Raw genomic sequence first — 115,343 nt, 5'->3', positions numbered from 1 at the left:
TCCACGGCCTTAGTGCTGATCAATACGATACTAGCCAACACTATGGCAAACACTAGCCCAGCAACACTTTGCGGTAACTCAACTCCCATGCCCTGCAAGCTGTGATTCACAATCGAACCACCGCCGCTGATATAGGCATAGGTCAAAATATACAGCACGAACGCGATAGAAACGCCGTTCACTATCCGCCAAAACTGCCCTAAGGTTTGCTTGCTTAAAGTATCGAAGCTGGCACCGGGTTCGAAATGCAAATTGGTTTCGAGCAACAATAAGCCCGACATCAACATACAAAACCAAATGCCTAATAACATTAAAATCGAATAACCAAACCACATACCTGCACCGACCACGGGCAGAGAAAACATCCCAGCACCTACGGTCGTGCCAGCAATAATCATGGCGCCGCCGAGCAAGGACTTACCTGCGGGCTTATGCTTAGCCGCATTCATATGATTTGCCATTAAACTGTATGCTCCGCGGTGACACTCGCCACTATCGTTTGTTTCACTGACGGACGTAATAAGCTATTGGCTTGATCTCGTATGCGATTGATATTGGACTTATCTTGGTTATCCGCTAGATATCCCAATTCTTTGAGCTTAACGCTCAAGGTGCCGTAAAGTTTCTTATCGTAGAACTCAGGCGCGGTAATGCCATGCAAAGCGCCTAAACGCTGGGCGAGTAGATGACTCTCAGACTCAAGTTCTGAGCGCTCCATCTTAGGTCTGTTTGCTAACAGATTGAAAATAATGGCATAGCGTTGCAGAGTTTCGCTCACTGAACTGGCTAACAATAATAGTTGGCTAGTGTGTTCAGGCACGACAGTTAAGGTATCAGTTTCGACTACTAACCCTTGTTCAATGAAGAAATCCAGCACTTGATTGACATAGGCAGGTACATCCTTAATGCCCATGAAGAGTTCGGCTTTCAGCAGTGGATAAAAATCGGCAACGATTGACACCACTTGCTGACGCGGGATCTGCTCATTATGCGTTAAACAACTCGCAATTAATGACGGTACAATAAATAAGTGGATGATATTGTTACGATAGTAAGTCATGGACACAGCCTGACTCGCCTCGATAGACACGATTTCACCTAAAGGATCGGCACAAACAACAAACTTATTCAGCTCTAAACCTTGCTGCACTAAATGCTTACCATCACCTTCGGCAACCGAAGTATAAGTAGTGTAAGGCACTTTTTTGAGTAGGGTCAGATACAGATCAAGCTGACGTTCCAGCAGACTGCGCTCTAAGGCATTTTGATCTGTCGCCAGCAACACTAAGCTCGTCAAGGTCACTGAACTCGCTGCCGCCGCATCGTTGATATTTGTCATCACTCGATTCGCTAGCACGTTTACCGCTGGCGTTAACCAACTCGGTTTTTGCTCAGGATCATCGGCTACCTCATTACGCCAGTTTGGCGCACGCTCATTTAAGAAGTTTTGCAGGGTAATGGGCTCGCCAAAGTTCACATAACCTTGGCCGAAATTACCCAGTTTGCGGATCGCGCCAAACACTTGCCACACAGATTCTTTTTTCTTTTTCTTACCGCTTAATTCTTTATGGTAAGTCGCTACCTCCATCACATGGTCGTAGCCTAAATATACAGGCACTAGCGTGACTGGACGCTCGATACCGCGCAGCACGCTGTTCATCGTCATAGCGATCATGCCAGTTTTGGGCGCCAATAGACGCCCCGTACGTGAGCGGCCGCCTTCGGAGAAATATTCCACCGAATAACCTTTAGCAAACAGTTGATCTAAATACTCACGGAATACTGCGGTATACAGCTTGTTGCCATTAAAACTACGGCGGATAAAGAAGGCACCACCGCGACGGAACATAGGTCCAGCGGGCCAGAAGTTGAGGTTAATACCTGCGGCAATGTGCGGCGGAACCATACCTTGATAGTACAAAATATACGATAACAGCAGGTAATCCATGTGGCTGCGATGGCAAGGCACATAAACAATCTCGTGGCCATCGTGGTGCAGCTGGCGAACTTGCTCGGCGCCTTTAATGTTGATCCCGCTGTAAAGCTTGTTCCACAGCCAAGTTAAGAAACGCTCGGCAATACGCACTAAACTATCTGAGTAATCGGCAGCGATTTCATCGAGATACTCAATGGCTGTCTCGCGCGCTTGGGTCTCTGAAATCTTCTTACTGACTGCTTCTTCTTGAATCGCTTTACGCAACGATTCAGATTTGAGCAACGAATGAAACAGTGCTTGGCGATTTGGCAGCACAGGCCCTGTCATCACCTTGCGTTGACGGCGGAAATGCACCCGCGCGACCCGCGCTAATTTATGGGCAATCCCCATGTCAGTGCCGTGTTCGTCGGCCATGTATCGCAGGGATACAGCATTTGAAAACTGTACGAAGTTATGTCGACCTAAGAATAGAATCATCAAGCATTTGCGCAGCCAAGTCGGGTTTTCCCGCTCAAACACAGCCGCCTTCATAGTGTCGTCTTCTTTCCCTGGCGTGCGGCCCCAATATAGGCTTACGGGCACCAGTTGAATGTCTAATTCAGGGCGTTCCTTATGCACGGCCAATAAACGCATAAAGCATTCGAGGAAAGGCTCGTTACCCGCACGCTCACCAAACAGCGGCTTACGCCCTTGAAGGCAGACAACCCGAGGCGCAATTACACCATTTGCCACTAAAGGCTCATAGGGGCTCGGCAGTCCTAACTTAGCCGTAATTTCGCTCAGGGCAGCGATGTCACTCAGCGATTCCGTTTTCATCACATAAGCAAGGGGTCTGGAGGCATCCAGATTCAGATCGGCAAAGGGATCCTGAGGCACAACAATAGTGTGCACTAAGTGTTTTTGGATCCAGCGTAATGATTTCAACCAAAGAGAGTCGTGTTTAGGCATTATTCTTATGCAATTAAGTACGTTTACTAGCCCGGTAGAATACCAGACTATGGGTAATATTCGCTAATTCTCTCCAACATAGCTAAAAAGTGGTTAATACTTGCGCTGCAAATAATACTGTATATACTAACAGTAACTGTATAGAAAAACAGGAAACACCATGAGACCTTTGACGCCACGCCAAGCTGAAATTTTAGAGCTAATTAAACGAAATATTGCCGATACTGGCATGCCACCCACACGGGCAGAAATCGCGACCCGTTTAGGTTTTAAGAGCGCCAATGCGGCTGAAGAGCATCTTAAAGCGTTGGCGAAAAAGGGCTGCATTGAGATCATGCCAGGCACATCTCGGGGCATTCGTCTGACTGCGGAAGTCGAAGAAGTAACTGAAACAGGTTTACCGCTTATCGGTCAAGTAGCCGCTGGCGAACCTATTCTCGCCCAAGAACATGTTGAACAGTACTACCAAGTCGACCCAAGCATGTTCCATCCCGCCGCCGATTTTTTACTGCGGGTTAAAGGCGACAGCATGAAGAATATCGGCATTCTCGAAGGAGATTTGCTGGCAGTTCATAAAGTACAACAAGCCAGAAATGGTCAAGTGGTTGTCGCTAGAGTCGACGACGATGTCACTGTTAAACGTTTCGAAAAAAAAGGTAATGTGGTCTATCTACACGCCGAAAATGAAGACTATTCCCCGATTAAAGTGGATTTAGGCTATCAAAGTTTAACAATTGAAGGACTCGCCGTCGGTGTGATCCGTAATGGAGATTGGCTATGAACAAACTACTTGGCAATGCACCCCGCCACCCTGGCTTGTGGCTCGATGAAGTACGTGATGCCGACTATGACTGGCACCATGCACCTATCGCCTGCATGCCAACTAAGACTCAAGGTCGCCAAGAATTAATCCATCTGAGCGCGCAACTCGCCCAGTTAAGCCAACAGGGCCGTTGGTTAGTGCTCATCAACCCACCGAGTATTGGCTACAAACAAATGCTCGCCAACGCTGGCGTGCGTATGGATAGAGTCTTGCTGGTGCACGCGAAAGATGAAGTCGAAACCCTGTGGGCGATGGAAAAAGCCTTAACAAGTGGTACGTCCAGTGCAGTTATTACTTGGACCAAATCACTGGATGCACGCGATAATCGTCGCCTGCAAATCGTGGCTAAAAGTGCCCGCGCCATGGGCATAGTGCTTGAATACGTAAACAGTCACTTACATGGCGACGTACGCATTGAGCAAGGCAATCTCTTCGGCCAACAATCTTTTTTTAGCGCTGTACATTAAATATTCATTTATTTTTTTACCTTGAAAGCCGCCTCGCCTATGAATGTGAGGCTTTTTTTTGGCAATTTTTCAGACAATTAGATAAATAAGTGATCTTGATCAATATTTAAACAGCAAGTATGGTTGATTTAGTCGGCGATGATATATCGCCGCCCGTGGCAAATAAATCGAGCCGTAATCGAGTTCAAAATGCCACTAAAAATAGAGAACAGATTTATTTCAGTCGTATGTGCCAGCGTGGCTAATACCAGCAGTAACAATACTTAATTAAAAGTAACAGCCGCCAACGCACGTTGAAGTCAAAAACGCTTTTTTGGGAACTGAAGAGTTTGCATAGAGTTGAGACTTACTGTGTTGCTCTTCTTTGTAGTTGCTATTCGCAATTGGCAGAGGAGAAGTCTTGTGAAGCAATTGTTGTATTGTTTACTCGTGGTGTTATTCGCACCACCGTTGGCCGCCGCGGACATGCGGTTCAACATGACCCCTGGCGTAACCGAGATCAGTGGCAAGGTTTATCACTTGCACATGACCATCTTGTATATCTGCTGCGCCATTGGCCTTGTGGTCTTTGGCGTGATGATTTACGCCATGATCAACCACAGAAAATCCAAAGGCGCTGTCGCGTCCCACTTTCACGAAAGCACTAAAGTTGAAATCGCTTGGACGATTCTGCCATTTATCATTTTGATCTTAATGGCGATACCAGCGACAAAAACCTTAATTGCGATGGAAGATCCCAGCGACGCCGATCTGACCGTTAAAGTCACGGGTTCCCAATGGAAATGGCATTACAGCTATTTCGATCAAGACATTGATTTTTACAGCATACTCGCAACCCCTAGAGCACAAATCGACGGTACCGAAACCAAGGGTGAACACTACCTATTGGAGGTCGATAAGCCGCTCGTTCTGCCGATAAATCGCAAAATCCGCTTTTTGATGACCTCTGAAGATGTCATCCATTCATGGTGGGTACCTGCTTTTGCCGTGAAGAAAGATGCCAACCCAGGATTTATCAATGAGGCTTGGACTCGCATCGACAAACCCGGTATTTACCGTGGTCAATGCGCCGAACTTTGCGGTAAAGACCATGGTTTTATGCCGATCGTAGTGCAAGCCTTACCCGAAGCCGAGTTTGAAGCTTGGGTGACGGAGCAGAAACAAGCCGCAGGCGCGGCGGCAGAAGCCGCTCAAGCCGCTTTATCACAGACCCTTAGCAAAGAGGATCTGATGACCCAAGGTGAGCAAGTTTACCTCGGGCACTGCGCAGCCTGCCACCAGCCCAATGGCGAGGGGTTACAAGGCGTATTCCCACACCTCAAAGGCAGTCCGATAGCAACGGGACCACTCAGCGGCCACCTTGAAATTGTGCTCAACGGTAAAACAGGTACGGCTATGCAAGCCTTTAGTAAGCAATTGACTGCACAAGAAATTGCCGCTGTGATTACCTATGAGCGTAATGCTTGGGGCAACAATACTGGCGATGCTGTGCAGGCTAAAGATGTCAATGAGCACATGAACGGCAGTGCAGGCACACAAGCACCTGCTACCGCACCAGCCAATACGACCCCAACTCCCGCACCTACAACTGAGCCCGCAGCAGTTGTCGACTCCGCAACCATAGTCGATCCGGCGAGTCTCCCCACTCTCACCCATGAGGCACTGATGGCCGAAGGTGAAACTGTCTACACCACCACTTGTGCGGCCTGCCATCAGTTAACGGGAGCTGGCATACCACCTGCCTTCCCCGCCCTCGCTGGCAGTGCTATCGCCACTGGGCCCGTCGCCAATCATCTCGATATTGTGATGCACGGCAAAACAGGCACGGCTATGCAAGCATTTGGCAAACAACTCAGCCCACAGCAACTCGCAGCAGTCATTACCTATGAGCGCAATGCTTGGGGCAACAATACCGGCGATACAGTGCAACCTGCTGATATCGCAAGCCATGGACAGTAGGGGATTATGATGAGCACAACGACTCAAGATCAAACCGCAGCCCATGATGACCATCATCATGGTGCGCCAAAGGGCATCATGCGCTGGGTGCTAACCACCAACCATAAAGACATTGGTACTTTGTATTTATGGTTCAGCTTCATTATGTTTTTAACCGGTGGCGCTATGGCCATGGTGATCCGCGCTGAACTCTTTCAGCCCGGATTACAATTGGTCGAGCCCAACTTCTTTAACCAAATGACCACAGTCCATGGGCTGATCATGGTATTCGGCGCGGTAATGCCCGCCTTTACTGGGCTAGCAAACTGGCTGATCCCTATGATGATTGGTGCGCCCGATATGGCGCTGCCACGGATGAATAATTGGAGTTTTTGGATCTTACCCTTCGCCTTTACCATCCTACTCAGCTCGCTGTTTATGGAAGGCGGCGGACCTAACTTTGGTTGGACCTTCTACGCGCCACTGTCTACCACTTATAGTCCTGACAGCACGGCACTCTTCGTGTTCTCTATTCATATCATGGGGATAAGTTCGATCATGGGCGCAATCAACGTGATTGTAACCATAGTGAATCTACGTGCGCCCGGCATGACATGGATGAAGTTGCCGCTGTTTGTGTGGACTTGGCTTATCACAGCATTCCTGCTGATCGCTGTGATGCCCGTGCTTGCGGGCGCTGTGACTATGGTACTGACCGATAAGTTTTTCGGCACTAGCTTCTTCGAAGCGGCAGGCGGCGGCGATCCTGTGATGTTCCAGCATATTTTCTGGTTCTTCGGCCACCCTGAAGTCTACATCATGATTTTGCCGTCCTTTGGCATCATCTCCGCCATAGTACCCGCTTTCAGCCGTAAACCATTATTCGGCTATGCATCAATGGTTTATGCCACTGCCAGTATTGCAATTCTGTCGTTCCTCGTATGGGCGCACCATATGTTCACTACAGGCATGCCAGTGTTTGCCGAGCTGTTCTTCATGTATTGCACTATGTTGATTGCGGTGCCAACGGGGGTGAAAGTGTTTAACTGGGTCGCGACTATGTGGCGCGGTTCACTCAGCTTCGAAACCCCTATGTTGTTCGCCGTGGCCTTTATCATACTCTTCACCATTGGCGGGTTTTCGGGGTTAATGCTTGCCATTACGCCAGCCGACTTCCAATACCACGACACCTATTTTGTGGTGGCGCATTTCCATTATGTGCTCGTGACTGGGGCGATTTTCTCCATCATGGCGGCGGCCTATTACTGGCTACCTAAGTGGACGGGGCACATGTACAACGAGCGACTGGGACAATGGCATTTCTGGTGTTCGGTGATTTCGGTCAACGTACTGTTTTTCCCGATGCATTTCCTTGGGCTCGCAGGTATGCCAAGGCGTATCCCCGATTACTCGATTCAATTTGCCGATGTTAATCAAATCGTTTCGATTGGTGGCTTCGCCTTCGGCTTATCGCAATTGATTTTCTTAGTGTTAGTGATCAAGTGCATCCGTGGCGGCGAAAAAGCCCCCGCTAAACCTTGGGAAGGTTCCGAGGGTTTAGAGTGGACATTGCCAAGCCCAGCGCCTTATCACTCCTTCACGACACCACCTGAGGTGAAATGAAATGACGAACCATCACCAGCCAGAAAAACCTAAGTCAAATCGAAAGCTTATCAGCATGCTCGTCATGGGCTGTATTGGTATGTTTGGTTTTGGGTTCGCGCTGGTGCCGCTATACGATGTGCTGTGTGAGAAGCTGGGGATTAACGGTAAAACCTCCAATACTGCCAGTAGTTATCAAGCGATAACCATAGATACTAGTCGTGTTGTCACAGTGGAATTTATCTCCCAAGTGCAAACGGGTATGCCGTGGAAATTTGAGCCGCAAACCAAGCGGCTCGAAGTTCACCCCGGCGAACTGACACACACAGCATTTTTAGCACGCAATGTGTCAGACAGAGCCACAGTTGGTCAGGCGATACCTTCAATATCACCCGGCCAAGGTGCGGCATATTTTAATAAAACAGAATGTTTTTGCTTTAATCAACAGCACTTAGCGGCTTCGACCAGCGCTGAGTTGCCGCTCATTTTCTTTGTGGATCCTCAGTTACCTGAATCCATCCACACTCTGACCCTCTCTTACACCCTCTACGACATTACCGACAAGCAGTTAGCGTCTGCCATAGAGCAAGGAGCTGCAAAATGACCACAAAACATGAAAATTACTATGTTCCCGCCCAAAGTGCTTGGCCCATCATTGGCGCTATAGGATTGTTTCTAATCGCCTTGGGTGCAGGGCACTTTGTCCATCAACTAAAATCTGGCGCATCGGGTGGCGGTTATATCCTGCTAGCGGGTATCGCCGTGATCCTCTTTATGCTGGTTGGCTGGTTTAGAACCGTGATCAACGAATCTATGACTGGGCTTTATTCGCACCAAATGGATAGATCCTTTCGCCAAGGCATGAGCTGGTTTATTTTTTCGGAAGTGATGTTCTTCGGCGCATTTTTTGGTGCGTTATTTTATGCCCGTATGGTCGCAGTGCCTTGGCTCGGTGGCGCCTCCAATAATGCCATGACCCACGAAGTACTCTGGCCACAATTCGAAGCCGTTTGGCCGTTGCTCACTACGCCAGATGGCACCAAAACCGAAGCGATGCCGTGGAATGGCCTGCCGTTAATCAACACTATCGTGCTGCTGACCTCCTCAGTCACCTTACATTTTGCCCATGTCAGCCTAGAGAAAGGCAAGCGCTCGGCCATCACACTGTGGCTCGGGATCACCATACTTTTAGGTATGGGTTTCCTTGCCTTGCAGGCCGAAGAATATATGCATGCCTACCATGAAATGGGGCTCACCCTGACCTCAGGGGTTTATGGCAACACCTTCTTCCTCCTAACTGGCTTTCACGGCATGCATGTCTCGCTCGGCACTCTGTTTTTATTAGTGTTGTTTTTCAGAGTGTTGAAGGGTCACTTTAGCGCAGATAAGCATTTTGCTTTCCAAGCGGGGAGTTGGTATTGGCACTTTGTCGATGTGGTCTGGCTGTGTTTGTTTATTTTCGTCTACGTACTTTAAGGCTTTAGTAAGGCGTGGGATTGGGGCTGATTAACCCAGTCCCTAAGGCCACCAGCAGCAACAGAATAACGAGTACCGAGAAAATCACGCGGCGACCAAGATAACGGCTCATAGGCACTTTTTCGTCACCTTTAACCATAATAAACAAGGCCCTACCTAGATTAAAAATGATGAACAGCAACAGCAGAACTAAGACCAATTTAAAAATGAATAGGGTATTCATGCAATATCCTTATGTTCTGCTGAATAAATTAACGGTTTTTTTACTGATCTTGACTGTGGCTGTATTCGTGATGTTGGTCAAGTTGGGTCTATGGCAATTAGCCCGCGGCGAAGAAAAAACCATGCTGTTAGCCCAAATGGAGGCAAGACAATCCTTGCTGCCATTAAGTTTTGAGCAGCTCCAACTCAAAATCGATAAGGAAGGCGTGACAGGTTATCGACTGCAAGTGCACGCCATACCCGCGAGCTCGCAAATATGGCTGCTGGATAATCAAATCTATCAGGGCCAAGTGGGCTATTTAGCCTTTCAGCCCCTGCAAGTGACTGCGGGTCAACCTTGGTTACTGGTCGAATTAGGTTTTGTCGCGGCCAGTTCCCACCGTGATGAGTTGCCCCACATCAGCCCACTTAGCGGTGAATTGAATATCGAAGGTCGGCTTTACCAAAAGCAAATCAATCCTTTGAGCCAGGCTTTAATGGCAGAAACGGGGACAAGTGTTCGCTTTCAGAATTTGAATATACCGGAAATGGCGCAGCTGTTAGGCCACCCTTTACTAGATGCAGTGCTGCAACCGGATGAGCTACCCGCCCTCGCCTTGCCGCATCCTTGGCAACCCTTCCCACTGTCGGCGCAAAAACATTGGGGTTATGCGCTGCAGTGGTTTTCGATGGCAGCCGTGTTTGCTGGGCTCATGCTGTGGCAAGGGATTAAGTATGTAAAACGCCATAGTGCCGAAACAATCGCACACTCAAGGAGCGAATAGGGAAATTCGTACCATACTTAGCAAGACACAAATAAAAACTAAATAAATATAAAACAATAAATTAGGGATAATTTGAATGAGAGGAGCAAGCATGAACTCCCAGAATAAATCGAAACACAAAGCATTGGGCTTGTTGTTGCTGGCGTTTATCGCGCCCGTGGTGATAGCCAAGCTAGTGCTGAGCCTGAATTTATACCACGGCGGCGCCACTAATCATGGCGAGCTGATCAATCCTGAGACCAGTTATGCCAGCCTTGGGGTTGAAAATCCCAATCCTAAAGAATGGCAACTGCTATATTTACTGCCCGCCCAATGCGACGATGCTTGCCGCGAACGCCTGTATATTTTACGCCAAAGCCACACTGCTTTAGGGCCAGATCAGGCACGAGTCGAACCGCTGATCCTCACCCATCCCGACAGCGATCTTAATGCTTTAAGCGCCTTTAACTTTAACACACGTCCCGCCAATGCTGGCTTAAGCCACTGGCTAGATGAACAGCAGTTGATCATAGTCGATCCCTTAGGCAGCTTAGTGCTGCGCTATCCCCAAGTGCAAGGTAGAGAAGCGCATTTAGCTCAAGGCAAAGCCTTGGTAGCGGATCTGCGTAAGTTGTTAAAACTGTCGAGGGTAGATTGATGCAGCTAACTTGGGTCCTACGCTTAACCTTAGTCTTTACCTTGTTGGTGATCTTAATGGGCGCTTACACTCGCCTATCGGACGCGGGGCTAGGCTGCCCAGATTGGCCAGGTTGCTACGGCCATATCAAGGTGCCCATCCAAGACCATGAAATCGCCCATGCACAAACCATCTTCCCCGATCATGATATCCACCCAGAAAAAGCTTGGCTGGAGATGATCCACAGATATATCGCCGGCGGACTTGGCTTACTGGTGTTATTCATCTTAGTGCTGTGTTTGAAAACGCCGGAAGCGCCGAAAAAATTGCCGCTCATCATAATGCTATTGATCCTCTTTCAAGCGGCACTCGGCATGTGGACAGTGACGATGAAACTCATGCCCATAGTGGTGATGTCGCATCTTATTGGTGGCTTCAGCCTGATTTCACTGCTGTTACTCCTCTATCTGCGAACCCGACCACGGCGGATCTTTAATAGCGAAACCCATGCCCGCAATCTGGCACCGCTGGCACTGGTGAGCCTATTCGTTCTTGTAGGACAGATTATGTTGGGCGCTTGGACATCATCTAATTATGCGGCGCTCGCCTGCACCGCTTTACCCATTTGCGAAGGCAACTGGGTGGATAATTTGGCAATAGCGGAAGCTTTTTCGCCGTTTCAAGGCCAACACCACAGTTTCGAATTTGGAGTGCTCGATTACCCAGCCCGTATGACTATCCATATCGCCCACCGAATTGGCGCTATCGTTACCGCGAGTTTATTACTCGTGCTCGCCTATCGATTATTTGTTGGCGCTGCTGGGATGAGGGCCTTAAGCCTCTTATTGGTAGGGTTAGTGATCCTGCAAGTGAGCTTAGGTATTTCTAACGTAGTGATGCATTTACCACTCGGCATTGCCGTGTCCCACAACGGCGGGGCGGCATTACTGCTGCTGACCTTAGTCGCAATCAACTATTTTTTATGGCGCAAAGCATAAGCGAGGGATCCAAGATGGCAAAACCACTCTCAATCACCAGTAGCCTACCCACTATCAGCGTGACATGGCGCGCCTATTTTGAAATGACTAAACCTAAAGTGGTCGCACTGATGCTGCTCACTGTCTTAGTCGGCATGTGTTTGGCCGTGCCCCATGCGGTGCCCGTTCAACCTTTACTCGCTGGTATGCTTGGCATTGCCATGATGGCAGGCTCGGCGGCGGCGTTAAATCATCTGATCGATCGCCGTATCGATGGCTTAATGGCGCGCACCTACAATCGCCCGTTGCCTAAGGGACGTATTTCGGCAACCCGCGCGTTAATTTTCGCCGCTAGCTTAGGTAGCCTTGGCTTTATCGTCTTATATTCCTTAGTGAATCCACTCACGGCTTGGCTGACCTTTGCCAGCTTGATTGGTTATGCCTTGGTTTATACGGCCTATTTGAAACGCGCGACATCACAAAATATTGTGATCGGCGGCCTTGCGGGAGCCATGCCACCCTTGCTGGGATGGACAGCAGTGACGAACGAATTTCATGGTCATGCGCTGCTGTTAGTGATCATCATTTTTACGTGGACGCCGCCACATTTTTGGGCCCTGGCCATTCACAGACGCGCCGAATATGCCAAAGTGGATATTCCCATGCTGCCCGTTACCCACGGTGTCGAGTTTACTAAAACCTGTATTTTGCTTTACACAGTATTGCTGGCGATTGCTTGCCTATTACCTGTGCTGGTTGGCATGTGTGGGCCTGTATATTTCGTCTGCTCGAGTTTGCTCAGCACCGGATTTATCTATAAAGCATGGCAACTTAAATATCGGGATCATGATGGCTTAGCGATGCAAGTGTTCCGCTTCTCTATCTATCATTTGATGTTGTTATTCATGGCATTACTGCTCGACCACTATTTGTGGAACTAGTGTATGCAACTCGTTTGTCGCGCTAACCTGTCGTTATGGAGCCAATAATGCAGAAAAGAATTTTAGTCATCGCCATATTATTGATCGGCCTTGGCGGCCTATTTGCGGTGAAATTTAATCCCCCGAAACCTATCGAGCTAGAGAGCGGCTTTCTATTTCCGCAGGCCTATGAATTAGCGCCCTTTGAATTGGTTGATCAACATCAGCAGGCTTTTACCAACGCCAGTTTGCAGGGAAAATGGAGCTTATTCTTTATCGGTTTTACCTTTTGCCCCGATGTTTGCCCGACGACCTTAAATAAACTCGCGGCGGCTTATCCCGATCTAAACAAAATTGCGCCATTGCAGGTGGTGTTTTTATCCGTCGACCCCAAACGGGACACACCGGATAAACTCCTGACCTATGTGAATTTTTTCAATCCAGAATTTAAAGCGGTCACGGGCGAGCAGACACAAATCTTCCCGCTCACCCGCAGCTTAGGACTGACCTATGCCATGGTCGGTGAAGGGGAAAACTACCAAGTCGACCATAGTGCGGGTTATGTGTTGGTGTCGCCGCAGGGAACGCGAGTCGCAGTGTTTAAACCTACGGCAGCGTTAGGCAAACCGCCGCAAGTGTTAAATGATGAAATGATTAGCGATTTTAGAAAAATAGTGGCGCAATACAAACCTAGTCGTTGATCACTCTTTGACCCAAGAGCCATCGTCCTTTGGCCTCACCCAAGGCTGAGAAAACCAATAGTAGCCATTGCGCGCCTTACTCGGCGCAGTGCAGTTGTAACGCGAACGACCCGCAGGTAAGGCTAAATCCGCTTGAACACTAAACTCGTTCTCACTCAACCAAGTCGGCTGTTTTGAACCTTGGCCTTGGATATAACACATCACTTGCTTAGCCGAGATATCGCTCATATCTAGGGTGACTTTAAGCTCTGGGCGCCAATAGCCACCCTTTAACTCAGGATCGCTAGGACTCTGCGCAATCACAGGCATATTTAGACTGTATAGCTTGGCCTTAAGGCTTTTTAAATCAGCATATTGTCCTGCAACAGGGAAACGCGGCAGCGCCGTTAATGGCGAATAGGGCCCAGCGGCACCCGATTGTTGCCCCAAGGCGACAAAGCCGTTCTCGGTTAACATATCCTGCAAGGCTTGATTGTACTCACCGTAGGGATAAGCCAGCATTTTGAAATTGTGCCCTGTGGCATCCAAAATGGCTTTTTCTGTGTTTAAAATATTGGCCTTTACTCGCGCTAGCCACTGCGCCTGTGATTCATTTTCTAAGGCGCGGATCAAATGTTCGTGCGCCCAACTGTGGTTAGCAATATCGGCGCCTTCCTTGGATAGCGTTATCAGCTCATCCCAAGTCATCATCTCGGTAAACTTTTGTTTAATCGGCTCAATTGCCACAAACAAGGTGTAGGGAAATCCAAATTCCTTTAGGATAGGATGCGCCGTAGTGGCTATGCTGCGATAACCATCGTCGAAGGTAATCGCGACTGTTTTCGCCGGTAAATCTTGTTTTTGCTTTATCGCTTCAACTACCTGAGAAAGCGGGATCACCTTAAAGCCATCATCGGCTAGAAACTGCATTTGCTCACGAAATTGTGCGGGCGTTACGCTTGTGGCCGCCGGAGTGGTTTCTGACACATGGTGATATTGCAGAATGACCACGGCATGGGCAGAAAACGTCATTAGCCCTATGAGTGCCAACAGCACACGTTTAACCATAATGTGAACACCTCTGAAATTAATGAATACTGCTAAATCAACTTGGCTCGACCTAATGCTTAACGGCGCGAAAAATCGTCAATTACTGGCGCTTGCCCTGCCGATGATACTCTCCAATATCACTATCCCACTTTTGGGCTTAGTCGATACGGCTGTCATAGGTCATCTGAGTGAAGCCTATTATTTAGGGGGAGTCGCTGTCGGGTCAACGATTATCACATTAATCATTTGGTTATTGGGATTTTTGCGTATGGCGACCACAGGTTTAGTCGCGCAGGCCTATGGTGCAAATGATCTTCACGCCCAGCATAAACTCTTAGTCCAAGGCGCTATGCTAGCCGTGTTATTGGGCGCTGGCGTTATCGCGCTGCAAGTCCCGATATTAAATTTAGCGCTAGGATTATCCGAAGCGAGTAGCGAAGTCGAGCGCTATTGCCGCGAGTATTTTCAGGTACGAATTTGGTCAACGCCCTTCGCCCTACTCAACCTCGTAATGCTTGGCTGGCTATTGGGACGTCAGCAACCTAAAGCCGCCATGTGGCAGCTGATATTAGCCAACCTTGCCAATATTATTCTCGATGTGGTGTTTGTCCTCGGCTTAGGCTGGGGCGTTAAAGGCGCCGCCCTCGCCTCAGTCTTTGCCGATATCACCGCTTTCTCAGTCGCACTCACTATGGTGTTACAGCAACTCAAGCGCGAAGCCGATTTTCACTTATCCCAGCTATTACCCCATGTCACCCTGACGGGGTACGGCAAATTACTGAGGCTCAACACAGATATTTTTATCCGTAGCCTCTGCCTGCAAGCGGCCTTTGCCTTTATGACTTTTCATGGTGCTGGTCTGGGTGATAATACCGTTGCCGCCAATGCCGTGTTACTGAATTTACTGCTGTTAATCTCCTATGCACTCGATGGCATTGCCTATTATGCCGAGGCAGAAGTCGGCCGAGCCTATGGCCAAAAACAGGCGGAGCAATTACGGGAAGCAGTGATCTTAGCCTGGAGCTGGTCGGCCATTACTGCGTTAGGGTTCTGCGCTGTATTCAGTCTTTTTGGCAGTAATATTATCGCGTTACTGACCAGCATTAATGAGGTCAGAGCCACAGCACAGACCTATCTTATCTGGCTGATATTTTTGCCTTTATGGTCTTTTAGCTCGTATTTATTCGACGGGGTTTATATAGGTGCCGCTAAAGGCAAAGTGATGCGCAATAGCATGATACTCGCCACCTTCGGTGCATTTTTCCCAACATGGTATTTACTGCAGCAGCTATTACTACCAGAGCAAGGCAACCATGCCCTTTGGGCCGCCATGAGTGTCTTTATGATCGCCAGAAGCCTGACGCTTGCGGGGCACTATTATCTCAGCAAAAGCTTTTTTGAATAAATAAATCTGTAAAGACAGTAGCTTACAAATCGCAGAATCACTATGATGTTGATTTTACAATTGTAACAATGATGTGATTCTATAATGAAAAGGATTTTACCGCTGCTTTTTATGTGGCTATGCAACCATGCCGTCGCCGACACAGCGCCACAATTACCCGTTGAAGCCTTTGCCAGCATCCCAGATGTGAGCTCTGTACAGCTCTCGCCTAACGGCAAAAAACTCGCATCGGTTGTACGGGTCGACCAAGCCAAACTCAAAGGTACTGTCGTTAGTATCCAAGATATAGAAACAGGCGAAAAAAGCATTCCTCTACACACAGATAATCAAAAATTTGTCATCCTGTCTCTGCAGTGGGCAAACGATAATATCTTACTGATCAGTGCTAAGTTTCCGGCTAACCGTTACGGTACACCGACAACCGAAACCCGCCTTGTTAAGTATGATTTGACCACAAAAAAGACCTCAAGTGTCATTCCGCGCAGTGTCTTAGATCGTCTCAATTGGATCCCGCAACATCAGGGGCAAATTATCGATCTTATGGCAGATGACCCCGACAATATTTTACTGTCATTAGACGGAATGGGCGAAAACGTAGGCGAAGATAGTGTACTGAAAGTCAATTTAGCGCAGGGTAAATCCAGTTACACCCAAAATGCTAAAAAGAAGATCATCAGTTGGATTACTGACAGGCAACACAAGGTCCGTATTTCTATCTATAACGATGATACTGAGTACCGCATTTATGAACAGGCCGAGCAAAAGAGAGATTCACGTTTACTTTGGACCTTTAAAGCCTTTTCAGAAGACAGTGTTTGGCCATTAGGTTTTGATGCTGACCCCAATATTCTTTACGTTCGCGCCTATCACCAAGGTTTCGAAGCCATATTTAAAGTCAATCTGACCGATCCTAAGCTCACAAAAGAGTTGGTCTACGCCAATGAAGATACTGACGTTGAAGGTAATTTACTCTATTCGAAACTGAAGAAAAAAGTGATTGGTATCAGTGAAGGTGACGGCGAAGAATACACCTTTTGGGAAAAAGAATATGTGGGCCTACAAAATGGCCTAAAAGCCGTGTTACCCAACGCACACAACTATATTACTCAGTTCAGTGCCGATGAACGCCGCTACATAGTGTATTCCACTAGCTCGACCGAGCCCGGCACTTACTATTTTGGTGATAGGGACGAAAAAACGCTTTATCCAATCGCTAACCGATACGGCAGACTTAAGAGTGAACTCCTCGCCGATACCCAATATTTAACTTATGAGGCAAGGGATAAGCTCAAAATCGATGCTTACCTAACCGTGCCAAAAGGTCTTGAAGCTAAGCAACTGCCGACGATTATTTTCCCCCATGGCGGCCCCATCAGTTACGACAGCAACGACTTCGACTACTGGGCACAGTTCTTCGCTAATCGTGGTTATGCGGTATTTCGGATGAACTTCAGGGGCTCGGCAGGTTACGGCTATGAGTTTATGAAAGCTGGCCTGAAAAGCTGGGGACTCGAAATGCAAAACGACGTCGAAGATGGAACTCGCTACTTAATAGATCAAGGGATTAGCGATCCTAAACGTATTTGTATTGTCGGGGCTAGCTATGGTGGTTACGCGGCCTTAATGGGGGCAGCCATGACTCCCGATCTCTACCGCTGCGCCGTGAGTGTAGCGGGTGTCACCGATGTGGCCTATCTAGTGAAATCGAGCCGAAGATTTACTAACTACAAAGTGGTTAAAGAGCAAATAGGGGATGACTTTGATGCGCTCTATGACCGTTCGCCGATCAGTAAAGCCGATAAAATTAACATCCCAGTATTGCTGCTACATGGCGATAAGGACAGAGTGGTGAAGGTTCAACATAGCCGAGAAATGTATGACGAACTCAAATCACTGAAAAAACCAGTGGAGTATATTGAGCTGGAAAATGGCGATCATTACTTGAGCAATAACGACAACAGACTCGCGACATTTAAAGCCTTAGATAAATTCTTAGCTGATAACCTCAACCCTAAGTTATAACTGAACAGCAGCACTTTAAGCGAATGCAAAATATAAAAAACGCGACTCAGAGGTCGCGTTTTTTATTCAGCTCAACAAACAAGATTAAGCGTAAGAATGCTCACCGTGTTGGTGATCTGTCACGTCACGTACGCCAGTCAACTCACCTGGGAACATGTCTAACAATTGTTTTTCGATACCATCCTTCAGGGTGATATCAACTTGAGAACAACCATTACACCCACCGCCGAACTGCAGTACAGCTACGCCTTCTTTGGTAATTTCAACCAGCATGATATTACCACCATGGCCAGCTAACTGAGGGTTGATTTCAGATTGGATCACGTATTCGATACGCTCGACTAAAGGTGCATCACCAGACACTTTACGCATTTTTGCGTTAGGTGCTTTGAGCGTGAGTTGTGAACCTAATTGGTCAGTCACAAAATCGATAGTGGCATCTTCAAGGAAAGGTGCACTCTTCTCATCGACCATAGCATTGAAGCCAGTGAACTCGATTTCAATATCATCACTTTCTACTGCATCCGGTGGACAATAAGACACACCACACTCGGCTTGCGAGGTTCCTGGACTGATCACAAATACGCGAATATGAGTGCCTTCAGGTTGATCTGCTAACAACTTAACAAAATGGGCTTGAGCCGCATCGGAAATGGTAATCATGAAAACCTGCTCCGTCAGGGGATACCTGAGTGTTTTAGTAAGAATTAGCCGTATGATACTCCGACTCACCTTTGCTTTGTAGTCCCTTGGGCAGCAAGTTTGTGGATTTTTGCCATAGCGATCACGATTCGACTGGGTAATTTGGGCTGTTTAAACGATATGATCTTAACGTATTAAAATCGAATAATGCCACTAAGACAGTCACTTAAGCGGACATTCCAAGGCGCTATATACATGCTTCTCATTCATTATCGAGATCATCCAACAAGCCTGGCGCCTCTGCCCTTGCCAAACACCATACCTGCACATGTACGTATCGCGCTTCGAATAAGCGGGCAATTTCAGAGACTGTGGTGCCTGTCGTGACCACATCATCCACCAGTGCAATCCGCTGGAACGCAAAATCATCCGCTAACATAAAGGCCTCGTGTAAGTTGCGTCGTCGCTGTGCACCCGAAAGTCCCGCCTGCGATCGAGTGTCTTGCTGACGCGTTAATCCCTCGCTCACTAATGGCAGTTGTAAGAGCTGTGAAAGCTCATGAGCAATTAACCACGCCTGATTAAATCCCCGTTGTTGTAAGCGTTTTGGATGCAATGGGACTGGCACTATCGCTTGCGGCAAGGTGATTAATCCTTGCTGTTCTAATAGCTTAATTCGCGCCACTAAGGCGCGGCATAGCACAGGTAAAGCGGCAAGTTGCCCCTGATATTTAATCGCGCCAATCCAAGCACCTAAACCTTGATGGTAACTGCAGGGGGCAACGACTTTACGCGGCTGACGCTTTTGGCATTCCCCGCAATAATCGACTTCTATTTGCATCGACTTACCGCAACCTAAGCAAATAGGTCCATGGTATAAGCCAGATTGAAGACAAACGGCGCAAATACCCGTCTCGGGGATAGGTATGGATTGGTGGCACAGCAGGCAACGGTTAGGTAAACTGCTCGCCAACCAGCTTGTGCCGAGTTGATAGCCTAAACGCATTATCCACCAAGCGGATGGCGGCAAAATCCTTTTGACAAAGCGCGACATACCTTCACCTAATCCATTTTTGAGGCACTCAAGTGAGCCAAGTGACATCCACAAACCAAGCAAATTTGCATATTGAAATCAGCGGCCAAGGGCCAGATCTGGTGATGCTTCACGGTTGGGGAGTCAATAGCGCTGTGTTTACGCCATTACATGAGTCACTGTCTCAGTATAGGGTGCACTATGTCGACTTGCCGGGCTTTGGCCATAGCCAAATGGTGGAGGGTGGCCTATCAACTTGGGTCGATGCCTTAGTCACCGCATTACCAGAACACGCTATTTGGGCCGGCTGGTCACTTGGTGGGCTAGTTGCGACTCAGGCAGCACTGAGTTATCCAAAAAAAATCAAAGGCTTGATCACTATCGCCTCATCCCCCTGCTTTATGGCAAGGGAAGACGAAGCATGGCCGGGTATTCCACCACAAGTTCTTAATCAATTTAGAGAACAACTCGGGCAAAATTTACCTAAAACTATAGAGAGATTTCTAGCGATTCAGGCCATGGGCAGCGAAACCGCCAAAGAAGATATCAAACGACTGCGCGATCTTGTTCTTGCGCGCCCATTACCCGATGCCAGAGCCTTAAATCAAGGTTTAAGCATGCTGACTGACATCGACCTAAGGCCGCAACTGACAGAATTGCAGCAACCTTGGCTTAGAATTTGGGGCCGACTCGATGGACTCGTCCCCAAACGCGTACAACCTAAGATGCCGATCACGCCGCAAATTGAAGATGTGATGCTAGCTAAAGCCTCCCATGCGCCGTTTATTTCCCATCAGCAGGAGTTTTTGCAGGTATTTATGCCTTGGTTAGCGTTACAGACACGCTAACGCTTTATCTTTGAGCGATTAATGGCTAGTATTTAACCATTAGTGCACCAAGGAATTTTCCATGTTAGTTGTCAGTAACTACCCCCAAGTCCCACTAGCGACCAGTAATGTCGCGACGGACTCGGCTCGGGTCGACAACCAACTAAAACCTGTGGTTATTCCCCCACAAGCTGCCACTAAAGGTCATGAAGAACGTGCCTTTAATCCGCAGAATGAACGCACAGCAGATCAAACTCAACAACAAACCAAAACGCTCGAGAATAATCAGCAACAAGTTCAAGAAAAACAGCAGCAACAGCAATCCTCGCAGCAACAAAGCCAACAACAGCAAGAGAAAAAAGCCCCCCTTGTGGTGGCCGAGCGGGCGTTACCTAAGACGCTTAAAGTTGCTGCACGCGGTCAAGCGGCGCTGCAACGTAAGGATATCCGCTTAAAGGTCAGTCAGGGTGCGGCAAATTATGCCAGCAGTAACGCCAAAGCGAATACCAGCAGTGCGGCAAGGCAATCACTCCAAGGTGAATCAACTCAATTTTATCAACAGCTTGGGCAACGCATTGGTCAGTTCTATCAACAACAGACTCAGCCAGAGCAAGAATCTATTATGTCGACGTGGATTTAACCTATTCCAATCGTATGAATCCGTTTGCGCACAAAATTAACCTGAATGATAAACAAAAATGCCGCTAAAAATAGCGGCATTTTTTATGCTGTTTAACGCTTATTTAGGCAAACGATACAGCTCTTGCTGGTAGGCCAAACTGCCCCATAATGCCCAACTTAAGGCTTTCTTCTCTAACGCTGCAGCAGCTGGCGCATAAGGCGTTAACTGCTCAGTTTTTTCGTTATATTCGAAACCTTGAGCCGCTTTTTCTGGCTGCAGGATCACTACATCTTTACCTTCCATCAGGGCAAAGTTTTTATCGTATTGCATTAACGCGCGTCCAGGCCAATCATCACTGACCTGAGTCAAATCTCGGCCCAGCATAGGATAAGAGTCTGAAATACCAATCAATGATAGAAGTGTTGGCGGTAAATCAATTTGGCTCACAATACGATGATCGCGTTTTGGCGCTAAATTATCCCCAAGGATTAAACCCGGAATACGAAAACGTGACACTGGCACCAGATCCGCGCCACCCACTCGGCTGTCATGGTCGGCAACCACGATAAAAATCGTATCTTTCCAGTAGTCCGCATTTTTCGCCAGTTTGAAAAACTCACCAATCGCATAGTCGGCATATTTCGCCGCATTATTACGGGTTTGCTTAGGTTGTTCGTACAGCTCGATACGATCATCAGGGAATTCGAATGGATCGTGGTTACTCGAGCTAAACACTAAACTAAAGAAAGGCTTACCTTCACTGTGTAGACGCTCAAACTCACTATTCGCCTTACGCATTAAGTCTTCGTCTGACGCGCCCCACGAACCCACGAAGGCCGGAGATTTATAATCTTTCTGATCTATGATGTCACTAAAGCCGTTGCCCAAAAAAAAGCTACGCATATTGTCGAAATGGCTCTCACCACCATAGATAAACTGCGTGGTATAACCATGATTTTTAAGTAATTCAGCTATGCTGAAGAAGCCAACTTGGCTCTTACCCAGTTTCACCACAGCACGGGCTGGAGTCGGGGTAAAGCCTGTTGTCACGGCTTCGATTCCGCGCACTGAACGAGTACCAGTAGCGTACAAGTTATCGAAATACCAACCTTCTTTGGATAAAGCATCGATATTCGGAGTCAGGGGTAAACCGCCTAAACTGCCCACAAAACGTGCGCCTAAACTCTCTTGCAGTAGGATCACTAAGTTCTTTGGCTTACCAGTATAACTGGCTTGGTTAAAGCTTAGCGATGGGATATCCGTAGAGGTAAATGCACTGTCAGGACGACCACTTTCCTGTCTTATGGTCGCAATAATCTCAGCATTATCTAACTTACCATACACTTTAGAAGCATCTTCTTCACTGCCCATTTGCTTGATGGCAAACACTAATGAATAGGCTGAATTGATAACTAACGAGTTAACTAATGGATCATCGGCAAAGGCCACTAGAGCAGGGTTAAGTGGCCTATGACCTAAGGTTGAACGAGCACCTAATATCGTGATAGCGATAACAATTAATGCTAATACTGGACGCCAATACCAGCGTGGAAAGCGTAAATTTTTAGTGAGCTTACCGCTTAACACCCAGCCACCCCAAAGCGTACCGATAGTTAATAGTACGGAGAAGATCAGCTCAAGTTTGCGACCCGCCCACAGCATAGAAAGCACTTCTTTCGGGTAGATCAGATATTCCACATACAAACGATTCGGGCGAATACCGTATTCTTCAATAAACGCAGGGGTCGATGCTTCTAAAAAGAGGATGATCCACAGACCGACAGTTAACCACACCCGCAAAATCGGCTGCCACAGACGGCCAATAAAATGATCACCCGAAAACAATGCGGTTCCTAAGGCAGCAATACCCCATAACCAGCACAGGGTAGCGATATCGACGCGTAAACCTTGGATTAAGAGATGCGACCAACCATCAACAGCGGCCACGCGATCGGCTTGCCACAGCCCTAAAGCGATACGGCTCGCGGTGGCAATAAAAAGCACTAATAGCGAGAAAATAAAGATGGCGCGGAAAGGCCCATGGGCATTGTTGTGCCCGCGAGGTGATAAACCAGATTGCATGTGTTACCCCAAAACGTATAAAGAGCCACTCAGCGTTGGAGTGTCAATTTGAAAAAAATCGGTGAATAAGCTGTGCTATGACAACCGATTTTGCTTAACGTTGCATTAAATGCCGACTTTATATTCCCTAAGACGATATTGATGCAACAATTTTGTGAGTAACATGTAAAAAAGTCGACTCGGACATGGCTTAAGTCCGAGTCTTAACGGTTCACGCTTACTTTTTCAGCTTAGCGAAGGCATCAGCAAAGGCATTGCCCATGGCCGCGTTCGCAGGTGCTTTAGGTGCTTGCTTTTGCGCAGGACGTGCAGCAGGTTTCGTCGACTGTGGTGCCTTACCATTATGAGCTCTGGCAGGATTATGTGGTCTTTGCTGCGATTTACTTTGATCGATAGCTTCATCCAAACGCATGCTCAAACCGATACGGCGACGCTCAACGTCCACTTCCATCACTTTGACTTTAACCACATCACCCGCCTTCACGATTGTGTGGGGATCGCTGATAAACTTGTCGGTCAGTGAAGAGATATGCACCAGTCCATCTTGATGCACGCCAATATCGACGAAGGCACCAAAGTTAGTCACGTTGGTCACTACGCCTTCGAGCACCATTTCAGGTTTTAAGTGCTTAAGTTCTTCCACACCATCTTTAAACTTGGCGGTTTTGAACTCACCACGGGGATCGCGTCCCGGCTTATCCAGCTCGGCTAAAATATCCGTCACAGTTGGTAAACCAAACTCCGTCGTAATGAACTCTTCAGGTTTGATGCTGCGCAGTAGATCTGAGTTACCCATCAGGCTCGCCAGTTCCACTTGCTTAGTCTTAGCGATAGTTTCCACTAACGAATAAGCCTCTGGATGCACAGAAGATGCATCAAGTGGATTATCACCTTCACGAATACGTAAAAAGCCCGCCGCTTGCTCATAGGCTTTAGGCCCTAAACGTGGCACTTTCAGCAGCTCTTTACGATTCTTAAACTGACCATTAGCATCGCGATAATCGACCACGTTTTTCGCTAACGTCTTGTTTAAACCCGCTACTTGCGACAACAAAGGTGCTGAGGCCATGTTGAGATCCACACCCACGCCGTTTACACAGTCTTCCACCACGGCTTCCAGCGAACCCGATAATTGGCTTTGGCTCACGTCGTGTTGGTATTGCCCCACACCGATAGACTTAGGCTCAATCTTCACCAGTTCGGCTAACGGATCTTGCAAACGACGCGCGATAGACACAGCACCACGAATCGAGACATCGAGATCAGGAAACTCCAGCGCCGCCAATTCCGATGCCGAATACACAGACGCGCCCGCTTCGCTGACCATCACTTTAGTCAACTGTGGATGGGTATCTTTCACGGCGGCAATCAGCTCAGCGGCTAGCTTGTCGGTTTCCCGTGATGCCGTACCATTACCAATCGCAATCAATTCAACCTTATGCATTTTGACTAAGTTAGCCAAAGTACGAATCGACTTTTCCCACAGATTTTGCGGTGCGTGCGGAAAAATCGTCGCATGGCACAACATCTTACCGGTGTTATCGACCACAGCCACTTTCACGCCGGTACGTAAACCTGGATCGAGTCCCATGGTGGCTTTCGCGCCCGCAGGAGCGGCCATCAATAAATCACCTAAGTTACGGGCAAAAACTTTAATGGCTTCGGCTTCGGCGCGTTCGCGCATTTGCGAAATAAACTCGGTTTCCATCTGTAGCGCAATCTTAATGCGCCATGTCGCCGTCACCACGGTTTTTAACCATTGATCAACGCTGCTATCGCCTAATTTCAGCCCTAAGTGATCACAGATAATCACTTCGCAGTAACTACCTTGGCCCGCTTCGGCGGCGGGGTCTGCATTCATAGATAAGGTTAAGAAACCTTCGTTACGGCCACGCAGCATAGCCAGCGCACGGTGTGATGGGATCTTAGCTAACTGTTCGGTATGCTCGAAATAATCACGGAATTTCGCGCCTTCTTTCTCTTTACCTGCAATTAAGCGGCTTTCTAACACACTGTTTTGGCTTAAATGCTCACGCACTTTACGCAGTAATTCAGCGTCTTCGGCGTAGCGTTCCATCAGGATATAACGCGCGCCTTCGAGCACAGCTTTAACATCGGCAAAACCCGCTTCGCTATTGATATAACCCGCCGCTGTAGTCTCGACATCTACGCTACGATCAACCAGTAAGGCATCGGCTAATGGCTCAAGCCCAGCTTCGATAGCGATTTGGCCCTTAGTGCGGCGCTTAGGTTTGAAGGGCAGGTATAAATCTTCGAGACGTGTCTTGCTGTCTGCGTCATCAATAGCCCTTTGTAATTCTGGCGTTAACTTACCCTGAGCTTGGATGCTAGACAGAATCACTTGGCGTCTGTCGTTCAGCTCACGCAGGTAACCTAAACGTGTGTACAAGGTACGCAGTTGCGTATCGTCTAATCCGCCCGTGGCTTCTTTACGATAACGGGCAACGAAGGGAACTGTCGCACCATCGTCAAGCAGAGTGATGGTTGCGGCAACTTGTTGCTCACGAACATTCAGTTCTTGAGCGATAATCTGAGCGATGTTATGTGCATTAGTTTGCATAAATAAAATGTCGTGCCTAACTGTAAAGTAAGTCGTTATTGCGCCAAAGATACCACAGGCGCCCCGTATGTTTCATGCTAAAGCCTAGGTCAAAGCAGAGTCTTTGATCTTTCCCCGTCATGCCATGGTGACCGCAGCGGTTGTCACGGCGGCAACCCTGTCGCTAATCAGCCTCGCTGGCGAGAGTGGTTTCAAAAGGAGTGTAACGGATCTGATTGATATACCACTCTTTTGGACCCGATGGCGTTTGCACTACCACCTCATCGTCCACTTGCTTGCCGATTAAGGCACGCGCCATGGGCGAGTCTATGGTGATGTAGCCCAATTTGGTATCGAGTTCATCTTTACCGACGATCCGATAACGCACGCGATCACCGGCTTCATTTTCAAGCTCAAACCAAGCACCGAAGAATATTTTACCTTCCTGCTGCGGTGAGTAATCGACGATTTTTAACTCTTCCAGCCGCTTAACTAAGTACCTGACTCGGCCGTCAATTTGTCTTAACAAACGCTTGTTGTAAGTGTAATCAGCGTTCTCACTACGGTCGCCCTGCGCCGCCGCCTCTTGGACTTTAAGGGTGATTTGCGGCCGATATTCTTTCCACAAATACTTCAATTCTTTATCTAAAGTTTGCCAACCCTGTCGGGTGATCAAATGCGCTTTCATAACTCTTTATTATCCACATGCTGAGCAAAAAACAGCGGCAATTTCACAAAATGCACGCTAAAAATCACATACAAACTCACAGGCTAAAGCCCTAGGCCTACTACTTGGTTACGTCCACTCTCTTTCGCCAAGTACAATTGCTGGTCCGCTGTTTCGATCAGTGTTTGCCAAGTCAAATCACTTTTGGGCAGCACGCTCGCAACACCCGCACTAATCGTCACTTCTTGGAAGCTCGACTCGAGATGTTCAAGATGCAAAGCTTGTACTGCATTCACTATTTTCTGTGCAGTATGAATGGCACCGGCAAGCTTGGTTTCTGGCAGAATACAAATAAACTCCTCCCCGCCATAACGTGCAACAAAGTCAGTCGCGCGCTGCAGAGCATCACTAATGGCTTTTGCAACTTGTCGCAAACATTGGTCGCCTTCCTGATGACCATAACGATCATTAAAACGTTTAAAAAAATCCACATCTAGCATCACCACAGATAAGGCTAACTCGTTGCGGCAGCAATGTTTCCATATTTCAGGAAGTCGCTGCTCAAACTGACGTCGATTGGCGACGCCCGTTAAACTGTCAAGCAGCGCGATAGAGTGCAACAGATCGGATTGTCGCTTGAGGGTAAACTGATTCTTTACCCGCGCAGTGGTGATAATTGGATTGATAGGTTTATGGATAAAATCGACTGCACCCAGCTGAAAACCTTTAACCTCTTGCACCTCATCAAAATGAGCCGTGACAAAAATAACTCCAATAGTCGCGGTTTCAGGATCGGCTTTAAGATGTTGGCAAACGTCAAAACCCGACATACCAGGCATTTCAATGTCTAACAGCACTAAATCTGGCTGTACCTTCTGGCATATGGCTATCGCCTGCTCACCATTGGTCGCCATAAACAACTCATACTCTTCATTGAAGAGTTGATGCAGTATTTTGATATTGAGCGGCTGATCATCAACGATGAGGATCTTACCTTTCTCACTTTGGGGCCGAGCAATTAATTCTGCAAGATGCATTACGCCTCCTCCAACATGATAATCCGTAGCGTATCTAATGCCTGATTAAAATCGAGCGCTTGCACTTGCCCATGCAATATGGACCATTGTGGATGGCCTGACAGCAATTCAGCTAACTGGTCAGTTAAGGCCATAGCTTCTAAATTGTTCTCTTTTAATAGGTTCATTAGGGTATTAAGGTCCGTCTTAACACTTTGCACCGATACCGAAGAATACACGGCTTTTTCTACATTATCGCTAATAACTGCATTAAATTCTTCCACCTCAAAGTAGGTTGAAAGCTGCTGACTACTCTGATTAATGAGTTCCTCTAACATATCCGTCCAGCGCTTAATATCAATCAGTTCAGGACATTCTTGCTTAAACTGTTTCTCTAAGTAAGCCGCATGCGCAGCTAAACGCCGAGCACCAAAATTACTGGCAATGCCTTTAATACCATGGCTAATCGCCGCCGCCGTTGAGTGATCAAATATCTTAGTCGACTGCTTAAAGAGCGCGAGTTGCTTCATCATTTCAGGCGCAAAACTTTTGGCCATTTTTTGGAAGAAAGACTGATTACCCCCAAAACGACGCAGGATCAGGCGAATATCATCGAGTAATTGCTCATCACTCTGCTCCTGCGTCGCTTCAGGCCAGTGCCCTTCAAATTCAGCAGAGGTCATATCCTCACGGCCAACTAAGCGCAAAATACTCGGTAGTAATAATGGCATATCGATGGGTTTGCCAACATGGTCATTCATACCCGCATTGAGACACTCTTGCCTATCGGACTGTGAAGCATTAGCTGTCATCGCAAGTATCGGTAATGCTGCAAAACGTCCATCAGCGCGGATACGTCGAGTCGCCTCCAATCCATCCATATCGGGCATTTGCATGTCCATGATGACAATATCGAATAAGTCACCACTCTCGAGCACCAAGGAAACACCTTCCATGCCGCCATCTGCCAATACGACATTCGCGCCCTCATAACTCAATAGCTCATCGATAACTTGTCGATTGAGTTGATTATCTTCCACCACTAATATGGTTAGCCCTGCTAAAAATCGCTGTGAACGCGGCTGAGGGTGCGCCTCCATTGTCTTACCTTCGATGGCATTCAACACAGCTTCTGCCAAGATCTGCGATGTCACAGGTTTAGTGAGGAAATTAACGAAAGGGACATGTCTAATCTGCTGACTCTCGGCAATCACTTCATGACCGTAAGCCGTTAACATCACTACCAGCGGAGTCCGGTTATTCGCGTCTGAGTTACGCAGCATTTCGGCGGTTTGTAACCCATCAAGGTCTGGCATACGCCAATCCATCAACACCACATCAAACGGTGTCGATTTTTCATGGGATTGTTTAACCTTCGCGAGAGCCGCATATCCACCTAAGGCAGTTTCAACCTCACACCCAAATCCGGTCAAAATTTTCTCTAAAATCTCCGTCGTCAATTCATTATCATCAACCACTAACACACGGTATCCGCTAAGGTCTGTATGCCGAGTTTCTTCGACTTGTATGATAGGAAACGTCATATCAAACCAGAAACGGCTTCCAACACCCACCTTGCTGGTCACCTGTAACTCACTGCCCATAAGGCCGATCAGCCTTTTGCTTATTGCTAGCCCGAGCCCTGTGCCCCCAAAACGGCGTGATGTTGAGGATTCTGCCTGTTCAAATCCGGTAAAAATCCGCTCAATCTGCTCGTCACTGATACCAATACCCGTATCGGTAATTGAAATTTGTACTGTGACTGTATCAGCCTCATGTCGTAAACATTCAATGCCGACAATCACTTGACCGTGGTGAGTGAATTTAAGGGCATTACCTGCGAGGTTAACGAGGATCTGTTGCAATCTAAGTTGATCTGCTAATAACCAAGGAGGTAAAGCCGTGTCGAGATCAAACATCACCTCGACATCTTTATCACCATGGTTACCCGACAGTACAACGGCAAGGTCCCGCATCAGCAATTCAATCGAACAAGGATGAAGATCGAGTACTAACTTGCCTGCATCAATTTTAGAAAAGTCGAGAATGTCGTTCAGTAGTCCTAATAAGGACTTAGCAGCCGTTTGAGTTTTATTAACATAATCTTGCTGCTGCCTAGACAAAGAGGTGTATTGAATTAATTGCAGCATGCCTAATACAGCATTCATTGGAGTGCGAATTTCATGGCTCATATTGGCTAAAAATGCAGACTTAGCCGCACTCGCCGTATCGGCCTCCTGCTTAGCCTCGCGCAAGCTTTCTTCCAATTGTTGCTGTTCAGTGATATCTAAATTAATCCCAATCACTCTAATAGCATGACCCTGTTTATCGCGCTCTACTTGGGCGGCTGCCTGAACGTAGCGAATCGAGCCATCTGTCCTTACCACCCTAAAAATAGGGTCATATTGCGCCGTTCCTTCCACAGCGCCTTTCAATTTAGCATCAGCAAAAGCAATATCGTCAGGATGGACCCGCATCGACCAGTGCTCATAGGTTAATCCTTGTTCCCGAAGACTTTCAGGCTGATCGTAAATCGCAAACATACGTTCATTCCATTCAAGCGAATTACCGAGCAGATTCCAAGTCCAGATACCTAATTGAGCCACTTCGGCTGCCTTACTTAAATGGTTACTGGCCGTCATCAGTGCTTGTTGCTGCAGTAACATCAGTGAAATATCGACGCCAATGCCTAAATAACCAATAATCTCGCCAACACTGTCACGCATAGCAGTGACAGAAAGTGACACTTGGAACTGACTGCCGTCTTTACGCACATAGGTCCAATTGCGGGTTTCCGAACCTTCGGCTCTTGCCTTATAGATGAAAACATCAAAGCCTTGAATGTCTTTACCATATTCAGCGGATAACTCTGCAGATCTTATCATCGCCTCCTCGAGCAAATGCAGAGGCGCAGGGGTAGATTGGCCTATCATTTCCTCGGCTGAATAACCAAGTAAGCGCTCTGCTCCACGGTTAAAAATGGTGATATTCCCTTGCACATCAGTGGCTATAATGGACATTTCAGAGGCGGCATCGAGCACGTTAGTCAGTAATGACCCTAAGTTATTTTTCTCAATCTGTGTCAACTTACGGTCGGTAATATCAATCCTTAATGCCACAAAACGTTCAATTTTACCGTATTCATCAAATACTGGACCAATCACAGTATCGAACCATTTCAACGTTTGATGCTTATCAAGGTTGCAGATTTCACCGTGCCAAGACTGTCCCGAGTTTATCTGTTGCCACATAGATCGCCAGAAAGACACATCATGTTCACCCGACTTGAGTATTGCATGGGTTTTCCCCACAAGTTGCTCACGCGAATAGCCACTAATGCGGCAAAAGTTATCATTCACCTCTAAGATGACGCCATTGGGGTCAGTAACGGAATAGAGTAGCTGTTGATTAATAGTGTCGAGCAAGGTTTGGTTTTCGAGTAACGCCTGCTGCAACGCATGGGTACGCTTGGTGACTTGCCGTTCGAGACTTGCATTCAAGCTTAAAATATGTCGTTCAGCTTCAAGCTGCGCTGTAATATCGCGGATCGTTTGGCTCATGCCAGCTATCTTGCCGTGCTCGTCGTAAATAGGTACGGCTGTAGTCGAGGTTGATAAATGGCTACCATCCTGCCGTTGGTGGCTAGTTATCCGATTTAAAGAGGTTTTCCCCGCTAACACTTCGGCGAATAATGCTCTTTCTTCCTGCACTATGCTGGCAGGAACAATCAATTTACAACACGACTGGCCAAGAGCGTGCGCTTCGGTATAGCCAAATAACTGCTCGGCACCTTGGTTCCAACTGGTAATTTGGCCCCTAGTGTCATAACTGATAATGCCATCGAGAGAATGCTCCAGCATGCTGGCGCGCCTAGCCTGTTCAAGCAGCACCTGCTGCTTACGCTGCAAACTGATGGACCACATGGCAATTAACGCAGCTAAAAGCAGGCTAAACAAACTGCCACTCAACAGCACTAAACTGGGTTGATTAAGATGCAATGACTTAATAAAGGATGGATAAGCGATAACTTCTATCTGCCATTTACGACCAAAAATGTCTTTCGTCATTTTATGGCGATATGCAGATAGTGGAGACGCCTCATCAGGGTGTGTTTCAAAAAAACTGATGGGACGCTCAGCTTGGGTGATATCGCTAAGCAACAGCTTAGTCATCTTCTGATTCAACGCTAACCCCATTAGAACTTCGTTCGTCACTAAGGGGGCATAACTCCAACCATACCCGGCTGACAGTCTATCCTGTTGTGTTTTAGGTACTAAACCCGTGCGATAAATAGGCTGCAGAATTAAGAATGATTGTAGCGGCCTACCCGTAGCCTGCACTAATGTGATGGGTGCAGATAAGCGCACTTCACCGGATAACATAGCCGCATCGGCAGCGGCTTTACGATGTGCCTCTGAGGCAATATCTAAGCCAACGGCAGCTTTATTGCGGTCTACTGGCTCAATATATTCAATAACGTATCTTTCGCCATCATGAGCGTTAAGTTGGCGAATATTAAAATCAGGCCAATCATCTTGACGAGCTCTTGCTATAAATGCCGCTTCATCGGCACTGGGTACTCGACGAATAAAGCCAAATCCACGGGCGCCGGGAAACTCATGGTCCACATCCCGCGTTAAACTATAACGATGGAAGCTAGCACGACTAATATCATGCTCACCCGCAGTGACTATCGTGCCGCGTGCACCGCGTAAACCATATTGATATAAGGTGATACGGTTAATCACGTTCTCACTGATTTGCTCCGCGTCCTCGCGCAAGGCTTGCTCAATCTTTTGGGCGTTCATGCGCCCCGTCAACCCTGTTAATAACGCGCTTAGCACCAATCCAATCAACAGGACTAATAAGCCCCATTTCGAAGCATTTTTATAACTCATGGACAAGTGCATAAACGCCTAATAATTTTTAATCAGAGAGTTATGATTTTGGACTAATAAAAATTCTTTTGCCACTCAGCGAGTGGCAACAAACGATAAATGCGCCAAAAGTTGCTGATGCCCATTTAGTTACAATTTCAGCTATAGCGTGAATAAACGCGAGTATTCCCATGCAATTTCATTTGCTTAGTATTAACATTGGGCAATCAATATCAGCATTTATCGCATTCAAGTTACTAAGGTGAGCTAGTCGCCTTGGTTGAATGCGGCTATATTAGGCAGATTCGTTTTCAATTTCAGCCAGTTGGTTAATCTTAACTGTTTCTCGTCAGTAGAATAAGCACCAATCTGAGCAATTAAAGGACATCCCATGGGACAAGAAACCTCGAAAATCCTCGTCGTCGATGATGATATGCGCCTGCGAGCGTTACTCGAGCGTTACCTGATGGAGCAAGGTTATCAGGTGCGCAGCGCGGCCAATGCCGAGCAGATGGACCGCCTATTAGAACGCGAAAACTTCCATTTACTCGTGCTCGACTTGATGTTACCCGGTGAAGATGGCCTATCTATCTGCCGCCGTTTGCGCCAGCAAGGTAATCCTATTCCGATCGTGATGCTGACGGCCAAGGGCGATGAAGTCGACCGTATTATTGGCCTAGAGTTAGGCGCCGACGATTATCTGCCAAAACCTTTCAATCCACGGGAATTACTCGCACGGATCAAAGCCGTGATGCGTCGCCAAACCCAAGATGTGCCCGGTGCGCCAGCCCAGCAGGAAGCGCAGATCAGCTTCGGTGAGTTTTCGCTGGATTTAGCCACCCGTGAGATGTACCACGGCGACGAATCGATTGCGCTCACCAGCGGTGAGTTTGCCGTGCTTAAAGTGCTAGTTACCCATCCACGCGAGCCCTTGTCTCGGGATAAATTGATGAACCTCGCCCGTGGCCGCGATTATTCGGCGCTAGAACGCTCCATCGACGTGCAAGTGTCACGTCTGCGGCGTTTAATCGAAAAAGACCCTGCGAATCCGCGCTACATTCAAACTGTGTGGGGATTAGGTTATGTGTTTGTGCCCGATGGCGCAGCGCGTCGATGAGCCGCGTTGCCATCTTAATCTGCTGCGGTTATTGAGCCCCCGATGAAAGCTAAGTTTTGGTGGCGGTTTGTCCCTCGCAGCGCGTTTAGTCAAACCGTGATGCTGATTGGTTGTCTATTACTGATCAATCAGCTGGTGTCTTACGTCACGGTTGCCGTCTATGTGCTTAAGCCAAGCTACCAACAAATCAATCAGTTAATCGCTCGCCAAGTCAAATTACTGTTTGTCGATGGCATAGATATTGGCCGCGAACACTTAACCATAGTCGATGCCCTCAATGCCAAAGTCCACGACGATGGCATGAAAATCTACAATCAACAACAAGCGCGTGAAGCTGGTATTGAGCAAGCGACCTACTATGGTTTCTGGTCGGCGCAGATGTCGGAATATCTCGGCGGCGACGCCGAAGTGCGCGTCACCCACGGCAGCGTATTGCAGATTTGGATCCGCCCACCACAGGCGCCCTCGATTTGGATAAAAGTGCCGCTTATTGGCCAAAATGTTTCAGATCTTTCGCCGCTCACGCTCTATTTAATGGTCATAGGCGCCCTCAGCGTCGCCGGGGGGTGGTGGTTTGCCCGCCAACAAAACCGCCCACTTAGACGACTACAAAAAGCCGCGATTGCCGTTTCCCGCGGTGAATTCCCCGACCCCTTGCCGCTTAATGGTTCGAGTGAAATTGTCGAAGTGACCAATGCCTTCAACCAGATGGCGCACAGCATGAAACAACTGGAGCAGGACAGAGCGCTATTGATGGCGGGGATTTCCCACGACTTGCGCACGCCGCTCACCCGTATTCGTCTCGCTTCTGAGATGATGGTTGAGGAAGATCAATATCTTAAAGATGGCATAGTCAACGATATCGAAGATATGGACGCCATCATCAGCCAGTTTATTGCGTATATTCGCCAAGATCAGGAAACCAGCCGTGAGCTAGGGCAAATCAATAAACTCATTCACGATGTCGCTCAAGCAGAAGCCAATCGCGCCGGTGAAATAGAAGTGGTGTTAACTGACTGCCCCGAAGCTCAATTCCAAGCGATTGCCATTAAGCGGGTACTGAGCAACTTAGTCGAAAATGCCTTTCGCTATGGTTCTGGCTGGATCCGCATTAGCTCGCAGTTCGATGGCAAACGTATCGGTTTTAGTGTTGAAGATAATGGTCCAGGAATCGACGAGTCACAAATCACCAAACTATTTCAACCCTTTACCCAAGGTGATATCGCCCGAGGCAGTGTCGGCTCAGGCCTAGGTCTCGCCATCATCAAACGGATTATCGATAGACACCAAGGGCAAGTCACCCTCTCCAACCGCGCCGAAGGCGGTTTAAGAGCCCAAGTGTGGCTGCCGCTGGAATAGCGCGAGATCACATATCGGCAAATCAAATGACAACGCTGACATTCATGTGGGCGCTTGTCATATTAATGTCACGCTAAATTCATAAACTCAGAACAGTTAACTGGCTCTGACAATTATGAAGATTGCAAAATGAAAATTTCAACGCTGTCGCTCTCTGCTTCTGCCCTGTTGTTATTGCTCGCGGGATTATTAGCGGCCGTAGTGCTGTGGAGTAGTGATCAGCGACAAAATATAGAACAACAAACACTCACACTGCAAAGCATACAAGAAGACTTCCTCGTCGGCGTACGCCGCGATCTCGACGGCTATCTCGCCAGCGGCAACTCTAGCCAACTTGAACAAGCTAAAACTAAAATCAGCGCCATTAAGAACCAACTTACAGAGCTTAATCTCGCCACCATGGGCGCTACCGATAATGACTTGCAAGCAAGTCTCAGCAGCTTCATTCAAGATTTAGATACCAAGTACCGCGCCGCGGGTAAACTCGCTGGCAACCCCAGACAACTGCTGGCCCACGCCGAATCTGAAATGCTCGACTACAACCGTCGTCTGGGCAGTTATGCCGATAAAGGCTTAGCCACAAATGCAGAGATCGCCGAACGATATCTGCAATTGAGCCGCGATTTACCTTCCATCGTCTATCAACTTTCCCAGCTGACCGATGGCTACCTCATCGGCAAAAATCAGCAACTCAAGGGCATTTTAGACAGCACCAGCAAAGAGCTCAATACGTGGCACGACGCACTCAGCGCACTGCCGTTAATCGGTGTATATGAGCAGCAAGAAGCCGATGAATTTGCCCTCGGTGCCAGCGAACCGGAACAGGTTGAAGTCGGCGAAAGTGACCGTAGTGAACTGCTGAGTCTCGCCAATCGATACAATAAAGAAGTTGCTAATACCCACCAATTGCTGCAAGCCAACCAAGAGATGCAAGACCAACTCATTCAAGCGATTAGCAATGTGGAACAACAGCTTATTGGCTTAGGTGAGGCTCAAGCAGCAAAGAATCAACAGCTGAAATATGAGCTACAACTGATCCTCTACACTATGGTTTCGATCATGGCCTTGTTTGCTATAGGTTATTTAATCCTGCAGCAAAACCGCGTCGTCAAACCGTTAAAACGTCTCAACCAAGCCTTTATGAAATTAAGCGAATCGAACAGCCGCGAGCGTTTAGACATTAATCGTCGCTGCGAGACTGGCCAAATCGCAGGTCATTTCAACCAGTTGCTGCAAAGGTTTGAACAGGAAGATGAGGCACAACGCCAGCAAATCACTAAGGTTTCTCAATCATTAAGCCAACTGGTTGCGCGAATTACTCAGCTGTCGCAGCACACAGAGCACACCCAAACGATTGTGGCCGATACGCAAACACAGACCGAACATATCCGTAGCCTCGCCAATGAGGTGAGCCACACTTCGGCACTCGTGGAAGACAGCGCCGCCGAAACAATGCGCCAAATGCAGTCGAGCCAAACCGAAGCAGAAGCAGTGCTGAGCGCAACTGAGCAGACACAAACCGCCGTTGGTCTTTGCCATGCTTCCCTCGAAAGTCTGAATAACTCAGTGACGGACGTATCGAAAATCATTGATGTGATTGGCAATATCGCCGAACAAACTAACTTACTTGCCCTCAATGCCGCCATTGAAGCTGCGCGGGCGGGTGAGCAAGGTCGCGGCTTTGCCGTGGTCGCCGATGAAGTGCGAAATTTAAGTCAGCGCACCCAAGTGTCCTTAAACGAAATCGTGAAGATTCTGCAGCAACTGACCCAATCGAATCATGCCCTCAGTGAGAGTGTCGATGGCATAGCACAGGCCACCAGCAGTCAAAAACTGCGCGCTCAAAGCCTATGGCAAGTGGCACAAACGGTGCAAAATCAAGCGAGCGACATGGCCAATACCGCTAAACAAGGTTCGCTCAATGCCAAGGAGCAAGTCGATTATCTCGATCAATTTGTGCGCACTATGGATAGCTTAAAAGAACAGGCACAAACCAGTTCACAACAGAGTGAAGTCATCGCCCAAGAAGTGCAGCAGAGCGTCGAGGATATTGAGACCAGTTTAGGCATTGCCGATGCTGGTAACTTACCGCCACAGTCGCGGGCCGCTTAACCCGCTAAAATACCAATAAAAATGGGAGCCTAAGCTCCCATTTATTTTGATGTCCGATTACGTTCGGACCTTAATCATTACAGTGCAGCTAAAACCACTTCGGCTTTACTGGCTTCAAAAGCCTTTGGCTCTTCAACATTCAGCAGAGTCACTACGCCGTTATCTATGATCATGGCGTAACGTTGTGAACGCACGCCACCAAAACCAGCAGTGTCCATTTCTAAGCCTAACGCTTTAGTAAAACTGGCATCGCCATCGGCTAGCATCATCAATTCAGAGGCATTTTGCGCTTCGCCCCACGCTTTCATCACGAAGGCATCGTTCACAGCAACACAGGCAATCAAATCCACGCCTTTCGCTTTAAATTGATCGGCTAATACCACATAGCCAGGTAAATGCGCTTCAGAACAGGTCGGAGTAAAAGCACCGGGTACAGCAAACAATACCACTTTTTTACCAGCGAACAGTTCAGTAACTTGGTGATTCACCATGCCATCTTTCGTTAGTTGGCCTAATGTAGCTGCTGGTAATGTTTGACCTTGAGCAATCATATTTATCTCCATTTAGTTAAATTAACCTGACCATACTAGCCCTATTTACCTGAGATAAACACAGAGAGAAAAAAGGGTGATTAGCCGCGAGTACGATTCATCCGCAGCCCAGCACACAAACTGAGGAACAACAGACCCAATACCGATAAGCTACCGCCACTTTCTTCGACGACTATGACATCAGGTTCTCTGTCTCGATCGCTACTTTCCAGTGGCAGTGCATACAAACCATCGGTTTCATCGGCACTAATGGTCGCGACAATATCGCTGTAACCCACTTCATACACATCAATCAACACATCGTAGTGGTCCGTCGCATAACCCGTGTAGAGCGTGGTCAGCACTTCATAGTCGTCCTGTGTTGAATCGCCATAAATAGTAAACACGTCCGTGGTGTAGTAATGCACCCAAGGGCCGCCATCACGACTGAGATACAGCTCGGCAAATAAGTCGGCTCTTTCATTAAGATACGCGCCGTTAACATCGACGTCGAAGGTCACGCTAAAGGTTTGATAGAACCCATCGTAGTCAAAGTCTTCGAACAAACGACTGCTGGCATCAAAAATCGAAAAGCTGTGATACACAGGGGCGCGGTAGGGATCTTCACTAGTCGCGCTCGAACTCGGCATGCCTTGGCTCGCATGTTTCGCAGTCACTTGCTCACGCGTCATCGGCGATGCGCCCATTAGTTGCACGCGGTTTGCCGTCGGCGCTTTAGAGGATAACGCGGGCGCCAAGGATTTAACGGCTGCAGCAGCGGCTTCAGTGACATTTTTTGCGGGCGCTGCTTGTTGTAACAGGGCTAAAGCTTGCTGTTCCTGCTCGGCTGCTTGCTCGCTATTTTCGGCTTTTTTGGCAATGCCGACACTGGCCGCAGTAAATGGCGTTAAGCTTTGCGATGATTCCAGTTCGCGGGGCTGAGCGCTGACGGCAGCGGACGCTAAAAACAGCGCGGCAATGGCCGTCGCTTTAACGAAATGGGTGTTAACCTGACTGTTAACTGTGGCTGCCATACCTTGTTTATTGAGTGTGTTCATCTTGAATACCCCATGGATAACCCGTTCAAATTAGAGCCATTAAAGTGCAATGAAGGTGAACATAAGCTGAACATCAACATTTAGTGTTCTTAGCGCGACAATACGTTCAGCCTTAGTTCATCTGGATTAGCCGACACTAGGGCATATTGAATGCGAGCATAGGAATAGACTCGCTGACAGAGCTTCAGTTCTGTCACGAATAACAAAATGACTACCAAAGTTAATTTTGATGGAATTGTGCCAACCAATTGGCTGATCTCTATGTGTTTGTTAAGGTGATGAGGTATTCTTAGTCGACTCGATAAGTTATCCATCTCACCCATTAGCTTAAGATCGCCGAACATTGCGGGTACCAGATATGAAACTTGGTTTGACATTGGCCCTAATCGCTTGCTTGTTTGCCTCCTTTGGCAGCATGGCAGGCAATGATAGACAGAATGATCGCAACCAAGGTGCGAAGAATGAGCAGCGCCGTCTGGCGGTCAATAGCCCAGATCAAGCTGTGGCTATGGTGCAGCGCCAATACCAAGGCAAGGTTCTGAGCGTGCAATCCAGCGGCTCAGGGTATCGGGTTAAGCTCCTCAATAATGATGGCCAAGTGTTTTCAGTCTCAGTAGATGCCGCAACTGGCCGAGTGTCGAGGAATTAACTATGCGATTGTTATTGGTTGAAGATGATTTAGAACTGCAGGCGAACTTAAAACAACATCTGCTCGATGCCCATTACAGTATCGATGTGGCGAGCGATGGCGAAGAAGGCTTATTTCAAGCACTCGAATACAACTATGATGCGGCGATAATCGATGTCGGTTTGCCTAAACTCGATGGTATCGCGCTTATCCGCAGCGTACGCGAACAGGAACGCGACTTCCCAATCCTGATTTTAACCGCGAGGGACAGTTGGCAAGATAAAGTAGAAGGACTCGACGCCGGTGCCGACGACTACCTGACGAAACCTTTTCATCCCCAAGAACTGGTCGCGCGGCTAAAAGCCTTGATCCGTCGCTCTGCCGGCAAGGCCAGCCCTTTGATTTATAACGGTCCCTTTAGCCTAAATACCAGCAGCTTAGAAGTGCGTAAAGGCGAAGAACTGGTTAACCTCAGCGGCTCTGAATACAAGTTATTCGAATTTTTTATGCTGCATCAAGGCGAAGTGAAATCCAAAACCGTACTCACAGAGCACATCTACGATCAAGATTTTGATTTAGATTCAAACGTCATCGAAGTCTTTATCCGCCGGTTACGTAAAAAACTCGATCCTGATAATCAATACAACCTGATTGAAACCCTGCGCGGCCAAGGTTATCGCCTAAAAGCGTTAACGCCCGAGCCAACTGCCGATGAGTAAACGTGCCATTGTGTGGCAAGTATTGAACTCCCTTAAAGCGCGCTTAGTGATTAGCGCGCTATTGTTTATCTTAGTGTTATTGCCTTTGATCGGCGTCGCCTTAAACGATGCCTTTACCGAGCAAGTTAAAAGCGCGACCAAAAATGAACTCAGCGCCTATGTCTATTCGATACTCGCGGTGACTGAAGTCGAGAATAAACAAATCTCTATCCCAGAATTAGTACTCGAAAATCGTTTTAACCTCATTCAATCTGGGCTGTATGCCATTGCGACCACTGAAGATGCCAGCGGCAAACAAACGATCGTGTGGCACTCGCAATCTTTTATGGGCATGATGCCACCGCCACATTTTACTATCCCAGCAACGGGTCAGAGTGCCTTTGAGCAAATCGAGCTCGCCGAACAACCCCATTTGATTTATAGCTTTAGCGTCAGTTTTGCCAGCCAAAATCAAAACGTGCCAGTGACGATTCACATCATTAAGGACGAGCGCGAATTTCAGCAGCAAATCGATCAATTTAACCAGCAGCTTTGGACTTGGCTGCTGATCCTCATGTTCGTCATGCTCGTGTTCCAACTGAGCTGGCTAGTGTGGACGCTGCAACCATTGGCGCGCTTTACCCAAGAATTACATTCCGTCGAGCAAGGTAAGTCTATGCAGCTAAGTAGTCAGTACCCCACTGAACTACAAGCGGTTGCGCGGCAGCTCAATATTTTGCTCAATACCGAACAAACCCAGCGCAAACGCTATCGTAATGCCTTGGCCGATCTTGCCCACAGCCTCAAAACACCGCTGGCGGTGATCAAGAGTCAGGCCGACTTAAGCGAAGCCTCCAGCGAGCAAGTGTCGGTGATCAGCCGCATTATTGGCCACCAGTTGAAACGCGCACAAACGGCAGCGGCAGCCTCGTGGCATTTAGGCATTCGCGTCGATGACGTCGCCGCTAAGTTATTACGCACCTTAGCTAAAATTTATCGCGAACCGCAAATCAATCTCAGCGGCGAGATGGCTGACGAAGCAGTATTCAAAGGTGATGAAGCGGATCTCACGGAAATTCTCGGTAACGTGCTCGACAACGCCTGCAAAGCGGCAAAGTCCACAGTTAAATTAACCGTGACCGGCGATGCCTATCAATTGCTGATCTGCATCGAAGATGATGGGCCAGGGATCAGTGAAGCGCTGCAAAATCAAATCTTTGAACGCGGTATTCGTGCCGATTCCTATCATCAAGGTAATGGTATTGGGCTTGCGATCGTGCGCGATTTAGTCGACAGCTATAACGGCAGAATTTCAGTCTCACGTTCAGAAACCTTGGGCGGCGCCAAGTTCAGCATCAGCTTTGTGCACTCAATTTAATGATTGAGTTTCAATACCATAGATTTAAATTCCCACCTAAATTGCGGTTAAAAATAACTTTTTAACCGTAAAATGCTTTCAGCTTATGTTCATATTCAAACGCCTATGATGCCCATAACATCCTCGAACAGGATTATTGGAGCAAACCATGAACAGACTACATCGATGGAATTGGCTAGTGTTAACGGCGGCATTAGTGGCCTTGCCTTTCACTACCACAGCACAAGCTGCGGGCGTATCTGTGAGCCAAGGCTCGAGCGCTGCGGCAAGCCAAGCCGAACTCGAACAAATGCTGGCGCCTATTGCCCTGTATCCCGATAGCTTATTGACCCACATACTTATTGCCTCAACTTATCCACTCGAAATCGTGCAGGCACAACGTTGGTTAACCCAGCGCCCCAAATCATCGGTCGATCAACTGATGTCGCAGGCCGAAGATCAAGATTGGGACCCGAGCGTCAAAGCTTTGCTGGCCTTTCCGACGCTGCTGCAAAAAATGAGTGAAGATCTCGACTGGACTCAAAGACTCGGTGAAGCCTTCTTAGAAGATGAAGGCCAAGTGATGAACAGTATTCAGTCCCTAAGACAGCAGGCTGATAAAGCCAATAGCTTAGCAGACATGGATAACATGGCGATCACCCGCGCCAACAATCAGATCATCATAGAACCCGTTAAGCGAGAAATCGTCTACGTGCCCTATTACGATCCGCGTGTGGTTTATGGCACATGGCGCTGGGGTGTGGCTTATCCACCCGTGTATTGGGAATTTGGCGGCTATGCTGGCTATCCCTATCGTCCAAGCCATAATCATTTCTACTGGTCACCGGGCATCCATATTTCCTTTAACTACTTCTTCAGTTCATTCCACTGGCACAACCATAAAGTGGTGGTGATCGACTATCGCCATTCACACCGCTATCGCCCACGTGAAAGATACACTGTCAGCTATGGTGCCCAGCCTTGGAAACATAAACCCGAACATAGACGCGGCGTGAGTTACCACAACCCCGTCGTGAAGCAACGCTATTACAACGAAAATAAGTATCGCGGTAGAGATTCATACTCTAGCGGCAGCAAGCAACACTTCAATAGCCAATATTCGAAGTCAAAAGAACGCCAAGATACCCATAGCAATCAGGGTAATATGAGTAATCAGGGTCATAAGAGTCGTGACAATAAGGACTATCACAACGCCAGCCGTGAACGTGATAACCGCGCACCGAGTTATCAAAAAACGCAGGCCGAGTTAAAGGAACGTCGCACCGCGGCTATGGTACAAACGCCGACTCACAAGGATCGTAATGACGCGCAATCGAGACCCGTGCAGTCAAAGCCAATGCCATCGAAGGAGTCTCAGCAAAGGCAATATCAAACTCGGGAGTCACAGCCGCGTAATGTCGATCAACAAAGGACGCCGCCACAAAGACAAGAAAATCCAAGGACTGCGACCCCAAGAGTTGAAACGCCACGACCAGAGACAAGACGCGCAGAACCGCAACGTATTGAACAACCAAGACAACGCGAAGACGTGAGAGTGAGACAAAGTGAGCCACGCCAAAATGCGCAAACCGCTCGCTCGGTAGAACATAACCAAGGCCGCTCAACTCAAAGCCAAGAACGTCGTCATAGGGAATGATCCCGCTATGGCCGCAGTAACACAAAGAGCGCAGTTAGCTGCGCTCTTTTTTTAAATCATTTGTTGTTAAATCTCTTATTTTTAAACCGCTTAAAACTTCAAGGTCAGGGACTGACCTTCGCCCATTCCTTGCCACTCAATACTCAACTCCATAATCTCATTAAGAATATGTTCAAAGTCCGATTGGCTAACGGTTGGAACGGCTAGGTCACGGCTGTTGCAGGCTTGCTCTAACAGATAAATAAAGCCGTCATAGGTTGGCGTTTCGCCCGACCAGAGTAACGACTGCAATGTCTCGACTATGGATTCGGTTTGCCACACTTCCGTTTTATCTGCGATGGCGCGGGAGGTTTCATTATGTTCCAAGGCGAAGCTGATATCGGCGCCAGCTCTGACCTGCGAGAAGAAAGCCCCTTGAATATGCAGACGTTTTTCAACCACATAATGGATCATATCGTGGGGATCAATGCCCTGTTCCGGCATTTGGGTTTGAGTCGCACTACCGTCCATGCGCACGCAGCGCAACTGACCATAACGCTGGGTTCCTTTGGTGAAGATGACTTGCATAAAACCATCCTTAGTATTTCGATTAACGCATACATAACGCGAACTCAAGTATAGTCCAACTCAGCGCCAGTATTAGGAAACCAACAATACTCTGCCGTTATAAATTACGCTGAATAAAGCGGAAACACTCTTCTGCCGCCAAAGGTTTACTAAAGTAAAACCCTTGCACTAAGTCGCACCCCATGCTCGACAATAATACCAATTGTGCTTCGTTTTCAACGCCTTCTGCCACCACAGTTAGCCCCAACTCATGGGACATAGAAATGGTCGCAGCACTGATAGCAGCATCGTTCGGGTCGCTCTCAATATCCTTCACAAAGGAGCGGTCGAGCTTCAATCTGTCTAAGGGCAAGAGTTTCAAATAGGATAAGGAGGAATAACCTGTGCCGAAATCATCAATCGCAAGCTCGATACCATGCTGGCGCAATTCCGCTAACAGGCGCGCATTCTGCTCCGGATATTGCATTGCCACACTCTCGGTGATTTCGAGCTCCAATGCCCCTTTGCCCAACTTATGCTTTAAAAGCACATTGGTGATATCGGCGACAATGCTATCTTTGCGGAGTTGATGCGCTGACAAGTTCACTGCCATTCGCAGCTCAGTCGCGCCCGCAGCGCGCCAAACGGCAAGCTGCGCCATGGCAGTTTCTAACACCCATTGGCCGATAGGAATGATCATGTCAATCTCTTCGGCGATGGGAATAAAGCGGTCTGGCGCTACCATGCCAAACTCAGGATGTTGCCAGCGAACTAAGGCTTCGACACTGACCACTTGCCCAGTGCGGATATCAATTTGTGGCTGATAATGCAGTCGTAATTCATCGTTAGCGAGCACTTGCCTCAGGCCCGTTTCAATTTGCTGGCGCTCGGTGATCAAGGTATTCATCGCCGCAGTAAAGAATTGATAGTTGTTGCGCCCCGCAGCCTTGGCGCGGTACATGGCCATATCGGCGTTTTTCATCAAGGCTTCAACACTGTCGCCGTCGGTCGGGAATAAACTGATGCCTATACTCGGTGATGAATGTAATGCTTGATTGTTAATAACATAGGTTTGACTCAAACCACTGCGTAGCGCTTCGGCTAAACTGGCCACCTCATCATGGTTCGTATCAGATAAGGCAACCACAAACTCATCGCCACCTAGACGTGCCACAGTGTCAGTATCACCAACGATGTTTTTCAAACGTCGGGCAACCTCTAGCAGCAGTTGATCGCCCACATGATGGCCCAAGGTATCGTTGATATTTTTAAAGTGGTCCATGTCGATAAACATTACCGCTATTTGGCTGTGGGATACCAGAGCATCCTTAAACACCACTTCGAGGCGCGACTGCAAGCTGAGTCGATTAGGCAATAAGGTCAAAGAGTCATGATGGGCAAGGAAATGAATCCGTTCCTCACTGACTTTACGCTCGCTGATATCGGTAAAGCTGCCGATGTAATGGCTCACCGCACCTGCATCATCGCGCACCACAGACATCATCAACCATTTGGGGAAATCGTAACCATGCTTATGCCTGTCCCAAACTTCACCTTGCCAGAAACCTGTTTGTTCTAGGGCTGCACGCACTTGAGGATCGATACCTTTGTCGGTACGCTCGGCCTCTAAAAAGCGACAGTTTTTACCAATGATTTCTTCTCGGGAATAACCGGTTATCTGAGAAAACGCACTATTCACATCCACAATAATATCGTTGGCATCCATGATAGTGATGCCTTCACCACTCTGCTGGAACACCTGCGCCAATAGATTTACCCGCGCAACGGTGCGCTCCTGCTCGGTAATATCTTCAACGATAAAGAGAATAAGCTGCTCACCATCGGCGCCTGTGACTAACGCACCATTAAGGCGCACTGCCACTAACTGGCCATTCTTATGCACATAATGCTTCTGATAGGGGCCATAACGACGGGTTTGCTTTAGGCGTTCTAATTGCTCAGTTTCACTTAATTGATAACGCTTTGGCGTGAGATCCCAAGGGTCAAGCTGATTTAACTCATCGAGTGAGTAACCCGTCATGGCTTCGAATGCGGGATTAATCGCCACAAACTGACCATCATCTAAACGTTTAAGCACATGCCCTACAGGCGCCTTATCAAACAAATTACGATATCTTTGCTCGCTTTGTACCAAGGTAGCCTGAAAAGCCTGACGACGGGCAATTTCCTTCGACAAGGCCATGGTTTTTTCAGTCACTTTCTCGGCAATACGTTGGCGCTCGCCGGAGGAAACCAGCGTCATACCGCCCACAACGGCACAAGTGATAAAGGCGAGGAGCAGCATAAGTAGCGATAAGCTAAAAGTATCGCCCATCAGCACAGCATAGGATTGATAAATCACTATGTGCCAATGCCGATCTGCTAGCATCATGTTTGCTTGAAAATACTGGCCGGTTTTATCGCTAAATAGCTTGCTGCTAAACGCGGGAAACGACTTCTGGGTATTGCTATAAAGTAATGCACCGCCCGCACTCATGTCGGAGAGTTTCCACTGCAATCCCTTTACGCTCTCAACATCATTAATAATGCTTTGCAAATCAATCACAGCTGAACAAAATCCTGAGATTCTGCCTAGTCGGTCGAACGCGGGCGCTATGAGTAAAGTACCACCCGGGCCATTGGGATCTTGAGCTAATTGAATCTTAGCCGTCATCACAGGCGCTAAGGTCGCGCGCACTTTGGCAATGGCAGCGGCTCGTGTCGGCTCGCTATTGAGATCTAATCCCAGCGCTGCCTCATTGCCTATGATTGGCTGAATGTACATCACAGGCACTAACCAGCCATCGGTATTAGTTTGCCAGCCTTGAGGCCGCGTGACTTTGTAAGGGCCGCCAATGGCTGAGCGGGTCGATGCCTCAAAACTGGGTAGATCGGCGGCCGCCACTAACGGCGACCAAGACCAAGCTCTAAAGCCATCTTGCTGCAGCATGTTACGTTTGCCAAACTGCACAAACTCATCCTCAGAAACCTGCTCGCTATTATCGAACAAGCTCGCTAGGGCGACGATTTGCTGCAGATTAGCCTCTTGAAAACTTTCAATATTACTAATCACGGCATTAGATTGGATCTGAAACTTATCCTGCAACTGTTGGCGCTGATTCATATTTGAGTAGTAATAAATCCCCACACAAAATAAAAAGCCCACCAGCAAAGGAATGCCCGTCTGAATGCGGCGAGCACGCCAGATAGTCCGCTTATCAAATAGCAACATAGTCAAAGGGATAAAGATCACGGCGCCGAGCAAATCCCCCGTCCACCAATTCACTAAACTTCCCAGTAAATCAGATGGTGGAATCGTACCGTTGATCACTAAGGCACTGTTGCCAAAAACGGTCGCCACAATACAAGTTAAGGCTAAGCTCAAGCAGGATTTAATAACGGTATTAGGATTATCTAAGGTGAATAAATGATCGACTCGGCCAAGAACATGGGCTGAAAGCACAGCCTGTATACAAGACCCAATCGAGATAGCAAAGGGTAACCAACCAAAATGGATATGCCCGCCAATATTGATGTTAATCAGCAGCGAACCAATTAACACGCCAACCCAAGGGACATATTCTTTCCACAGGATACATGCGGCAATAGCAATCCCTGCAGCAGGCCAAATCGCCGCAGAATATCCAGGCGGCAAAGCAATCATCAAGCCTAATTTACCTACAACAATGTAAGCTAAGGCGATGAAAATATTTACCTTAAGGTATGGGGTAATTGACTTTATGTGTAATCCTTTAAACTGCCATAGTTACAATATTCAGAATCATAATGCCCTACTCGTTAACTCAATCTCAAGTAGATATCTGGGCAGTGATAAAATCACAGTCTAATAATCGTTTTACCTAATGTAAATAGCGTAAATGACTGACACAACCATTGTTTTAACTTGATGTTTTTATTTGAGATGCCCATCTCAAATCCGCTTAACCAAACTTAACTCGCATCAAAAATCAGCATGCAAAAATGTGCGGCGAGCAAGGGTAAACAGCAGTGTCATTCGTATGCGATAAAAGCGACTGTTGGCTAAAACCCACATGCTTATGATGGCATTAATCCACGCCATACCGTCGCTATTGCATCAACTTTAGCCAAAACGAATAAATGAAGCGCCTCACACATTTTTATTTTATGAGAACCAAATCAGTTGAATTTAGGTTAATTTTGTAAATTTATTGATTTAATTTAGTTTTAATTAAGGTTTTTTTAACGCTTAGGCCCTTTTACCGCGGGGATCCGCTTTCATTCAATAGCCGCTTCTTGGTATCCTCCAGCCGCATAAAAAAGTTGCATGCTGAATATTTTTTGTTCTGCCAACTGACTCCCTTTCCCGTTCAACCGGACCCGTTAATTGAAATTAGCTCTTAGCCAATTCATTGCTGAAAGATTGAACCTGATTATTCGGTTTTCAACCTTTAGCATGACAAACCTAACCCTGTTTTTCGGGTTATTGTTTGTGCTGCCTGTAGCTGACGTTTTGTACGTATTGATCGGCGGTTGTGTCGATATTAGTGAACTCATCAGCCTCAGCAATGGCTTTTTAGTCGAGTTTATCGGCGCCAGTCTGCTCAGCCTGTTATTGCTCAACCCCCTCGTTATTCTGCAGTTATGGCATTTAATCGACTGCTGCTTCAAATTTTTCAATAATCTCGATTTAACTAACGCTTCACTTTTTTTAGCACCCCCAAGGCTAAAATCCCTCGAACATACCGCCCACGGTTGTCGCGCCCCACCATTTTAACCCTCTGTTTTTAAATTCAAATTAAGCATTAAGCGCTGAAAGCTGATCTTCGATTTCGTCGGGATGGCGGCACATTTTTGTGTCATTCCTCTTGGGTCTCAGGATTTGCGCTCAGATAACGCCGCTTAGTGCGACTGCCGGTTCACGCTTGGCAGAGTTGTAAACCTTAGGGTTAGAGGAATCTTCCTTTGTTAATTCGAAAATTAAGTAAAGCGGCAATCGCGGCAGTAGCATTCATGCTCGCGGGTTGTGATGGCGGTGTGTTGGACCCTAAGGGCCAAATCGGTATCGATGAAAAACACCTGATTATCGTCGCCACCCTACTCATGCTCATTGTTGTTATCCCTGTGATTGCCATGACATTGTACTTCGCGTGGAAATATCGCGATGGCCGTGATCAAGAAATCTATGCGCCTAAATGGGCACACTCAACGGCGATTGAAACCGTCGTGTGGATAGTGCCGATTGTGATCGTAATAGTGCTAGGTGTGATCACTTGGGGTTCGACCCATGATCTTGATCCATATAAGCCTTTAGTGCACGAAGCTAAACCCGTCACGGTTGAAGTGGTGTCGCTGGACTGGAAATGGTTATTCATTTACCCAGAACAAGGCGTGGCATCGGTCAATGAGTTGGCGTTTCCAGCCAATGTGCCGGTGAACTTTAAGATCACCTCTGACACTGCGATGAACTCCTTCTTCATCCCTCAGTTAGGCAGCCAGATTTACTCTATGGCGGGCATGACCACTAAATTGCATTTGATCGCTAACGAGCCAGGCACCTTCGACGGTATCTCGGCTAACTACAGCGGCGCCGGATTTGCGGGCATGAAATTTAAAGCGATTGCTACTCAAACACCTGCCGACTTCGATGCATGGGTTGCCAAGTTAAAGCAACAGGGCAAAACATTGGACTCAGCGGCCTACGCCACACTGGCTAAACCGAGTGAATACAATCCGGTTGAATACTTTGGTTCAGTGAGCAAAGGGATGTTTGACCAAATCGTGATGCAGTACATGCACATGGACTCACATGACGGCATGAAAGGTATGCACGACATGGCACATATGGCAGGCGAGCACGCGATGGAAAATAAACAGAACATGGCCGACATGGATAGCTCAACACCTTCTGTACCGTCATCAACACAGGACTCATCCACAGAACCTTTATCCTTAGAGCACTCATCCACTCAAAAAGTGGAGGCGGAGTAATCATGTCATTTCTCGGTAAATTAAGCTTAGATGCGATTCCGTATCACGAGCCTATCATCATGGTGACCTTAGCGGTCGTCGCAGTGGTAGGTTTGTATATCGCAGCCTTGATCACTAAACACAAAAAATGGAGCGTACTTTGGAACGACTGGTTAACCTCAGTTGACCATAAACGCCTCGGTATCATGTACATAGTGTTAGCTTTGGTGATGCTCATTCGTGGCTTCTCCGATGCCATTATGATGCGTACCCAGCAAGCACTCGCCACCAACGGCGCCGCAGGTTATCTGCCGCCTGAACATTACGACCAAATCTTCACCGCCCACGGCGTGATCATGATTATCTTTATGGCGATGCCATTTATGATAGGCCTGATGAACTTAGTGTTGCCGCTGCAAATTGGTGCCCGCGACGTTGCCTTCCCATTCTTGAACAACCTCAGCTTCTGGCTTACCGCCTCGGGCGCTGTGTTGATCAATATTTCATTGGGTTTAGGTGAATTTGCTAAGACAGGTTGGGTGGCGTATCCACCACTCTCAGAGCTGGCTTACAGTCCGGGGGTTGGGGTCGATTACTATATCTGGGCACTGCAGATTTCGGGCATAGGGACGACCTTAACCGGGGTGAACTTTATCGCCACCGTACTGAAGATGCGTGCCCCAGGCATGAAGCTGATGCAAATGCCAATCTTCACTTGGACTTGTACGTGGGCGAACATATTGATCGTCGCGTCATTCCCAATCTTAACCGCTGTGTTAGCCCTGCTGACACTCGACCGTTACATGGATTTCCACTTCTTCACCAATGACGGTGGCGGTAACGCCATGATGTATATCAACCTGTTTTGGGCGTGGGGACATCCTGAAGTTTACATCCTGATTTTGCCTGCTTTTGGTATTTTCTCCGATGTGATCTCAACCTTTACCTCTAAGCGTCTGTTCGGTTACACCTCTATGGTGTGGGCGAGTGGTGCGATTTCAATTTTAGGTTTCATCGTTTGGTTACACCACTTCTTCACCATGGGCTCAAGTGCCAACGTCAACGCCTTCTTCGGGGTGATGACTATGGTGATTGCGGTTCCAACTGGGGTGAAACTGTTTAACTGGTTGTTCACTATCTACCGTGGCCGCCTACGTTTAACGGTACCTGTGTTGTGGACGCTGGGCTTTATGGTGACTTTCACCATAGGCGGCATGACAGGGGTGTTATTAGCCTTACCGGGTGCCGACTACGTCTTACATAACAGTTTGTTTTTAATCGCGCATTTCCATAACACTATTATTGGTGGTGCGGTATTTGGTTATTTAGCAGGCTTTGCTTATTGGTTCCCTAAAGCGACAGGTTTCCACTTAAATGAGCGTTTAGGTAAAGCGTCATTCTGGTGCTGGCAAATCGGTTTCTATGTGGCCTTTATGCCGCTGTACGTACTGGGCTTTATGGGTATGACACGCCGTATCAACCACATTGATAACCCAGCGTGGAACGTGTGGATTTACTTAGCCGCCGTGGGTGCTTGCATCATCATGGTCGGTATCATTCTGCAGTTTATCCAACTGTACGTGAGTATCCGTGACCGCGACCAAAACCGCGACACCACGGGCGATCCATGGAATGGCCATACTTTAGAGTGGTCAACCGCTTCTCCACCGCAGTTCTATAACTTCGCTAAGCTGCCACAGGTTGCTGATATCGATGCCTTTACCGATGCGAAAGAAAAAGGCGTGGCTTATCAACGTCAAAAACACTACCAAGCTATCCATATGCCGAAAAATACCCCAAGCGGTATCTTAATGGCGCTAGGGATCACTGCCGCGGGTTTTGCCGCTATTTGGCACATCCTGTGGTTAGCCATTGTGGGCTTAGTGGGCGCTTTCGTGGTGTTCCTGTTCCGTGCTTATAACAATGACGTCGACTATTACGTGCAACCCGATGAAGTGGCTCGCATTGAAAATGCCCACTTAAACAATGTAGTAAGGGGCTGATATGAGTATTGCAATCCCAGCAGATTTAGAAGTAGCTCACGCAGAAGATCACCACGAGCACCATGATACGAGTGGCAACACTCTGTTTGGCTTTTGGATTTACCTGATGACCGACTGCATTTTGTTTGCCTCGGTTTTCGCAACCTATGCTGTGCTCTACATGAACACGGACGGTGGCGTTTCGGGTAAAGACATTTTCGAATTGGACTTTGTGCTGATTGAAACTGCCGCCCTGCTCGTTAGTAGTATTACCTACGGTATGACGCTGATTTTTGCTAAGCGCCACAACAAAGCCGCGACCTTGGCTTGGTTACTCGTCACCTTCGCCCTCGGTTGTGTGTTTATCGGGATGGAAGTCTATGAATTCCATCACCTGATTGAACACGGTAATGGCCCACAACGCAGCGCTTTCCTGTCGTCCTTCTTCACCCTTGTCGGTATGCACGGCTTGCACGTGACCGCAGGTCTGATTTGGATGGCGATCATGATGATTGAAGTGACGAAAACTGGTTTAGGTAATCGCAGCATCACCCGCCTGAGCTGCTTAAGCTTGTTCTGGCATTTCCTCGACATAGTGTGGATTTGTGTATTCACGGTCGTGTATTTATTGGGAGCACTTTAATGAGCGCACATAGTCATACTCATAAGCCTAGCCATGGCACTGACGATCTGGCAGCGAGCATTAAGTCATATCTAATGGGCTTTGTGCTGTCAGTGGTATTAACCGCCATTCCGTTTTGGGCGGTAATGACCCATCACTTCGAGAAAGCGACTAACCTTAGCTTAGTGCTAGTAATGGCGATAGTGCAGATAGTGGTACATCTTAAGTACTTCTTGCACTTAGATTTCTCGAAAGAAGGCAAAGTAAATACCTTCTCCTTCCTGTTTACCGCCCTGATTATTGTCATGGTAGTCGGCCTGTCGGTGTGGATCATACTCGAAGCCAACGCTTTGATGATGTAACGAGAAACAGTCTATGCAAATACAAGACAGATTTATGTCACCGCAATGGAAAGCACGCTTCAAAGGGTATGTGCAGGTTACTAAGCCTGGCATCATTTTCGGGAATCTGATTTCCGTTGCTGGCGGTTTTTTATTAGCCGCCAAAGGCGACGTAAATCTGGTCTTGATGCTAGCGAGCTTAGTAGGATTGTCCTTGGTCGTTGCCTCGGGTTGCGCAATCAATAACTGTATTGACCGTGATATCGACGCCAAGATGCAGCGAACCTGCAAACGCGTGACCGTCACGGGCGAAATTGCCGTGGGTAACGTACTCGCGTTTGGACTCGCCTTAGGCGTATTGGGCTTTAGCATCTTAGCCTTGTTTACCAATGCATTAGCCCTGCTATTTGCCGTTATTGGTTACATTGTTTATGTGGGGGTTTATAGCCTCTACATGAAACGTAACTCAGTGTATGGCACTTTGGTTGGCAGCTTCTCGGGCGCAGTACCGCCCGTGGTTGGCTATTGCAGTGTGACAGGGCAAATGGACATGGGCGCGGCTATTTTGCTGTTGATGTTCAGTCTATGGCAGATGCCACATTCTTACGCCATCGCGATTTTCCGTTTTAATGACTATGCGGCAGCCAATATTCCTGTTCTACCGGTTGCAGAAGGCATGACCAAAGCAAAACTGCATATCGTGCTTTATATTGCCGTGTTCGCCTTAGTCAGTGCACTGTTGCCACTCGCGGGTTACACAGGTATCGCCTTTATGGCGGTCACCTGCGCCACCAGCCTGTGGTGGCTTGCCATGGCATTAAAAGGTTATCGCCACGGCGTCGACATGCAACGCTGGGCTCGCCAAGTGTTTGGTTTTTCAATCATCACTATTACGGCGCTCAGTGTGACTATGGCGCTCGACTTCCAAGTCGTGAGTCAGGCGCCACTGCTCACCTTAGTGAAGTAAATCCTAAGCTTTCAGCTAATGGTCTAGTCCTGAAATAAGTTGATAATACAAAAGCGCTAACCTAGATTAGCGCTTTTTTTCTCCCTTAAAACAGCCCCCTGATGTATCACTTCTAAGTGAACATCATTCGCCACCACATACCAGGCAGACTAGTAAAGCCAGTGGTGTAGTGTTTTAACTCGCCATCTTTAAAGATCATAATGGTTGGCGTCGCCTGCAATGACCAATCACGGGCAATCTTGCTGTCACTATCGTTAATAGTGTCAAAGCCATAATCCTGATGCTGAAGATATTTTCTCAGTTTCTCATCCTCCCCCGAATTCATGGCAACCGTCACCACGGGGTAATAGGCAGACATTTGATTGACCGCCGGACTGACAAAATTACACACAGGGCACCAAGTACCCCAAAAGTACACCAATACCGCCTGATCTTGGCTGAGCGTGGTAATATCAAGCATCTCCCCAGCCAAGGTCGTCCCTTGTAGCTGCGGCAAATTATCCCGTGGGATATCTTTGCCACGCCAGATGTCCATCACGCTGGTCACGATAATGACAATGAGCAGCAAAAGTGTCAGCTGTTTAATCCAGCCCAATATGCGTTTAGGTAAAGATATCGAAACTTGTTCGGCGCTCATATTTTCAGTTTCCTTTGGCTGCATCTTAACTGCTCTTCTGCGTCTTATCTTTAGCGGCAATCGCGGCTTCAAGCTGCTCTTTTAACACTTCGTAAGGCACTAATCCGGGAATAAGCGTATCGGCCACTATCATACTTGGCGTGCCACCTATGCCTAACTCATTCATTAATTTCACATTATCATCGACCATTTTAGCGACGCGCTCATCTGTGTTGCCGACCCAGCGCTCGGTTGCCGTCAGTTTAGCGACCTTAGCGATGGCGGCGGCATCGAGTCCACGCGGGCTCGACATCAACATATCCTTCACCTTGAGATACTTTTCAGGCTCGTTTAACCAAACCGTTTGGGCGAAATCGACCGCCATTTTGGAGCCTTCGCCCTGCAGCGGCACCATTTTGACTATGATTTTTAACTGCGGAAATTCTTCAATCAGCTGGTTCAGCGAAGGCTCGATTTTCTTGCAGTATGGGCAGTTAAAATCGGTGAAGTACACCATCTCAATCTCAGGTGCCGCAGCGCCCTTCCACGGATCGCTTTTGGTCTCATACATAGCTTTATGATGAGTCACAAGACTGGTTTGCATGGCTGTATTTGCCCCCTCTTGCTCCCTTGCTTGCCACGCAATAATCGCCTCTCTCATTAGGTCAGGATCATTGATCAAGGCATCTTTAAGAATCGCTCGCACCTCTTGTTGCTGCGCCGCCGATAAACTGCTGTCCTTGGCATAGGCCATGGTGCTCACCGAAGGCAAGGAAACCACCAGCATTGCCATGGCGACACCCGAGACAGCAAACATCTGCAACTTGCGATGTTTGAATAAAGAGCTAAATTTCGACATCTTAGTGCCTCCGATGACTTGAGTATTCTGCATTGATTCAGTGATGTTTTGTGCTTCAATTGTCTGTTTCATAATCGATTTCCATTGTTTCAGGTCAGGGGCTTCCTGACCTGAGTATTTGTTGAGTGTCACTCGACTCGCTATTGAATGAGACTCGCCAGTGATATTGCCGAGTGACATGTCCGAGTGAACGGCTGGTCGTTAGCGTTATTTCCCTGCCGCTACGGATGACTTTTCAGGGGACGCAGAGGCCTGTTCAATCGCAGCAAGCACAAGGTCAGTCGATAGAATTTCCGGTAACTCAATCCCTTGCGGTGCACCCGGGCCGTAAACCACGTTGAATGGCACCCCGAAACGATTATGGCTTTGCAGGTAGTGAGTTATGGGCTCAGAAGGCGTGGTCCAATCGCCCTTCATCGGCAAAATATGCGGCTGTTGCAACAGGCTATAGACTGGATCTTGCAAGATCACGCCAACTTTATTGGCCTTACAGGTAATGCACCAATCGGCAGTGACATCGACAAACACAGTTTTGCCTTGGGCAACCTGCTGATTAATCAATGCTTGATCCAATGGCGTCCAAGCAAGGTCCGCAGGTAAAGGTTTAGCCCACTGGTTCGCCGTCATAAATGCGATAATCGCCGACAGTAAAATGCCGATACCTAAGCAGCTCACGATGGCAATCGCGCCATACTTTTTAGCCATAAACACCATAAATATCAGTGTAATGACACCCGCTAACGGCCACAGGTAGAGCACATCAATAAAGCTGGCCAACAGGCTAATGAGCCACAAACTGGTGATGAGCAACATGCCGGAGAAAAACACTTTAACTGTATTCATCCAACGGCCAGGTTTAGGGAAATAATCCGCCACTTGCGGGAATGCCGCCACGATTAACCAAGGGAACGCCATACCCACGGCCAACGCGGTAAAGATGGCAAACAGGCTCAGTACATCGGCGCCCAAGGCGAAAGCGACCGCAGTCCCCAAAAATGGTGCACTGCACGGTGTCGCCAGTAGCGTCGCAAACATGCCCTGTAAAAAATGGCCGCTGTTATTATTGCCGCCCGTTGTCGCCAACTTGGTTTGCACGTTAGAGGGTAAGTTGATCTCAAACACACCTAACATATTGAAGGCAAACACTGTGGTCACCAGCGCCATAAAGCCGATAAACCAAGGGTTTTGGAACTGCACACCCCAACCAATCGCTTGACCCGTGAGCTTAAGCATTAAGATAAAGCCAGCCAGTAACCAGAATGAGGCCAATATCCCCAGCGCTGATGCGATGAACTGTTGGCGGATTTGATTACGCTCAAGATCAGGCGCAGCAACCACTGAACTGAGCTTCATGCCAAGCACTGGTAACACGCAGGGCATGACGTTTAAGATCAAACCACCAATAAGCGCCAGCAGTATCATGCCAAATATCGAGGTACTTGCTTGAGTAATCACCACAGGCTTAACCTCGGCGCTGTATTCCAACGCCCGCTCGCTATCGGCGACAGTCATGTTAAGCGATTTACCCAAAACTTCAGGCTCGCCCAGCCAACTTTTACCACTGAAAATACCGACCAATTGCTTGCCGTTAGCATCACTTTCGCTTGGCTTTAAGCTCACTAGCTTGAATGTGGTATCTGGCTCGCCATCAATAATCACTGTGGGTTGCTGCCAGTTGGCATTATTGAGCCTGACTTCAAGTTGGCCTTTGGCGGCATCCCAACCCATTGTCATGGCAGGATTTTGGCCCTCTTGGGTCAACACTTTTTGTGGCACAAGCGACACGGCCTTGTTGTAGGCCAACATGGCATCGGTATCCGCTTGCAGCGCATTGGGTGTGAAGTCGAGACTAATCTGATAATCCGTTAGTACACAGATAGTGGTACAGGTCGACAAGGTCACTTTGCCACGCAGCTGAGTTGGAGCAGCGATATCATCGACTTTTAGGGTTAAGGGAAAGGTGGTATTACCTTTGTAACCAAAGGTTTGCAATCCCAATAATGAGAATTCCTCTGGCGTAGGCCATCTCCAATCCACTTGCTGTAGATTGCCAGAGCCATCCCACTTGATGGTAGGCGCAATACCGCCTTCTCCAGGGCTGCGCCAATAGGTTTTCCAATCGCCCTCAAGTTGTACTTCAAGCACAGCGGGCAAAGTATTCGTTGCGGAATCAACTTCGCCCGTCAGCATAAAACGTACTTTGGCTGGCGGGTGATTATCGTTAACTAACCACCCCGTCGATGCGGCCAATAGCGACGGACTCGTCACTATCAAGGCGAGTATCCAGAATCTGGTTAACATGGATTTTAATGTACTCATTTTGTCCCCATTGGCATGAACTGTTCGTTATGCCCTGTAAATGCTTGCTTTACTGCTTAACTCTGCCCCCATTACAAAGGGCGTGATGGCTTAAGAAAAATCAGTGTGATAGCAGGCTTAATTCAAGAAATTTGATCGGAGATAGGATGTGTAAAAGCGGACGTTCTGCAGCTGGGTAATGGTCCTTTCAACCGGTAAACGGGTAAGAAAAGCCAACTATCGAGCTAGAGAATGGGCGCCAGAATAAACTCACCTATCAGTTTGATAAGTAAATTATTTCTATTCTTGAAAGCGACAGAGAGTGAGATGTATTCGCCTAGGTTTAGCTTGATAACCTTGTATGGGTAACAGTGTTATCACGCGGGAGGCGCGGGGAAGTAACGGAAGTAGGAACAACAGGATAAGAAATGGAATGGAACTCGGAGCATCGATACAGGTTCGGATCGATTTCTCAGACAATTCACATTTTTTAGGCTCGCTTTTGACCAGCTCAGTACCCGCCGCTTGGGCATCGACGTGACTAGCCATATTGCTTGAAGCTGAGCTGCTGTTTAAAGCTGAACTTGAGTTTAAAACTGAGTTGGCGTTAAAACCAGCTCCAGAAAAAGACGTAGCCGACATCGCTTGCGCGCTCGGCTCTTTGAGCAACAAGTTAAGTATTCCACTGTTTTGAGTCAAACAGAACAAGGTCAGAATGGTAAACACCATCACGCCCCATAAGTTGCCTGTTTTCTTAGTCAATAACGTAAAAATTTGGATTTCTCGTCGTCTTATTCTTTGATAATAAAGATAAAAAATGAGTGTCTTTCAACAGATAGCTGCAGATAAGACCGGCGGATTGTAACAATAGTTCATCAACAAGCAAATTAATTTGCCTTGCCTGAAAAATAGATACAGACAAAGCTTATGCCGAAAACCCGCCATCAATCATCAAACTCGCACCTGTAATGTAGCCAGCTTCAGGACCCGCGATAAAAGCGACAAAACTGGCAATCTCTTCGGCTTTACCAAAGCGACCCAGAGCACCCATCGCCTTGATTGGCTCAGATGAATCACCGTTATCAGGGTTCATATCGGTATCCACAGGGCCTGGCTGAATGTTGTTCACCGTAATGGCTCTTGGACCTAAATCCCGTGCTAACCCTTTGGCCAAACCGACTAATGCCGATTTACTCATGCCGTAAATCGCACCACCTACAAACGGAATACGCTCAGCGTTGGTGCTACCGATATTGATGATGCGGCCGCCGTCATTCATGTGTAGCGCCGCTTCTTGGCTCGCCACAAACACACTGCGCACGTTAGTGTTAATTGTTCGTTCCCAGTCTTCTAACGTCAGATTTTCGATGCTATCCCAAATCAGCGTGCCCGCATTATTAACCACTATATCTAAGCGACCGAAATGCGCTTTTGTCTCGCGAATCGCACGACGGATTGCCTCTGGCTCTGTGCTATCAGCCTTAATGGCAATGGCTTGACCACCCTGCGATATAACTTCATCCACCAGCAATTGTGACTGCGCCTCAGAAGACACATAGGTAAAGGCAACCGCTGCGCCGTCACTCGCTAAACGCTTAACAATGGCGGCACCGATACCACGACTACCACCTTGTACAAAAGCCACTTTACCTTGCAGATTATTTGACGATTTCATAGTTAGCTCACTCAATAGGGATAAAAAATTTATGGTATAGAAAACGTTACTTATCAATCATAAATTAACCATTGACCAGTTATTAACGCTCATTTTCATACTGTGGTAGTAGCTTACGCGATTCACTTTCCATGATTAAGTCACCAAAATGACCATCACTAAGTCCTTCAAGGAATTAATTGCCGTGATAAATAATCAATTTGTTGAGATACGCCATTTCGTCACAGTTGCACAACTCGGCAGTTTTACCTTAGCGGCGCAGGCGTTAGGCATGACTGGTTCGGCACTCAGTAAAAGCATAGTGCGATTAGAAACCCGCTTAGGTACTAAGCTGCTGCACCGCACCACAAGGCGGGTGAGCTTAACCAATGATGGCGATTCATACCTCACAGATTGCCAAAATGCTATGGCAATCCTAGACAATGCACAGAGCCGACTCGGCAGCGAACAGCAAATTCCCTCAGGTCGAGTGCGAGTGGATTTACCCGTCACATTTGGGCGGCGATATATACTGCCAACCCTATTATCACTATCGCAAAAATATCCCAAGCTCGAGTTATCTATCACCTTCAACGATAGAATGACCGACTTATTCAGTGACGGCATTGATTTGGCGGTGCGTGTCGGACAACTCGGCGACACTGTGGATTTAGTCGCCCGTAGATTAGGAGAACAACGCCGAGTAATCTGCGCATCTCCCGCCTATTTCGCTCGACTTGGTACGCCACAAGACAAAGCAGATCTCAGCCAGCACCAATGCATTGTCGGCTGGCCGCTTGGGCAGCAACATCGCTGGTTACTTAAAAATGAGGATGGGATTATCGAGGCTTATGACATTCCAGTACGCCACGAAATCGCTGATTGCGAAGCCATTTTAGCGGCCACACTGGCGGGAGTGGGTTTAGCGCAAGTGCCTATATGGTTGGTTGAGGACTATCTTAAAACTGGTGAACTTATCTCGGTACTGGACGAACTCGCCAGTGACGACACACCCATCCACTTGATTTGGCTTAAAACCCCTTACCTCCAACCCAAGCTACGGGTGATCATCGAAGAACTGGTCGACTTAGCGAAAGCGCCCAAAAGCAGATTTAAGGCAGGATAAGTAAAAGGCCTCGACTAAGCGCGACCTTTCACTTTGGGACTAACGGCTATTTATTTTGATGTACAGATTGGTCATAGAGAGTGATCGCTTTGCTGAGCGCGTCAAAATCCGCCGAACACAAATACCGCTTTAAGCTTTCAAACTTTTCGGCAGGCCAATCGTAGATTTTTAACGCCAGTAACTCAGTAATGACGTCTTTATCAAACCGATACTTGATTAATTTCGCAGGTGATCCCGCCACAATACTGTAGGGTTCGATATTTTGAGTGACTACACTATTTGCGGCAACAACCGCACCTTCACCTATCGTCACCCCAGGCATCAGCATACATCTCATACCTAACCAAGCCCCATCACCAATATGAGTATCGCCTTTGCCTACATAGGCCTCCTCGATGAAATCCATAAAGGGATATAAACAAAACCAATCCGCTCTATGCGTATGATTTCCGCCCATTAAGATCACAACATCGGCGGCGATACACACATAGTTCCCGATATAAAGTTTATCGATAGGCCACTTAGGCTCCCACTCACGGCTCACTTCATCACCATGAAGATATCTCACTGCGGATCCCTCAAAGCCAGCATCCCAGCAATCACTGTAATAGCTATGTAGGCCTTTGACTATTATATTGGGATTGGTGACCACCTCATGCAATAACTGAACTTTTGACCAATGCTTGTTCTGCATTGTAAATCCTCTTTATAAACAAAATAATAAATATAAGACATCATGTTATGAGAAGTTTCACATTAGAATAGTCAGTGAATATGCGGTTGTTTTAGCAGAGGAATGAGTTTCATATAAAAGTCATAAGTGGGTATCAAAAAGAAAATAGCCCATAACGCTGAAATATCGACATGAGCTATGCCGGCCGACATGTTAACCACCATAGCCCGCCGCTGCAAAGCTATGATGGTTAGTTAAGTCACACGCTTAGACAATGACTTGAGGGTGAAAAACATTTTAATCGTAAAAATATCCCACTTTTTTGCCGCGCAATAAAATCTAATCAATCATATTTACCTTTATATAAATCTTGAACCATTGTTTGATATAGCCCTGATTTCTGTATTTTTTCAAAGCCAGAATCATACTTTTCTACAAAAGCTTCGACATTAGGGTAATTTTTAGAAAACATGAGGAAGGAGAAATTTTCATCATACGCTAAAGGGTGTATTTGAATTTTAGCTTGTTCTTCAGCAGATAAATCGCGTATCAGTTTCCGCCCCACGGCTTCATTTACAAGGAACGCGTCAAAACGTTTAGCAAGTAGCATCTTGATTCCCTGTGGGTATTCGTTTAACTCTTGAACTTTAACTCCTATCTCAGTCAGTGCTTTAACATAGTAATCGGCTCGGTTGCACCCGATAGTAAATTGTTTAAGATCACTCATGATCTTCCAATCAAACTGACTATCAATTCGTTCAATAAATACGCTGCGAGAAACGATTATCGGTTTCTTACTGAACAGATATTGGGCTTTACGATCTTCTTGAATGGACCAACCGGGTGACGCGAGAAAATACCCATTACCGGTTTCGACTTCAATACGAGCCCAAGGTTTGAACTCGAATTTTGCGGTAATTCCTTCCTGCTCAAAAGCGATTGTGACCACATCGTTTAAAAAACCCAATCCTTTCAATTTAGCGCCAGCATACGGAGACCATTCTCCGCTACCGATAAGAACATCTTGGTTTGCAGCCGAAACAAAGGCACTCATAGTTAAAATCAGGAACAGCAGAAACTTACTCATCAATTTCTCCTAAAATATTCCAACTTTCTTTTTATTCACTTAGAAACTAAGTCAAACCACCAGCGAGCTAACCCTAACAAGATGTTTTTATATCATTAATGAATCACCATATTTTTCAAAAAGATAATCGGTAGTCCTATAGAGATAAGGCTCAAGTTTAGTTGAGCCAGTCAAAAACACAAAAAGATAGGCGAATCCTTTTGCTCGAAAGTCGCATAAAACAGGATTACAGCTTATTTTCCGCCATGATTCTCGCTATGCATAAGCAGGTAATCTCATGGGCGTAATGACACAAAACTTGACCTATCAAATGATAATCAATATCATTACAGCATTATTAATATTCTTGCCTATACCGTATGACGTCGGTCAATATTTCTTCTCCTATCAATAACCTATATAGAGATAACCAGTTTTGGCTACGCGGCTGGCTATACTCACGCGTGGGTTGTTCAGAAACAGCGGCCGACCTAGCCCAAGATACATTTCTACGTTTGTTAAAAACCGGAAATTTACCGCCTTCAGGCGAATCTCGGCGTTTTTTAACCCGCATTGCCAAAGGATTGATGATTGACGCTTATCGTCGGCAGAAGATTGAAGAAGCCTACCTAGAAAGTTTGAGCTTGATGCCAGAAACATTCATACCTGGGCCAGAGATCCATCATGTCATCATTGAAACACTCGCTGAAATTGCCGTTATGCTCGATAACTTGCCGGATAATGTGCGCTTGACGCTGTTACTGCGCCAGATAGAGGGTTTAAGCTATGCCGACATTGCTAAGCAGCTATCAGTCTCTGTTTCATCGGTAGAAAAGTACGTTGCGCGAGGCTTAGCGGCCTGCTGCCTCGCGCTGGAATCCTATTAGTCATGCCTGCCAATCAATCTGGGGCCGAGAATATCGGGCAGGAAAACAACTGCGATGCCATTGAAGCGGCGGCTGGCTGGATGGCACGTCTGTTGGCGGATGACGCTACCGAGCAGGATAGTATTAACTGCCAACAATGGCGTGACCAAAGTTCACTTCACGAACAAGCATGGCAACGCATGTGCCAGATCACTGGCAAGTTCGCCTCCTTACCTAAGGGTACAGGCATCCAAGTACTTGAAAAAGTTAGCCAGTCCGTCGTATCACGTCGGCGTTTCCTCAATGTTTTAGCGCTGGCAGGGATTGGCGTCACCGCGACTTGGCTTGGCGCGTCACAGACTCGACTTGGCCGGAGTCTGCAGGCTCAATACCGCACCGGCGCAGACGAAACTCGCACCTTTACTCTTGAAGATGGCACCCGCTTAACACTAAACATAGATACTGCGGTGGATGTGGATTTCTCCGCCGAGAAGCGGCAAATACAACTCCATCAAGGAGAGATTTTGATCAAAACGGGTCATGAATCTCCCCGTCGCCAATTCTTAGTCACCACTCACTTTGGCCAACTAATCGCGTTAGGTACTGAGTTCTGCATCCGCCAATACGAACACTATGCCCGTGTAGCCGTAATCGAGGGCGCAGTAGAAGCTTATGCTGCCAGTGGTGTTAAGCCACAACGAGTAGATGCAGGCCAACAAACTCGGTTTGATAAGACAATGATTGCGCCTCCTGAACCGCTACAAAACGCAGCGATAAGTTGGCGCCATGGCAAGCTAGTGGCAGAAGGGATGCGGGTAGCAGATTTTATCGAGGAGATCGGCCGCTATCGACCCGGCTTCACGCTATACGATAGTGCTGTGGCCAATTTGACCATCAGCGGCGTATTTTCTCTGCAAGATACCGACCTTGCCCTACAAAGCCTTGCAAGCAGCCTGTCAGTAGAACTGCAATATCGCACCGCTTACTGGGTCAAAGTGATCCCAGCCCGCTAAAACCTTAACGCTGAAAATTATTTTCAAAAATTTTTACGGGTTTTGCGATCTCGTTCGGAATAGTAGATAGAACCTATTAACTTTCCCCCTTGGGACTCTCTATGCATTCCGTTGAATTTGGCCGTTCGCGACCAAAAAAATACCGCGCTAACTACTTGTCCCTTATGGGCCTGAGTTTCACCGTCATCTTAAGCATTACAGCACCACAGCCATCACTGGCTCAAACTGTCGATGTTGATGCTAGACAAATCAACAAGCTACAACATTATCAGATTAAGGCGGGCACGCTCGATGCTGTACTCAACAGCTTTGCTCTGGCCGCGAATATTGATCTGTCGATATCTTCAGCACTCACTCGGGGTAAAACCAGCTTAGGGCTAGAGGGACAATACTCGATTGAAGCAGGCTTGCAAAAGATACTGGCGGGGACGGGTTTACAGGTCACATCGCGCCTTGAAGGGCAATATATTCTCGGCAAGGCGACCGCGGCAATAGTGTTGGCACCCATAACTGTTATCAGCGCTGCGGGTTATGAACAGGATATCAAAAATGCGCCAGCGAGCATTAGTGTGCTTTCAGGCAAGGATCTAGAGCAACGCAAATTTAATTCACTACAAGATATCGCGCGGGAAATTCCCGGAGTCAATGTTATTGGCTCTGGCGCACAGAGCGGAATATCCATACGCGGTATGGAGAAGGGTTATACGTTAGTGCTCGTTGACGGCAAGCGGGTACGCTCGGACACGGGAAATCCGCGAGGATTGAACAACGAAGATCTCGATAGCAATTTTATCCCTCCCGTTGCGTCGATTGAGCGCGTCGAAGTGGTTCGTGGACCTATGAGTTCTCTCTACGGTAGCGATGCAATGGGCGGCATCATCAATATCATTACCAAAAAAACACCCGAACATTGGAGTGCTAGCGCGGGCTATAGTTTGCGCGTGCCAGACAGCAGCGCTATGGGGAATCAAAACCAACAGGATATCTATATTTCGGGGCCGCTGGTTAAAGATCTACTTGGTGCTTCCATTTGGGGAAATCAAGCCGTACAGGACGAAGACAAATATTACGGTGGATATCAGGAGTCGACTAAGAAAACGCTTGGCAGTAAGTTACGGATCACGCCTCATCGTGACCACGAAGTCATCCTTGACTACTCAAAGGCGAGTCAGCGCTACATTGGCAATCCTGGCGGCGTGCTACTGCCTAATGCCAGAGGTAGCATTGACCGCGAATGGACCCGAGATGCATGGAGCATTGCCTACAATGCCTTGTTCGATCTTGGCGAACTAGAACTGAAATACTATGAAGAAGATTATGAAAGACTGACTTATCCTGCTGCAGCTGATTTCACTACAGGATCAACAAACAAAGTCAGCGATGCACGCTTCATTACAGGTGTGGATAGCCATACTCTGACTTTCGGTGGTCAATGGACTAACGACAAACTAACTAACGGTGATTTAGGCAATGGCTCTCCCCGAAGCTTTGGCACCCGCTCTGTCAGCGATTTCAGTATTTTTGCAGAAGACGAATGGGAGCTGCTCGCAGATAAACTTTATCTCACCCTTGGTGCGCGACTAACGGACAACGAATTTTTTGGTCATCATGTCTCACCTAGAGCATATCTTGTTTTCAATCATAACGATCACTGGACTTTCAAAGGGGGCATCGCCACTGGCTACAAGAGCCCGAAGATTGACCAGATTGATAACACCACAGGCTCTCAACGCGGCGGCGGTACGAGTCAGTTTGTCATTGTTGGTAATCCGGACTTAGAGCCAGAACAAAGCACGAATTATGAAATCGGCGCGCTTTACACTAAAGATGACACGCTAAATATCGGCGCAACGCTATTTTTCAATGACTTTTCCAACAAAATCCTCAACACCAACACCTTCTATTTCGACGATGGTAACGGTGGATATATTCCAGCCTATTGCATTTCAGGTGACGTTGGCACCAAAGACTGCCCAGCTTGGGCCACTTGGCTAAATGCCAAGGGAGCACAGATCCGCGGTGTCGAACTTGAAGGTCACTGGGACATGACTGATACCTTGGCGCTCAAAACGAGTTACACCTATACCGATTCACGAATTGACGCAGACAACGTGATCATCAATACCCCCGCGGGTCCACGCCCTTTCGGTGACACCTTGGCATTGCTGGACGGAAATTCACTCGTCGGTATCCCAAATCATAACGGCTCAATTACGCTCGACTACCAACCTACAGAGGCGCTCTCGGCATTCCTGAGAGGTAATTATGAGGGCGAAATTACCCGAGTCAGCTTCGAACGCAACACGGTCGATAAGAGTGACAAGGATTTGATCACGCTGGACGCAGGTCTGAACTATTCGCTGAACCGCTTTATTAGCTTCAACGTCGGGATAGACAACATCACCGACGCTACACGATTTAAAGTGAATAACGATACTGGGGCCTACCGCTATTCAGAGCGCGGACGTAGCTATTTCGTTAGCGTTAAGACGCAATTCTGAATATGGGCCTACATATCATGCTCGAAAAAGACTCAAGATTATCCCATCAATCGAAGCGCAGCAATCAAAGCGCCGTTAGCAAATGGCTATTCACCACTGGGATGGTGACACACTCAATCGCCATCTGTTTATTGTGCTATTTATCCAGTGCCCAACTTGTTAATACAACAGGAGCTCTGCTTTACCACATGGGCATGCCATGGACGGATGCCGTGGTCGTCACTAGTATGCTGGGGTTTATCTACTTAGTGCTCATTCTATTGTGGGCATTTTCCCGTAACGGCGTCCTGCGAACTTGGCTGAATGTAAGCAGCCTGACGAGTTTTAGTATCTTCATGGCTTGGATAATTGGAGCATTAGCATGAAAGATGGATTCCGTACTCAGATGAGTCTCCTGCACACTTGGGCAGGATTGATATTAAGCGGCTTGCTGTTCGCCATTTTCTGGACCGGCACGCTGTCAGTATTCGATAAAGAAATCGATCGCTGGATGATGCCACACACTCGAATCCACATGGATACAGCAAGGCCATTATCGGTAGACCGCGAGATCATACCTTTACTGGCAGAGCGAGCTGAGGGGGCAAAAGCTTGGACTATAGTGTTACCCGCTGAGCGCAGACCTTTTTTGACATTGGCTTATGATTCTGCAAAGTCACACATAGCACAGCGAAATAGTTTCCACCCGATCACGCTCGAACCGCTTCCGGCTCCAAACACCCGAGGAGCGAGTAACTTTATTTACCCCTTCCATCATAATTTAACCTTACGCCAAAACAACATTGGCGCCCTAATGGTTGGTATTGCGAGCATCGGTATGCTTTGCCTGTTAATTTCCGGCATAGTCATACACCGTAGAATATTTGCCGATTTCTTTACCCTTAGGCTGCTTCGTGGCTTTGGCAGAGCCAATCTCGATATTCATAACCTCACAGGCGTTGTGCTGCTGCCTTTCACTATCGTCATCACCTTGTCTGGGCTAATGATTGCGCACTTGATCTATTTCCCCAAGGCGCCCGATGCCGTTTTCGCACAGCTCAACCCACCATCCGTGACGCAGGAACGACCCAAATCCAAAGTAAGAGAAGCTTCACGCAAACGTGAGCAAGATGTTAGCAGTGAAAATGAAGACGAAATTACCGATGCCAGAGAAGGTTCACGCAATAGTCCTGCACGGAGCCGTTTTATCGCCGAATCACAGGGGCGTGTTAGACCACAAGCAATAGGCCAACCCGCCAATGTTGCCGCAATTGATCCTATGATTGCGGTGACCGAAAGCGAGCTAGGTCAAGGGGCTGTCTATATGATTCGGGTTAGCAATCCTGGAGATGCAGGTGGTGTCGTCGCACTCAGGCTAAATGGCGATAACAGCGTATCTCAGAATATTGATAATAGGAGATTTTCTACCGCCACTGGAGAGGAACTAGCACATTTCAACTCATCCTCGACGACCAATGTATTTAACTTTATTGCTGGTATGCATTACATCAAATTTAAACACTGGCCACTGCGCTGGCTTTATTTTATCGCAGGGCTGGGTGCTTGCGCGTTAATCGCCACTGGCCTACTGCATTGGACTCAGGCACGTAACCAAAAGCAAGGCAGCACTGGCTTCAATGTGTCTTTTATGAATGCACATAACATCGCTGCGATCACTGGCATTATTTCTGCGACCGGGGCTTTTTTAGTGGTCAATCGCTTGCTCAATAATAGAGAACAATTTGCAGGTATCTCCAGCCGCGATTTAGAGGTATATGCCTTCTTTGGTGTATGGCTAGCTTGCTTACTTCATGCGTTGATCAGAGTGTTTTTGAACAAACAGCATGGTTACCGAAAGGCTTGGGCAGAACAATGCAGGGCGATTGCTCTGATTGCTATCTCAGCTGTGGGACTGAACTGGATAACCACAGGCGACCATCTGCTTAAGACCCTATTCACCCATACCTATTGGCCCGTTGCGACCCTAGATTTAGTGCTTGTTACTAGTGCAGTGATGGCCATTTACGCAGCGCGGAAACTATCAGTCATCCGTGAGAGTTAGATGTTAAAAGGAGAGGATTAATGCCTAAAGACCTGCTGTTAGTCGCCATATTTAGCACGGCCTACCTCAGCTTTGCTTTGTTCGCCCTGAGCCAAGTACGGCATTGGCGCGTTGTTTTCGATAAGGCGCTACCCACTCAAAGGGAGGTGTTGCTCCTACGCAGCCTAGGCATCTTGATGCTAAGCATATCTTTAGCACTGTCGCTGGTGCGCGACGGTGTCAGCTTTGGCAGCCTGCTCTGGATAACAATGATTGGCATGGCTGCACTTGCCATCGCTTTAACCTTAGCTTGGCGACCTCGCTGGTTACGGCCTGCAGGTAAATTATTCTCCTTCACTTACCCAGATACAGGGCGAGTTAACCATAAAATGAATCAAGTTAAAGGTTGATAAAATTGATGATATTGAAAGCCGTTTTACTCTCATTGGCACTACTTACTTTACCACTCACCGGTTGGGCGCAGGAAAATGCCAGTGCCGATAACAGCCAAGCCACGTTACCGCTCAACACTGAGACTCATGCCATTGAGCAATTGTCTTCAGTACCTGAAACGGTAGTTTCGGGTGTGCAACAGCCAACGGAGGAAGCTTCCGCTACAGATGTGTTAGCAACATCGACTTGGTGGAACGATGCCCTCGCGCTGCTGGAGACGGGCGGCACAGTAGTGGTGATATTGCTGCTGATGTCATTGGTTGCGATGACGATTGTGCTGATGAAACTTATCCAGTTTCAACGAGCCGGACTGTGGCAACGTAAACCCGCAAGGCAGGCATTAGCGCTATGGCAACAAGGCAAGCAGGAAGAAGCATTACAGCTTGCTGCAGTAAGCCGCAATCCCACAGCACAGGCAATGGCACAAGCAATTCGTGGCATCACACGCCAACTGCCTGAATCTTTAGTCCGCGAAGAAGTACTGCGTTATGGCTGTAATGCGCTATTTCAGTTAAGACGCGGATTGCGCCCGCTAGAGGTCATAGGTTCATTATCACCACTACTGGGATTACTGGGCACGGTAATGGGTATGATCGCAGCCTTCCAACAACTCCAAGCGGCGGGTAATAAAGTGAATCCGGCGATTCTATCGGGCGGGATCTGGGAAGCCTTGCTCACCACAGCGGTCGGTTTGTGTGTCGCTATCCCAGTGGTGGCATTGCTGAACTATCTGGAGCGGCGCGTCGATCACCTCGCACATGAAATGGATAACTTAGTGACGCAACTGTTTACCCCAGAGTTATCAGCGACCAGCACTTATCAAGCGCCAAGCACTGTGGTTACACCACTCACAGCCAGTAACAAACAGGCACGCCATGCAAGCGCCATTTAGTCAACGACCAAGACTCACGGCTCATCCTTCAAAACGTAAAGCGGTGATTAGCTTAACGCCACTCATTGATGTGGTGTTTATCCTATTGGTGTTTTTTATGCTGTCTTCCAGTTTTCTAGACTGGCGTACTGTGGCGCTCGATACCAGCACGGCAGGTAGCCCCGCTCCCGCTGAGCAAGCGCCATTTTTAGTACAAATTAGCGCAGACCAACTACAACTAAACGGCGAAACGATCACACTGGAAGCATTACAGCAAAAAGCACAAGGGCGCCAGCCTGCAAGCCAAATGGTGAGCCTACAGCCGCAGGCGGATACTCCAGTACAAAGGTTAGTGCAGGTATTAGATGCACTTAATGCCGCAGGGATTGCGCCGCTAACACTGGTAGAAGACTCCAATTGGCAACCCGCTACTGCGACGAAAGCGGACGGCAATAATATGGAGAACAGCCACTAATGCATTTTCCTGAACGTCGGCCAGACCAAACCGAAGAACGTATTTTGCCGCTGATTAATGTGGTGTTCTTGCTGTTAATCTTTTTTATGATCGCAGGTAGCCTTTCAGTGACAGCGCCGTTTGATGTCACTCTACCGGTCTCGCAAAGTGATGGCGTAGATGAACCGGATGCCGTGCTCATCCTAATAAGCCATGAAAACAAGCTCGCACTCGATAATGAACCGATTACGGAAGCAGAACTGTTAGCACGCATCAATATGCTGCTGTCCGCCGAGCCAGAAACCCAAGTCACGCTGAAAGTTGATGGTGAGTTATCGGGAAACCAGCTCGTACATTTTACCCAAGCCTTGTATGGCGTAGGCGTTAAAAAGCTGCGTTTATTAACTGAGCTGGGGGCCAAATGACAGACCAAGAGTTCGCGCCGAACATAGCGCAATGCGGCATAGCTTTGCTGTTAGCGGCTTTTTTGCACATAGCCTTAACGGCTGCAGTGTTTTGGTCACCAGCAGTAATAACGCCAACGGGTCAGGCTAAAGCGGTTGGCAACGGAGGGATTGAAATTTCCTTAGGGCCTGCAGGTAGCGCAGTGAGTGCTATGCCACAAACGACGGCGCCAGTAGCTGAGCAAAAATCTGAGCCCATTAAAGAGCAACTCGATAAACCAGCACGACTGCCACCCATAACAAAGAAAGCAACTCCCACACTAAGTACCAAACCTAAACCCATAGCGCCAACGCCTCAACATAAGCTAACAACTCAGTCCGAGGTGAATGAGCAGCATAGCAGTCCAACCGAAACCCCATCGCCGACAGCGTTAGCAGCGTCTGCCAACGAAGTAGGTCAAAACGGTGAAGGTCATTCTGCAGAACAGAATAAGGCGGCTAGCGGCGATAACATGACTGGCGGAGGTTTGCTTGGCGATACCCAGGACTACACTGCGACTTTATTAGCTTGGTTAGAGCAACATAAGGAATATCCGCGTACGGCACGTAATCGACGACAGCAAGGCACAGTAATGCTGTATTTTGTGTTAGATCGTCAAGGCAGAGTCAGCGCGAGTCGAATTGAGCAAAGTTCGGGCTATCAAACATTAGATGCAGAAGCACTAAAAATGTTGGAGCGAGCCCAGCCCTTACCTGCCATACCCGATACAATGCCAAACGAGACGTTAGAACTTGTTGTGCCAGTGCAGTTTTTCTTACGTTAAGCTGCGCCGTGAAATGGGACATCCAGCGGACAAACTTATCGATATGGTCATCATATTTAATGAGTGCCTTGCTTGTTTGTCTGAGCAATCATGTAAATAGGTATAAACCCTATTTCATCGCGGCTTTTACGTAGACATCGAAACGGTTTTTCTTAGTTTCGATAACAGTATTTGGCTTAACCCCATCCAAATCTTCGGCATAATCTGGGCGCTTAACGACGACACGTTTAGTTGCTAAGGCTAAAGCGGGAGCTAGTAGACCATCGGCGTCTAAATCGGCACCAACTAAGGATTGGAATACACGCATTTCTTTTTTAACGAGGGCCGATTTATCGCGGTGGGGATACATAGGGTCGAGGTACACCACATCCACCTCTAGTGCCAATTTCGATAGGGCTTCGAGGCTCGAACCATGGAACAGGCGCATCCGCTCACGCATCCAATCGCCGATTTCAGCATCTTGATAGGCGCGGCGCAGGCCGTCTTCAAGCAATGCCGCAACCACAGGATGACGTTCAACCATAGTTACAGTGCAACCAAGGCTTGCGAGCACAAACGCATCGCGTCCTAAACCCGCAGTGCCATCAACCACACTTGGCATTACCCCTTGCTTTAATCCCACGGCTTTAGCGATGGATTGGCCGCGACCACCACCGAACTTACGTCTATGGGCGACGGCACCAGTCACAAAGTCCACCACTATGCCATCGAGCTTAGGCTCATCGCGTTTATGCAGTGATAAAGTATCTGATTCAAAACGCAATTCAAAGGTCGCATTCGCATCGTAGACGAGTTGCCAACGTGCACAAATATCCACAAGTGTTGGGTATTGCTGATTGAAAAAAATCGGGGTCACAGGCTGTCTTCTAACCAACGAAAATGATGGCCATTATGCCTAAAAATCTGGTTTATGAATATGCCAGTCAGCAAATCACATCACCAAACTCATCACTATCTTAGTCAACTTGTCGCAGTGCACCCTTAAAGATTCAAACAGGCATCACACTGTAATACACTGATTTATAAAGACAGTAATCTATTTGTATAACAATTAAGTGATTTATGTTATATGTTATATCCCCAGTCAACCTGCGTGACTTCCGTATGGGATAAGGACTCTTTTTGCTTCAATGGCTGAAAGGTTTTTTGTTTATTAGAGATCGAGACTTTTTAAATCCTGATAGAACAATATTAAAAACCAGCTTATTGCGGATCATTCTGCTCAGTGGCGCGATGTTGACCGCTAGCATAGTGCTGCATAGCTCTTTAATTGCGTATCAGTTAAACCTCGCTTTCATTATCTGCATTACGGTCAGTTTTTTAACCGTACTCTTCTTAACTTTATGGTTTACCCGCAAATATTTACTCGCCAGCTCAATTAGCCTGCTGGCCATGGTGATTGCCGCCTGTATTTCTATACTCTTGTTTATCCCAGACTTTAACTTATCCCAGGCAGGGATTACCTTCTTATATACTCTTCCCTTAATGGCGCTTTTTCTATTTGGCAGAAAAGTAGCCGTTATCATGATGTTTTTTAATGTATTGCCTTTTTTACTGCTGCTGCGCAACCAAAATATTCCCCCGATTATTGATATTGATATCAGTCTGCCTGCAACCCACGCTTATCTGAATGGCTTGCTGTTTGTCTTTTTTAATATCTGTATTCCTTTGTCGGCGATGCGCCTGCTAAAAACCCAGAAAGTCCATGCGCAGCAAATGATCCAGCATCAAAATGATCTGCAACGTACCTTAGATCAATATGCTGAAATCTTTGAAAATAATGGTACCGCGTCCTTCTTCTGTAATGAGGACGGCGTGATCCTCAACCTGAATAATGCGGCCAAAGAAATCGCCGGAGAGGTCACACTAAACCGCACTCGCCTATGTGACATTTTTGAACTTACCGAAGATACCAGCACAAATTTACTGGCGGCCGCGTTTCCGACCCATTTAAAGAACAATAACAGTATTAAATATCTGCTGCAGAAAGCCTCATTAGAGCACCATGACACTTTGTTGTTTCACTGCCACGATGTCACAGAACAGGCAAACCATGCGATTGAACTAAGCCGACTTAAAAAGCACCATATCAGCACACATTTCTATGATTTAGTGACCGGATTACCCAACGAGAATCACTGGTATAACCCAGCCCCAAGTACGATCCATTTGGATATGACAGTCGCCTTAGTCAAAATTGATAATCTGAGTCAAATCAATGCGGCATTCGGTATCAGCGTCGGGGATGCCATCCTAAAAGCCTTTGCGACCGAACTCAAAAATCGCTTTGGGCATCACGCAAAAATATACCGGTTTAGGGGAGCCTCGTTTGCGCTTGAGTTTACCAGTCTGCCGCTGATCTCCCCCGAAAACCTCGCGCTACAATTACGCGAGCGTATTCCAACAAACCTGCAGCTCAAACAAGAACAACAGATTGAATATCATCTCGAGTGCCGAGTCGGTTGCAGTTCGGGCAATAAGGCCTCACCGCAGCAAGCCGCAGAGCAATGTTTAATTGCCATAAAACAAACCACCCAAGCTAGCCCAGTAATGGTGTATTACATTGGTTTAATTAATAATCTTCTCGAAGCCTCATCACAGAAAGCCAGAATTCGTGACGCATTAAAACATAATCGCCTTGAAATGTGGCTCCAGCCTAAAGTGATGGCCGATGGCCACATTATTAGCTTTGAAGCGCTAGCCAGAATGTTTGACGAAGACGGCACTATGATCATGCCGAACACGTTTATCCCCATCATAGAGTCATCTCAATTGCAGGCGATTTTTGCGATAAAAGTCTTCAGGCAATTACTACAACTGATCCGTTCTTGGCCTAAAAATGTGCCTCTGGTTAGGATTGCCTTTAATTTATCTGGGCAAGATATTCTGTCGGATCGCTTCTTTAAAGTGTTGATCCAAACCTATATGAATCATCCTCAACTCATCCCATTGTTGGAAATTGAAATTACTGAAACCTCTGTATTTTCAACCCATAAAGAAACGGGCCGACGCCTAAACACCTTAGCTCGCATGGGGGTTTCTATCGCCATTGACGATTTTGGCACTGGCCATGCGTCATTAAGCCAGCTCATTGATATCAGTGCCGACACAATTAAAATCGACCGTTACTTTGTCAGTCAAATGGGCATTAGTGAACGCCATACCCAAATTGTTAACGCCGCCATCCTGTTAGCCAATAGCTTAAAACTCAACGTCATTGCCGAAGGTATCGAAACCGAAGCCCAGTTATTGCAACTCACAGCGTTAGGATGTGAACAATTTCAAGGCTATCTATTTGGCAAACCCGCACCTGCGAATCTATGGCTGAAAACCTTTCAAATGCAAACCCCCACACACTGGTTTGCTAATAAACAGAGCGCCAACTGAGGCATTAAATTTACGCCTACAAGCATCGCAGGTATAATTAGCGACTGGCATTTGCCTCTCTTTGCTTTGTTTGCAAATTACTAGGATCCCCCATGTTAAGTTACCGCCATGGTTATCACGCTGGCAATTATGCCGATGTGTTGAAACACGCCATCTTGCTTCAAACCTTGCAGCTGATGCACAAGAAAGACAAACCACTCGTGTATATCGATACCCATGCGGGTGCGGGTGGTTATGCTTTAAGCGATGAATTTGCACAAAAAACCGGTGAATACCTCGAAGGTGTAGCTAAGCTTTGGGATAAAACTGATCTGCCGCAATCGCTGCAGGACTATGTCGCCGCTGTACGTCATTTTAATGAAGAAAATCCTGACGAACTCAACTTCTACCCAGGTTCGCCCGCCATTATAGATATGGAATTAGGGCCTAAAGATCGCATGGTACTGCACGAGCTGCACAGCACTGATTATGTGTTGCTGGACGATTATTTTTGCGAAGACAGACAAGTTAAAGTAATCAAAGGTGATGGTTTAAAAGGCCTTATCGCCGCAGTGCCACCCTTAGAGCGCCGCGCTCTGGTGCTTGTCGATCCTAGCTACGAGATGAAAACCGATTACCAAGATGTAGCCGAAACCCTGATCAAAGCGCATAAACGTTTTGCTACGGGCGTGTTTATGCTCTGGTATCCCGTGGTAAATCGCGCTCAGACCGAAGGCATGTTATCGCGTCTCGCCAGCAGTGGCATTAAACGTCAGCTGAGAATTGAGCAGGCGATTAAACCCGATTCGGATGAGTTTGGCATGACAGCGGCAGGGTTATGGATCATTAATCCGCCTTGGCAGTTAGATGAAATCGCAACCGAATTAATGGATTACTTAGGTAAGACGCTCGGACAAGCGGACGGTAATATCACAGTAAAATGGGAAGTCGGCGAATAACCTTCTACTCAAATGGCGGCGATGATCTCAGGTTTTCGCCGCTTGATTTAAGTTCACAAAGTCTACAGCTAAACGCCCTTCTGCTCGCGATAACGCTTCAATAGAATTTTAACACGCTCAACATAAGCTTGGGTTTCAGGATAGGGCGGAATGCCATTGTACTGCACCACAGTTGTCGGCCCCGCATTGTAGGCCGCGCAAGCCAAGGCCACATCCCCGTTAAACTGTTTTAGCATTTGCGCCAGATACTTACTGCCACCTAAGATATTTTCTTCGGGTAAAAACGCATTTGCTACACCCATTTCTTTGGCCGTTTCAGGCATTAATTGCATTAATCCCATCGCGCCAGTACGCGACAATGCACGCGCATTGAAGGCTGATTCTGCGTGGATCACGGCGCGGATCAAGGCGGGGTCGAGTTGATGTTTATGGGCAGCACGGGTGATCAGGGCATCGTAATTGGCGGTAAATAAACGGATACCATTCCAATCTATAGTCGAGTCGGGGCGACAGGCGAAACAGTCATACAACAGAATTTGATATGGGTTATTGGCAGGGGCTTTGTCGGTAAATACAGTGACACCATTGGCTTGTTGGTATTGATAAATCTTGAGTTTTTCTAAGCCTTCACGGCTGACTATGCCGCTCTCTGAATATCTGGCAACGATACGCGGCTTAGCTTTAACGCTCGCCTCCTCCGCTTTTATACTCGTCATCAGACTCGATATCAGCCATAAACACAGACCCAACACGGCAAGGCGGCGAGGCGATAAAAAGGCCGCTGCCATTTGTGTACGAGTCGGTGCTGAGCGAGTGAGCAACATCAAAGTCCCGTGTGCTGATTAAGTTTAAGTACTTCAATAATAGCAAAGAGTTGCTTCATCTCTCGGTTTATCTGACTAAATTCTGCTGAAAAGGTCGCGCCATTAAAAATGGACTGCATTTGAAAACGCGTTCTGCGATTTGGTAGGAACATAATCAACTTATTGCGAAAGAAAGCGCATTGAATATTTCCGCCAAAATGCTTAGCAAGTTCCTGTAAGCGCTCCATAAATGCCGTATTGAGCAAATAGCGAGACTCCACTTGATCCGTTGAAAACACGTCGAACTCTTTTTCAAATTGCGGATCTTCAAGTTTGACTCGCACTAGTCCAGCATGGCTGTCGGACAGGAAATTCGCTAAACCACCGCGATCCCTCAGCACCACAGTGTGGCCGATAAACGCTTTATGGCTACTCAGCTCAACCACTAAGCCACTAAACTGGGTTTCGGTGCGGGTAACGGTTCTGCGCCTATTGGTGCTGGCATCCAGTTCTTCGACTTGCACATTCTTGGTCAAGGTGAGCTCATTAATCGTCAACTCAACGCCTTTATAGCGGCCTTGAATATAGTCGCCGAAATTGACTTTATCGTATTGCGGCAACACTTTAGCCGCAACAAGTCGATTCATATCGAGGCGCATTTCACGGCTATAAACAAAATCATCACCGAAATATTTAAACATCAGTGGATAAATATCCCGCTGAACCAAATGTTTAAAATCTCGAGTCGGCGCAAAGCTCCACCAGCTCAACCCAACTAAGGCAAGCAAGGGTAAAGGCGGGAAATACGCGCGACCACTGTAGTAGCCAATAACGGTGAGCAAGCTCAGCCCAAGCACTATCATTAAACTCAAATATAAACGTTTACGCGCCGCCTTAAGACAGGCCACACGCTTATTTTCATATTTACGACTAATGGGGGCGAGGTGTTCTTCGTAATACGCTTCGAGTTGAGGAAGTTCATCCAAATCCGCAGACAAACCAACATGACCCCGATAAGTTTGAATCGGGCTACCTAAAATGAAGGTTAAAATATTCATATTGATATCATAGTATTGCAGGGTGATAGCTCACCCTGCACAGCTAGGCTTACAAGTATTCGGCCGCATCTATGGGCGCTTTTGCCGCTTCGCTCCCTTCATAAAAAGGCATAACTTTAATACTCGCCATTGAAGCGATAATCGAGCCAGGGAAGATTTCAACAGCAGTATTCAGCTCTGACACTGCCGAATTATAGAAACGTCTCGCAGCGGAGATATGCGCTTCGACTTCGTTATAGGTCTGCATCGCCTGCAGCATAGTGTTGTCGGACTTGAGCTCAGGATAGTTCTCCACATTCACCATCAAGGCGCCCATTTTGTCGTTCAACTGCTCAGCCTGAACTAAATGCTCTTTAACGGCACTCGGATCAGCCTTGTTATAATTACGGCTAAGCTGAGTACGTAATTCGGTGATTTCAGTGAGCAACGACTTTTCATGATCCATAAATCGTTTAGCGATTTTTAGAATATTAGGCACAAGATCGGCACGCTTAGTAAGTTGTACATCAATACCCGACAGGGCCTCGAGTGCGGTATTGCGCTTTTTGACTAAGCTGACGTACCAAAGATAGGTCACGATAAAAATCAGCGTTAATCCCAATAACAATTTTTCCATCTTCCATCCTTAGGTTTCTTATTCTTGTTAACAGGATACAGCTAATCATAAATGAGTGGAAATTTCACCTATGGCACAGATTAAGTCGATGAAATTATTCGCTGGTCAGAGCTGGCGACAGTAGAAGCAGTTATCTAGAGCTTCGACCACCAGCAAAATCCCACTTTAGGCCATAATCTTTGTTCATGTGAATTAAAAAGCACTATAAAAATAGAAATTTAACAATATTCAGCTCCGATACAGCAAACAAGGTCTATAGTGTTATGGCACAACATTAGAGCATCCAATTTTGCTCGTGAATACTGGACTCCTCGAGAGTCCATTTTTTTATCCTATTTTTTCCTAACCGCTTCAACATCGCCCATCGCAACATTTAAGTTTCAATTAAAACTTAACAATCATACTTTCCGGCTAATTTTTTAACTTTTACCTTAGCTTTCACCCAGAGTATTTGCAGCCAGAGTAATCTCCCTCAGCCACGTCATCGGCCGTCGGCAACGCCTCGCGCCAGTTCTAGGGTAAAAGATAGTGCGCTGCGCAAAGGTCGACATAAAGGAAGTACGATGAGTTTTAATTCCGGTGATATCCCCCCAAAAAAGGCTCCTGAGCCAAATCCACAACATGGCGATATCAGCACCAGTGGTTGGTTTGTGCGTTTTCTCAATATTGTTGAACGCTTAGGTAATCTTCTTCCCCACCCAATCACCCTTTTCGCACTGTTCTGTGTTGCTGTGGTCATTATTTCAGGCATCGCGGGTTACTTTGGTTTAACCGTTGTCGACCCAAGGCCCGTTGGCTCCCATGGCCGCAGTGCAGACGGGTTAATTCATGTGGTTAGCCTAATGAACGCCGAAGGCTTGCGGATGATAGTGTCGCATTTGGTGACTAACTTTACCGGATTTACACCGCTTGGCACTGTGCTCGTCGCACTTCTTGGCGTCGGGATTGCTGAGCGTTCTGGCTTATTATCCGCCGCCATGCGCGCCCTAGTCATGGGCGCCTCAAAGCGATTGGTTACTGTGACCATAGTCTTTGCCGGCATTATGTCCAACACGGCCGCCGAGCTTGGCTATGTAGTATTGATCCCTATGGCAGCGATGATTTTCCATTCCCTAGGTCGCCATCCTCTGGCGGGTTTGGCTGCAGCTTTTGCAGGGGTTTCAGGAGGCTATAGTGCTAACTTGTTACTGGGTACTGTCGATCCCTTATTATCTGGCATAACCGAAGCAGCTGCGCGCATGATAGATCCTGAGTACAACGTCGGCCCAGAAGTGAACTGGTACTTCATGTTTGTTTCCACCTTTGTGATCACTTTCCTCGGCGCCTTTGTTACCGAGAAAATCGTCGAGCCTAAGTTAGGCAAATACCAAGGTGAAGATGCGGATGAAACCGTACTGCAATCAATGGAGAGCGTTAGTGCGATTGAAAAGCGTGGCTTAAAATGGGCAGGGTTATCTATGTTAGTGCTCGCCGTTATCCTAGCGCTTTCAGTCGTCCCCGAAGGTGCACCGCTGCGTCATCCAGAAACTGGCCTTATCTCAGGTTCGCCCTTCCTCAAGGGTATAGTCGCCTTCATCTTTATTTGTTTTGCCATACCGGGCTTTATTTACGGCAAAGTCGTGGGCAGCATCAAAAATGATAAAGATGTCATCAATGCCATGTCCCACAGCATGAGCACTATGGGCATGTATATCGTCCTCGTCTTCTTCGCCGCGCAGTTTGTCGCCTTCTTCAACTGGAGTAATTTAGGTGCGGTACTCGCAGTGTTAGGGGCCGATGGACTGCAATCCATAGGCTTGACTGGCCCTATTGTGTTCCTGTTCTTTATTATGCTTTGCGGCTTTATCAACTTGATGCTCGGCAGCGCCTCGGCGCAATGGGCCATTACCGCTCCTATTTTTGTGCCTATGCTGATGCTGGTCGGTTATGCGCCCGAAACGATTCAAGCGGCATACCGTATTGGGGACTCAGTGACTAACTTAGTCACGCCTATGATGAGCTACTTCGGTTTGATATTAGCGGTCGCCTGTCGTTACCAGAAAAACCTCGGTATAGGCACGCTGATCGCCACTATGCTGCCGTACACTCTGGTGTTTTTCGTGGGTTGGACAGCGTTCTTCTTCCTGTGGGTATTTGGTTTTGGTCTGCCCGTCGGGCCGGGCGCTGCAACTTACTACACGCCTTAATCGCAATAAAAAGGGCGTCGATGATCAAGTCGACGCCCTTGCTTTATCGGGTTGATCTACTAAAACCCGTAGATTTAGTCGTATAGCCATTCCATTAACAGACTGCAGATCATCAAAAAAAGACCGAGATTAAACACATAGGTTTGCAGTGTGGATTTTTCTGGCGTGTCTTTGGCTTGCGACACGATTTGGCTTACTGGCATAAAAAAGAATTGCGGTGCTAATCCCATTCCCACAAATAACACGCCAGCGCCAACACAACGGGTTAACTCGGGCACTGCAAGCGACTCTAAATAAAACGCATAAACGCCATAGGCCAAAAACGCCAGCGCGATACTATGGCATATCATCCCAACGATAAGTTGCTTAGCGGCAAGATTACCCCACGAAAACACCATGTCACCCCTATACTCAGCTTAACCAGAACTATTGATGCTATTGAGCGCGCAGTTTATCTCGCTTACGATGAATCTGCACCCACGCAAACCAACCAAATAAAATGCCGCTAATGGGATAAATATAGAGTGCCCTTTGCAGTTCCGCCCAGAATGGATCGCCCAAGATAAAATAATGGATTAAGGCGACCACGAGGGACGTCAGCATACCCCAGTAAAGTACGCCAAAGACCAAAATAAAGTACCACTTACCCTTAGCAAGTAGCGCATCTAGTTTTTGCAATTCCAATGCTGCATCATCCATGTTTCGTCCCCTTAACGGCCTAAGCACAATATGCCAGAACTCGCGCACAGTGCCTATCCATCTTTATAACTAACAGCATTAAATCGCAAAATTAAATAACAAAAAGCCCCGCAATTGCAGGGCTTTAGTTTAGAAACGACTGAGCTTATTCAGCTGAGCTTGGCTTCTCTTCCTTACCTTTCTTCTCACGCTTACTGAAGATACGCTCCACTATCACGAAGAATAATGGTACGAAGAAGATACCTAGGAAAGTCGAGCTCATCATACCGCCAAGTACCGCAGTACCGATGGCGTTTTGGCTACCAGAACCCACACCCGAGCTAATGGCTAACGGCACTACACCTAAACCAAAGGCAAGGGACGTCATCAGAATAGGACGCAAACGCACACGTACCGCATGCAAGGTCGCCTCAACTAAGCCTGAGCCTTTCTCGTAGAACTCTTTCGCGAATTCTACAATCAAGATGGCATTCTTGGTTGCCAAGCCCACTGTGGTTAACAGCCCCACTTGGAAGAACACGTCGTTTGGCAAGCCGCGACCGTTCATTGCAACTAAGGCACCGATGATCCCGAGTGGCACCACAAGCACAACAGCAAACGGCACAGACCAGCTCTCATAGAGTGCCGCCAGTACGAGGAACACCACTAAGATCGACAGGGCATACAGCGCAGGCGCTTGGTTACCCGATAGACGCTCTTCGTACGATAAGCCGTTCCACTCAACACCAAAGCCAGGAGGAAGCTGCTTAGCAAGGTCTTCCATAATTTCCATCGCCGCACCGGTACTGAACCCAGGAGCCGTAGCACCCTGAATGTTCATCGACGGTAAGCCGTTAAAGCGCTCTAGACGTGGTGAACCGAATTCCCATGTACCCGTCGCAAAGGCAGAGAATGGCACCATGTCACCCTTGTTGTTACGCACGTACCAAGAGTCTAAGTCTCCTGGCTGCATACGATACTGGGCATCACCTTGCACATACACTTTTTTCACGCGGCCGCGGTCAATAAAGTCATTCACATAAGAACCACCCCAAGCAGTGGCAAGCACACTGTTCACATTAGTGATTTCAATGCCTAACGCGCTTAACTTAGCGTGATCTACATGTAATTGATAAATCGGCGCATCTTCTTGACCGTTAGGACGCACGCCCACCAGATTTGGATTCTGTGCCGCCATGCCCAGCAGTTGGTTACGTGCCGCCACTAACTTCTCGTGACCTTGGCCGTTCTTATCCTGCAAGTACATGTCGAAACCGTTCGCCGTACCCAACTCTATCACCGCAGGCGGTACGAAGGCGAAGACTAAGGCATCTTTCATCTGGCCGAACACACCCATGGCACGACCCGCAATAGACTTAACGTCCATGCCAGGCGCTTCACGCTCAGACCAATCCTTCAAGCCAACGAAAGCGATACCCATGTTTTGCCCTTGACCAGCAAAACTGAAGCCCGCCACGCTAAATACCGATCTCACGCCTTCTTCAGCCATAAAGTGATCAGAAACTTTCTCCAATACTTTTAGGGTGCTTTCTTGGGTTGAGTTAGTCGGCAAAATAGCTTGGGTAAACAAAATACCTTGGTCTTCGTCTGGCAAGAAGGCGGTAGGCATACGGATGAAGATCCAACCCACTGCAATGACCAGCACAACGTAAATCGTCATGACTCTGAAGCTGCGCTTGATGATACCAGCCACGCTCGACTCATAACGATTAGTCAGCTTGTCGAAAGTACGGTTAAACCAACCGAAGAAGCCTGTTTCTATGTGACCATGGCCCTTCTTGACTGGCTTGAGCATAGTCGCACACAGTGCTGGCGTTAAAATCAACGCCACCAGTACAGACAGCGCCATCGCAGAGACGATAGTGATCGAGAACTGACGGTAGATCACACCCGTTGAACCTGACATAAATGCCATAGGTACAAACACAGCAGATAGGGTCAGACCAATACCGACTAAGGCACCGGTAATTTGGTCCATCGACTTACGCGTCGCTTCGAGTGGACTTAAGCCCTCTTCGGACATCACCCGCTCGACGTTTTCCACCACCACAATCGCATCGTCCACCAGCAAACCGATGGCGAGCACCATAGCGAACATGGTTAGGGTGTTAATCGAGAAACCCGCCATTGATAGAATCGCAAAGGTACCCAGCAATACCACAGGTACCGCAATGGTCGGGATCAAGGTTGCACGGAAGTTTTGCAGGAAGAGGTACATGATGACGAACACAAGTACGATCGCTTCAAGCAAGGTATGCACCACACCTTCGATAGATTGCTCAACGAAAGGTGTTGTATCGTATGGATAAACCACTTCTAACCCCTGCGGGAAGAAAGGCTTCATCTCAGCAATTTTTTCACGAACCGCTGATGCGGTATCCAGCGCGTTAGCACCCGTTGCCAGCTTGATCGCTAACCCTGTTGCAGGTTGACCATTATACAGTGACACCACGGCATAACTTTCAGAACCTAACTCAACTCGCGCCACATCACCGAGGAAGACATTTGCACCTGAAATATCCGATTTAAGGATAATCTTGCGAAACTCTTCCGCCGTTTGTAAGCGGCTTTGCGCCGATACAGTCGCGTTCAGCTCTTGGCCAGCCACAGATGGCGCGCCACCTAACTGTCCAGCAGAGACTTGAGCGTTTTGAGAACGAATAGCCGCAATAACATCTAAGCTAGTTAAGTTATATTGAGTCAACTTCAACGGATCTAGCCATATACGCATCGCATATTGGGCACCGAACAGCTGAATTTCACCTACACCAGGAACACGGCTCATAGGATCTTGGATGTTCGCACCAACATAGTCGGCGATATCGCCTTTATCTAACGAACCGTCGGTCGATACGAAGCCTAATACCATTAAGAAGCCTGAACTCGACTTGTTAACGTTAACCCCTTGCGACTGCACTTCTTGCGGTAACAGGGTCATAGCGCCCTGTAACTTGTTCTGAACTTGAACCTGTGCAATATCCGGATCGGCTTCGGCGTTGAAGGTTAAGGTAATAGACGCATTACCAAAACTGTCACTGGTTGAGGAGATATAACGGAGGTTATCAATACCCGTCATACGTTGCTCAATCACCTGAGTCACAGAATCTTCAACAATCTTAGCGGAAGCGCCAGGATAGTTAGCACTGATCACCACGGTCGGTGGTGCAATGTTAGGATATTGAGACACTGGCAGCGAGCGGATCGAGAGGATCCCCGCCAGCATAATAATCAAGGCGATCACCCACGCAAAGATGGGGCGATCAATAAAAAAACGTGCCATAGCTATGCCCTATTGTGCTTGCGTTTCAGAAATAACTTTGGTGGTTACTGGAGCGCCTGGACGAATTTTCTGTAATCCTTCCACAATTAATTTATCGCCCACAGCTAAACCAGAAGTGACTCGCCATTGGTTGTCAATCACTTCAGCGGTCGTCACAATTTTCAATTCGACTAAACCTTGGTCATTTACAACCATAGCCACTGCTTGACCCTTAGAGTTACGCGTGATGGCTTTTTGTGGAACCAAGATAGCCTGTGGATCGGTGCCCGCATTCAACATAGCGCGAACATACATACCAGGTAACAAGATACCTTCAGGGTTCGGGAACTCGGCGCGCAGAATCACAGATCCAGTGTTTTCATCCACACTCACTTCGGCGAACTGCAACTTACCTAGATGGCTGTATTGAGTGCCATCTTCGAGCAACAACTGCACATCAGCATTTTCTGAAGCTTGTAGCTTACCTTGCTGCAACTTAGCCTTAAGACGTAACAACTGCGCACTCGATTGCGCGATATCCACATTGATAGGATCAAGTTGTTGAATCGTCGCCAGCGTTTGGCCTTGGTTCGCTGTCACTAACGCACCTGCAGTCACACTCGATTTACCGATACGACCAGAGATAGGTGCTAATACTTCAGTGTATTGCAGGTTGATTTTAGCTGTGTTAATCGCAGCTTCTGCCACGGTGACATTCGCTAATGCTTCTTTATATGCCGCTTCAGCTTCATCAAATTCTTGCTTACTGATGGCATTGGTTTTCACCAGTTGCTGATAACGTGCAGCCTTAGCTTTTGCTGAGGCTAAACCAGCATTGGCTCTGGCTAAATCGGCATTGGCACTCACTAACGCGGCTTTATAAGTTGCAGAGTCAATTTGATACAAGGATTCACCCTGTTTCACATTGCCACCTTCAACAAAACTACGCTTAGTGATAATACCGCTCACCTGTGGACGAACTTCGGCCTCGAGGAAAGCTTTACTGCGTCCGGGTAATTCCACCTGAATCACTTGTGGCTGGGCAACAACATTAAGGATTCCCACTTCCATACTACGTGGGCCAGCGCCCGCCTGAGCTTTCTCTTCTTGAGGGCTGCAAGCTGCCATCCATAACGCCACGCTTATAACTGAGGCAAGTTTAATTGTCTGCCGCATGAGAACTCCTTCAAATATTAACTGCCCACATACCAGTACACTTATTGCGCTGACACGAGCCGTAATTGTAACTAAAATCAAATCCGTTATTTATCTCATAGCCTATATGAATCAACAAGGAAGATAACGAAACTAAATTGTAAACTAATGAAAATTTTCACTCATTCGGCATTACTATATTCATCGAATTGTTATTCGATTTAAGAATCCCGTTAACTTTGGGCAACATTGTTAGAGGGATATGCCGTAAAACACCCAATAAGCCTACTCCATATTGAATATGTTGCAAATCTGTTCATATTCTAAACTTGCCGTGGGTCAAGGCCCACAGCTCAATGGCGTTAGCTTAACCGCCACTTGTTGCAATAATTTGTACATAGAGACGAAAACGCAGCGCTGTTGTTTTTACTCAGGCCACTCTCAGCATCAAGTCGCTAAAAACGACCTATCAAGACTGACAATACCGAAAGAGAGTAAACAAGGAATTGGCTTCAGACTGCCTACGCGTAAAAACATCATTTAGCGGATTAATGTGCAGTTTGTTACCTCAAACATATGGCCGAAATACGGCGCCAATGGCTTGAGTCAAACCCACAACAATAAAAGTAACCGTCTCAAATCATACTGAGCGGGTTATTTTAGTGGTTAGCCATAGGCGGAGCAAACCCGAAATCCAGTTTAATACCCCATTAAATGAAACTCAGACTCCCACAATTAACACTTCTTTAATGACGAATATTGCTTACAAAGCTAAAAATTCCTCGCTTAAAAACGCATTTGTTCATATTCATTCACATATTTTCGTGATTGGTTCATTCCAAGCATCACGGCTATTCACAAGTTATTTTTACGATAATGGTGCGCTAACAACTCCCAATAATTTGAAATAATTTTGAGATGATGATTATGAAGACTCGCACTAAATTTCTGCTCAGTGGGGCGTTACTTTCCCTTGCTATGACTGCTCAAGCGGCCGATAACAACCAGCTCTTTGGCGGTACGATTAATGCCAATGTTAACTTTGCCTCCGATTATGTGTTCCGCGGTGAATCTGAAACCTTAGACGGCGATATCCCCGTAGTGCAAGGCACCTTAAGCTGGAATCACAATGAAGGTTGGTATGCCGGGGTATTTAGCTCCAACATTAAGTTTGCCGATCCTAATTTAGAGATCGTTACCGCGCCTTTTATCGGCAAAGCCGGTGAATTTGGCGACTCAGGATTTACCTATGATGTGATGCTGTTTTCATACCTCTACCCAGGTGCATCCTATTCAAACTACACAGAACTCTGGCTCAAAGTGGGCAAACAGTTTGGCCGCGCCAATTTGCAATTAGAAGTCACACCCACAGTCGATGACTGGTTTGGTGTCGATGGCTGGCACGGCGTGAACTACGCCTTGCACCCAAGCTACAACTTCGATAATGGCGTAAAAATCTCAGGCTCAGTCGGTTATCAAGACTTGAGCGGTGAAGGTGCCGAAGGTTGGGGACACTGGAACTTAGGTCTAAGCAAAGTATTCTACGGGTTGAATTTTGATGTCCGTTACCACGGCAGTACAGTCGATACCGACCACAAGGTCTATGGCACTCAGACTGAAATTTTCGATGACAGATTTGTCGTGGGCATCAGCAAAAGTTTTTAAGTGTAGTTCGTCGCGTTACCCGCTCATCCGCTGCTTCCCTGCGGCACTCCAGTGGCTTGATAAATAGAGCCTTGACCAGCCCCGCGGCTGGTCTTTTTTATGTTGCACTTACATATGCTAAATCTAAATATCCTAAATTCGATTATCCCCCACGCTACAAGCCAAAATACGGCTGATGTCGGCCAAACAACGCCCTGATTCCTGTTGCCACTGATTAAAAACAGCTTGTACTTGTTTAAGCGCCGTCTGCGACGTAAAACCCGCATCGACTAACTTGTGTGCTTTAAAATAACCTTGCACATCATCGGTTAACAAAAAGGTATCTTTGCCAATGCCGCGCAGAAAATAAGGACCTGTGTTGCCGCCCAGTCGGGTACCGCGTTTCTTTAACAGTGCCCACAAACCGATAATATCCTGCGTCGGCCAAGCCGCGATCAGCTGTGCCAAGCTGCCATGTTCGCGAGCAACATCGTGGATCATTAAGGCGTTGTCATAAATAGCTTGGGTCTTTTTTAGATGGCGGATCAGCGTCGCATCACTCGCCCGCGCTTGAATTTGTTCAGGGGATAACATCAACACTTTATGCGGTTCAAATCCGAAGAATGACTTCTCATATTCAGGCCATTTATTAACAACCACCCGCCATACAAAACCACTTTGAAACACCTGACGGCTCATCGCTGACAATAATTCAGCATCACGATACTGGCGAATTTCATCATCGGACAGGCAACCAGACAACAAGGCTTCGAGTCCCGTAGCCCCACCTTTGCGCTCACTGGCTCTGGCATAAATAGATGAAAAACGCTCTAACTGGCTCATATTATTACCTTTAAAATGATTAAATCCCGACACTTTTGATATGTCGTTAATAATACCGATTTTTATCCTTGATGGATCATTTGGCTTTGCAGCTAAAAATTGTGTTTATCCCTGCATTTTTTAGAAAAACTCTTACAGCAAGCACCTTAATTACGACTAAAGTTAAGGCGTAAAGTCAGTAAAATTCAGGGTTTGGAGTTAGTGCCTATGGAGCTTTTTTATCACCCCTTATCTCGCTATTCACAAAAGGTGCTAATCGCACTTTATGAAAAGCAGGCCAATTTCTACCCCAGAATCATAGATCTGCGCGACCCTTTTTCACGCAAGGAATTTCACCAAACCTATCCGCAGGCGAGAGTTCCCCTGCTCAAAACCCACGATGAGCTGCTTGTTCCCGAATCCAGCATTATTATTGAATACTTAGATAGGCATTTTAATAACAGTACCCAGCTGCTGCCCCAAGAACCGCAACGCAACTTACAGGTGCGTTTGTTCGATCGCATCATAGACAATGATATTAATAACCCATTATTTCAATTAGAAAAGTTGAAGCATACCGAGGACAGTAACGAGTTCGAAATCAAACAATTAGAGAAACAACTACTGGTACAATTTCAACGCTTAGACACGCAACTCACGCAACACCATTGGGTTTGCGGCGACAGTTTTACCTTAGCCGACTGCGCCCTAATCCCTTGTTTAAGTTATAGCTTTCAACACTTAAATCTATTGGATTTGGATGAAATCGTGCGCTATTGGCAACAGGCACAATTGCGCGGCGCTTGGATGTTAGTACAAGAAGAGGTGTTGCTGGCTGAAATGGAGGAAACGGCGGGAATAAGAGGCATACCTTAGCGGGTAAGTCATGCCTCAACAAGATCACATATTGCGTTCTTTCTTCAACTGCAAAAACGCTTTCCACTTCACGACTTCGGGCGGCAACTCGGGTGCAGCATCGGTATAACCCGCCTCTTTCACTAACACATCGAGCGGCACTTGCTTACCTTTACACACGAACACACCGCGCACATGCACGATACAATGCAGGCCACGTTCGCTCACAAAGCGTTGTTCAATATAGAAATATTTCTCATCCCAACCGACGACTTTGGTTTCAATTTCAAAGGTTTTTAGCGGCTTGATATCGCGAATATAGGTAAATTCGGCGGCGTTAACTATCGGCATCCACTTCAACTTTAAGAAACGTTTCAGCAGACCCATCTCGGCCAACATATAAGTCCGCGCTAGATCCATAAACGCGGGATAGCGGGAGTTAGTCAGATGGAAATTGATATCGCAATCGCTCGGTAAAGCACGATACGTGATACGGCTTGTCCCTAGAAAATCGATCTTACGGCAGTGACGCGTGCGCCAAAATAACAACCAAAACAAACGAAAATACAGATTCATAACGAGTCGCCCTTGGAATAAGAGCCACAGGCTAACAGAGGTCATACCACAGGGCAAGCGAGATATAGCTCACAAAAAAGACGCCATAAGGCGTCTTTTTATCGTTTAGCAAAACTAAATGCTCAGAGAAAATCAGCCCGTTATAATGGGCTGATTTATCAAGGCGAACAATTGCTTATCTAGCTTATGCAGCAATGCCTGAATGTCTTAACAGGGCATCGATATTCGGCTCACGTCCCATAAACTGTTTGAACAAGTCCATAGGTTCGGCTGAGCCACCCATTTCGAGGATATTGTGCAGGAAGCGACGACCCGTTTCAGGGTTGAAAATCCCTTCCTCTTCGAAGCGGGAAAACGCATCCGCCGACAGCACTTCTGCCCATTTATAGCTGTAATAACCCGCAGCATAACCGCCCGCAAAAATGTGGGCAAAACCATGTTGGAAACGATTAAAGTCTGGCGGCGTTAATACGGCGACCTGACGACGCACTTCGTCTAAGGTTTCTTGAATGCGCGCGCCTTTAGCGGGGTCGTATTCGTGGTGCATTCTAAAATCGAATAGCGAGAACTCAAGTTGGCGCAGCATCATCATGCCAGATTGGAAGTTTTTCGCCGCCAGCATCTTATCTAACAAGGCTTTAGGTAATGGTTCACCCGTTTCGAAGTGGCCAGATATTTCGGCCAAGGCTTCTTCCTGCCAGCACCAGTTTTCCATAAATTGGCTCGGTAACTCGACCGCATCCCAAGGCACACCATTGATACCTGACACGCCTGCAACATCGATTTTGGTCAGCATGTGGTGGATACCATGGCCAAATTCGTGGAACAGGGTCGTCACTTCATCGTGGGTGAATAGCGCAGGTTTGCCATCGACCGGACCATTAAAGTTACAGGTCAAATAGGCCACTGGCTTTTGCAATCCATCGGCGGTTTGACGGCGCACGCGGCAGTCATCCATCCAAGCACCGCCACGTTTACCTGTGCGGGCATATAAGTCGAGGTAAAAACTGCCTCTGTGTTCGTCAGTTTCGTCGAAAATATCGAAGAAACGCACGTCTTTATGCCAACGATCAAGGTCTTTTTGCTCAACGATTTTAAGGCCGAACAAACGCGATACTGTGTAGAACAAACCCGAGAGCACTTTATCTTCAGGGAAGTAAGGACGCAGGATTTCCTGTGAAATCTCATACTTATGCTGCTGCAACTTCTCGGCATAGAAACTTAAGTCCCAAGAGGCCATTTCGCTCACGCCGTATTCCGTCTCGGCAAAAGCTCTCAGCTCGGCCACTTCTGCCTTAGCTTGATCCTTTGAGCGCAGCGCTAACTCGTTTAAAAATGCCATCACCTGCGCCGGCGTTTCAGCCATTTTCGTCGCTAGGGATTTGTCGGCAAAACTGTCAAAACCGAGTAACAATGCGAGTTCGTGGCGCAAAGCAAGGATTTCGTCCATCAGCGGGCTGTTATCAAACTCGCCAGCATTAGGACCTTGATCCGAGGCGCGAGTAACGAAGGCGCGGTAACACTCTTCGCGAAGACTGCGGTTTTCGCTGTAAGTCATAACAGGTAAATAAGAAGGGAAATCTAAGGTAAATAACCAACCGTCTAACTCACGCGCATCGGCCATCGCCTTAGCGGCGGCTTTGGCAGACTCAGGCAAGCCAGCAAGCTCAGCCTCATCTGTGATCAACTTAGTCCAAGCTTGAGTCGCATCCAGTAATTGATTCGAAAAGCCACTGGTGAGTTCAGAAAGACGTTTGACCATTTCGCCATAACGCACTTTTTGCGCGTCATCTAAGCCAATACCCGATAGTTCAAAATCGCGCAGGCTGTGTTCAATCACCTTCTGCTGGGCTTGGCTTAACTGTGTAAATTCATTCGATGTACGCAGGGCTTTATAGGCTTGATACAAACCTTGGTGTTGACCAACATAGGTGCCGTATTCCGACAATAGCGGCAAACAAGCATCATGAGCAGCGCGCCATTCATCGGTGCTGGTCACTGAATTCATGTGAGAAACGGGCGACCAAATTTGGCTTAGCTCATCGTCAACCTGTTCTAGTGGCGCGACCAAGTTGTCCCAAGTGTAAGGACCTTGATTCTGCAGCACTTCATCAATCTTAGTGCGGCACTGAGCAATGGCATGCTCAACGGCGACTTGAATATGTTCCGGTTTAATCTGTGAAAAAAGCGGTAATTTTGCGCCGCTAAGCAAAGGGTTGCTCATATTGACTCCTCAACAATCTGTATCACTTATAGATAAGGGCTAACGGGCTATTTATCAAGGCGAGAAAACCGATTGCCCCCTTCGAACGCCTTGCTAACGCTATTTCTGCTTAAAAAAAGTGAACTCGTTCGCATTTAGCATTTACGCTTAATGTACCTAAGCATTATTGTCGGCTTGATCGCAAATCGAATCAATTCGCATTAACACTTATCTATGGGAAAGGTATTCTCGCCCTAACAAACGCATTTCTACCTAAATCAGCAAAAATATGGCAACACACTCAGTAAAACTGATGGCGAGCATCCTCTGCACTTTAGGCATCAACGGCCTTAGCTACAACGCATTCGCCAATGAGAGCCTAGAAAGCATAGAGAGCATTTCAAGCGCCGGATTGCCCAGCCAGAATAGCCAAGCCTTAGCTGTAACACTGGATTTAGGTTGGGACAGTCAATACGTCTCACAGGGTCGCAATAATCTGCAAGATGGCGGCATCTATTGGCTGAATACCGCAGTCCAGCAAGACAATATCACCGCCTACGCTTTAGTTGGCCGCGGCGATAGCCAAGCCTACACTGAGTGGAATATCGGCCTCGAATATGGGTTCAATATCGCCGAGAACCTAGAAGCAAATCTGGGATATCAGCGCATTGAAGGCTACAGCAATAGCCGTTGCCAAGATAACGAGCTATTTGCCGAACTCGCCTACAGCGCCACAGCTTGGTTGGTACCATCGGTGAGTTATGTCTATTCCACAGAGGCGACAGGCTACTTTATTGAAGTGAGTTTGCACAGTTATTGGAATATCACAGACCAGTTCAGCCTCACGCCCTATATCACTCAAGGGTTTGATTTTAAATATCGCACAGAAGAACATGATGGTCGCAATAACCTACAGTTTGGCCTAGAAGCCAATTATCAGTTGTCATCCTACATGAGTGTTAGCGGCCACATTAGCCACAGCATTGCCCAAGGTGATATTGAGCAAGAAGCGACGGCGAATGGCGATATGAGTTCGCAAGATGAGACCTATGCCGGCATCCACTTTGCGATAACGTTTTAACTCCATTCTTAGCGCCGTGGTTTTTAGCTCAGTGTTTTGTAGCGCCGTATTACAACCTTCCTCTGTCAATTTATCCCGCTCCATTTGGCAAAATAACGCTCACTAACTACACTCAAAACGTCGACGGAACGACTCACCATTCATATCGATTTTACCGAGGAACAGGGAATGTTAGCCCAGCACTTTTATCTCATCCGCACCGCCGTTATTGCCTTACTTCTGCTTTTTCTCCCAGTCATATACTCGGCTGAAGCACGGCAATTACTTGAACTTGAGCCTGAATCTGAACCGAGTCTAGAGTCCTTATCACAATCGACACAAACCGCGCCTTTGCCCCTAGGCACCTTGCTCGACAGTGAGGGCAAACCGATTAATCTGCCTAACCAAGAGCAAAGCAGCCTCGAGTATTCGGCTCCCACTCTCACGCCGACTGAGTCATCCAAAACCACTAAATCAACTAAAGCCACGCAATCGACCAAAGCCGCTAAGAGTAAAAAACTCAGCCGCAAGCAACAACTTGCCAGCCGTGAACACGTAGCCAATGATCCCAACTGCCGCTGGCTCGATAAACGTATGGATCAGTTAGAAGCGCAACTCGGCGGCAAACAAGATAATGCCGCTACGCATCAAGCCGACGAACTCAGCGCCCGCCAAAAGGAATGGCAATGTTTGAAATGTGGCGCAGAAGGTCCCGCTCAAAACGATCACTCTAATTGCCAATATCGCCGCTAGACGGCGACCCGATGAACAGCTGATGCCCAGTTCGGGTAAGTGTAAAGTTCAGGATCTTTTTCAGTCAAAGTACGGTCTTATGCGTTAGTCATGCAATGGGCTGGTCTGTTATCGCAAACACCCCTACAATGACCTTCTGCTGTAAAGCATCTCATCCTTGAAGTAAGACGGAGAAACTCATGGCTCAACATTTTGACTATATCTGCCTAGGCGCAGGCAGCGGCGGTATCGCCTCAGCAAACCGAGCAGCAATGCGTGGCGCTAAGGTTCTACTCATCGAAGCCAAACACGTAGGTGGCACCTGTGTAAACGTAGGCTGTGTGCCGAAAAAAGTCATGTGGTATGGCGCCCATGTTGCCGAAGCGATGAACCTTTACGCCAAAGATTATGGTTTCGACGTCACTGTTAATAAATTCGATTGGAATACCTTGGTCGAGAACCGCGAAGCCTACATTGGCCGCATTCATGATGCCTACGGCCGTGGTTTTGCCAACAACAAAGTGACGCTATTAAATGGCTACGGCCGTTTTGTCGATGGCAACACTATTGAAGTGGACGGCGAACATTACACTGCCGATAACATCCTTATCGCCACTGGCGGCGCGCCGACTATTCCGGACATTCCTGGTGCCGAGCATGGTATCGACTCCGATGGTTTCTTCGCCCTGCGTGAGCAACCAAAACGCGTTGCCGTTGTGGGCGCGGGCTATATCGCCGTTGAAGTCGCTGGCGTGTTACACGCTCTGGGCAGTGAAACTCACTTATTAGTGCGTAAACATGCGCCGCTGCGTAACTTTGACCCCATCTTAGTCGACGCCCTCGTTGAGGCCATGGCGACCGAAGGCCCTACATTGCACACCCATAGCGTACCAAAAGCTGTGGTTAAAAATTCCGATGACAGCCTAACACTGAGCTTAGAAAACGGTGAAAGCATCACTGTTGATTGCCTAATTTGGGCAATTGGCCGTTCACCTGCGACGGGCAATATCGGCTTAGAAAACACCGAAGTGCAATTAGATAGCAAAGGCTATGTCATCACTGACGAGCAGCAAAATACGACTCACAAAGGAATTTACTGTGTCGGCGACATTATGGCGGGCGGCGTAGAGCTCACCCCTGTTGCGGTTAAAGCGGGCCGTTTGTTATCCGAGCGTTTATTTAACGGCATGACAGATGCCAAAATGGATTACAAGCTGATCCCAACCGTCGTGTTCAGCCATCCACCAATCGGTACTATGGGCTTGACCGAACCAGAAGCCCGTACCCAATACGGCGATGATAACGTTAAAGTGTATACCTCGACGTTTACCTCAATGTACACCGCCGTAACTGCCCATCGCCAAGCCTGTAAGATGAAGTTAGTTTGCGCTGGCAAGGACGAAAAAGTCGTCGGTATTCATGGTATTGGTTTTGGTATGGACGAAATCCTCCAAGGTTTCGGCGTCGCTATGAAAATGGGCGCAACTAAGGCTGATTTCGATGCGGTTGTTGCTATCCACCCAACGGGCGCCGAAGAATTCGTTACCATGAGGTAAAAGCGATTTTCGCTTTGATTTCATCATATTTAGGGCCAGCTAATGCTGGCCCTAATTGATCATAGATAGCATAAAATCATTAACTCTCACGCGACTTTCCTATAATCTCGACTGAGTACTTTGCATTTTAAACACACAGCGCGGTTATCGCTGCGCCACTGTAATCGGGATGAATAGCGTAATGCTTAAAGAACTCGCGTTCGATGGTTTGTTATTTAGTCCATTAATTATCTTTATCCCCTTAGCTTTTCTGCTTTCCTGCATCACTCGCTTGGTACTCTATCAAACTGGGCTCTATCACAAGCTGTGGCGCGAAGCTTGGTTCGAAGTTGGGCTGTTTATCTGCTATCTGGCGTTGGTCATTTACTTGCTTGGGAGTTGATTGTTCATGGGAAAAATCTTTCGTATCAGCCTCACCCTCATTGTGGTCGCGGTTGCAGGTATAGCCGGACATTGGATATGGTCACACTACCTTTATTCTCCTTGGACTCGCGACGGCCGAGTTCGCGCCGAAATCATTACCATAGCGCCAGATGTGTCCGGTTGGGTGAACCAACTGAATGTAAAAGACAATCAAATCGTCAATAAGGGTGATGTGTTGTTCACTGTGGACGATACCCGCTACAAGGCCACGATTGCCGAATTGAATGCCAAAGCGGAAAGCCAAAAATTGGCATGGGAACTGGCAAAGCATAAGTACAAACGCCGTATCGGTTTGACCAATGACAACTTAGTTAGCAAAGAAACCTTCGACGAAGCCTTTATCAATACCGAACTGGCACGAACCAGTTATGAGCTCGCACAGGCGCAATTAAATACCGCCAAAATTGACTTAGCGCGAACGCAAATTCACGCTCCCGAAAACGGCACTCTGATCAATTTAAGTCTGCGTAATGGCAACTATGTCAGCAAAGGCAACTCGGTATTTTCGCTGGTCAAACAAGACTCTCTCTATATCACAGGCTATTTTGAAGAAACCAAAATCCCCTTGGTTCACATAGGTCAAAACGCCGATGTCAGCCTGATGAGTGGCGGCCATGTCTTGCATGGCAAAGTGACCAGCATAGGTAAAGCAATCGCCAATACCAATGTCACTACTAATGGACAGTTATTGCCGCAAATCGGCCAAACCTTTAATTGGGTGAGGTTGTCGCAGCGCATTCCAGTCGATATTCAGCTAGATAGCATTCCTAAGGACATAGAGCTGAGCGTCGGCATGACAGTTTCCATCCAGCTACAGACTGACAAATAGTCATTATGACGCTGTTACTGAAGAGTTTATTCTTTCCAGACCGACGAACCCTTATCTTCGCGATTAAGGGCGTGATCTCGATGGCGCTCGCCTTATATGTGGCCATGTTCTTAAATCTAGAACGGCCATATTGGGCGCTGGTGTCGGCGGTATTTCTGCAAATCCGCCCCGAAAGTGGACTCGTGATCGAAAAGGGTTTATGCCAAATCGGCGGCACCTTAGTCGGTGCGCTCGCAGGGATTGCCATACTCAACTGGTTTACGCCCTATCCCGAACTCGCCTTAGGATTACTCGCCTGCTGGATAGGGCTAAATTCTGGGTTGTCCGCCATGGTGCGCCAGCAAAACTTTGTCTATGCCTTTGCTATGGCGGGCATGACCGCCTGCTTGATAGTGCTCATTGTGATGGCGAGCCCAAGCACGGCCGATAGTGCAAAAATATTCGATGTGGCACAGTCGAGGATCAGCGAGATTGTCGTCGGGGCGATTTGCGCCGTCTTGGTCAGCTCGCTACTTTGGCCGACCAAGGTAAAACATAGTCTACAATTGCATGCTAAAAACACCATTAATCATACGCTTAACTATCTTGCATTAGAACTCGATTTACAGGGGGAACATGCGAGTCGCCATGAACATATCGACACGATTATGGAGTCAGTATCGGCGCTGAGTGACGATTCCAGTGCGGTGATTTATGAAGGCCCCGAAGGACGCGGGCAGAGCCATGCGGCGAACTTTCTCTGCAATAAAACCCTTTCGCTATTGGCGGCAATCCAAATATTTGGCCGGCTGCAACGTAATCATTCCCATCTTGTTAGCGAACCACTCGCGAAATCCTTAGCTAATATGCGCAGCAGTTTTACCTTGATGGCGCAATCGAGTGATTACCAAGAATGCTACAAAATGGCGCGCACCTTGAGGTATCAACTCCAGCAAAACCTGATGCAATACCGCGACCGCGCGCCATTAGAGACGCGCTTACTCAAAGTCGCGATGGAATTAAGCGCCGATCTGATCATGGTGCTCAAGAGTTATAACGTGCTAACCAGTCATTCTGCGGTACAGCTCAACGCGCCGCCGATGGAGTTTCACCGAGACCCATTAATAGGCGTTACCACGGGCCTGCGCAGCATGGCGGTGTTTGTCATTGGGGCTTCACTGTGGATTGGCACAGGGTCGAGCGCGGTCCTCATGATGATCCTGCTGCCCGTGGTCTTTTCCATCATGATGGCACGCCAACCACTGCCGATGTTAACCACGATTTTGCGCCGTATTCTTGTCGGCATCACTATCGCAGTACCGCTCACAGTGTTTTACGCTTTACCTTTGCTGGCACAGAGTAGCGGCGATTTCGAAATCCTCGTTTTAGTGCTCGCTGGGCCGTTTTTTATCGGCTTACTCGCCTTGGCTAATCGACCGACCTTGCCCTATGGGCTCGGCATTTGCGTGCCGTTTGCTGTGTTAGTGCAGCCCAGCAACACCATTTCATTTGCGATAGAAAACACCGTCAGCAATGCCTTAGCGATTTTTGTCGGCGTTACTGTGCTGTATTGGTTGTTTAAATTGATTACTGAACCTAGCCAGCGGTTGATGCAATATCGTCTGCTGCAATCCATCCAAAAAGATCTGGTGCATATCGCACAGCATGATGATCCTGAGCCTTGGTTTAACGCCCGCATGGGCGATCGACTGCTGCGGATCGCCAGTTACGAAAAAGGCTCGGGCAAGAGTTCGAGGGTATTTACCGATCTGGTGTTTACGGCACTTAATCTAGGCCATGTGTCGATTCGGATGCGGCGCATGTTGCAGGGCATTTCAGATACGCACTTAAACTTAGGCTTAGAAAATGCACTCAACCTTTGGCAACACAATTTAGGTCAGGCATTTATCGCCTGCGCCCACGGACAAGTCGCAGAAGAGTTTAAAATCAGCAGCGAAGCCTTATTACAAGCGCTGGCCCAATGTCCGTTACCCAACGAACAATTCACTATGATTACTGGGATGTTTGAACGCATCACTTTAACCTTCGAACGTACTGCCCACAGTATCGCCGAGCAGAAAAACACCTCAGAAAAATAGTCAGTTCTCAAACTATTTCCCACCCCAAAAGCCACTCTTTTACTGCCACCAAAACCATTTAAATCCAATAGAAGCTTGATATTTGGCCGATAAAATGCCTTAATATAGTTAGATCACTAACTATATTGGTGATATAAATTCAATTATCAACCAAGGAGAAATTATGTCTACGGAGAACCCACCAGAGGAAAATCTCATCTCGCAAGTAGCAAGCTTTACCCGATTACACGCTAAGGAATCAATGCAGTTTATGTGTTTACTTGCAATATTAAGCACCTATCTCTTTGTCATTTTGAAACCGAGTATTATTCAAAATAACAAAGCGTTAGGAGAAAAATAACCAATGAATTACCTCGCTTACATTTCCTTAGCTATCTACTTTATCGTTATGCTCGCCATTGGCTTATTCGCTTACAAAAAATCCACCAGCGATGTGTCAGGCTATATTCTTGGCGGCCGTAAGGTAAGTCCACAGGTCACCGCACTCTCAGCGGGTGCATCTGACATGAGTGGCTGGATGCTAATGGGTCTTCCCGGCGCTATGTTTTTGGTTGGTTTCGAAACCATTTACATCGCACTTGGGCTATTGATTGGTGCTCTAATCAATTACTTGGTCGTTGCACCAAAACTTAGGGTTTATACCGAGGTGGCGGACAACGCCCTCACTATCCCGGAGTTTTTTGCTAAACGCTTCGGCAATGCTAACGGCAGTATCCGTATTATTTCGGCCGTGATCATTGTGATCTTCTTTACCTTGTATACCTCGGCAGGTTTAGTGGCTGGCGGTAAATTGTTTGAGTCAGCATTTGGCCTGAACTACGACATAGGTTTAGTCGTCACACTAGCGGTTGTGGTTTCTTATACCCTGTTAGGCGGATTCTTGGCAGTGAGCCTCACTGACTTTGTCCAAGGCTGTATTATGTTTGTCGCCTTAGTCTTAGTTCCTGTCGTGGCATATCAAGAATTTACCAGCGCTGACACTATGTTGAACTTTGCGTATCAGTCGATTCCACACTTCACCGATGCGATGCAAAACGTCACTATGTTAGGGCTTATCTCAAGCTTATCTTGGGGACTCGGTTACTTTGGCCAACCGCATATTATTGTCCGCTTCATGGCGATTCGTTCAGTAGCTGACATTAAAACCGCCAGACACATAGGTATGGGCTGGATGACAGTGACCATTGTGGGTGCACTGGCAACAGGTCTTGTCGGTATCGCTTACGCCAATAAATTTGGTATGAAGCTGACCGATCCTGAAACCATCTTTATCGTGTTTTCTGAGTTGTTATTCCATCCGATCATTAGTGGCTTCTTACTGGCCGCCATTCTGGCCGCGATCATGAGCACCATTTCATCGCAGCTATTAGTGTCATCAAGCTCACTCACCGAAGATATCTATCGCGTGATGTCGAAGAAAGAATCTACCGAAAAAGACATGGTGAAAATGGGTCGCTTTGGCGTAGCAGGCGTGGCAATTGTCGCGAGTCTACTGGCGCTCGACCGCTCTAGCAGTGTGCTGTCACTGGTGAGTAATGCATGGGCAGGATTCGGTGCCGCCTTTGGTCCATTAGTTTTGTTTAGCTTGTATAAAGCTAACTTAACTCACAAAGCCGCAATTGCGGGCATTGTCTCTGGCGCTGCTACAGTGTTGTTTTGGATTTATGCACCGGTATTGGCAGATGGAAAAGCCTTAACCACAGTGGTGTATGAAATGATCCCCGGCTTTGCCGTGAGCAGTGTGGTGATTTGGATAGTCTCGTTACTCGATACTGATCCCTGTGCCAAAACCACTAAATTATTCCATAAGGCTGGCCGTGTTTTAGCCGAAGACAGATGAGGCGCGCAGGTATGACTGACTTACCCTGGAAACGCATTGTCGTTAAGGTAGGTAGTGCCCTGATTGCACCCCACAAACAAGGTTGCAGCAGCCACTACTTACTCGGCATTGCCCAATTTATTACTTATTGTCGTGCCCAAGGGATCCAAGTTGTCTTGGTCTCTTCGGGCTCAGTCGCCGCAGGATGGCATCACTTTGGCGAGGTTGATAAACCTAGCGTCACAGTGAAGAAAGCCATGGCAGCAGCAGGTCAGGCCGATATGATGGCCACATGGAACAAGTTATTTGATTTCCCGACCGCACAGCTACTGTTAACCCACGGTGATTTACGCAATCGAGATCGTTACATCAGTATTAAAGATACGATTTTCAGCCTACTCGAACATGGGCTACTGCCTATCATCAACGAGAACGATGCCGTCACCGCCGACAAGCTCAAAGTTGGCGATAACGATAATCTCTCGGCCATGGTAGCCGCGGCGGCCGATGCCGATACCCTGATTATCTGTTCAGATGTGAACGGGCTTTACACACAAAACCCCCATGAAAATCCCGATGCACAGCTTATCAAGCAAGTGAACGAGATTAATGCCGAAATCTACGCCATGGCAGGCGGCGCCAGCAGTGCCGTCGGCACAGGTGGTATGCGGACTAAGATACAAGCCGCCAAGAAGGCGATTTCCCACGGGATTGAAACCTTTATCATCAATGGTTTCGATGCTGACTCATTCAACCAACTGTTGAAGGGTCAAAATCCGGGCACACTCTTCACTTCCCATGAAAAACCCATGCAAGAACATCTGCATTGGATGACACATACCTCGCAGGCTCAAGGTGAAGTTATTGTCGAAAATGACTTTAGTATCGACCTAGACGAACATAGCGAGCAATTGACCAGCGACGATGTCGTTGCCATCAATGGGGACTTCTCTGCCGGTGACACCATTTTAGTTCGCAAAGGTGATGGGACTAAATTGGCCAAGGCCAAATCCATTTACAGTAGTTGTTTACTTAGCTTTATTACGGACCAAGACGATCGCGAGTTTGCCAGTGAATTTCAGCAAAAGACTGGACCGATCATTTCCGAGAAAAATATCGCCATTCTCGAATAAGCATCAGCCGAATAACGCTAAGCGATTAAACATCTTAACGGAGTAAATATGAATTTAATCAAAAATTTATCTCAAGAAGCTGCCAAGGCGGCTCTGATCCTCGCCCAAGTCGACGAACAGCTTAAAAATACTGTACTCCTCGACATGGCGCGTTCATTACGTGAAAAGTCCTACGAAATCCAAAGCGCTAACTTGATTGACCTACACAGAGCAACAGCCGATAACCTTGCCCCTGCTATGCTCGACCGCTTAACGCTAACACCAGAACGCGTAGAAGCCATGGCAGTAGGGATTGAAACCATCGCTGCCTTGCCCGATCCGATTGGCAACGAACGCTATATTGGTCAACGACCTAACGGCTTATCCATCAGCAAGATGCGCGTGCCATTAGGCGTGGTTTGTATGATTTATGAAGCACGTCCGAATGTTACCGCCGATGCGGGTGCCCTGTGCTTTAAATCCGGCAATGCCGTGATTTTGCGCGGTGGTAAAGAGGCGCTGCACACCAGCAAAATTATCGCCACCATTTTGCAAAGCGTATTGAAACAATACGGCTTGCCCGAGGCGTTAATCACAGTAGTGCCAGACCCAGATCGCGCCCTCATGCTAGAACTGCTGCAGCAACGAGATTATATCGATGTGATCATTCCCCGCGGCGGCGAAGGCTTGATTAACTTTGTGACTGACAACAGTAAAATCCCAGTGATCCAGCATTTTAAAGGCGTGTGTCATTTATACGTCGATAAAGATGCCGATCTGGATATTGCTATGGACTTACTGCTCAACGGTAAAACCCAGCGCACAGGCGTGTGTAATGCCCTCGAAGCCCTATTAGTACACCAAGAAATTGCCTCGCAATTCCTGCCTAAAGTGGCCAAAGCGCTGGCCGAGCATAAGGTTAAAATCAATGCTTGTACCCAATCCGGTGGCTACTTCGAAAACTGTACTTATATGGAAGAAGACGATTTCGGCCAAGAGTATTTAGATCTCGAAATCGCCATTCGCCAAGTCGATCACTTCGACCATGCAATCCAACACATTGCCCGTTTTGGTAGCCAGCACACCGAAGTGATTTGCACCGAAAACGAAGTCACAGCAGCACGCTTCCAACGTGCAGTCGATGCCTCAGTGGTGATGGTCAATGCTTCTTCGCGCTTCTCCGACGGCAGCGAACTCGGTCTTGGCGCCGAAATCGGCATCGCGACCTCTAAGCTACATGCCTACGGCCCAATGGGACTCGAGTCCTTGACCGCTGAGAAGTATTTAGTCTCAGGTACAGGCCAAGTGCGGGCGTAAACCTAAGGTGTAAATCACACTTTTAGGCTTAACAAGTCCGTTGGATTTCGATTCAATTGTAAAGATTAAAGGCCACAGTCGGTAACGACTGTGGCCTTTTTGTTGGCTAGAGGAGCTTGAGTCACAACAGCTTTTGTTCCAAGTCGATGCCCTGAAACCGAGTTATAGTAAGACATGCGCTAAAAGCGCGGTTCCCACCGCGACCGCTTATCACAGCTCGCTGACAAACTATTCGCCAATAAGTTACAACCCCGCTTCAACAATTTACACATTGGGCATATTGCATTTATTTTCAACAAACCTATTATGCGATCGATTCTCATTTGCAACTATGTGCTTTATTTGCACTCAGTATCACCAATCATCATTTAATCTGAAATCGCCTGAAAGGATTGAAATACCATGCCTCCCCTATCTGTTTTAACGTCATGGCGCTCGCCATTGATCCCTGTACTTCTCAGCACACTCACTTTGACGGTTCAAGCCAATACGGACCCTAAGCAAGATGAGAAAGAAGATACAGAACAGATAGAAAGATTGAACGTAGTAGGAACCTACACCCGAGCGGCAATGAATAGCGCCACGGGTTTGTCTATGTCACTCAAAGAAACCCCGCAAAGCGTCACTTTGATTACCGAAGAGATGATCAGTGACAAAGGTTTGATCACTATGGAGTCAGTGTTAAACCACACTCCGGGCGTCACTATGGTGGGTGATGCCTCTGAAAACAGTAAGATTTTCGTGCGCGGTTATGCACTCGACAGCGGTGTGCAAATTGACGGCTTAATCACAACCTCTTCATCCAATGTTTACAGCGGCTCAATTGATCAAGGTTTAGCCCCTGTGATTGCCGAACGAGTTGAAGTGTTAAAAGGTGCGGCCGGGATCTTAAGCGGCTTAGGTGAACCTTCTGCCACGGTTAACTTTATTCGTAAACGCCCAACGGATGATACCCGCGCCACTGCAAGTGTCAGTTATGGCTCGTGGAATACCTATAGATTAGAGGCCGATGTTTCTGGCTGGCTCACGGATTCAGGCAATGTGAAAGGTCGATTCGTCAGTGCGGTGAAGAAAGGCGATTCGTTTATCGACCGCTATCAACGCGATACCACAGTGCTTTATGGCGTGGTTGAAACGAGTCTAGGTACAGATACTAGCTTGTCACTGTTTGCGGACTATCAAAAATCGCAAACCGATGGCGTGTATAACTGGAACTCTAATCCTGCATTTTATACCGATGGCACAGCTGTCGAGTTCGGCCGCAGTTATTCCAGCTCACAGGACTGGACCCATTGGGACGTGACCCAAAAAAGTCTCATGGCCGAGTTTAAACATAGATTCGATAACGACTGGTCACTCGTCAGTGCCTACCGTATTGCTAACGCCACCATAGATGCATTGGCCTTTTACCCTGGCGACAACATAGTGAAATCAACCGGCGAGTTTGTCGGCCCTTGGGGCGATACTTATGCCGCCCAGCATGATAGAGAATCCGATACCAACAGTTTCAACCTATATGCAACGGGTAACTTCGATTTACTCGGCCGTGAACATAGCGCTGTGATCGGTTTTAACTATGGTGACAACGAGTTCGATAACATCAACACGAACTCCGCCCCCCAACGTCGCTATAACGTCGCGGATCAGGGCAATTACCCCAAGCCTAATATTCCTAATTCCCCCACCAATGGCCAAACCAATGAACAAAGCCAATCGGGTGTTTACGGCACGGTCCGTATCAATGTGTTGGATTCACTGAAATTAATGGTCGGCGGACGCGTAAGTAACTGGTCCTATGAAAAGCATGATCTCGTGGGTAACAGCACAGATGCAACCATGGAAAAAACCGGTATTTTCATCCCCTACTACGGCCTAGTCTACGATGTGACCGAGCAGATCGCTGTCTACGCTAGCCGTACTGAAATCTTCAAACCTGGGACCTATTTTGGTGAAGATGGCCAACTGCTCGAACCTGCAGAAGGCACAAACGTCGAAGGCGGCGTCAAGGTCGCGCTGTTCGATGACATGCTAAACATGTCAGCCGCCGTCTACGAAACCAATAAAGACAACGAACCCGAGTATGCAGGTAAAGGTCAGCTACCTTCCGGTGACTCTATCTACGAAAGTGTGGATGGAATTACCACCAAAGGCTATGAGTTAGAAATTGCCGGACGTCTTACCGACTTATGGGATATCAGCGGCGGTTATACCCACAACAATGCAGAAGATAAAGATGGCCTACGCCGCCAAACCTATCTCCCCGAAGATATTTTCAAACTGACCACTAAGTATAACTTTGAAGACATCCTCCCCGGTGTTACTGCGGGCGCAAGCTGGCGCTGGCAGAGCAGCACCTTCTATCAAGGCACTATTTGGGGTGTCGATGGCGCGCCGAATGTGGCTTACCGCCAAGCACAATCCGCCTACTCACTCGTCGACTTAATGTTTGGCTACCAAATAACACCGTCGATTTCGATGCAAGTGAACATCAACAATATTTTCGACAAAAACTATAACCGCTCACTCTGGGGCTACGCAGACTTTGGCGAGCCACGTAATGCCACGCTGTCATTACGTTGGACACTGTAAATTTTGCACCCAACACTAAACTATATTAAGGATAATTAAATGAAACAAGCACTTGTACTACTCACTTTACTTGGTGGTATCGCCTTTTCGGCTCAAGCACATGAAGTATGGCTTGAGCGCAGCAGCGATGGTTCGGTCAAAGTGCAATTTGGTGAACCGGGTTCAGAGTACGCCACAGCCGAAGAGTTAGCGTCGTTAAGCGCGGCACGAATTTTCGACGCCAATGCCAAAGCGCCGCTGACCGCCACAGCGCAAGCCGATCATTTGTTGGTTAAAACCCAAGATGGCAAGAGTGACGTCAGTTTCTATGCCGATACCGCGTGGCAACCCTGGAAAACCGAGACAGGACTACAAGCCGCAATACTCTATGCCCGCACGGGACAAGAACACACCAAAGCGCTGCAAGATTTTGAATTTACGCCAGTAAAGTCAGGCGCTCCCGAGTTTGTGCTTAACTATAAAGGCGCGCCACTGGTGAATCATCCAGTGCAAGTGTATCGCCCCGGTTTTTGGAGCAAGTCTTTCACTACCGATGCCCAAGGTAAATTCGCCCTCGATACCCCAGATGCAGGCCGCTACTTGCTCGTCAGCAACCACACCACAGAAGGCAAACAAACACTGGCTGGCAACGAGGTTGATAGCGTTTTACACATCACCACCACAAGTTTTATCACTCAGTAACAATCTTAATAGTGAGATGGAGTTAACGTGCGGTATTTAATGATAGGTTTATACCTGCTGTGTTTTGCAGTCCACGCAAGCGCAGTACCTGTAACAGTCGCCTTGCCCCAAACTGGCAGCACCAATGAACTGTTGCCACTCAGTGGCACCATTAAATCCGCACGGGTGGCTCGCTTATCGGCACGTACCGATGGCCTAGTAGCCAAAGTGCTGGTCGATGCAGGCTCCCAAGTCCGCGCAGGCCAGCCTTTACTCGCACTCGACGATACCTTAGCCGTACATCAATTAGCACAGCGTCAAGCCGATGTAATAGCCGCTAAGACCATGCTGGCAGAAAAGCAGCGACTCCTCACCGAAGCGCAAACACTCAGCGCTCAGCAGTTATTCCCCGAAACAGAGCGCGCGATTCGCCAAGCGGCGTTAACCGAGGCCGAAGCCAATCTGCAAAGTTTAACGGCGGCACTCGCACACCAAAAAGAGGTAGTCGCCCGTCACCAACTGATGGCGCCGTTTGCGGGGGTGATTTCCAGCAAACAAACTGAAACCGGTGAATGGGTTAATGTCGGCACTGAAATCTTCACCTTAGTATCCCAAGAACAGCTCTGGCTCGACATTCAAGTGCCGCAGGAAATGTTCCAAAGCGTAGCCACTGCGACTCACGTGGACATTGCCGCCGACATGCTGCCTGAACAAGCGTTTATCGGCCATGTGAGTGCCCTTGTCCCTGTGAGCGACCACAATGCTCGCAGCTTCTTGGTACGCTTGACTATTCCCGAAGCGGATGGACTTTTGATGCCCGGCACATCAGCCACTGCCACCTTCCACTTACAGCGAGCGCAACACAGTGTTGTCGTGCCGCAAGATGCGCTAGTCCGTCACCCCGACGGCCAGTTCAGCGTCTTTACCGTGCAAAACAACATAGCCCAACGGCATACCGTTCAAGTGGGCCATACGAGCGCCATCGGGATTGAAATCCTCAGTCCATTACCCAAAGACGCGCCCGTGGTGATCCGCGGTAACGAGAGTTTACAAGACCAACAGTCAGTCTCTGTGCGCAACTCTGTCATAGGAGGTTAGTGGGATGCTGAAGTTTGGTATTAAACATGGCACCTTACTGTCGGTCATCGTCTTGATATTCTGCGTATTGGGCACGGCTGCGGCACTGCGTATCCCAATCCAAATGATCCCCGACCTAGATGTGCGCACCATCAGTGTCGCCACAGGTTGGCCGGGAGCAACGCCGCAAGACGTTGAAAAAGAAATTCTGCTTGAGCAGGAACGCTACCTGCGCACCCTGCCCAACTTACAACGCATGACATCTTGGGCAGATACGGGTTCGGCATGGATCGAACTCGAATTCCCCCAAAGCACTGAGATAAGCGATGCGCTTATTCGTGTTAGCAATGCGCTCAGTCAAGTGTCGTCCTACCCTGAAAACGTCGATCAACCAAGGCTTTACAGCAGTTCATATTCAGACAACGCTTTCATGTATTTCCGCCTCGTGCCTGTCGCGGGGAACCCGCTGAATCTAGATATAGACATGATGCGCGATTTCGCTAACGATTTCATTCGCCCACAAATGGAGCGCGTCAAAGGCGTTTCCTCCGTCACTATTCAAGGCGGCGCTGAACGGCAAATTCAAATACGGCTCGATCCCGCCAAACTCGCCCAACGCGGCATCAGCATTATGGATGTGCGCCAAGCCATTAGAGATCGCAACAAGGACACCTCAGCGGGCGATATCGACAGTGGTAAAAAACGTTATTTACTGCGGGTGATTGGCCGTTTCGAGGATTTAAATCAACTTAAGCAACTGATTTTAAAACGCCAAGGTAATACCAATATTCTGCTGCAAGACGTTGCCGAGATAAAACTCGACCACGCTGAGATCCGTGAGCTGTCATTTGCCGAACAAGAACGTACCCTCAGCTTAGCGGTTAAGCGGGACGTCGGTTCTAACGTTATCGCCATCAAAGCCGCCATGATGCCTGTGGTAGCGCAGATCAATCAAAATCAACTCGCCCAGCACGCCATGCAATTAGAGCTATTCAGTGATGATGTGCGCTATGTGCAAGATTCGGTTGAAAATGTGTGGGTTAATTTGGGCCTAGGCGCATTACTGGCAACCTTAGTCATGTACCTCTTTTTGCGCTCGAGTCGAGCCACCCTGATAGGCGTTATCGGTATTCCGCTGTGTACCTTAGCCGCCTTCGTCGGGCTGCTAGTGTTTAATCGCACTATTAATGTCATTTCGCTGGCGGGTGTGGCCTTTGCCATCGGCATGACAGTCGATAACAGCATTGTGGTACTCGAAAGCATTGAACAAGCCCGCAGACGCGGATTAGATCGTCTCGAAGCAGCCATCAGTGGCATTTACGATGTGTGGCCTGCGGTACTGGCCTCGACACTCACTACAGTGCTGGTGTTTGTACCCATTCTATTTATTAAACAAGAAGCGGGACAACTGTACTCGGATATCGCGATTGCCATCGCTGCATCTATTGTCGCTTCTATGTTGGTCGCGGTGTTCATCGTACCCGCCGCTATTGCCCGTTTTGGTTTCGGTAAGATACGCTCGGCAAGCACAAACCAAAGTGAGCCGCCCAAAGCATCACGCATATTGAGCTTAGTCAGCCAGCTGGTGCTATCGGCAAAACGCCGCGCCGCTGTGATTGTGCTATCACTCGTCTCGACGATTGGGCTTGCGGCTTGGCTTATGCCTCCGACCGAATATTTACCCGAAGGCGAAGAGCCAAAAGCCTTTACCTCTATGGTCGCGCCGCCGGGTTACAACCTGTCGGAAATGGCTAAAATTGCTGAAGAATTAACGACTCAGCTATCTGCGAGAGTCAATGCCGAGGCGGCATCCTTTGAATCTGGTGAGCAAAAAATCCCGCCGCTAAAATACTATACCCTCAGCGTAGGTGTCGGCAGTATTTGGGTGATGAGCGAGCCCGTTCGCAGCCAAGATATGGATGCCATGATGAGCTCACTCACCGCCTTATTTGAGCAATATCCGGGCATGCGCGCCTATTCATCGCGGGGATCAATTATTTCCAGCAACGATGGCGGCACCCGCGCAGTCGCCTTGGATATTTCAGGCCCAAATCAAGCCAGCCTCTACCGCGCTGCCGAAGCGGCGTATCAAGCGGCAGAAAAAGTGTTTGCCGAGCCGCAGCTGTATTCAGACCCATCAACCTTGTCGCTAGATCAACCCCTGTGGCAGATTTCCCCTCGCTGGCAACGTCTTGTAGAGCAAGATTTTAGCGGCAGTGAGTTTGGCTATGCGGTTTCGGCACTGAGCGATGGCGCCTATGTCGACGAGTTTTTCCTCAATGATAACAAGGTTGATATCTTCCTCTTTAGCCTTGCGGGCAATCAACAGAGCCTGTCGCAATTGGCGCTCGCACCGATAGTGACGCCTAAGGGCAATGTGTTGCCACTGCAAGCCTTGGCCGACATTAGCGAGCAGATGGATAGCGACAGTTTACGCCGCGTCGATGGCCGCAGAACAGTGACTCTTTACATTATTCCACCGCGCGCCATTGCGCTGGAAACCGCAGTGGCTAAGGTGCGGGAAGAATTAGTCCCTATCCTCTATCAACAAGGGGCGGTCGGCAAAGATGTCAGTTTGGATATTTCAGGCGCAGCCGATCAACTCGAAGCGACGAAAGCGGCACTTTCTAGCAATTTTCTGGTCGCCGTATTGATCATCTACTTGTTATTAGTCGCAATTTTTAATCACTGGGGTTATCCGTTATTTGTGCTGATCACTATCCCACTCGGGCTCGCAGGCGGGTTAGTCGGCTTACAAGCGCTTAATTATACTGGCAGCTTGTTTGCGTATCTTGGCGGCCAAGGTTGGCACCAACCCTTTGATATGATTACCATGCTTGGATTTTTAATCCTGCTCGGCACAGTCGTTAATAACCCGATTTTGATCGTGGAACAGAGCCGTAAAAACCTGCAATCGGGTCTGTTTAGTGTCGTTGACGCCGTCAAATCTGCCGTCGCCAATCGATTACGGCCGATTTTAATGTCCACAGCGACGACCTTGTTTGGCCTATTACCGCTGGTGTTATTCCCTGGGGCAGGCAGCGAACTCTACCGCGGTGTTGGCATAGTTGTGCTGGCAGGCCTTATCGTGGCAACGCTCCTCAGCTTAACCTTTTTACCCGCCCTGTTAATCTCTGTGTTGTCCTACACCAACAGGGCCAATTTAACCGCCAGTTCAGCCAAAGTGGCACGCCATCATGATTGAGAAAATCGCCATGACTCAGCCGTTAATGCAAAGACTAACGCGTTGGAAAAATTCCGCTATTTGGCGCGATAGTCTGCACATAGGTAATCGCTGCCTCGCAGCAACCTTTGGTGGCTATTTGATAAGTGCGGTCGCGACTATTTTGCTCGCGCAAATCCTGCCGTTATCTCAGGTTGATCGGGTGTTAACCGCCATGATGCTGTCATTTACTGTGTACACCTGCGCCGTGATTTGGGTGTTCAGCGTTAAATCAACGTGGCGATACTGGCTGGATTTATTCGCGCTTAGCGGTCTGCTGTATCTAGCCTACCTTGCCGCTAAGGCGTTGGATATCAATCCTATTCAAGGTGGCGGATTATGAAAGACTCCTTTTTTCGTTCAATGACTTGGCTACACACTTGGGTGGGATTACTCACCTGCTGGGTGTTATTTCTAGTGTTTTTTGCCGGAACAGCGGCCTATTACCGTGCTGAAATCAACCTGTGGATGCAACCCGAAAACCACGGCAGCCAATATGATGTCAATGCGGATAACCAACAGCTAATACTCAAAGGTCTAACGGCCTTGGCACAGCAAGCCCCCGACGCTGAGACATGGTGGGTGTATCTGCCCACACAGCGGACGCCATTACTGACCTATGCGTGGAGTGAACCTGCCGCTGAAGGCCAGCGATTTGGTGATTATCATCAAGGCTTTATTAACCCTGCGACGGGTGAAGCACTACCCAAAGCGCGGGAAAGTCGAGGTGGCGATTTCCTCTATCGACTGCATTTCGACTTGTACTACATGAGCGTCATCACTGCGCGTTGGATCGTCGGTTTTTGTACTATGTTCATGTTAGTCGCCATCATCAGCGGGATAGTGATCCACAAGCGGATTTTTAAGGATTTTTTTAGTTTTAGACCCGGCAAAGGCCCGCGCTCTTGGCTCGATGCCCACGTCGCCAGCTCAGTGCTTGCCTTACCTTTCCATCTTATGATCACATACACCGGCCTAGTGACCCTGATGTTTATGTACATGCCATGGGGGCTGAGCACGCAATATGGTGATGAAACTCAAGCCTTTTATTCGCAATGGAAACCCATTTACCAAACTCCCGCCGCCACGGGCACGCCAGCCACTATGCTCGATAGTCAGAGTTTACTCAGTGCGATTCACAGTGTCGTCGGTGAGTCACCAATTGAAGGCTTACAGTTTGATAATCTCAACGACAGCAATGCCAGCGTAACAGTCAAAATCGCCCCTAAGCACAGCTTAAATCAGCAAGCGCCTTGGTATCACTTGTCTACTGTGACAGGTGCTGTGTTGGCGCAGTCGGCAGTGACTTCGGGAGCGAATCAAACCCAAAGTGCCATGATAGCCCTGCACAGTGGTCGCTTTGCTGGCCAAGGCCTACGTTTACTGTATTTACTGGCGGGATTAACGGGCTGCGTGATGATCGCCAGCGGCGCGATTATGTGGGCCGAAAAACTGGCACAAAAGCAGCTTAAAAAAGATAAGAATCATAGCGGGCTCACGCTAGTGAACATGTTGAATCTCGCCACCTTTGCTGGCTTACCCATAGCGCTAGCCTGTTATTTTTATGCCAATCGACTCTTACCCGTCACCTTTGCTGATAGAGAGAACTGGGAAATCCATTGTTTCTTTATCAGTTGGGCGTTAGTCGCACTGCTCGCTTGCTTCAAACGAGATAAACAAACATGGCAACGACTCTTTTTACTCACCGCCTTGCTTTATGGCCTGTTACCCCTGCTCAATGCCATGACTTCACAGTTTCAGCTGATAAGCAATTTACAGCGCCAAGCCTATGTTCTCGCAGGATTTGATCTCATGATGCTCGCACTTGCGGCGCTGTTTTACATAGCAGCCAAACGCTTGCGTAGCCCTAAAAAAGTGCTGGCTACACAGGTAACCAAAGCGACGGCAGAATTAGGAGTTGAATCATGACAGCCACAGTCGAATTGTTAACCTGTTTTATCGCCATGGGGCTGTTGGCCTTATCTTATTTTAGCCACCACCGCGCCGTGCGTAACCGCCCGTTAACCGATGCACAGGCACGCGGATTTCGCACCGCTGGTACTGCAACGCTCGTCCTGTGCTATTGGCTTGCCAGTCGTCATTACGGCCCCGCGTACGCCAGCGTATTACTGCTCGGCTGGGTGTGTTTAAGTTCAATAATCCTAGTAATTTTACTCAGTTACAAACCACGCTGGCTACAACCCATATTACCCGCCAGCACCGTAGTGTGCTTGCTCGGCTTGTTATATTAACCAATGATTTTAAACACAAAATCACGTCAACCATGAGCGAGACTGATTGATAAAAAATCATAGAGTAGGGATTGTGAGATGAGTTCTTTTTAAAGCGATAAACACATGAGTGACGACATAACTAATGATTAAGCACTCTCATTCCAGTGACTCGCCGTGAATATATCCCTATAGGCTCGACGGCGGCATCTGATGTAGAAGGACCTACGAATGTCGCGATCACATGGATGTGAAAGAGCGACCATGCCGCCAACGGTCACTTACACGCGAGTGCTTAATCTGGTTAATCCTGCGTATTTTTGTAGCTTACGATTTTTACATTAACATCCAAATTTCATAAATGGATAGATCTCAAATGACTTGGGAGTATAGATAAGCGCGTCTTTCTATTCATCAAAAGACACCGCTAGCTCTACCCAATTTCTATAGTCTTGCTTCTGGGCAGTAAGCTCTAGTAAAGCCTCTTTATAATGAACACTAAATTGAACATTTCGTGCAGTCGCTCTTTGGCGCTCTTTTTTTAACCCATCAGCGAAAAATGATTTTCCATTCAACGACCACTCAGAACAGATTTTATTCATATCATTTAAAATGACATACCAACGATTGCTCAAGTCAATGCTACTTTTAGTGGTTGCTTCTCTTGGCAGGAAACCTTGAACCAACGTCTCAATAGAAATAGGAAAAGCATCTACCATATAGACTATACGCGCGGCCGACTGGCCGAAGTTATGCTCTTTATTAGCGGTTTCCATCCACTCTTCATACAATGAATAATGCTTGTCCCTCAATACGAATAAAATGAGCAACAAATAGGGATTCAGTGTTTTGGTGGTATTGCTCAGGACTGCCAAAAATTTATCAACTAATTGCTCCGTTTCCCGCAGTGATAGCCTAAATCTGTCAGCAACAATAGAAACAACTCTTGTGAAGTCATCTATCTCATCTAATCTAGGAATGTATTCTTTCCACAGAGGATTATAAGTCACTTTGCTTTCTGCAATTCTGCCGACAAACTCATAGCGCGAAAGCTCAGTTAACGAGTAACGGCGCCTGAAGAATCGCCCTAAATAGGTTTGTGCATCAAAGCCTTCTCCATAAACAGCTTTCACTGTATGCTGTAATTGCTCAGTATCAGTCGCAACAACAAATGCAATATTATCGAGCTCAAAAAAGTGCTTAACGACTTCTAACATCTCTACTGCGTAACTTGGACGACAGCGGTCTAATTCATCGATGAATATAAAAGCCGGGGTTTTTAAAGCACCATTTTTATGTGCAATTACCGCAGTAATTAATTCTTTAATTTCGGACCGTAAATATTCAACTGACTTCAGTTTATCGTTGTGATCTTTCACTAAGCATTGTGCAATTGCCGCTGCCGACTCACCGAAAATATCCGATGAACCTTTGCTATCATTTGCATGCTCAGGCGTTATTTTATCTTCGCCTTCGATTGAAACATCATCTAAATTCAAACCAGTTGTCTTTTTCACCAATCCTTTGAGTAAAGCAGGCGCAGCAGCCTTGATAAAACGAGCAGATTTCTTGGCAATATTTAACACTGCTTTATTGTCAGGTGGCAGTTGCTCACTTAAAGCGTTTATCAAAGATGAAATCACAGTAAGCATAGGATCGTCAGAATAGTCCTGCTTCCAAGCATCTATATAAACGACAGGGTGACTCTCTTTAATACTCTCAATCCAGCGGTTAATGAAATAGGTTTTACCCGATCCCCACTTAGCGTTTAGGTTTAATACATAACCGCCATCGATGGCATTACTTGCCAAATAGTTGTGCAAAAATGAAGCGTATCTTGCTCTATTAAATGTGTCTTTTGGAAATAATTCTGTTCCCTCAGTGCATAAAATAGGCTTCTGCCAGTTAAACTCTACAATATCATCAGACATAAAATCCCTTTTTATTAATCAGTTACTCATACTTCATTTTTTAAACTATCAACTAAATGAGTGATACAGACAAACACAGGAGTCCACAGAGTTAAGCACTCTCATGGAAGTGACCGTTGGCGGCATGGATGCCGCCGTCGAGCCCTCAGGGACGAGTTTACGGCGAGTCACTGGAGTGAGAGTGCTTAACATCAATCCCATCTGCGATACTTTATTCAGTACCCTCACACTGTGATTTACCTGCTTGATAGCAACTGGGTTGACGTGGGCATACGGCGCCGCGGGAGCAAATCAGGCGGGCGTCGTTTTTGATCCCGCGCTCTATCCAGTTGATATTGAGGATTTTTGCGACGCTCACCAGATCGCTTTTAATGTGCTTGGGAATGGTGACTGAACCGCCACTGGCGACACAGGCATCTTTCAAATCGTGGGCGATAGACAGGGCATCTTTGCCTTGGGCTTCAATGGCTGGATTCAAATCAATACCGGCGCAGAGCACATGCGGGTTGCCCGCCGAGTCTTCGACTTTAATCGACTCGCAGCAGTAAATGCGGGGTTCGTTGCCGACGTTTAAAATCGAAATCTGTGCCGAAGTGCCGACCGTTGGCTCGCTGATCATCCTAAATACGGCCCAATGCTGACAAGGATCTTCCACTAGTCGCATATTGCCCCAAGGCAGTGGGATACCGTTGCCACGGTAAACGGCTTTGAGTTTGCCTGGTGCGTAAGCGTCGAAATAATGCCAATGGGGATAAGGAGATACCACTGTCATGCGCCGCATGGCGACCGAGGCTGACACTTGCAGTTGCTTGTGTACTTCAATCTCATAGCCGTGGCGGTCGAGTAATTGGCGATAAGGCACTTTAGGGCACAGCAGCGCACCGGCAAAAAAACTCGATTCAAAGTCACGCCACGCATGCAAAATATCCTGCGCGTTCAAGGTATTGGACTGCATACCCGCCTCTTCATCCACTTCTAATTTGCGGCCTGAGATCATCACACTCTTGAGGCCGTCCTTGTTGTGCAACACGCAATGACCTATGTGCACGGCTAAATCATATTTGAGTCTATTGGGACGATTTTTGAGGATTTTATTTACATAAATCGTGCTCGGCGGCTCAATAAATGAGGTGACCAACTGACGTGAACTCACGCCCATTTCATCGATAACTTCCTGCGGCGTACTGTCTATCCACTTGATTTTTAATCCCATTCCCTTAGCGATATCCAACATATCGTCCAGAGATAAGGGCATACGTTTGAGGCCGACTTCTTCGGCGGCCCGTTCAAGATCGGGGAAATGATTTTGATGGTGTTCTTGATGGGCGCGGATCAATAAATGGGCAAACTGCCGACCTGAGATCCCCGTCTGCGACAGCATTTCTGGTATCGCGATTTGTAAAATATCATTGGAAAACAAAAAGCTGGGTTCGAGCGCCATACCGCTTATGCCACCACGGCGGCCCTTATCTGGCGTAATGGCGCTCTCTTCGGGTACATCGTCGAGGAACCAGTCGGCATCTTTTTGAAAAACCGCGGCGATGACTGCCAGCATTCCGGCACTCGGCACTCGTTTTCCACGCTCGATCATCGACAAATATGACACAGAGGGCGCACTTCCGGCGTCGACTCGAATGCAGCGTGCCGACAAATCTTCCATGGTTAAGTTATTACGTTTCCGTAGGTTACGTATTTTTGTGCCTAGGAAGTGT

Annotated in this window: 96 protein-coding genes (2 of these 96 cut by a window edge); 61 read left to right on the top strand and 35 right to left on the bottom strand. The window is 47.7% G+C overall.

Features of this window, described 5'->3' with window-relative positions; translation table 11 throughout:
• On the bottom strand, positions 1–461 hold the 5' portion of the coding sequence (gene mtr, locus Q4Q50_RS03495; protein ID WP_311898402.1) for a tryptophan permease. Its footprint begins 796 nt before the window's first position; only the first 461 of its 1,257 coding nucleotides appear in the window; its start codon is at positions 459–461; its stop codon lies beyond the left edge, outside the window.
• Entirely contained in the window at positions 461–2,884 is a 2,424-nt protein-coding gene (plsB, locus tag Q4Q50_RS03490; RefSeq protein ID WP_311898400.1) for a glycerol-3-phosphate 1-O-acyltransferase PlsB, read from the bottom strand. Before plsB ends, mtr begins: the two co-directional genes overlap by 1 nt.
• 160 nt (positions 2,885–3,044) lie before the next feature.
• On the opposite strand from plsB, the gene lexA reads away from it, so the two are divergent.
• The 6 genes from lexA to Q4Q50_RS03460 all read left to right on the top strand — a co-directional run bounded on the left by lexA (position 3,045) and on the right by Q4Q50_RS03460 (position 9,190).
• Complete coding sequence (lexA, locus tag Q4Q50_RS03485) at positions 3,045–3,665, top strand: transcriptional repressor LexA (protein ID WP_006084613.1); 621 nt, start codon at positions 3,045–3,047, stop codon at positions 3,663–3,665.
• Complete coding sequence (locus Q4Q50_RS03480; RefSeq protein WP_311898398.1) at positions 3,662–4,174, top strand: cell division inhibitor SulA; 513 nt, start codon at positions 3,662–3,664, stop codon at positions 4,172–4,174. Before lexA ends, Q4Q50_RS03480 begins: the two co-directional genes overlap by 4 nt.
• Positions 4,175–4,576: 402 nt before the next feature.
• Positions 4,577–6,133, top strand: a complete 1,557-nt coding sequence (coxB, locus tag Q4Q50_RS03475) for a cytochrome c oxidase subunit II (RefSeq protein WP_311898396.1) — start codon at positions 4,577–4,579, stop codon at positions 6,131–6,133.
• Positions 6,134–6,142: 9 nt separating this feature from the next.
• The gene (gene ctaD, locus Q4Q50_RS03470; protein ID WP_006084616.1) at positions 6,143–7,735 is read left to right on the top strand and encodes a cytochrome c oxidase subunit I; all 1,593 of its coding nucleotides are present in this window, start codon (positions 6,143–6,145) and stop codon (positions 7,733–7,735) included.
• Position 7,736: 1 nt separating this feature from the next.
• On the top strand, positions 7,737–8,318 hold the full coding sequence (locus Q4Q50_RS03465; RefSeq protein WP_311898394.1) for a cytochrome c oxidase assembly protein: 582 nt from the start codon (positions 7,737–7,739) through the stop codon (positions 8,316–8,318).
• Positions 8,315–9,190, top strand: a complete 876-nt coding sequence (locus Q4Q50_RS03460; RefSeq protein ID WP_006079601.1) for a cytochrome c oxidase subunit 3 — start codon at positions 8,315–8,317, stop codon at positions 9,188–9,190. Before Q4Q50_RS03465 ends, Q4Q50_RS03460 begins: the two co-directional genes overlap by 4 nt.
• 4 nt (positions 9,191–9,194) lie before the next feature.
• Here the strand turns inward: Q4Q50_RS03460 and Q4Q50_RS03455 are convergent, their stop codons facing one another.
• Entirely contained in the window at positions 9,195–9,413 is a 219-nt protein-coding gene (locus tag Q4Q50_RS03455; RefSeq protein WP_311898393.1) for a DUF2909 family protein, read from the bottom strand.
• Between Q4Q50_RS03455 and Q4Q50_RS03450 the strand changes: the two genes are divergently transcribed.
• From Q4Q50_RS03450 to Q4Q50_RS03430, 5 genes are all read left to right on the top strand, one after another.
• Positions 9,412–10,176 carry an SURF1 family protein gene (locus Q4Q50_RS03450; RefSeq protein ID WP_259574049.1) on the top strand — a complete coding sequence of 255 codons (765 nt, stop codon included), beginning with the start codon at positions 9,412–9,414 and terminating at the stop codon, positions 10,174–10,176. The genes Q4Q50_RS03455 and Q4Q50_RS03450 overlap by 2 nt on opposite strands.
• A gap of 91 nt (positions 10,177–10,267) precedes the next feature.
• A complete protein-coding gene (locus Q4Q50_RS03445) occupies positions 10,268–10,813 on the top strand; it encodes a redox-active disulfide-containing membrane protein (protein ID WP_219251877.1) in 546 nt (181 codons plus the stop codon).
• Positions 10,813–11,790, top strand: coding sequence for a COX15/CtaA family protein (locus Q4Q50_RS03440; protein ID WP_311898391.1), 978 nt, complete (start codon positions 10,813–10,815; stop codon positions 11,788–11,790). Before Q4Q50_RS03445 ends, Q4Q50_RS03440 begins: the two co-directional genes overlap by 1 nt.
• Before the next feature lie 14 nt (positions 11,791–11,804).
• On the top strand, positions 11,805–12,710 hold the full coding sequence (gene cyoE / locus Q4Q50_RS03435; protein ID WP_311898390.1) for a heme o synthase: 906 nt from the start codon (positions 11,805–11,807) through the stop codon (positions 12,708–12,710).
• 47 nt (positions 12,711–12,757) lie between these two features.
• Entirely contained in the window at positions 12,758–13,390 is a 633-nt protein-coding gene (locus Q4Q50_RS03430) for an SCO family protein (protein WP_006084621.1), read from the top strand.
• On the opposite strand, the gene Q4Q50_RS03425 is transcribed toward Q4Q50_RS03430, so the two are convergent.
• Positions 13,391–14,437 carry a polysaccharide deacetylase family protein gene (locus tag Q4Q50_RS03425; protein WP_311898388.1) on the bottom strand — a complete coding sequence of 349 codons (1,047 nt, stop codon included), beginning with the start codon at positions 14,435–14,437 and terminating at the stop codon, positions 13,391–13,393.
• 22 nt (positions 14,438–14,459) lie between these two features.
• Here Q4Q50_RS03425 and Q4Q50_RS03420 point away from each other — a divergent pair, with 22 nt between their 5' ends.
• Together Q4Q50_RS03420 and Q4Q50_RS03415 are read left to right on the top strand one after the other, a co-directional pair.
• Positions 14,460–15,824, top strand: coding sequence for an MATE family efflux transporter (locus tag Q4Q50_RS03420; RefSeq protein ID WP_107402930.1), 1,365 nt, complete (start codon positions 14,460–14,462; stop codon positions 15,822–15,824).
• A gap of 84 nt (positions 15,825–15,908) precedes the next feature.
• Positions 15,909–17,846 carry an alpha/beta hydrolase family protein gene (locus Q4Q50_RS03415; RefSeq protein ID WP_311898385.1) on the top strand — a complete coding sequence of 646 codons (1,938 nt, stop codon included), beginning with the start codon at positions 15,909–15,911 and terminating at the stop codon, positions 17,844–17,846.
• Positions 17,847–17,930: 84 nt separating this feature from the next.
• On the opposite strand, the gene nfuA is transcribed toward Q4Q50_RS03415, so the two are convergent.
• Together nfuA and Q4Q50_RS03405 are read right to left on the bottom strand one after the other, a co-directional pair.
• The gene (gene nfuA, locus Q4Q50_RS03410; RefSeq protein WP_006079591.1) at positions 17,931–18,509 is read right to left on the bottom strand and encodes a Fe-S biogenesis protein NfuA; all 579 of its coding nucleotides are present in this window, start codon (positions 18,507–18,509) and stop codon (positions 17,931–17,933) included.
• Between the two features lie 241 nt (positions 18,510–18,750).
• The gene (locus tag Q4Q50_RS03405; protein WP_311898383.1) at positions 18,751–19,542 is read right to left on the bottom strand and encodes a ComFC family protein; all 792 of its coding nucleotides are present in this window, start codon (positions 19,540–19,542) and stop codon (positions 18,751–18,753) included.
• A 32-nt stretch (positions 19,543–19,574) separates the two neighbouring features.
• On the opposite strand from Q4Q50_RS03405, the gene bioH reads away from it, so the two are divergent.
• Both bioH and Q4Q50_RS03395 read left to right on the top strand, forming a co-directional pair.
• Positions 19,575–20,369 carry a pimeloyl-ACP methyl ester esterase BioH gene (gene bioH / locus Q4Q50_RS03400; protein ID WP_311898382.1) on the top strand — a complete coding sequence of 265 codons (795 nt, stop codon included), beginning with the start codon at positions 19,575–19,577 and terminating at the stop codon, positions 20,367–20,369.
• A 61-nt stretch (positions 20,370–20,430) separates the two neighbouring features.
• The gene (locus Q4Q50_RS03395; protein ID WP_311898380.1) at positions 20,431–20,988 is read left to right on the top strand and encodes a hypothetical protein; all 558 of its coding nucleotides are present in this window, start codon (positions 20,431–20,433) and stop codon (positions 20,986–20,988) included.
• A 99-nt stretch (positions 20,989–21,087) separates the two neighbouring features.
• Here Q4Q50_RS03395 and Q4Q50_RS03390 read toward each other — a convergent pair whose 3' ends face one another.
• From Q4Q50_RS03390 to Q4Q50_RS03370, 5 genes are all read right to left on the bottom strand, one after another.
• The gene (locus tag Q4Q50_RS03390; protein WP_063882498.1) at positions 21,088–23,052 is read right to left on the bottom strand and encodes an LTA synthase family protein; all 1,965 of its coding nucleotides are present in this window, start codon (positions 23,050–23,052) and stop codon (positions 21,088–21,090) included.
• A 217-nt stretch (positions 23,053–23,269) separates the two neighbouring features.
• A complete protein-coding gene (locus tag Q4Q50_RS03385; protein WP_311898377.1) occupies positions 23,270–25,633 on the bottom strand; it encodes a Tex family protein in 2,364 nt (787 codons plus the stop codon).
• Positions 25,634–25,796: 163 nt separating this feature from the next.
• The gene (gene greB / locus Q4Q50_RS03380; protein WP_006079584.1) at positions 25,797–26,300 is read right to left on the bottom strand and encodes a transcription elongation factor GreB; all 504 of its coding nucleotides are present in this window, start codon (positions 26,298–26,300) and stop codon (positions 25,797–25,799) included.
• A gap of 83 nt (positions 26,301–26,383) precedes the next feature.
• A complete protein-coding gene (locus Q4Q50_RS03375) occupies positions 26,384–27,316 on the bottom strand; it encodes a diguanylate cyclase (RefSeq protein WP_259574041.1) in 933 nt (310 codons plus the stop codon).
• On the bottom strand, positions 27,316–32,205 hold the full coding sequence (locus Q4Q50_RS03370; RefSeq protein WP_311898375.1) for a PAS domain S-box protein: 4,890 nt from the start codon (positions 32,203–32,205) through the stop codon (positions 27,316–27,318). The genes Q4Q50_RS03375 and Q4Q50_RS03370 overlap by 1 nt, the downstream gene beginning before the upstream one ends.
• A 358-nt stretch (positions 32,206–32,563) precedes the next feature.
• Here Q4Q50_RS03370 and ompR point away from each other — a divergent pair, with 358 nt between their 5' ends.
• From ompR to Q4Q50_RS03355, 3 genes are all read left to right on the top strand, one after another.
• Positions 32,564–33,289 (top strand): osmolarity response regulator transcription factor OmpR, encoded by a 726-nt coding sequence (ompR, locus tag Q4Q50_RS03365; RefSeq protein ID WP_006079507.1) that lies wholly within the window; start codon positions 32,564–32,566, stop codon positions 33,287–33,289.
• A gap of 42 nt (positions 33,290–33,331) precedes the next feature.
• Positions 33,332–34,648 carry a two-component system sensor histidine kinase EnvZ gene (envZ, locus tag Q4Q50_RS03360; protein ID WP_311898374.1) on the top strand — a complete coding sequence of 439 codons (1,317 nt, stop codon included), beginning with the start codon at positions 33,332–33,334 and terminating at the stop codon, positions 34,646–34,648.
• A gap of 129 nt (positions 34,649–34,777) precedes the next feature.
• Positions 34,778–36,760: a methyl-accepting chemotaxis protein gene (locus tag Q4Q50_RS03355; protein ID WP_311898373.1), complete on the top strand. Its 1,983-nt coding sequence runs from the start codon at positions 34,778–34,780 to the stop codon at positions 36,758–36,760.
• A gap of 77 nt (positions 36,761–36,837) precedes the next feature.
• On the opposite strand, the gene Q4Q50_RS03350 is transcribed toward Q4Q50_RS03355, so the two are convergent.
• Together Q4Q50_RS03350 and Q4Q50_RS03345 are read right to left on the bottom strand one after the other, a co-directional pair.
• A complete protein-coding gene (locus Q4Q50_RS03350; protein WP_006079504.1) occupies positions 36,838–37,311 on the bottom strand; it encodes a peroxiredoxin in 474 nt (157 codons plus the stop codon).
• Positions 37,312–37,391: 80 nt separating this feature from the next.
• Positions 37,392–38,348 (bottom strand): choice-of-anchor H family protein, encoded by a 957-nt coding sequence (locus Q4Q50_RS03345; RefSeq protein WP_311898372.1) that lies wholly within the window; start codon positions 38,346–38,348, stop codon positions 37,392–37,394.
• Positions 38,349–38,706: 358 nt separating this feature from the next.
• Between Q4Q50_RS03345 and Q4Q50_RS03340 the strand changes: the two genes are divergently transcribed.
• From Q4Q50_RS03340 to Q4Q50_RS03325, 4 genes are all read left to right on the top strand, one after another.
• On the top strand, positions 38,707–38,997 hold the full coding sequence (locus tag Q4Q50_RS03340; RefSeq protein WP_006079501.1) for a PepSY domain-containing protein: 291 nt from the start codon (positions 38,707–38,709) through the stop codon (positions 38,995–38,997).
• A gap of 2 nt (positions 38,998–38,999) precedes the next feature.
• The gene (locus tag Q4Q50_RS03335) at positions 39,000–39,695 is read left to right on the top strand and encodes a response regulator transcription factor (RefSeq protein ID WP_006079500.1); all 696 of its coding nucleotides are present in this window, start codon (positions 39,000–39,002) and stop codon (positions 39,693–39,695) included.
• Positions 39,688–41,052 carry an ATP-binding protein gene (locus tag Q4Q50_RS03330; RefSeq protein ID WP_311898371.1) on the top strand — a complete coding sequence of 455 codons (1,365 nt, stop codon included), beginning with the start codon at positions 39,688–39,690 and terminating at the stop codon, positions 41,050–41,052. Before Q4Q50_RS03335 ends, Q4Q50_RS03330 begins: the two co-directional genes overlap by 8 nt.
• Before the next feature lie 148 nt (positions 41,053–41,200).
• Positions 41,201–42,688 carry a DUF3300 domain-containing protein gene (locus Q4Q50_RS03325; protein ID WP_311898369.1) on the top strand — a complete coding sequence of 496 codons (1,488 nt, stop codon included), beginning with the start codon at positions 41,201–41,203 and terminating at the stop codon, positions 42,686–42,688.
• Between the two features lie 90 nt (positions 42,689–42,778).
• Here Q4Q50_RS03325 and Q4Q50_RS03320 read toward each other — a convergent pair whose 3' ends face one another.
• Both Q4Q50_RS03320 and Q4Q50_RS03315 read right to left on the bottom strand, forming a co-directional pair.
• A complete protein-coding gene (locus Q4Q50_RS03320) occupies positions 42,779–43,255 on the bottom strand; it encodes a cytoplasmic protein (protein WP_311898367.1) in 477 nt (158 codons plus the stop codon).
• 97 nt (positions 43,256–43,352) lie between these two features.
• Positions 43,353–46,976, bottom strand: coding sequence for a bifunctional diguanylate cyclase/phosphodiesterase (locus tag Q4Q50_RS03315; protein WP_311898492.1), 3,624 nt, complete (start codon positions 46,974–46,976; stop codon positions 43,353–43,355).
• 624 nt (positions 46,977–47,600) lie between these two features.
• On the opposite strand from Q4Q50_RS03315, the gene Q4Q50_RS03310 reads away from it, so the two are divergent.
• The 6 genes from Q4Q50_RS03310 to cyoE (Q4Q50_RS03285) all read left to right on the top strand — a co-directional run bounded on the left by Q4Q50_RS03310 (position 47,601) and on the right by cyoE (Q4Q50_RS03285) (position 53,095).
• Positions 47,601–47,990 (top strand): hypothetical protein, encoded by a 390-nt coding sequence (locus Q4Q50_RS03310; RefSeq protein WP_006079495.1) that lies wholly within the window; start codon positions 47,601–47,603, stop codon positions 47,988–47,990.
• Positions 47,991–48,178: 188 nt separating this feature from the next.
• Positions 48,179–49,204, top strand: coding sequence for a ubiquinol oxidase subunit II (gene cyoA, locus Q4Q50_RS03305; protein ID WP_311898366.1), 1,026 nt, complete (start codon positions 48,179–48,181; stop codon positions 49,202–49,204).
• Between the two features lie 2 nt (positions 49,205–49,206).
• Positions 49,207–51,186 carry a cytochrome o ubiquinol oxidase subunit I gene (gene cyoB, locus Q4Q50_RS03300; RefSeq protein WP_006079491.1) on the top strand — a complete coding sequence of 660 codons (1,980 nt, stop codon included), beginning with the start codon at positions 49,207–49,209 and terminating at the stop codon, positions 51,184–51,186.
• Position 51,187: 1 nt separating this feature from the next.
• Positions 51,188–51,808 (top strand): cytochrome o ubiquinol oxidase subunit III, encoded by a 621-nt coding sequence (gene cyoC, locus Q4Q50_RS03295; RefSeq protein WP_311898365.1) that lies wholly within the window; start codon positions 51,188–51,190, stop codon positions 51,806–51,808.
• Positions 51,808–52,149: a cytochrome o ubiquinol oxidase subunit IV gene (gene cyoD, locus Q4Q50_RS03290; protein ID WP_311898364.1), complete on the top strand. Its 342-nt coding sequence runs from the start codon at positions 51,808–51,810 to the stop codon at positions 52,147–52,149. The genes cyoC and cyoD overlap by 1 nt, the downstream gene beginning before the upstream one ends.
• Before the next feature lie 13 nt (positions 52,150–52,162).
• Positions 52,163–53,095 (top strand): heme o synthase, encoded by a 933-nt coding sequence (gene cyoE / locus Q4Q50_RS03285; protein WP_006079488.1) that lies wholly within the window; start codon positions 52,163–52,165, stop codon positions 53,093–53,095.
• Between the two features lie 112 nt (positions 53,096–53,207).
• Here cyoE (Q4Q50_RS03285) and Q4Q50_RS03280 read toward each other — a convergent pair whose 3' ends face one another.
• The 5 genes from Q4Q50_RS03280 to Q4Q50_RS03260 all read right to left on the bottom strand — a co-directional run bounded on the left by Q4Q50_RS03280 (position 53,208) and on the right by Q4Q50_RS03260 (position 58,543).
• Positions 53,208–53,732: a protein disulfide oxidoreductase gene (locus Q4Q50_RS03280; RefSeq protein WP_311898362.1), complete on the bottom strand. Its 525-nt coding sequence runs from the start codon at positions 53,730–53,732 to the stop codon at positions 53,208–53,210.
• A gap of 25 nt (positions 53,733–53,757) precedes the next feature.
• On the bottom strand, positions 53,758–54,642 hold the full coding sequence (locus Q4Q50_RS03275) for a thioredoxin domain-containing protein (RefSeq protein ID WP_311898360.1): 885 nt from the start codon (positions 54,640–54,642) through the stop codon (positions 53,758–53,760).
• Positions 54,643–54,777: 135 nt separating this feature from the next.
• On the bottom strand, positions 54,778–56,889 hold the full coding sequence (locus tag Q4Q50_RS03270) for a protein-disulfide reductase DsbD family protein (RefSeq protein WP_311898358.1): 2,112 nt from the start codon (positions 56,887–56,889) through the stop codon (positions 54,778–54,780).
• 279 nt (positions 56,890–57,168) lie between these two features.
• The gene (locus Q4Q50_RS03265; protein WP_012197818.1) at positions 57,169–57,597 is read right to left on the bottom strand and encodes a hypothetical protein; all 429 of its coding nucleotides are present in this window, start codon (positions 57,595–57,597) and stop codon (positions 57,169–57,171) included.
• A 196-nt stretch (positions 57,598–57,793) separates the two neighbouring features.
• Positions 57,794–58,543 (bottom strand): 3-oxoacyl-ACP reductase family protein, encoded by a 750-nt coding sequence (locus Q4Q50_RS03260; protein ID WP_311898357.1) that lies wholly within the window; start codon positions 58,541–58,543, stop codon positions 57,794–57,796.
• A 184-nt stretch (positions 58,544–58,727) separates the two neighbouring features.
• Between Q4Q50_RS03260 and Q4Q50_RS03255 the strand changes: the two genes are divergently transcribed.
• Positions 58,728–59,648 carry a LysR family transcriptional regulator gene (locus tag Q4Q50_RS03255; protein ID WP_311898355.1) on the top strand — a complete coding sequence of 307 codons (921 nt, stop codon included), beginning with the start codon at positions 58,728–58,730 and terminating at the stop codon, positions 59,646–59,648.
• A 46-nt stretch (positions 59,649–59,694) separates the two neighbouring features.
• Here the strand turns inward: Q4Q50_RS03255 and Q4Q50_RS03250 are convergent, their stop codons facing one another.
• Positions 59,695–60,342 (bottom strand): CatB-related O-acetyltransferase, encoded by a 648-nt coding sequence (locus Q4Q50_RS03250; RefSeq protein ID WP_311898353.1) that lies wholly within the window; start codon positions 60,340–60,342, stop codon positions 59,695–59,697.
• 322 nt (positions 60,343–60,664) lie between these two features.
• Entirely contained in the window at positions 60,665–61,408 is a 744-nt protein-coding gene (locus Q4Q50_RS03245; RefSeq protein WP_311898352.1) for a substrate-binding periplasmic protein, read from the bottom strand.
• A gap of 359 nt (positions 61,409–61,767) precedes the next feature.
• Between Q4Q50_RS03245 and Q4Q50_RS03240 the strand changes: the two genes are divergently transcribed.
• The 10 genes from Q4Q50_RS03240 to Q4Q50_RS03195 all read left to right on the top strand — a co-directional run bounded on the left by Q4Q50_RS03240 (position 61,768) and on the right by Q4Q50_RS03195 (position 70,793).
• Positions 61,768–62,274 (top strand): sigma-70 family RNA polymerase sigma factor, encoded by a 507-nt coding sequence (locus tag Q4Q50_RS03240; protein ID WP_012090589.1) that lies wholly within the window; start codon positions 61,768–61,770, stop codon positions 62,272–62,274.
• Between the two features lie 2 nt (positions 62,275–62,276).
• A complete protein-coding gene (locus Q4Q50_RS03235; protein ID WP_311898350.1) occupies positions 62,277–63,266 on the top strand; it encodes a FecR domain-containing protein in 990 nt (329 codons plus the stop codon).
• A gap of 101 nt (positions 63,267–63,367) precedes the next feature.
• Positions 63,368–65,767, top strand: a complete 2,400-nt coding sequence (locus Q4Q50_RS03230; protein WP_311898348.1) for a TonB-dependent receptor domain-containing protein — start codon at positions 63,368–63,370, stop codon at positions 65,765–65,767.
• Positions 65,768–65,769: 2 nt separating this feature from the next.
• Positions 65,770–66,132, top strand: coding sequence for a hypothetical protein (locus tag Q4Q50_RS03225; protein ID WP_311898346.1), 363 nt, complete (start codon positions 65,770–65,772; stop codon positions 66,130–66,132).
• Positions 66,129–67,808 carry a PepSY-associated TM helix domain-containing protein gene (locus Q4Q50_RS03220; protein WP_311898344.1) on the top strand — a complete coding sequence of 560 codons (1,680 nt, stop codon included), beginning with the start codon at positions 66,129–66,131 and terminating at the stop codon, positions 67,806–67,808. The genes Q4Q50_RS03225 and Q4Q50_RS03220 overlap by 4 nt, the downstream gene beginning before the upstream one ends.
• Positions 67,809–67,828: 20 nt before the next feature.
• Positions 67,829–68,197 (top strand): DUF3325 domain-containing protein, encoded by a 369-nt coding sequence (locus Q4Q50_RS03215; protein WP_259542453.1) that lies wholly within the window; start codon positions 67,829–67,831, stop codon positions 68,195–68,197.
• Positions 68,198–68,205: 8 nt separating this feature from the next.
• Positions 68,206–69,132 carry a MotA/TolQ/ExbB proton channel family protein gene (locus Q4Q50_RS03210; RefSeq protein WP_311898490.1) on the top strand — a complete coding sequence of 309 codons (927 nt, stop codon included), beginning with the start codon at positions 68,206–68,208 and terminating at the stop codon, positions 69,130–69,132.
• Positions 69,116–69,586: an ExbD/TolR family protein gene (locus Q4Q50_RS03205; protein ID WP_311898342.1), complete on the top strand. Its 471-nt coding sequence runs from the start codon at positions 69,116–69,118 to the stop codon at positions 69,584–69,586. Before Q4Q50_RS03210 ends, Q4Q50_RS03205 begins: the two co-directional genes overlap by 17 nt.
• Positions 69,586–69,990: an ExbD/TolR family protein gene (locus Q4Q50_RS03200; RefSeq protein WP_311898340.1), complete on the top strand. Its 405-nt coding sequence runs from the start codon at positions 69,586–69,588 to the stop codon at positions 69,988–69,990. Before Q4Q50_RS03205 ends, Q4Q50_RS03200 begins: the two co-directional genes overlap by 1 nt.
• Positions 69,987–70,793 carry a TonB family protein gene (locus Q4Q50_RS03195; protein WP_311898338.1) on the top strand — a complete coding sequence of 269 codons (807 nt, stop codon included), beginning with the start codon at positions 69,987–69,989 and terminating at the stop codon, positions 70,791–70,793. The genes Q4Q50_RS03200 and Q4Q50_RS03195 overlap by 4 nt, the downstream gene beginning before the upstream one ends.
• 109 nt (positions 70,794–70,902) lie before the next feature.
• Here Q4Q50_RS03195 and Q4Q50_RS03190 read toward each other — a convergent pair whose 3' ends face one another.
• Positions 70,903–71,649, bottom strand: a complete 747-nt coding sequence (locus Q4Q50_RS03190) for a class I SAM-dependent methyltransferase (protein ID WP_012588899.1) — start codon at positions 71,647–71,649, stop codon at positions 70,903–70,905.
• Positions 71,650–71,915: 266 nt separating this feature from the next.
• On the opposite strand from Q4Q50_RS03190, the gene Q4Q50_RS03185 reads away from it, so the two are divergent.
• Both Q4Q50_RS03185 and Q4Q50_RS03180 read left to right on the top strand, forming a co-directional pair.
• The gene (locus Q4Q50_RS03185) at positions 71,916–74,180 is read left to right on the top strand and encodes a GGDEF domain-containing phosphodiesterase (RefSeq protein ID WP_311898336.1); all 2,265 of its coding nucleotides are present in this window, start codon (positions 71,916–71,918) and stop codon (positions 74,178–74,180) included.
• A gap of 92 nt (positions 74,181–74,272) precedes the next feature.
• The gene (locus Q4Q50_RS03180) at positions 74,273–75,118 is read left to right on the top strand and encodes a 23S rRNA (adenine(2030)-N(6))-methyltransferase RlmJ (protein WP_006079458.1); all 846 of its coding nucleotides are present in this window, start codon (positions 74,273–74,275) and stop codon (positions 75,116–75,118) included.
• Positions 75,119–75,186: 68 nt separating this feature from the next.
• Here the strand turns inward: Q4Q50_RS03180 and Q4Q50_RS03175 are convergent, their stop codons facing one another.
• From Q4Q50_RS03175 to Q4Q50_RS03165, 3 genes are read right to left on the bottom strand one after another with little or no spacing between them, the layout of a single operon-like run.
• A complete protein-coding gene (locus Q4Q50_RS03175) occupies positions 75,187–75,942 on the bottom strand; it encodes a lytic transglycosylase domain-containing protein (RefSeq protein WP_259582098.1) in 756 nt (251 codons plus the stop codon).
• Positions 75,942–76,979: a DUF3137 domain-containing protein gene (locus Q4Q50_RS03170; protein WP_311898334.1), complete on the bottom strand. Its 1,038-nt coding sequence runs from the start codon at positions 76,977–76,979 to the stop codon at positions 75,942–75,944. Before Q4Q50_RS03170 ends, Q4Q50_RS03175 begins: the two co-directional genes overlap by 1 nt.
• 49 nt (positions 76,980–77,028) lie before the next feature.
• Positions 77,029–77,595: a LemA family protein gene (locus tag Q4Q50_RS03165; RefSeq protein WP_006084661.1), complete on the bottom strand. Its 567-nt coding sequence runs from the start codon at positions 77,593–77,595 to the stop codon at positions 77,029–77,031.
• A 563-nt stretch (positions 77,596–78,158) separates the two neighbouring features.
• Here Q4Q50_RS03165 and Q4Q50_RS03160 point away from each other — a divergent pair.
• Complete coding sequence (locus tag Q4Q50_RS03160) at positions 78,159–79,781, top strand: AbgT family transporter (protein WP_106648966.1); 1,623 nt, start codon at positions 78,159–78,161, stop codon at positions 79,779–79,781.
• Positions 79,782–79,855: 74 nt separating this feature from the next.
• Here the strand turns inward: Q4Q50_RS03160 and Q4Q50_RS03155 are convergent, their stop codons facing one another.
• The 4 genes from Q4Q50_RS03155 to Q4Q50_RS03140 all read right to left on the bottom strand — a co-directional run bounded on the left by Q4Q50_RS03155 (position 79,856) and on the right by Q4Q50_RS03140 (position 84,915).
• On the bottom strand, positions 79,856–80,179 hold the full coding sequence (locus Q4Q50_RS03155) for a hypothetical protein (protein WP_063882129.1): 324 nt from the start codon (positions 80,177–80,179) through the stop codon (positions 79,856–79,858).
• 37 nt (positions 80,180–80,216) lie between these two features.
• Positions 80,217–80,480 carry a hypothetical protein gene (locus tag Q4Q50_RS03150; protein ID WP_063882126.1) on the bottom strand — a complete coding sequence of 88 codons (264 nt, stop codon included), beginning with the start codon at positions 80,478–80,480 and terminating at the stop codon, positions 80,217–80,219.
• Between the two features lie 145 nt (positions 80,481–80,625).
• Positions 80,626–83,760, bottom strand: coding sequence for an efflux RND transporter permease subunit (locus Q4Q50_RS03145; protein ID WP_311898331.1), 3,135 nt, complete (start codon positions 83,758–83,760; stop codon positions 80,626–80,628).
• Positions 83,761–83,769: 9 nt separating this feature from the next.
• The gene (locus Q4Q50_RS03140) at positions 83,770–84,915 is read right to left on the bottom strand and encodes an efflux RND transporter periplasmic adaptor subunit (protein ID WP_311898329.1); all 1,146 of its coding nucleotides are present in this window, start codon (positions 84,913–84,915) and stop codon (positions 83,770–83,772) included.
• 897 nt (positions 84,916–85,812) lie between these two features.
• Here Q4Q50_RS03140 and Q4Q50_RS03135 point away from each other — a divergent pair.
• On the top strand, positions 85,813–86,559 hold the full coding sequence (locus Q4Q50_RS03135; RefSeq protein ID WP_311898327.1) for a TorF family putative porin: 747 nt from the start codon (positions 85,813–85,815) through the stop codon (positions 86,557–86,559).
• A 132-nt stretch (positions 86,560–86,691) separates the two neighbouring features.
• On the opposite strand, the gene Q4Q50_RS03130 is transcribed toward Q4Q50_RS03135, so the two are convergent.
• Positions 86,692–87,381: a DNA-3-methyladenine glycosylase I gene (locus Q4Q50_RS03130; protein ID WP_012588905.1), complete on the bottom strand. Its 690-nt coding sequence runs from the start codon at positions 87,379–87,381 to the stop codon at positions 86,692–86,694.
• Positions 87,382–87,588: 207 nt separating this feature from the next.
• Between Q4Q50_RS03130 and Q4Q50_RS03125 the strand changes: the two genes are divergently transcribed.
• The gene (locus Q4Q50_RS03125; RefSeq protein ID WP_006079447.1) at positions 87,589–88,236 is read left to right on the top strand and encodes a glutathione S-transferase family protein; all 648 of its coding nucleotides are present in this window, start codon (positions 87,589–87,591) and stop codon (positions 88,234–88,236) included.
• A 24-nt stretch (positions 88,237–88,260) separates the two neighbouring features.
• Here the strand turns inward: Q4Q50_RS03125 and Q4Q50_RS03120 are convergent, their stop codons facing one another.
• Positions 88,261–88,791 carry a thioesterase family protein gene (locus tag Q4Q50_RS03120; RefSeq protein WP_006079446.1) on the bottom strand — a complete coding sequence of 177 codons (531 nt, stop codon included), beginning with the start codon at positions 88,789–88,791 and terminating at the stop codon, positions 88,261–88,263.
• A gap of 184 nt (positions 88,792–88,975) precedes the next feature.
• Positions 88,976–91,015: an oligopeptidase A gene (gene prlC, locus Q4Q50_RS03115; protein ID WP_311898325.1), complete on the bottom strand. Its 2,040-nt coding sequence runs from the start codon at positions 91,013–91,015 to the stop codon at positions 88,976–88,978.
• 268 nt (positions 91,016–91,283) lie between these two features.
• Here prlC and Q4Q50_RS03110 point away from each other — a divergent pair, with 268 nt between their 5' ends.
• From Q4Q50_RS03110 to Q4Q50_RS03030, 17 genes are all read left to right on the top strand, one after another.
• The gene (locus Q4Q50_RS03110; RefSeq protein ID WP_311898324.1) at positions 91,284–92,075 is read left to right on the top strand and encodes a hypothetical protein; all 792 of its coding nucleotides are present in this window, start codon (positions 91,284–91,286) and stop codon (positions 92,073–92,075) included.
• A gap of 168 nt (positions 92,076–92,243) precedes the next feature.
• Positions 92,244–92,807: a hypothetical protein gene (locus tag Q4Q50_RS03105; protein ID WP_311898323.1), complete on the top strand. Its 564-nt coding sequence runs from the start codon at positions 92,244–92,246 to the stop codon at positions 92,805–92,807.
• A 179-nt stretch (positions 92,808–92,986) separates the two neighbouring features.
• The gene (gene gorA / locus Q4Q50_RS03100; protein WP_259582108.1) at positions 92,987–94,342 is read left to right on the top strand and encodes a glutathione-disulfide reductase; all 1,356 of its coding nucleotides are present in this window, start codon (positions 92,987–92,989) and stop codon (positions 94,340–94,342) included.
• A 181-nt stretch (positions 94,343–94,523) separates the two neighbouring features.
• A complete protein-coding gene (locus Q4Q50_RS03095; protein ID WP_006079439.1) occupies positions 94,524–94,724 on the top strand; it encodes a DUF1656 domain-containing protein in 201 nt (66 codons plus the stop codon).
• A gap of 6 nt (positions 94,725–94,730) precedes the next feature.
• Positions 94,731–95,594 (top strand): efflux RND transporter periplasmic adaptor subunit, encoded by an 864-nt coding sequence (locus tag Q4Q50_RS03090; protein ID WP_006084695.1) that lies wholly within the window; start codon positions 94,731–94,733, stop codon positions 95,592–95,594.
• 5 nt (positions 95,595–95,599) lie between these two features.
• Positions 95,600–97,672 carry an FUSC family protein gene (locus Q4Q50_RS03085; protein WP_311898322.1) on the top strand — a complete coding sequence of 691 codons (2,073 nt, stop codon included), beginning with the start codon at positions 95,600–95,602 and terminating at the stop codon, positions 97,670–97,672.
• Positions 97,673–97,835: 163 nt separating this feature from the next.
• Positions 97,836–98,012, top strand: a complete 177-nt coding sequence (locus Q4Q50_RS03080; RefSeq protein WP_006079436.1) for a hypothetical protein — start codon at positions 97,836–97,838, stop codon at positions 98,010–98,012.
• Positions 98,013–98,015: 3 nt separating this feature from the next.
• A complete protein-coding gene (putP, locus tag Q4Q50_RS03075) occupies positions 98,016–99,512 on the top strand; it encodes a sodium/proline symporter PutP (protein WP_311898321.1) in 1,497 nt (498 codons plus the stop codon).
• Positions 99,513–99,523: 11 nt separating this feature from the next.
• The gene (gene proB, locus Q4Q50_RS03070; protein WP_311898320.1) at positions 99,524–100,624 is read left to right on the top strand and encodes a glutamate 5-kinase; all 1,101 of its coding nucleotides are present in this window, start codon (positions 99,524–99,526) and stop codon (positions 100,622–100,624) included.
• 48 nt (positions 100,625–100,672) lie between these two features.
• Positions 100,673–101,920: a glutamate-5-semialdehyde dehydrogenase gene (locus Q4Q50_RS03065; protein WP_311898319.1), complete on the top strand. Its 1,248-nt coding sequence runs from the start codon at positions 100,673–100,675 to the stop codon at positions 101,918–101,920.
• A 402-nt stretch (positions 101,921–102,322) separates the two neighbouring features.
• Positions 102,323–104,509 (top strand): TonB-dependent siderophore receptor, encoded by a 2,187-nt coding sequence (locus Q4Q50_RS03060; protein WP_311898317.1) that lies wholly within the window; start codon positions 102,323–102,325, stop codon positions 104,507–104,509.
• 39 nt (positions 104,510–104,548) lie between these two features.
• Entirely contained in the window at positions 104,549–105,190 is a 642-nt protein-coding gene (locus tag Q4Q50_RS03055) for a nickel transporter (protein WP_311898316.1), read from the top strand.
• A 27-nt stretch (positions 105,191–105,217) separates the two neighbouring features.
• Positions 105,218–106,267 carry an efflux RND transporter periplasmic adaptor subunit gene (locus tag Q4Q50_RS03050; RefSeq protein ID WP_311898315.1) on the top strand — a complete coding sequence of 350 codons (1,050 nt, stop codon included), beginning with the start codon at positions 105,218–105,220 and terminating at the stop codon, positions 106,265–106,267.
• 4 nt (positions 106,268–106,271) lie between these two features.
• Positions 106,272–109,451 (top strand): efflux RND transporter permease subunit, encoded by a 3,180-nt coding sequence (locus Q4Q50_RS03045; protein ID WP_311898314.1) that lies wholly within the window; start codon positions 106,272–106,274, stop codon positions 109,449–109,451.
• Positions 109,444–109,812, top strand: coding sequence for a hypothetical protein (locus tag Q4Q50_RS03040; RefSeq protein WP_311898313.1), 369 nt, complete (start codon positions 109,444–109,446; stop codon positions 109,810–109,812). Before Q4Q50_RS03045 ends, Q4Q50_RS03040 begins: the two co-directional genes overlap by 8 nt.
• Positions 109,809–111,398 (top strand): PepSY-associated TM helix domain-containing protein, encoded by a 1,590-nt coding sequence (locus tag Q4Q50_RS03035; protein ID WP_311898312.1) that lies wholly within the window; start codon positions 109,809–109,811, stop codon positions 111,396–111,398. The genes Q4Q50_RS03040 and Q4Q50_RS03035 overlap by 4 nt, the downstream gene beginning before the upstream one ends.
• Positions 111,395–111,721 (top strand): DUF3325 domain-containing protein, encoded by a 327-nt coding sequence (locus Q4Q50_RS03030; protein WP_012090624.1) that lies wholly within the window; start codon positions 111,395–111,397, stop codon positions 111,719–111,721. Before Q4Q50_RS03035 ends, Q4Q50_RS03030 begins: the two co-directional genes overlap by 4 nt.
• A gap of 386 nt (positions 111,722–112,107) precedes the next feature.
• On the opposite strand, the gene Q4Q50_RS03025 is transcribed toward Q4Q50_RS03030, so the two are convergent.
• Together Q4Q50_RS03025 and Q4Q50_RS03020 are read right to left on the bottom strand one after the other, a co-directional pair.
• Positions 112,108–113,631, bottom strand: a complete 1,524-nt coding sequence (locus Q4Q50_RS03025) for a KAP family P-loop NTPase fold protein (protein ID WP_311898310.1) — start codon at positions 113,629–113,631, stop codon at positions 112,108–112,110.
• Positions 113,632–113,842: 211 nt separating this feature from the next.
• A protein-coding gene (locus Q4Q50_RS03020) for a DUF3612 domain-containing protein (protein WP_311898309.1) crosses the window boundary here: on the bottom strand, positions 113,843–115,343 show its 3' portion. 32 nt of this gene lie beyond the right edge of the window; 1,501 of the gene's 1,533 nt are visible here — the last part of the coding sequence; its start codon lies beyond the right edge, outside the window; its stop codon occupies positions 113,843–113,845.

It is taken from the genome of Shewanella scandinavica, assembly GCF_031932065.1.
Lineage (GTDB): Bacteria > Pseudomonadota > Gammaproteobacteria > Enterobacterales > Shewanellaceae > Shewanella > Shewanella baltica.
This window is presented reverse-complemented; position numbering and strand designations above follow the sequence as displayed.

Bases quoted from the DNA above. Each gene is read 5' to 3' on its own strand.
- plsB (WP_311898400.1), bottom strand. From the start codon at position 2,884: ATGCCTAAACACGACTCTCTTTGGTTGAAATCATTACGCTGGATCCAA.
- lexA (WP_006084613.1), top strand. From the start codon at position 3,045: ATGAGACCTTTGACGCCACGCCAAGCTGAAATTTTAGAGCTAATTAAA.
- Q4Q50_RS03480 (WP_311898398.1), top strand. From the start codon at position 3,662: ATGAACAAACTACTTGGCAATGCACCCCGCCACCCTGGCTTGTGGCTC.
- ctaD (WP_006084616.1), top strand. From the start codon at position 6,143: ATGAGCACAACGACTCAAGATCAAACCGCAGCCCATGATGACCATCAT.
- Q4Q50_RS03465 (WP_311898394.1), top strand. From the start codon at position 7,737: ATGACGAACCATCACCAGCCAGAAAAACCTAAGTCAAATCGAAAGCTT.
- Q4Q50_RS03460 (WP_006079601.1), top strand. From the start codon at position 8,315: ATGACCACAAAACATGAAAATTACTATGTTCCCGCCCAAAGTGCTTGG.
- Q4Q50_RS03450 (WP_259574049.1), top strand. From the start codon at position 9,412: ATGCAATATCCTTATGTTCTGCTGAATAAATTAACGGTTTTTTTACTG.
- Q4Q50_RS03455 (WP_311898393.1), bottom strand. From the start codon at position 9,413: ATGAATACCCTATTCATTTTTAAATTGGTCTTAGTTCTGCTGTTGCTG.
- Q4Q50_RS03445 (WP_219251877.1), top strand. From the start codon at position 10,268: ATGAACTCCCAGAATAAATCGAAACACAAAGCATTGGGCTTGTTGTTG.
- Q4Q50_RS03440 (WP_311898391.1), top strand. From the start codon at position 10,813: ATGCAGCTAACTTGGGTCCTACGCTTAACCTTAGTCTTTACCTTGTTG.
- cyoE (WP_311898390.1), top strand. From the start codon at position 11,805: ATGGCAAAACCACTCTCAATCACCAGTAGCCTACCCACTATCAGCGTG.
- Q4Q50_RS03430 (WP_006084621.1), top strand. From the start codon at position 12,758: ATGCAGAAAAGAATTTTAGTCATCGCCATATTATTGATCGGCCTTGGC.
- Q4Q50_RS03425 (WP_311898388.1), bottom strand. From the start codon at position 14,437: ATGGTTAAACGTGTGCTGTTGGCACTCATAGGGCTAATGACGTTTTCT.
- Q4Q50_RS03420 (WP_107402930.1), top strand. From the start codon at position 14,460: ATGAATACTGCTAAATCAACTTGGCTCGACCTAATGCTTAACGGCGCG.
- Q4Q50_RS03415 (WP_311898385.1), top strand. From the start codon at position 15,909: ATGAAAAGGATTTTACCGCTGCTTTTTATGTGGCTATGCAACCATGCC.
- nfuA (WP_006079591.1), bottom strand. From the start codon at position 18,509: ATGATTACCATTTCCGATGCGGCTCAAGCCCATTTTGTTAAGTTGTTA.
- Q4Q50_RS03405 (WP_311898383.1), bottom strand. From the start codon at position 19,542: ATGTCGCGCTTTGTCAAAAGGATTTTGCCGCCATCCGCTTGGTGGATA.
- Q4Q50_RS03395 (WP_311898380.1), top strand. From the start codon at position 20,431: ATGTTAGTTGTCAGTAACTACCCCCAAGTCCCACTAGCGACCAGTAAT.
- Q4Q50_RS03390 (WP_063882498.1), bottom strand. From the start codon at position 23,052: ATGCAATCTGGTTTATCACCTCGCGGGCACAACAATGCCCATGGGCCT.
- Q4Q50_RS03385 (WP_311898377.1), bottom strand. From the start codon at position 25,633: ATGCAAACTAATGCACATAACATCGCTCAGATTATCGCTCAAGAACTG.
- greB (WP_006079584.1), bottom strand. From the start codon at position 26,300: ATGAAAGCGCATTTGATCACCCGACAGGGTTGGCAAACTTTAGATAAA.
- Q4Q50_RS03375 (WP_259574041.1), bottom strand. From the start codon at position 27,316: ATGCATCTTGCAGAATTAATTGCTCGGCCCCAAAGTGAGAAAGGTAAG.
- Q4Q50_RS03370 (WP_311898375.1), bottom strand. From the start codon at position 32,205: ATGCACTTGTCCATGAGTTATAAAAATGCTTCGAAATGGGGCTTATTA.
- ompR (WP_006079507.1), top strand. From the start codon at position 32,564: ATGGGACAAGAAACCTCGAAAATCCTCGTCGTCGATGATGATATGCGC.
- envZ (WP_311898374.1), top strand. From the start codon at position 33,332: ATGAAAGCTAAGTTTTGGTGGCGGTTTGTCCCTCGCAGCGCGTTTAGT.
- Q4Q50_RS03355 (WP_311898373.1), top strand. From the start codon at position 34,778: ATGAAAATTTCAACGCTGTCGCTCTCTGCTTCTGCCCTGTTGTTATTG.
- Q4Q50_RS03350 (WP_006079504.1), bottom strand. From the start codon at position 37,311: ATGATTGCTCAAGGTCAAACATTACCAGCAGCTACATTAGGCCAACTA.
- Q4Q50_RS03345 (WP_311898372.1), bottom strand. From the start codon at position 38,348: ATGAACACACTCAATAAACAAGGTATGGCAGCCACAGTTAACAGTCAG.
- Q4Q50_RS03340 (WP_006079501.1), top strand. From the start codon at position 38,707: ATGAAACTTGGTTTGACATTGGCCCTAATCGCTTGCTTGTTTGCCTCC.
- Q4Q50_RS03335 (WP_006079500.1), top strand. From the start codon at position 39,000: ATGCGATTGTTATTGGTTGAAGATGATTTAGAACTGCAGGCGAACTTA.
- Q4Q50_RS03330 (WP_311898371.1), top strand. From the start codon at position 39,688: ATGAGTAAACGTGCCATTGTGTGGCAAGTATTGAACTCCCTTAAAGCG.
- Q4Q50_RS03325 (WP_311898369.1), top strand. From the start codon at position 41,201: ATGAACAGACTACATCGATGGAATTGGCTAGTGTTAACGGCGGCATTA.
- Q4Q50_RS03320 (WP_311898367.1), bottom strand. From the start codon at position 43,255: ATGCAAGTCATCTTCACCAAAGGAACCCAGCGTTATGGTCAGTTGCGC.
- cyoB (WP_006079491.1), top strand. From the start codon at position 49,207: ATGTCATTTCTCGGTAAATTAAGCTTAGATGCGATTCCGTATCACGAG.
- cyoC (WP_311898365.1), top strand. From the start codon at position 51,188: ATGAGTATTGCAATCCCAGCAGATTTAGAAGTAGCTCACGCAGAAGAT.
- cyoD (WP_311898364.1), top strand. From the start codon at position 51,808: ATGAGCGCACATAGTCATACTCATAAGCCTAGCCATGGCACTGACGAT.
- cyoE (WP_006079488.1), top strand. From the start codon at position 52,163: ATGCAAATACAAGACAGATTTATGTCACCGCAATGGAAAGCACGCTTC.
- Q4Q50_RS03280 (WP_311898362.1), bottom strand. From the start codon at position 53,732: ATGAGCGCCGAACAAGTTTCGATATCTTTACCTAAACGCATATTGGGC.
- Q4Q50_RS03275 (WP_311898360.1), bottom strand. From the start codon at position 54,642: ATGAAACAGACAATTGAAGCACAAAACATCACTGAATCAATGCAGAAT.
- Q4Q50_RS03270 (WP_311898358.1), bottom strand. From the start codon at position 56,889: ATGAGTACATTAAAATCCATGTTAACCAGATTCTGGATACTCGCCTTG.
- Q4Q50_RS03265 (WP_012197818.1), bottom strand. From the start codon at position 57,597: ATGGTGTTTACCATTCTGACCTTGTTCTGTTTGACTCAAAACAGTGGA.
- Q4Q50_RS03260 (WP_311898357.1), bottom strand. From the start codon at position 58,543: ATGAAATCGTCAAATAATCTGCAAGGTAAAGTGGCTTTTGTACAAGGT.
- Q4Q50_RS03250 (WP_311898353.1), bottom strand. From the start codon at position 60,342: ATGCAGAACAAGCATTGGTCAAAAGTTCAGTTATTGCATGAGGTGGTC.
- Q4Q50_RS03245 (WP_311898352.1), bottom strand. From the start codon at position 61,408: ATGAGTAAGTTTCTGCTGTTCCTGATTTTAACTATGAGTGCCTTTGTT.
- Q4Q50_RS03240 (WP_012090589.1), top strand. From the start codon at position 61,768: ATGACGTCGGTCAATATTTCTTCTCCTATCAATAACCTATATAGAGAT.
- Q4Q50_RS03235 (WP_311898350.1), top strand. From the start codon at position 62,277: ATGCCTGCCAATCAATCTGGGGCCGAGAATATCGGGCAGGAAAACAAC.
- Q4Q50_RS03230 (WP_311898348.1), top strand. From the start codon at position 63,368: ATGCATTCCGTTGAATTTGGCCGTTCGCGACCAAAAAAATACCGCGCT.
- Q4Q50_RS03225 (WP_311898346.1), top strand. From the start codon at position 65,770: ATGGGCCTACATATCATGCTCGAAAAAGACTCAAGATTATCCCATCAA.
- Q4Q50_RS03220 (WP_311898344.1), top strand. From the start codon at position 66,129: ATGAAAGATGGATTCCGTACTCAGATGAGTCTCCTGCACACTTGGGCA.
- Q4Q50_RS03215 (WP_259542453.1), top strand. From the start codon at position 67,829: ATGCCTAAAGACCTGCTGTTAGTCGCCATATTTAGCACGGCCTACCTC.
- Q4Q50_RS03210 (WP_311898490.1), top strand. From the start codon at position 68,206: ATGATATTGAAAGCCGTTTTACTCTCATTGGCACTACTTACTTTACCA.
- Q4Q50_RS03205 (WP_311898342.1), top strand. From the start codon at position 69,116: ATGCAAGCGCCATTTAGTCAACGACCAAGACTCACGGCTCATCCTTCA.
- Q4Q50_RS03200 (WP_311898340.1), top strand. From the start codon at position 69,586: ATGCATTTTCCTGAACGTCGGCCAGACCAAACCGAAGAACGTATTTTG.
- Q4Q50_RS03195 (WP_311898338.1), top strand. From the start codon at position 69,987: ATGACAGACCAAGAGTTCGCGCCGAACATAGCGCAATGCGGCATAGCT.
- Q4Q50_RS03180 (WP_006079458.1), top strand. From the start codon at position 74,273: ATGTTAAGTTACCGCCATGGTTATCACGCTGGCAATTATGCCGATGTG.
- Q4Q50_RS03175 (WP_259582098.1), bottom strand. From the start codon at position 75,942: ATGTTGCTCACTCGCTCAGCACCGACTCGTACACAAATGGCAGCGGCC.
- Q4Q50_RS03170 (WP_311898334.1), bottom strand. From the start codon at position 76,979: ATGAATATTTTAACCTTCATTTTAGGTAGCCCGATTCAAACTTATCGG.
- Q4Q50_RS03165 (WP_006084661.1), bottom strand. From the start codon at position 77,595: ATGGAAAAATTGTTATTGGGATTAACGCTGATTTTTATCGTGACCTAT.
- Q4Q50_RS03160 (WP_106648966.1), top strand. From the start codon at position 78,159: ATGAGTTTTAATTCCGGTGATATCCCCCCAAAAAAGGCTCCTGAGCCA.
- Q4Q50_RS03155 (WP_063882129.1), bottom strand. From the start codon at position 80,179: ATGGTGTTTTCGTGGGGTAATCTTGCCGCTAAGCAACTTATCGTTGGG.
- Q4Q50_RS03150 (WP_063882126.1), bottom strand. From the start codon at position 80,480: ATGGATGATGCAGCATTGGAATTGCAAAAACTAGATGCGCTACTTGCT.
- Q4Q50_RS03145 (WP_311898331.1), bottom strand. From the start codon at position 83,760: ATGGCACGTTTTTTTATTGATCGCCCCATCTTTGCGTGGGTGATCGCC.
- Q4Q50_RS03140 (WP_311898329.1), bottom strand. From the start codon at position 84,915: ATGCGGCAGACAATTAAACTTGCCTCAGTTATAAGCGTGGCGTTATGG.
- Q4Q50_RS03135 (WP_311898327.1), top strand. From the start codon at position 85,813: ATGATGATTATGAAGACTCGCACTAAATTTCTGCTCAGTGGGGCGTTA.
- Q4Q50_RS03130 (WP_012588905.1), bottom strand. From the start codon at position 87,381: ATGAGCCAGTTAGAGCGTTTTTCATCTATTTATGCCAGAGCCAGTGAG.
- Q4Q50_RS03125 (WP_006079447.1), top strand. From the start codon at position 87,589: ATGGAGCTTTTTTATCACCCCTTATCTCGCTATTCACAAAAGGTGCTA.
- Q4Q50_RS03120 (WP_006079446.1), bottom strand. From the start codon at position 88,791: ATGAATCTGTATTTTCGTTTGTTTTGGTTGTTATTTTGGCGCACGCGT.
- prlC (WP_311898325.1), bottom strand. From the start codon at position 91,015: ATGAGCAACCCTTTGCTTAGCGGCGCAAAATTACCGCTTTTTTCACAG.
- Q4Q50_RS03110 (WP_311898324.1), top strand. From the start codon at position 91,284: ATGGCAACACACTCAGTAAAACTGATGGCGAGCATCCTCTGCACTTTA.
- Q4Q50_RS03105 (WP_311898323.1), top strand. From the start codon at position 92,244: ATGTTAGCCCAGCACTTTTATCTCATCCGCACCGCCGTTATTGCCTTA.
- gorA (WP_259582108.1), top strand. From the start codon at position 92,987: ATGGCTCAACATTTTGACTATATCTGCCTAGGCGCAGGCAGCGGCGGT.
- Q4Q50_RS03095 (WP_006079439.1), top strand. From the start codon at position 94,524: ATGCTTAAAGAACTCGCGTTCGATGGTTTGTTATTTAGTCCATTAATT.
- Q4Q50_RS03090 (WP_006084695.1), top strand. From the start codon at position 94,731: ATGGGAAAAATCTTTCGTATCAGCCTCACCCTCATTGTGGTCGCGGTT.
- Q4Q50_RS03085 (WP_311898322.1), top strand. From the start codon at position 95,600: ATGACGCTGTTACTGAAGAGTTTATTCTTTCCAGACCGACGAACCCTT.
- Q4Q50_RS03080 (WP_006079436.1), top strand. From the start codon at position 97,836: ATGTCTACGGAGAACCCACCAGAGGAAAATCTCATCTCGCAAGTAGCA.
- putP (WP_311898321.1), top strand. From the start codon at position 98,016: ATGAATTACCTCGCTTACATTTCCTTAGCTATCTACTTTATCGTTATG.
- proB (WP_311898320.1), top strand. From the start codon at position 99,524: ATGACTGACTTACCCTGGAAACGCATTGTCGTTAAGGTAGGTAGTGCC.
- Q4Q50_RS03065 (WP_311898319.1), top strand. From the start codon at position 100,673: ATGAATTTAATCAAAAATTTATCTCAAGAAGCTGCCAAGGCGGCTCTG.
- Q4Q50_RS03060 (WP_311898317.1), top strand. From the start codon at position 102,323: ATGCCTCCCCTATCTGTTTTAACGTCATGGCGCTCGCCATTGATCCCT.
- Q4Q50_RS03055 (WP_311898316.1), top strand. From the start codon at position 104,549: ATGAAACAAGCACTTGTACTACTCACTTTACTTGGTGGTATCGCCTTT.
- Q4Q50_RS03045 (WP_311898314.1), top strand. From the start codon at position 106,272: ATGCTGAAGTTTGGTATTAAACATGGCACCTTACTGTCGGTCATCGTC.
- Q4Q50_RS03040 (WP_311898313.1), top strand. From the start codon at position 109,444: ATGATTGAGAAAATCGCCATGACTCAGCCGTTAATGCAAAGACTAACG.
- Q4Q50_RS03035 (WP_311898312.1), top strand. From the start codon at position 109,809: ATGAAAGACTCCTTTTTTCGTTCAATGACTTGGCTACACACTTGGGTG.
- Q4Q50_RS03030 (WP_012090624.1), top strand. From the start codon at position 111,395: ATGACAGCCACAGTCGAATTGTTAACCTGTTTTATCGCCATGGGGCTG.
- Q4Q50_RS03025 (WP_311898310.1), bottom strand. From the start codon at position 113,631: ATGTCTGATGATATTGTAGAGTTTAACTGGCAGAAGCCTATTTTATGC.